The following is a 98,476-nucleotide window of genomic DNA, read 5'->3' as shown; positions in this document are numbered from 1 at the left end:
TCAAGCACCATGCTGGCAGCATGCAGCTTGAACTCGCGTGTATAGACCTTTCTTTCGTTCATGGAACCTCCAAGTTGGCGAAATCATATCGCCCTTAAGAGGTGTCCGGAATTATTAGGCCAGTTCAGCCCGCTCGCTATCGTCGTGAACGATAACGCTGGGGTCCTGATACCCCGCGGTGTCCTTTCGTCCATCGCGAGCTCGCTCCTACATCTCAAGCCGAAACCAAAGGCTCCCCTACTCCAAGAAACCGGCACAACTCCCCGCGCTTGGCCAACGCATCCCGCCGCCCCAGTTCAATCAACTCGCTGCAATACCCCGCCTCGAACAGCAGGTAACTCAAAACCCCCGCCCCGCTGGTCTTGGTCGCCCCCGGCCCGCGCAGAAACAGGCGCAATGCCGCCGGCAATTCCTGGCGATGACGCGCGGCAATCTCATCGATCGGCTGGCTCGGAGAAATCACCAACACGTCCACTGGCGCCACGCCCAAAGCGCGGGTGGGTGTACCCTCAGGCATCAGGTGACTGAACTGGTTCAGGCGCTGCAACAGCTCGATGTCGCTTTCCAGGCTGTCAATGAACGTACTGTTGAGCATGTGCCCGCCGATCTGCGCCAGGGACGGCTGCTGACCGGTGTAGCTACGCAACAAGGGTTGTCGCGGGTCAATCCCGCGGGGGTTGCCACTGACGCCCACCACCAGCACCCGACTGGCACCCAGATGCAACGCCGGACTGATCGGCGCCGACTGACGCACCGCGCCATCACCGAAATACTCTTCGCCGATTTTCACCGGGGCGAACAGCAGCGGGATGGCCGAACTGGCGAGCAGGTGTTCAACGGATAACCGGGTGGGAACACCGATACGCCGATGGCGCAACCAGGCATCGATCTTGCCGCCGCCCTCATAGAAGGTGACGGCCTGGCCGGACTCATAGCCGAACGCGGTAACCGCCACCGCATGCAATTGCTTCTGTGCGATCGCTTCGGCGATGCCACCCATATGCAGCTTGTCGTTGAGCAAATCCCGCAACGGAGAACTGTTGAGCAGCGCCACCGGAACCTGGGCACCGATGCCGAGCAAACTGTGGCTGACAAAACGGCTGGCCTGGCGGATCACCCCGGGCCAGTCGCTGCGCAACACCAGATGACTGCGAAAGCCCTGCCAGAATGCCGTCAGGCGTTCGATGGCGTTACGAAAGTCCATCGCCCCGCTGGCGAGGCTGACGGCGTTGATCGCGCCCGCCGAGGTGCCGACGATCACCGGAAACGGATTCCGGGCCCCCGGCGGCAGCAATTCGGCAATCGCCGCCAGCACCCCGACCTGATAGGCCGCCCGAGCCCCGCCACCGGAAAGAATCAACCCTGTAACCGGTTCGCCTGGACTCATGCACAACTCTCCATGGTGCTTGATGGGATTTCGTTGTTTCAACCTGTTCCCTTGCTCGCGATGGTTGTGAAAACGCCGCGGGGGTGTCAGGTGCCCCGCGTTATCGTTGGCCACCATCGCGAGCGAGCTCGCTCCTACACGCGTTTGGCGTACAGCTTGGGCTCGCCCGGTGGGCGGCTCTTGAAGCGGCGATGGGCCCACAGGTATTGCTCGGGATGCTCGCGCAGAACGCTTTCGATCCATTGGTTGATGCGCAGGCAGTCGGCCTCCTCGGTTTCGCCGGGGAAGCCTTCGAGCGGCGCATGGATCACCAGGCGATATCCGCTGCCGTCCGCCAGACGTTCCTGGGTGAACGGCACCACCAGCGCCTTGCCCAGTCGCGCAAACTTGCTCGTGGCGGTGACGGTCGCGGCCTGAATGCCGAACAGCGGCACGAAAATGCTTTGCTTGGCGCCGTAGTCCTGATCCGGTGCGTACCAGATCGCCCGGCCCGAGCGCAGCAGTTTGAGCATGCCGCGCACGTCTTCGCGTTCCACCGCCAGCGAATCGAGGTTGTGCCGCTCGCGGCCCTGGCGCTGGATGTAGTCGAACAGCGGATTCTTGTGCTCGCGGTACATGCCGTCGATGGTGTGCTGTTGACCGAGCAACGCCGCGCCGATTTCCAGCGTCGTGAAGTGCAGGGCCATCAGGATCACGCCCTTGCCCTCACGCTGAGCCTGCTGCAAATGCTCCAGCCCTTCGATATGAGCAAGATTTGCCAGGCGCTTGCGCGACCACCACCAGCTCATCGCCATCTCAAAGAATGCGATGCCGGTGGAGGCGAAGTTTTCCTTGAGCAGGCGTTTGCGTTCGGCGGCGGTTTTTTCAGGAAAACACAGTTCCAGATTGCGCTTGGCAATGCGCCGTCTGTCGCCGGCCACGCGATACATCAATGCGCCCAGTGCGCGACCGATCCACAGCAGTGCCGGGTACGGCAGCTGGACGATCAGCCACAACAGCCCCAGGCCACACCACAGCGGCCAGAAACGTGGAGATAGAAATGCTTTTCGAAAACGCGGGCGGTCCATTAATGCTTCCGGAATGACAATGGCCGCGCATTCTACATCGTTCGACCCGGCTTGCGGCCCGCGGGCGTTCTCGTTATAAGTCTCGGCACTTTTAGTGACAAGTCGTTGTATGCCGACCATGAGCCAAACCGAACCGCTAGACCAAGATCCCGTGTTCCAGTTGAAGGGCAGCATGCTGGCCATTACGGTGCTGGAACTGGCCCGTAACGACCTCGAAAGCCTTGATCGGCAACTGGCCGCCAAGGTCGCCCAGGCGCCCAACTTCTTCAGCAACGCGCCACTGGTACTGGCCCTGGACAAACTCCCGGCCAACGGAGGCGCGGTCGATCTGCCAGGGCTGATGCGCGTTTGCCGCCAGCATGGCCTGCGTACCCTGGCGATCCGCGCCAGTCGCATCGAAGACATTGCCGCCGCCATCGCGGTCGACCTGCCGGTGCTGCCACCGTCCGGTGCCCGGGAGCGTCCACTGGACCTGACCGAAGGCGAACCGAAGAAAAAACCGGAAAAACCGCCCGAGCCGACCATCAAGCCGACGAAAATCATCACCTCGCCGGTACGCGGTGGCCAGCAGATTTATGCCCAGGGCAGCGATCTGGTGGTGATCTCCTCGGTAAGCCCGGGGGCGGAACTTCTCGCCGATGGCAACATCCATGTATACGGCCCGATGCGTGGTCGCGTGTTGGCCGGCGTCAAGGGCGACACCAAGGCGCGGATTTTCTGTCAGCAAATGAGTGCTGAACTGATTTCCATCGCCGGGCATTACAAGGTTTCCGAAGATCTGCGCCGCGACCCGCTATGGGGTTCGGGTGTGCAGGTCAGCCTGTCCGGCGACGTGTTGAACATCATTCGGCTTTAACGGATACTGCCGCATTTTCCAAGCATCTCTAAAACGTAGCGAAAACGGCTCAAACGAAGTAGGAAAAAGGCCGAAAGCAGTGTTTACCGGGGGTAAACGCCGCTCAAAACCGGATTCCAGCCAAGGCTGTCCGACTGCAGTAGTTTTTCAGGAGATGTTTTTCAGGGACTGAAAAGTCCTTTTTCCTTAGGGGTGAAACACCTTGGCCAAGATTCTCGTGGTTACATCCGGCAAGGGTGGTGTGGGTAAGACCACCACCAGCGCCGCTATCGGTACCGGCCTCGCTCTGCGCGGCCACAAAACAGTGATCGTCGACTTCGACGTGGGCTTGCGCAACCTCGACCTGATCATGGGTTGCGAGCGCCGCGTGGTGTATGACTTCGTCAACGTGGTCAACGGCGAAGCCAACCTGCAACAGGCTCTGATCAAAGACAAGCGCCTGGAAAACCTCTACGTGCTGGCCGCCAGCCAGACCCGCGACAAAGACGCGCTGACCGTCGAAGGCGTGGAAAAAGTCCTGATGCAACTCAAGGAAGACTTTGAGTTCGTGGTCTGCGACTCCCCGGCAGGCATCGAGAAAGGCGCCCACCTGGCCATGTACTTCGCCGATGAAGCGATCGTCGTGACCAACCCGGAAGTCTCCTCGGTACGTGACTCCGACCGCATGCTCGGCCTGCTGGCCAGCAAGTCCCGTCGTGCCGAACGCGGCGAAGACCCGATCAAGGAACACCTGCTGATTACCCGTTATCACCCGGAACGTGTGAGCAAAGGTGAAATGCTCGGCGTAGAAGACGTCAAGGACATCCTTTCGGTGACCCTGCTCGGCGTGATCCCTGAATCCCAGGCGGTGCTCAAGGCATCCAACCAGGGTGTTCCGGTGATTCTCGACGACCAGAGCGATGCCGGCCAGGCCTACAGCGATACCGTTGACCGCCTGCTGGGCAAGACCGTGGATCATCGATTCCTTGATGTACAGAAGAAGGGATTCTTCGAGCGCCTGTTTGGAGGCAACTAAGCAATGAACCTTTTTGACTTCTTTCGTGCCAACAAAAAGCAAAGCACCGCGTCGGTAGCGAAAGAGCGTCTACAGATCATCGTGGCGCACGAACGCGGCCAACGCAGTACCCCGGACTACCTGCCAGCCTTGCAGAAGGAACTGGTGGAGGTGATCCGCAAGTACGTCAATATCGGGTCCGATGACGTGCATGTCGCACTGGAAAGCCAGGGCAGCTGCTCGATTCTGGAACTCAATATCACCCTGCCAGATCGCTGAGTCGATCCGGCTGGAGCCACGGCGGCTCAGGCCCCTTGCGCGACTGCAAGGGACCTGAGCCGCCGTTGGCGTTTGTTACGAGGCTGTTTTAATGCCGCTGTCCAACATCCACATCATCCATCAGGATGCCGCCGTACTGGTGGTGAACAAACCGACCCTGTTGCTTTCTGTCCCTGGCCGGGCCGATGACAACAAGGACTGCCTGATTACCCGCCTGCAGGAAAACGGCTACCCGGAAGCGCGAATTGTCCATCGCCTGGACTGGGAGACTTCCGGCATCATCCTGCTGGCCCGCGACCCGGACACCCATCGCGAACTGTCCCGGCAATTTCACGACCGCGAAACCGAAAAGGCCTACACCGCCCTGTGCTGGGGTCAGCCGGAACTGGACAGCGGCAGCATCGACCTGCCCTTGCGCTACGACCCACCGACCAAGCCGCGCCACGTGGTCGACCATGAATTCGGCAAACACGCACTGACCTTCTGGCGAGTGCTGGAGCGTTGCGGCGACTGGTGCCGCGTTGAGCTGACGCCGATCACCGGCCGCTCCCACCAGTTGCGCGTGCACATGCTCTCGATTGGTCATCCGCTGCTGGGTGACGGGCTCTATGCCCATGAGCAGGCGCTGGCGGCCTGGCCGCGCCTGTGTCTGCACGCGAGCATGCTCAGCTTCACCCATCCGCAAAGTGGCGAACGCCTGCGCTTCGAGTGCCCGGCACCGTTTTAGGCGCTTTACGCAAACCCTGTGGGAGCGAGCTTGCTCGCGATGAGGCCGGCTCATCCAGCATTGATGTTGGCTGACACTCCGCTATCGCGAGCAAGCTCGCTCCCACAGGTGATCTTCCCCATCCTTAGCCCACCGCCAATTCCCTGACCAATACGTTAAACTGGCGCCACTGCTGTCTGGAGCTACTTTATGCGCGAAGAGTTGAACCAAGGCCTGATCGATTTCCTCAAGGCCTCCCCTACCCCGTTCCATGCCACCGCCAGCCTTGTTCAGCGCCTGGAAGCGGCGGGCTACCAACGCCTCGACGAGCGCGAGCCGTGGAATACCGAAGCCAACGGTCGCTACTACGTCACCCGCAACGACTCTTCGATTGTCGCGATCAAGATGGGCCGCCATTCACCGCTGCACGGCGGTATTCGCCTGGTCGGCGCCCACACCGACAGCCCGTGCCTGCGCGTCAAGCCGCAACCGGAACTGCAACGCCAGGGCTTCTGGCAACTGGGCGTTGAAGTCTATGGCGGCGCGCTGCTGGCGCCGTGGTTCGACCGCGACCTGTCCCTGGCGGGCCGCGTAACCTTCCGTCGTGATGGCAAGGTCGAGAGCCAGTTGATCGACTTCAAGGCACCGGTCGCGATCATTCCGAACCTGGCGATTCACCTCAACCGTGAAGCCAACATGGGTTGGGCAATCAACGCCCAGACCGAACTGCCGCCGATCCTCGCGCAATTTGCCGGTGACGAGCGCGTGGACTTCCGCGCGGTGCTCACCGACCAGCTCGCCCGCGAACACGGCCTGAATGCCGACGTGGTGCTCGATTACGAGTTGAGTTTCTACGACACCCAAAGCGCTGCGGTCATTGGCCTGCATGGCGACTTCATCGCCGGCGCGCGCCTGGACAACCTGCTGTCGTGCTACGCCGGCCTGCAAGCGCTGTTGACGGCCGACACCGACGAAACCTGCGTGCTGGTCTGCAACGACCACGAAGAAGTCGGTTCCTGCTCGGCCTGCGGTGCCGACGGCCCGATGCTTGAGCAGACCTTGCGTCGCTTGCTGCCTGAAGGTGATGAATTCGTACGCACCATTCAGAAATCCCTGCTGGTTTCGGCTGACAACGCCCACGGCGTGCATCCGAACTACGCCGACAAGCACGATGCCAACCACGGCCCGAAACTCAACGCCGGCCCGGTGATCAAGGTCAACAGCAATCAGCGCTACGCCACCAACAGCGAAACCGCCGGGTTCTTCCGTCACCTGTGCATGGCTGAAGAAGTGCCGGTGCAAAGCTTCGTAGTGCGCAGCGACATGGGCTGTGGTTCGACCATCGGCCCGATCACCGCCAGCCACCTGGGCGTGCGCACCGTGGATATCGGCTTGCCGACGTTCGCCATGCACTCGATCCGCGAACTGTGCGGCAGCCATGACCTGGCGCACCTGGTCAAGGTGCTGAACGCGTTCTACGCCTGCCGCGAATTGCCGTAAACCCCGCAATACCCTGTAGGAGCGAGCTTGCTCGCGATGGACGTGAACGATTACGCGTGTTTTCTGGATAAACACGGCGCCCTGAAGTTCATCGCGAGCAAGCTCGCTCCTACAGACAACACGGTGCAAAAAAGCCGCCTAGACTTCCAGTATCCCTTCGACAAGGCCGTCTCCATGATTTCGATGTCTACCTTTCACGCCATGCTGATTCCGATTCTTGCCGGGATGCTCCTGCTGGCCGTCGGCTTCAACTTTCGCGATAAGAATGCCGGTGTGTTTGCCATGTGGATCGGCATGCTGACCATTCTCGCGACCGTTGTTCTCAAGATCCTCGCCAAACTCAACGAATAATTCCTCGCCCTTGGCTCGCATTGATTTTGACGGGCTCGTACACTCGGTCGATCCGCTCCCTGCGAGGTTGACCGCCTAGTGTTCGCTCGTCTTTTTTCCCTCCCGTGTATTGTCCTTGTCTGCCTGATGACGCTGCTGTCAGTGGCACCTGCCCAGGCGGCCGGCCTGCCGGGCCTGCTCAACAACCAGGCCAAGGCGCAGCCCGAAGCACAGGAACCGCTGGGGCAATCTCTGGACGAAGTGATCAAGTCACTGGAGAACGACCAGCAACGCACCAAGCTGCTGGCCGACCTGAAAAGGCTCCGCGACACCACCAAACAGGCCCAGCCGATTACCGAAGAAGGCGTACTGGGCTTGATTGGCGGAACCCTGGCCAATTTCGAGAAGAAATTTTCCGGCGTCGACAGTCCGCTCACGCTCTGGTCCAGTGAATTCGATCAGGCCAGGGAAGAACTGGTGGCGTTGGCGCTGCCGGCCAATGAATGGCTGCCCATGCTGTTCGCCTTTGCCATGATCCTGATGGTCTGGAGCCTGCTGGCCGCCGCCCTGATCTGGATCAGCCACCGCGTGCGGATGCGTTTCGGCCTGACCGAAGAACTGCCGCAGCATCCCAGGGCCCTGGACATGTTGCGTTTTGCGCTGCGCAAACTCGGGCCATGGCTGATCGCCCTGGTGATCACGGTCTACATGAGCTACGCCCTGCCCTCGTCCCTGGGCAAAAGTCTGGCGATGGTGCTGGCCTATGCACTGGTGGTCGGCACCTGCTTCTCGGCCATCTGCGTGATTGCCTTTTCCCTGCTCGACGGCCCACACCGCCACCGCGCCTTGTACATCCTGCGGCACCAGGCGTTTCGGCCGCTATGGCTGATCGGCAGCTTCGCCGCGTTTGGCGAAGCGCTGAGCGATCCGCAACTGGTCAACAGCCTCGGCAGCCATCTGGCCCATACCGCCGCGACTGCCGCCAACGTCCTGGCCGCGCTCTCCACGGGCCGCTTCATCCTGCGTTTCCGCCGGCCGATCGCCCACCTGATCCGCAACCAGCCGCTGTCCCGGCGCCTGACCCGCCGCGCCCTCAACGACACCCTGTCGATTCTCGGCACCTTCTGGTACGTGCCGGCGTTGGTGCTGGTGGCCATTTCCCTGTTCGCGACGTTCATTTCCGCCGGCGACACCAGCACCGCCCTGCGCCAGTCGCTGATCTGCACCGTTTTGCTGGTGTTGTGCATGGTCATCAACGGCCTGGTACGCCGCCACGCCCTCAAACCGCAGCGCGGCATCCGGCGCTACGCGGTGTATTCGGAACGGCTGAAAAACTTCTTCTACACCATCGTTCACCTGTTGGTGTGGCTAGCCTTTATCGAACTCGGCCTGCGGGTCTGGGGCATGTCGTTGATCCGCTTTACCGAAGGCGACGGCCATGAAGTCAGCGTCAAACTGTTCAGCCTCGCCGGCACGCTGCTGTTCGCCTGGCTGATCTGGATTCTCAGCGATACCGCCGTGCACCACGCACTCACCCGCTCGCGCAAAGGCCTGGCCAACGCCCGCGCACAGACGATGATGCCGCTGATCCGCAATGTGCTGTTCATAGCGATTTTCATCATCGCGCTGATCGTTGCCCTGGCGAACATGGGCATGAACGTCACGCCCCTGCTGGCCGGTGCCGGTGTGATCGGTCTGGCCATCGGTTTTGGTGCGCAGTCGCTGGTAGCCGACCTGATTACCGGGTTGTTCATCATCATCGAAGACTCCCTGGCCATTGACGACTACGTGGATGTCGGCGGTCACCTCGGCACGGTCGAAGGCCTGACCATCCGTACCGTGCGCCTGCGGGACATCGACGGCATCGTCCACACCATTCCGTTCAGCGAAATCAAAAGCATCAAGAACTACTCCCGGGAATTCGGCTACGCGATCTTCCGGGTAGCGGTGCCGGCCAACATGGACATCGACAACGCAATCAAACTGATGCGCGAAGTCGGCCAGAAAATGCGCACCGACCCGCTGCAGCGGCGCAATATCTGGTCGCCGCTGGAGTTCCAGGGGGTGGAAAGTTTCGAGTCGGGCAACGCGATCCTTCGCGCCCGGTTCAAGACGGCGCCGATCAAGCAGTGGGAGGTTTCGCGGGCGTTCAACCTGTCGCTCAAGCGGCACATGGATGAAGCCGGACTGGATCTGGCGACACCGCGGATGAGTATTCAGGTGATTACCGCGGGTGGTGCGCCAGAACAGTCCGTGTAGGAGCGAGCTTGCTCCGGGCGGCGTTCCGACGATGAACTCAAGAACGCCACGTTTAGCCAGTAAACACGCGTAATCGTTAACGACCATCGCGAGCAAGCTCGCTCCTACAGGAAGGTCGGACGTTAGACCACATCCACCCCGACATGAATCGCATCATGCCGCCAGAACTCCAGGTCGCAGTCGATCAAGCGTTCATGCTGGTCATAGTTGACCCGGGCAATCTGCAAGCCCGGGCTACCCACCGACACTTTCAACGCCGCCGCCGCATCCACCGACAACGCCGTAGGTACAATCTCGAAGCGCACCCGCCCGTAGTGCAAATCGTAATGCCGCGCATACAACTCGGTAATCGACTGATTCAGATCGAACTCAAGAATCCCCGGGAAATACTGTGGGTTCAGATAGTGTTCCACATACAACACCAGTCGCCCGTCAATCCGCCGTGAACGGCAGATCTGAATCACGCTCGACAGCGCCGGCAATTGCAGCCAGGCACACACCGCCGCCGACGCCGGCTGCAATCGCGCCGAAATCACCTCGGTCGACGGCACCCGCCCCTGGGCGCTGACCATCGCGTGAAAGTGGCTACGCTGCATGAGGTTGTAGGCCAGGCGTGGCGGCGAGACGAACCAGCCGCGACGCTCCTCGCGATAAATCTGCCCCTGGGACTCCAACTGCAACAACGCTTCACGCAAAGTGATCCGTGTGGTGCCAAACAATTCACTGAGCTTGCGTTCGGCCGGCAATTTGCTGCCGGGGGTCAACAGTCCATGGTCGATCTGCTCCTGAAGCACCTGGCCGATGGCTGTTACCGCTTTTGTTGCCTCTTCACGCATCAACGTTTCCTTTCTGGACTAGACCAGCACCATTTCAGGGCAGAACCGCAGTGTAAACCGGCTCATTCAATAGTCTGCAAGCGTAGGCAGCGCAGATGAACCAGATGTGACAAAGCCGCCCAACGGTCGCCATTCCCTGCCTTCAACAACTTGCAATTCATCGGCCAAGTCCCTTGCGACCCGGGGTCTTGACCATGGTCTACGCTTAGCAGGCCAGTCGCGATACCGCTGAACAAAAAGTCATTCCGGGCGACGAACGACATCAAAGTGTCATCCAGCCCCCTTAAATTGGCTCAGGTATTGCTGACCTAGACCAACAAACCGCAATCGCAGCGTTGAACACGACCCAAGGAGCTTCGGAATGAAAAAGCTTTTCCTGGCATCACTGTTAGGCTCGACCATCGCAATGTGCACCGCCGCCATCGCGGCCGATGATCTGAAAACCCTGGAAGCCGCTGCGAAAGCGGAAGGCGCCGTCAACAGCGTTGGCATGCCCAATGACTGGGCCAACTGGGCCGGCACCTGGAAAGACCTGAGCGACAAGTACGGCCTCAAGCACATCGACACCGACATGAGCTCGGCCCAGGAGATCGCCAAGTTCGCCGCGGAGAAAGACAACGCCAGCGCCGACATCGGCGACGTCGGTGCAGCGTTCGGCCCGATCGCGGTCAAGCAAGGCGTGGTCCAGCCTTACAAGCCTTCGACCTGGGATCAGATTCCGGCCTGGGCCAAGGACAAAGATGGCAACTGGGCACTGGCCTACACCGGCACCATCGCTTTCATCGTCAACAAGAAGTTGCTGCATGGCTCCGAGGCGCCAACCAAGTGGGCTGACCTCAAGGGCGGTAAATACAAGGTCTCTATCGGCGACGTGAGCACCGCGGCCCAGGCAGCCAACGGCGTATTGGCCGCGGCACTGGCCAACGGTGGCGACGAGAAAAACCTCAAGCCTGCCCTGGATCTGTTCGCCGACATCGCCAAGCAAGGTCGCCTGTCGATGTCCAACCCGACGATTGCCACCATGGAAAAAGGCGAAATCGAAGTCGGCGTGGTCTGGGACTTCAACGGCCTGAGCTACAAGGCCAAGATGGCCAACCCGGATGACTACGTGGTGCTGATCCCGTCCGACGGCTCGGTGATCTCCGGCTACACCACCATCATCAACAAGTACGCGAAAAACCCGAATGCCGCCAAGCTGACCCGCGAATACATCTTCAGTGACGCCGGCCAGATCAACCTGGCCAAGGGCAACGCCCGTCCGATCCGCGCCGAACACCTGACCCTGCCAGCCGAAGTGCAGGCCAAGCTGCTGCCTAACGAGCAGTACAAGAAAGTGACGCCGATCAAAGACGCGGACGCCTGGGAAAAGACCTCCAAGGCCCTTCCTCAGAAGTGGCAGGAAGAAGTCATCATCAATATGCAGTAAGCGGGTAGCCCACCAACGGGAGGCCTGATGGAGATCCCTGTGGGAGCGAGCTTGCTCGCGATAGCGACCTGACATTCAGCATTGATGTTGAATGGAAGTCCCTCATCGCGAGCAAGCTCGCTCCCACAAGGGATTGGTTGCGTACTTGAATCATCTGTTTCACGGAGTCATCGCCCCTATGAAGCACAACGTCATCCTTGTCGTGCTCGACGGCCTCAACTACGAGGTCGCCCGCCACGCCATGGGGCACCTGCAGGCCTACGTCGGCGCAGGACGCGCGGCACTCTACAAACTGCAGTGCGAGTTGCCGGCCCTGTCCCGCCCCCTGTACGAATGCATCCTGACCGGCGTCGCGCCGATCGACAGCGGCATCGTCCACAACAATGTCTCGCGCCTGTCCAACCAGCGCAGCATCTATCACTACGCCACTGACGCAGGCCTTGTCACCGCGGCGGCGGCCTATCACTGGGTCAGCGAGCTGTACAACCGCTCGCCCTTCGTGGCGGCCCAGGACCGTCACACCGATGACCCGCAACTACCGATCCAGCATGGGCATTTTTACTGGAACGATCACTACCCGGATTCGCACCTGTTCGCCGACGCCGAAAACCTGCGCCTGCGCCATGCACCGAATTTTCTGCTGATCCACCCGATGAACATCGACGACGCCGGGCACAAGCACGGCCTCGACACCCCGCAGTACCGCAACAGTGCCCGCTCGGCCGACATCATCCTGGCCGACTACCTGCAAGGCTGGCTCGATGCCGGTTACCAAGTGCTGGTCACCGCCGACCACGGCATGAACAACGACCGCTCCCACAACGGGCTGCTTGCCGAAGAACGCGAAGTACCGCTGTTCGTCCTCGGCGACGCTTTCAGTTTCGATTCGGGCGCTGCGCCCGAACAGACTGACATTTGCGGCACCGTCTGCGAACTGCTGGGCGTGCCTCACGACAAGCCGGTGTGCCGGGAGCTTCTGAAGTGAATTCCATGACTCGCGGCAAATGGCTCGCGGCCTTGTGCCTGGTGCCATTTGCGCTGTTCTTCATCGTGTTCGAAATCGCACCGCTGACCTGGGTGATGATCAACAGCCTGCAATCGGAAGAGTTCGGCTGGGGCCTGGCCAACTTCACCAAGATCTTCAATTCGAAGTTCTACTTGCAGGCGATCCAGTACAGTCTCGAGATCAGTTTCTGGTCCAGCTTGTTCGGCATCATCATCGCGGTACTCGGCGCCTATTCCCTGCGCCGGGTGGACTCGAAACTGCGCAACTTCGTCAACGCCTTCGCCAACATGACCAGTAACTTCGCCGGTGTGCCCCTGGCCTTCGCGTTCATCATTCTGCTCGGCTTCAACGGCAGCTTCACCATCCTGCTCAAGCAGGCCGGGATCATTCAGGACTTCAACCTGTACTCGAAAACCGGGCTGATCCTTCTCTACACCTATTTCCAGATTCCTCTTGGCGTGCTGCTGCTCTATCCGGCCTTCGATGCCCTGCGTGAAGACTGGCGCGAGTCCGCTGCGCTGCTCGGCGCCGACGGTTGGCAGTACTGGCGCCACATCGGCTTGCCTGTTTTGACGCCGGCACTGCTGGGCACCTTCGTGATCCTGCTGGCAAACGCCCTCGGTGCCTACGCCACGGTGTACGCCCTGACCACCGGCAACTTCAACGTGCTGCCGATCCGCATCGCGGCGATGGTATCCGGTGACATTTCCCTGGACCCGAACCTGGCCAGCGCCCTGGCCGTGGTGCTTGTGGCCTTGATGACCCTGGTGACCATCGTGCATCAGTTGCTGTTGAAGAGGAGCTACCATGTCTCGCGCTGAACTGGGGCCCGCCGGTGTCTACCACCGCGTCGTGGTGTATCTGCTGTTTGCCATCCTGCTGTTGCCGCTGCTCGGCACGCTGATCTATTCGATCTCCAGCAGTTGGTCGGCGACCATTCTGCCCAGTGGCTTCACCCTCAAGTGGTACATCCAGCTGTGGAGCGATCCGCGCTTCCTGAATGCGTTCGGGCAGTCGCTGCTGGTCTGCATCGGTTCGCTGATTCTTTCGGTAGTGCTGATTCTGCCGTTGCTGTTCGTGGTGCATTACCACTTCCCGAAACTCGACGCACTGATGAACATCCTGATCCTGCTGCCCTTCGCCGTGCCGCCGGTGGTGTCGTCGGTGGGGCTGTTGCAGCTTTATGGTTCCGGACCATTCGCCATGGTCGGCACGCCGTGGATCCTGATCGGTTGCTACTTCACCGTGGCGCTGCCGTTCATGTACCGGGCGATCACCAACAACCTGCAAGCGATCAACCTGCGCGACCTGATGGATGCCGCCCAGTTGCTCGGCGCCAGCACCTTTCAAGCCGCCTTCCTGGTGGTGCTGCCGAACTTGCGCAAGGGCCTGATGGTGGCGTTGCTGCTGTCGTTCTCGTTCCTGTTCGGTGAGTTCGTGTTTGCCAACATCCTTGTCGGTACCCGCTACGAAACCCTGCAGGTCTACCTCAACAACATGCGCAACAGCAGCGGTCATTTCACCAGTGCGCTGGTGATTTCCTACTTCTTCTTTGTGCTGGTTCTGACCTGGATCGCCAATATCTTGAACAGGGACAAAAGCGAATGAGCTATGTCAGCGTCCAACATCTTCAGAAAAGCTTCGCCGGCACCACGGTGTTCAGCGACATCAATTGCGAAATCCAGAAAGGTGAATTCGTCACCCTGCTCGGTCCGTCCGGTTGCGGCAAATCCACCCTGCTGCGCTGCATCGCCGGCCTGACTTCGGTGGATGGCGGCAAAATCCTGCTCGATGGTGCCGATATCGTGCCGGTGAGCCCGCAGAAACGCGGGATCGGCATGGTGTTCCAAAGCTATGCGCTGTTCCCCAACATGACCGTGGAGCAAAACGTCGCCTTCGGCCTGCGCATGCAAAAGGTCAATGCCGATGACAGCCGCAAACGCGTCGCAGAAGTGCTCAAACTGGTGGAGCTCAATGACTTTGCCGCGCGTTACCCGCACCAACTGTCGGGCGGTCAGTGCCAGCGCGTGGCCCTCGCCCGCTCCCTGGTGACCCGGCCACGCCTGTTGTTGCTGGATGAACCGTTGTCGGCCCTGGACGCGCGGATTCGCAAACACCTGCGCGAACAGATCCGTCAGATCCAGCGCGAACTGGGCTTGACCACGATTTTCGTCACACACGATCAGGAAGAAGCCCTGACCATGTCTGACCGGATTTTCCTGATGAATCAGGGAAAGATCGTACAAAGTGGCGACGCCGAAACCCTCTACACTGCGCCAGTCGATGTGTTCGCCGCCGGGTTCATCGGCAACTACAACCTGCTGGACGCCGACAGTGCCTCGAAGCTGTTGCAGCGACCGATCAACAAGCGCATTGCCATTCGCCCGGAAGCCATCGAACTGAGCCTCAACGGTGAACTGGACGCGCAAGTACGCAGCCACAGCCTGCTGGGCAACGTGATTCGCTACCGGGTCGAAGCCCGGGGCGTGGAATTGGTGGTGGATGTGCTGAACCGCTCGGCGGCCGACCTGCATCCCGATGGTCAGCGCCTGGCGCTTTCCATCGATCCGACGGCCCTGTGTGAGGTAGCCTGATGCCTTTGCTGACGCTGAAGAGAGAACTGCACTGATGGCCCTGGCAATTTTTGATCTGGACGAAACCCTGATCCACGGCGACTGCGCCTCACTGTGGAGCGAGCAAATGGTCCGCCTCGGCTGGGTCGATGGCGAGTCGTTCCTGCGTCGCGACAAGGAATTGATGGATGCCTACGGCAGGGGCCATCTGGCCATGGAGGACTACATGGCCTTCAGCCTGGAACCATTGATTGGTCGTACGCCTGAAGAAGTCGCGCACCTGGTTGGTCCGTGGGTAGAGGACTTCATCGAGCCGATCATTTTCAGCGATGCCACCAAAGCCATCGCCGCGCACCGCAAGGCCGGCGACCGGATCCTGGTGATCTCGGCCTCGGGCACCCACCTGGTCGGTCCCATCGCCGAGCGCTTGGGCATCGACGAGATTCTGGGCATCGAACTGGAAGTGGCCCATGGCGTCTACACAGGCCACACCGTTGGCACCCTGACCTACCGCGAAGGCAAGATCACCCGCTTGCTGGAGTGGCTGGATGCAGAGGAGGAAAACCTCGAGGGTGCGAGTTTCTATTCCGACTCCCGCAATGACCTGCCGCTGTTGCTGAAGGTGGACTTCCCCCACGTGGTCAACCCGGATCCGGTGTTGCGCGAGCAGGCTGAAAAGGCTGGCTGGCCGATCCATATCTGGAAGTAACCCGGATCCCCTGTGGGAGCGAGCCTGCTCGCGATAGCAGTGTGTCAGTCAACGTTAATGCCGACAGACAGACCGCCATCGCGAGCAAGCTCGCTCCCACAGTTTTTTGTGTTGTCAGGTGAGGCTTTCGTCAATCACCAGCACCACCTTCCCCGCCACGGTATTACTCGCCAACTCGGCAAACGCCGCCTCGGCATCCTTGATCGGGAATGTCCTGGCCAGTTGCGGGCTCAAGCGCCCTTCAGCAAACAACGGCCACACATGCTGGCCCAAATCACTGAACAGATCGGCCTTGAACTGATCGTCGCGACTGCGCAAAGTCGAACCCAGCAACTGCACACGCTTGGCCAGCACCTGAGCCAGATCCAGCTTGGCCTCGCGGCCGCCCATCAGACCGATCAACACCCAGCGGCCATCCTGCGCCAGCAGCTTGAGGTTCAGGGCCGCGTAATTGCCGCCCACCGGATCGAGAATCACATCGAACGGCCCCAGATCCCGCAGGCTCTCCAGATCGCCATTACGCACCACGCCGCCCTGGGCGCCCAGCGCTTCGCAGTACGCCAATCGCTCTGCGGAGCCGACACTGACCCAGCACGGGTTACCGAAGGCTTTGCACAGCTGAATGGCAGCTGAACCGATTCCACTTGCCCCGGCATGCAGAAGAACTTTCTGACCCGGTTTGAGCGCGGCCAGTTGAAACAAATTCAACCAGACTGTTGCATAAACTTCGGGCAATGCAGCCGCTTCGAACAGTGACATTCCATCGGGAACCGGCAGCACATGCCGCCCGTCGACAACCACCTCTTCGGCCATCCCGCCCCCGGCCAGCAAGGCGCAAACCCGATCGCCGACTTGCCAGGAGGACCCGGCGCCCACCTCGCTGATGACCCCCGAGCACTCTAGACCGAGCACTTGACTGGCCCCTGGCGGGGGCGGGTAAAGGCCGGCCTTCTGCAACAAATCGGCACGATTGAGGCCCGCTGCCGCCACTCGTATACGAACTTGTCCTACATCGCATGCAGGACTCGGCTCATCAACCCATACCACTTGACCGTCAACGCCTTGCAATGCTTTCACAGTGCCTCCATAGTGAGTCTGGACTGAGCCCGAAGCTATAGCGTCGGGTTTTTTGCATTATGCGACCGGCTCCCAAAGAACCGGCGACTTCAAAGACGGCCTAATATGCGTTATCAATTGTCCCCGCGTCGAATCAGCATGAAGCATCTGTTCCCCAGCACTGCCCTCGCTTTATTCATCGGTATCGGCTTGCTGCCGATGTCGAGCAATACATTCGCAGCCAATAGCTGGGACAAGCTTCAACCCGATCGTGACGAAGTGATCGCCAGTCTGAACGTCGTGGAGTTGCTCAAGCGCCACCACTACAGCAAGCCGCCGCTCGATGACGCACGCTCGGTAATCATCTACGACAGCTACCTCAAGCTGCTGGATCCGTCGCGCAGCTACTTCATGGCCAGCGATATTGCCGAATTCGACAAGTGGAAGACGCAGTTCGACGATTTCCTCAAGAGCGGCGACCTGAACGCCGGGTTCACCATCTACAAGCGCTACCTGGACCGCGTCAAGGCGCGTCTGGACTTCGCTATTGCCGAGCTGAACAAAGGCGTCGACAAGATCGACTTCACCACCAAGGAAACCTTGCTGATCGACCGCAAGGACGCCCCTTGGCTCAAATCCACCGCAGAACTCGACGACCTGTGGCGCAAACGAGTCAAGGACGAAGTCCTGCGTCAGAAGATCGCCGGCAAGGATTCCAAGCAGATCCAGGAAACCCTGACCAAGCGCTACAAGAACCAGTTGGCGCGCCTGGACCAGACCCGCGCGGAAGACATCTTCCAGGCGTACATCAACACCTTCGCCATGTCCTACGACCCGCACACCAACTATCTGTCGCCGGATAACGCGGAGAACTTCGACATCAACATGAGCCTGTCCCTCGAGGGCATCGGTGCCGTGTTGCAAAGCGATAACGACCAGGTGAAAGTCGTGCGCCTGGTGCCGGCAGGTCCCGCGGACAAGACCAAGCAGGTTGCACCGGCCGACAAGATCATCGGCGTTGCCCAGGGCAACAAGGAAATGGTCGACGTCGTGGGCTGGCGCCTGGACGAAGTGGTCAAGCTGATCCGTGGTCCGAAGGGCACCGTGGTGCGCCTGGAAGTTATCCCGGCCAGCAATGCGCCGAACGACCAGACCACCAAGATCGTGCCGATCACCCGTGAAGCGGTGAAACTCGAAGATCAGGCCGTGAAGAAGTCGGTCTTGAATCTGAAGCAGGACGGCAAGGACTACAAGCTCGGCGTCATCGAGATCCCGGCGTTCTATCTGGACTTCAAGGCCTTCCGTGCCGGCGATCCGGATTACAAGAGCACCACCCGCGACGTCAAGAAACTGCTGACCGAATTGCAGAAAGAGAAAGTCGACGGCGTGGTCATCGACCTGCGCAACAACGGCGGCGGTTCCTTGCAAGAGGCCACCGAGCTGACCAGCCTGTTCATCGACAAAGGCCCGACCGTGCTCGTGCGTAACGCCGATGGCCGGGTCGATGTCCTGGAGGATGAAAATCCGGGCGCGTTCTACAAAGGCCCGATGGCGTTGCTCGTCAACCGCCTGTCCGCCTCGGCTTCGGAGATTTTTGCCGGCGCCATGCAGGACTACCACCGCGCGCTGATAATCGGCGGCCAGACCTTCGGCAAAGGCACCGTGCAAACCATTCAGCCGCTCAACCATGGCGAACTGAAACTGACCCTGGCCAAGTTCTACCGGGTTTCCGGGCAGAGCACCCAGCATCAGGGCGTCTTGCCGGACATCGATTACCCGTCGATCATCGACACCAAGGAAATCGGTGAAAGCGCCCTGCCGGAAGCCATGCCGTGGGACACCATCAAGGCGGCGATCAAGCCTGCGCTCGACCCGTTCAAGCCGTACATTTCGCAGCTCCAGTCCGAGCATGACGTGCGTACGGCCAAAGATGCGGAGTTCGTGTTCATCCGTGACAAGCTGGCCCTGGCGCAGAAACTGATGGCCGAGAAAACCGTCAGCCTCAATGAAGTCGAGCGCCGTGCCCAGCACGCCGACATCGAAGCCAAACAGCTGGCCATGGAAAACATCCGTCGCAAGGCCAAGGGCGAAGAACCGCTCAAAGAGTTGAAGAAAGAAGACGAGGACGCCCTTGCGGCCGAGGACGACAAGACCAAACCGGAAGACGACGCCTACCTCAGCGAAACAGGGCGGATTCTGCTGGACTACCTGAAACTCAACACGGCAGTGGCCAAGCACTGAGTTTGTACAAACAACTGATGGCAATTTAATGCTGACGCCCCGGTAGCGTCATCAAACAGTCATCATTCTGTCGTGAAATAAAGGACCGGGCGTGCCCTTTTTACCAAGGACACGCCCAGTCCTTTTTTATTGCCAGAGATCGCCATGACCACAACCGAACAGCTGAGTGCCTTGAGCTCGATCCTGAGTCAAAGCGGTTTACACAGTCTGTTCCAACCGATCATCAGCCTCTCTGAACGACGCATCCTCGGTTACGAAGCCCTCAGTCGTGGCCCCTCCAACAGCCCTCTGCACTCCCCTGTCGCCCTGTTCGCCGTCGCCCGCCAGGCCGGACGCCTGAGCGAGCTGGAAATTGCCTGCCGCAAAAGCGCTTGCCGACGCTTCAATGAGCAACAACTGCCAGGCCTGTTGTTCCTTAACGTGTCCCCGGAGTCCCTGCTCGAAGCGGCCCATCAACCGGGGCGCACCCTGCAATTGCTGCAGGATTTCGGCATTGCGCCAAGTCAGGTGGTCATCGAGCTCACGGAACAGACGCCGACGGATGATTTCCAGCTGCTGCAAACCGCCCTGCATCACTATCGGGCGATGGGGTTTTCGATTGCGCTGGATGACCTGGGGGCGGGCTATTCGAGTTTGCGCTTGTGGTCCGAGCTACGGCCGGATTACGTGAAAATCGACCGGCATTTCATTGATGGCATTCATCAGGATGCGCTCAAGCGCGAGTTCGTCGGCTCGATCCTGCAAATCGCCAAGGCCTCGCGGGCGCAAGTCATCGCCGAAGGTATCGAGCTCCCCGAAGAACTCACGGTGCTGACCGAAATGGGCGTGGACCTGGTGCAGGGCTATCTGCTCTGCCGCCCCCAGGAACACCCGCCACGGGATGCCCGGACATTGATGCCCCGACAGGACAGCACCGCCGTTGCACTGAGCGAAGACGGCAGCGACCTCAGCGCCCTGCTCAACGAGCTGCCCGCGGTGAACCGCGACACGCCGACCGCCACGGTGCTCGAAGCCTTTCGCCGCCAGGCCAACCTGAACTCGCTGGCAGTCCTGGATGAACAGGGTCAACCCTGCGGCATTGTCCATCGTCATTCGCTCTCCGACGTCCTGCTCAAGCCCTTTGCCACCGACCTGTTCGCCCGCAAGCCCATCAGCCGCCTGATGAACGACGACTTCCTCGCCGTCGAACTGAGCCAGTCACTGCAACAAGTCAGCCGCCTGATCACCAGCCGTGCCCGCCAGCGCATCGAAGAAGATTTCATCATTACCCTCAACGGCGGTTACCTGGGGTTGGGCCGGGTGATCGACGTGCTCAAGCTGATCACGGAACTGAAGATCCAGCAGGCCCGCTACGCCAACCCGTTGACCTTGCTTCCGGGCAACGTGCCGATTCAGCAATGCCTGACGCGACTGCTGCAACAGCGAAGGGAATCGGTGATCTGCTACGTGGACATTGATAGCTTCAAACCTTTCAACGACATCTACGGCTATGGTCGCGGCGACGAAGTCCTGCTGTGCCTGGCGCAATGCCTGAACGATCGCGTCGACCCGTCCCGCGACTTCGTCGGCCACATCGGCGGCGATGATTTCCTGCTGGTGCTAGGCCCGGAAGACTGGCGCAAACGTTTGAACCAGTTGCTCGACGACTTCCAGAGCCAGTGCCGGCGCTTCTACCGCAGCGAGCACCTGGAAGCCGGCTGCTTCATCGCACCCAATCGCCAAGGGCAGCGCCAGGAGTTTGCGTTGTTGTCGCTGTCGATCGGCGTAGTGCATTTGCATCCACAGGCCTGTGGACAACTCGATGCGAGCCAGTTGGCCGAGATGGCATCACAGGCCAAGCACCATGCGAAAAATGTGCAGGGCTATAGCGTGCATGTGATTGATAGCCGGGTGGTTTCGACTGTTGAAGAGCTGCTCGTTTCCGGGCATCGATAAGGGCGCTTTCCGGCTTCACTCCCATCAACGAGGCGCCGAGGAAGACTTCAGCTCTTCGAGCTTGATCGGCGCCAATGGATGCCCGGCCTTCGCCGCCATCTCCCAGAATCGCGCCGCTTCGACCGGATCCGGAGCCTTGCTCGCCGTCCCGGCCAGCGTGATCACGCCCACCTGATACGCCGCCTTGCCATCGCCCGCCAACGCCGCCAGGCGCAACAAACGCACGCCCTCCTCACGAGCACCGAGGCCGACGCCGCGAAACGCCAGGATGTGCCCATAGAAGCTCTGGGCGCCGACATCGCCCAGGTTGGCCATGCGTGCGAACTGGCCTTCGAGCCAGCGCCAGCCACGTGGCTGACGGACAAACCATGACCAGTGAAACAATCGGCGCGCGAGCCAGTAACCAGCCCGCGCCTTGAGTTGTAAAAACACTCAGGCCTCGGCCGATTCCGGGTATTCGTACTCGAATACCCGCACCACTTCCGAAGCATGCCAGGATGCGGCGGCAACGCCGTCCGACGGCCCGGAAAAACGCCCGAGACGCTCGACACATTCAAAGAATCCGGTGCGCGGCAAGCGGCTGGCGCCCTGACTGATCACCAGTGAACTGCGCAATGGCTGCTCCGCCCTGGCGTCCAAAGCCGCCAGATGCTCAAGGGCCGCCGTCAGGGTCTGCATGGCCGGGGTCGGCAGCTGCAAACGTTCCAGCAATGCCCGATACGTCAACAGATGGCGCTGACGACGCGCCTGATCCAGTTCGCCGAGCAATCCGTCCCAATGTTGACGACTGATGCGTACGCTCACGATTCATCCCTCCACCCTGGCACCGTCAATTCCCAGGCCAGGCTACGGCGAATCGCGGCGTCGGGCAGACGCTCGCCACTTTCGATCATGGCCAGGTAAGACGGGCTGATGCCTACCGTGCGGGCCAACGCCTCGATGGCGATGCCCTTCCCCTCGCGCAAACTGCGTAGTTGATCCAGACCCGGAAGTATCGCGTCTGGTGTCGCCGCCTGAGGCTTCGTGGCTTGAGGCGACTCTTGCTCTTTGATGCCCGCTGCTTTCAATAACGCCTGATACTGAGCCCATGGCAGAACCGCATATTCGGGCTCGCCTTCGCGTGTAATTATCTGAATATCCATCACTACCCCGTAGGACAACAACACTTAGCGAGTCGGCACTTTTCCCTAGAAGTGTAATCCTAACAGCGGCCAAGGTCGCGGGGGGCATCAATCTATGAACTCGTCAAAATCGAATCAGTGTTTTTTCGGGCCTTGAAGTTGAAGTTGCTCGGGGGTATCAGGCAGACGCTCAACCACCGCGAGCTTCTCCGGCACCTGCCGTTTGCGCCAGGCGCGGAAGGCATTGAGCTCGTCGTCGAGCACTTTCATCAGCCATGCCAGTACCGCGATGTCATCGAGCATGCCAAATACTGGAATGAAATCCAGGATCGCATCCACCGGACTGAGGAAATACATCAGGCCCGCGACAACCGAAACCAGCGCCTTGGGGCTGATGGCGCGATACTCACCACGCCAGTAGGCCAGGCAGAGTGCCTGCAACAGCTTCAAGTCGTCCTTGATCTTGCCCAATCGATTACCCTGGCTTGCGCCTTTACTGGCGACCGCGAACAACAGGGTTGGCAATCGACCGCGTGCCAGCAGACGTCCGGCCAGTGGCAGGAAACGAGCGAAACTCCAGGGCGTTTTCATCATTCCTCCCGTTGAAATGTTATCCACACAAATTGTGGATAACCTTGTGAACAGAGCTGCTTTTCATCGCTGTAAGCCCCGTTTTACAAGGCCCGCGTTCAGATCGGGCGTTTTTTACTCATCAAAAAAAACCCATAATTTCATTGACTTGGCGGCCTTGTGCGTCTACCGCCAACACTACTATGCCTAAGACTCCAGCCTAGAGCGTCTGTTCGTTTTGTTTACCCGTACCGAACGCCAGATGCAACAACGCCCCGCATGAGCGAGGCGTTGTTATCGAAGCAGGCGCTGGTTACTTGGCAGCGGCGTCTTCTTTTGCCGGATCCTTGATGGCCAGCAGTTCCAGGTCGAATACCAGCACCGAGTTGGCTGGAATCGCCGGGCTTGGGCTTTGAGCACCGTAAGCCAGGTCAGCAGGGATGTACAGCTTGTACTTCTCGCCAACGTGCATCAGTTGCAGGCCTTCGACCCAACCCGGGATCACACCGCTGACCGGCAGATCAATCGGGCTGCCGCGCTCGACGGAGCTGTCGAATACGGTGCCATTGGTCAGCTTGCCGGTGTAGTGAACGGTCACTACGTCAGTCGGCTTTGGCTGAGGACCATCGGCTTTCTGCACGACTTCGTACTGCAAGCCCGAAGCGGTGGTGGTCACGCCAGCTTTCTTGGCGTTGTCTTCGAGGAATTTCTTGCCGGCAGCCGCCGACTCTTCGCTCATCTTGGCCATGCGCTCTTCGGCACGCTTTTGCAGTGCGGCGAACGCCTCGACCAGTTCTTCGTCTTTGAGCTTCTGCTCTTTCTTGCCGACGGCGTCTTCGATGCCCTGGGCTACAGCCTTGGAATCCAGGTCATCCATGCCTTCCTGAGCCAGGCTCTTGCCCATGTTCAGGCCAATGCCGTAGGAAGCTTTTTGCGCCGGAGTTTTCAGCTCTACGCTGGTCTGCGAATCACAACCCGCGAGTACCAGGCCAACCAGGGCTACCGCCGCCGCCAACCGATGCTGTTTCATGCTATTTCCTTGTTCATGCGCCTAAAGGGCAATCGAGTAAAGCCGCGAGCTTATCAGGCCGCCACGACCAATGGCTACCGGCATGAGAGCCGGAAACAATTGATAAGTTCAGGTGTTTAAACGCATTTCACAATTCCTGTCGATGAAGCTTCTTTCATCTTGTTCCGACGCAGGCTGATTCCTGAACCTACAATATCTGGCGTAATGGCCTCTTGCCCCACCCTGAGTGCTCGGGCATAACGGCAGGATAATTCGACAAGGAAGTTTATTTTGCGCCTCTTCTTTCGTTTGCTGATTCTCATCGCACTACTGCTCGGGCTGGTCATCGCCGTGGTTCTTTATTACGTCGCCAACCCGAAATTGCCGGCCTGGTCGCCCGCACAACAGGTGCATTACCTGGAGCAATGGAGCGCCGCCGATCGAGATACTTATTACTTCACGCCCCAGGGCACTCAGGTCAAAGGCTTGCGCTATGACTGGTTCACTGCCCTCGAACTGCCCTTCTCGCAACAACGCTTCGCCACCCCCGAATACCTCGCCCGCTTCGGTTTCCTGGTGGACCCCGGCCAGGCACCAACACCGAACAACCCCGGCAACCTCCCGGCAGGCTTTACCCGGCACCAGAACGCGGGGAGCCCGGATGTGTTTCTGGATATCACCTGCGCGGCCTGCCACACCGGTGAACTGCGTTTCAAGGGTCAAGCCCTGCGTATCGACGGCGGCTCGGCGCAACATGTGCTGCCGTCCAGTGTTCCTACGCTCAAAGGCGGCAGTTTCGGACAGGCGCTGGTGGCCAGCCTCGCCTCCACTTACTACAACCCGTGGAAATTCGAGCGCTTCGCACGCAACGTGCTTGGCCAGGACTACGAGACGCGCCACCAACAGTTGCGCAAAGATTTCAAATCTTCACTGGATACATTCCTCAAAGTGGCCTGGAACGACACCCATCGCGGGCTCTATCCGACCGAGGAAGGCCCGGGGCGCACAGACGCCTTCGGGCGCATCGCCAACGCCAGCTTCGGTGATGCGATTTCCCCCGACAACTACCGCGTGGCCAATGCCCCGGTCGATTATCCACAGCTGTGGGACATGTGGACGTTCGAATGGGTGCAGTGGAATGGTTCGGCGAAACAACCCATGGCCCGCAACATCGGCGAGGCGTTGGGCGTCGGCGCCACGCTGAATTTCTTCGACAAGAACGGCCAGCCGCTGATGGGCGATGCCCGCTACCCGTCGAGTGTTCGCGTACGCGATCTGCACCTGATCGAAGAAACCCTGCAACGACTCTCGCCTCCGGCCTGGCCGGAAGATCTGTTGGGCGCGGTCGACAAGCCTCTGGCAGCCCAGGGGCGCGCCTTGTTCGCCGAAAACTGCGCGGGTTGCCATGTACCGCGCACCACCCAGGGCGAGGGACGATACGTCCAGCACCTGAAAATGCTCCCGGTGGATTACATCGGCACAGACCCCGGCGCGGCCAACAACATCGCCGACCACCGCTTCGACCTGACAGCGCTGCAATGGAAGCAGGTCGAACTGGAAAAACTCGATGTCGAGCCAAAACCCGACGAGCCTCTGGACCTGAGCAAGATGTCCGTGGCCAAGGGACTGGCCTATGTCACCGCCTATGTCCAGGACCGTGCGTATCAAGACGCCAATGTCACCCCTGCCGAGCGCCCTGAAATGGACGGTTTCGGTCTGCCAATCGGAGTGCGCGAATTGCGTTCGTACAAGGCCAGGCCATTGGCGGGTGTATGGGCGACACCGCCGTTTCTGCACAACGGTTCGGTACCGAGTATTTATCAGCTGCTGTCGCCTCAGGATGAGCGTGCGACCACGTTCTATAAAGGCACTTTCGAATACGACCCGGGACACCTGGGTTACCGCACCGAAGCCTTTGCCAATGGCTTCCTGTTCGACACGCGTATCACCGGCAACCACAACAGTGGCCATGAATTCCGTGCCGGCAAACTCGGCAATGGCGTGATCGGCCGCGGGTTGCAACCGCAAGAACGCTGGGCATTGCTGGAGTATCTGAAAGTGCTGGGCGGCCCGCTGGAGGCGCAATTGCCATGACCACTGCCTCAGTCAGGAGAACGTTCCCATGCTGATAACGCTCTGGCTGCGCCTGGGCGCCTTCCTCGCCAGGCTGTTGCTGTGGTCACTGGTCCTCGGCGTGCTGGGCTGGGCCCTGGCCAGCGCCTGGTTTGCCTGGCAACATCGCGGGCCGGTCTCGGCGCAGGAGTTGATTGCGGACGACGAAGCGGCGATGACCCAAGACATCATCCAGACCGCCGTGCGCATCGTCGATCAGCACCGTGAAAGCACCCGCTACCTGCGCGACGCCCATGCCAAGGCCCATGGCTGTGTGAAGGCCGAGGTTCAGGTGCTGCCGGAACTGCCAGGCGAACTGCGCCAGGGTGTGTTCAGCGAGCCGGGAAAAACCTGGCAAGCGACAATACGCCTGTCCAACGGCAATGCCTACCCGCAGTTCGACAGCATCCGCGACGCCCGGGGCATGGCGATCAAACTGTTCGATGTGCCGGGCAAGCAACTGTTGAGCGACCGGCAGGGCCGAGGCGAACAGGACTTTGTGATGTTCAACCACCCGAACTTCTTTGTCAGTAATGTCGCCGAATACCGTCAGAACGTCGCCGCCCAGGCCAACGGTAAAAAGATGATGGCCTTCTTCCCCGGCCGGGACCCACGCACCTGGCAGGTTCGCCACCTGTTCATTGCCCTGGCGACACTGGCCCCTGCCCCGTCGAGCCCGACCCAGACGACGTACTTTTCGGTTTCACCCTACAAATTCGGTGAAGCCAATGCGAAGTTCCGGGTCATGCCCGATCCCGATAGCTGCCCGGCCTACAACCTGCCGGAACAGAATCGCAAGCTGCCGAACTTTCTGCGCAATGCGCTGAACCAACAGCTGTCGACCGACCGGGTGCCTGCGTGTTTCGCTTTGCAAATCCAGCGACAGGACGCCAACAGGTACATGCCGATTGAAGACACCAGCATTGAGTGGCGCGAGAGCGATGCGCCCTTCGAGACGGTGGCGCGGATCAAGGTTCCGGCGCAGGACTTCGATACACCGGCGCTAAACCTGCAATGCGACAACCAGTCGTTCAATCCCTGGTTCGGCATCGAGGCGCACCGACCGATTGGCGGGATCAATCGCCTGCGCAAGGCCGTGTATGAAGCCGTCAGCGACTACCGGCACAGCCGTAACGCCGGACTGTAGGAGCGAGCTTGCTCGCGAAAAACCCATGGGCGCCGCTGGCTATCTGAATCTACGCGTTATCGTTAACGACCATCGCGAGCGAGCTCGCTCCTACGGGAGCGAGAAAAGCCAAATCCCAGACAGCAAAAAGCCCGCACAAGGCGGGCTTTCTGTGGTGACCTGGCGTTCAGTGTTCCAGATTACCGAATATGGCGCAGCGGACGGGACTCGAACCCGCGACCCCCGGCGTGACAGGCCGGTATTCTAACCGACTGAACTACCGCTGCGCGTAGCGTTGAAAGTGGTGGGTGATGACGGGATCGAACCGCCGACATTCTGCTTGTAAGGCAGACGCTCTCCCAGCTGAGCTAATCACCCTTTACCTTCGTTGCGGGGCACATTATGCCACAGGTTTTTATAAAGTGTTGATTTATTTGAAGTTTTTTCAAAAAAATCTAAAAACCGGTGAAACGATGCAACCTGCAGGAACAACATACAAACTTGGAACAGAAAAAAACCCGCGTTAGCGGGTTTTTCCGTGGTGACCTGGCGTTCAGTGTTCCAGGTTACCGAATATGGCGCAGCGGACGGGACTCGAACCCGCGACCCCCGGCGTGACAGGCCGGTATTCTAACCGACTGAACTACCGCTGCGCGTAACACTGAAAACGAATGGTGGGTGATGACGGGATCGAACCGCCGACATTCTGCTTGTAAGGCAGACGCTCTCCCAGCTGAGCTAATCACCCTTCGCTTCGGTGTGGCGCGCATTCTACGGAGCGACCCAACCTCTGGCAAGCACTTTTTAAAATAATTTTCTCAGCCCTTCCAAAGGCTTAGAGAAAGGTTGGCCTATGGCACGGCGAAGACAATAATGCCCCCCTTTGTATAAAGGAGAGACTCACCCCATGTGGTTCAAAAACCTGCTTATCTATCGCCTGACCCAAGATCTGCCTGTTGATGCCGAGGCGTTGGAAACTGCACTGGCCACCAAACTGGCGCGCCCATGTGCAAGCCAGGAGTTGACCACCTACGGTTTCGTCGCGCCATTCGGCAAAGGCGAAGATGCGCCACTGGTACACGTCAGCGGTGACTTCCTGCTGGTGTCCGCACGCAAGGAAGAACGTATTTTGCCGGGCAGCGTCGTGCGTGACGCCGTCAAGGAAAAGGTCGAAGAGATCGAAGCCGAGCAAATGCGCAAGGTCTATAAGAAGGAGCGCGATCAGATCAAGGATGAAATCATCCAGGCCTTCCTGCCCCGCGCCTTTATCCGCCGCTCGTCGACCTTCGCCGCCATCGCGCCGAAACAGGGCCTGATCCTGGTCAACTCGGCCAGCCCGAAACGCGCCGAAGACTTGCTGTCGACCCTGCGCGAAGTGATCGGCACCCTGCCGGTGCGCCCGCTGACCGTGAAGATGTCCCCGACCGCGACCATGACCGAGTGGGTCACCACCCAGAAAGCCGCGGACGACTTCTTTGTGCTGGACGAGTGCGAACTGCGCGACACCCACGAAGACGGCGGCATCGTGCGTTGCAAGCGCCAGGACCTGACCAGCGAAGAAATCCAGCTGCACCTGAGCACCGGCAAAGTGGTCACTCAACTGTCCCTGGCCTGGCAGGACAAACTGTCCTTCGTCCTCGACGACAAAATGGTGGTCAAGCGCCTGAAGTTCGAGGACCTGCTGCAAGACCAGGCGGAACAGGACGGCGGCGACGAAGCCCTGGGCCAACTGGACGCCAGCTTCACCCTGATGATGCTGACCTTCGGCGATTTCCTGCCGGCGTTGATTGAAGCGCTGGGTGGCGAAGAGACTCCGCAGGGGATCTAACGCCTTTTGATCTCTAATGTAGGAGCGAGCTTGCTCGCGATGGAGTGTCAGTAGCCCCTCTTTGTCTGACACACCATCGCGAGCGAGCTCGCTCCTACAGGGGGGGGTGTAGAGTCACTTAAAATAAGGATCAGGCCATGCGCGCACTGGCTGCATTAAGTCGTTTTGTCGGCAACACCTTCGCTTACTGGGTACTGATTTTCGCTGTCGTGGCGTTTCTGCAGCCGGCATGGTTCATCGGCCTCAAAGGCGCCATCGTGCCCTTGCTGGGGCTGGTGATGTTCGGCATGGGCCTGACCCTCAAACTCGAAGACTTCGCCGAAGTCGCTCGCCATCCTTGGCGCGTGGCCCTGGGCGTGGTTGCCCATTTCGTGATCATGCCGGGCGTGGCGTGGTTGCTCTGCCAGGTGTTCCACTTGCCGCCGGAAATCGCCGTCGGCGTGATTCTGGTCGGCTGCTGCCCAAGCGGCACCTCGTCGAACGTGATGACCTGGCTGGCCCGTGGCGACCTGGCGCTGTCGGTGGCCATCGCCGCCGTCACCACCCTCCTCGCCCCGCTGCTGACCCCAGCCCTGATCTGGCTGCTGGCCTCGGCCTGGTTGCCGGTGTCGTTCATGGAGTTGTTCTGGTCGATCCTGCAAGTGGTGCTGTTGCCGATCGTGCTGGGCGTGGTTGCTCAACGGGTGCTCGGCGACAAGGTTCGCCATGCCGTGGACGTGTTGCCGCTGGTGTCGGTGGTCAGCATCGTGATCATCGTCACCGCAGTCGTCGCCGCCAGCCAGGCGAAGATCGCAGAGTCCGGTCTGTTGATCATGGCCGTGGTCATGCTGCACAACAGCTTCGGCTACCTGCTGGGCTATTTCACCGGGCGCCTGTTCAAGCTGCCTCTGGCCCAGCGCAAGTCCCTGGCCCTGGAAGTCGGCATGCAGAACTCCGGATTGGGTGCCGCGTTGGCGAGTGCACACTTCTCGCCACTGGCGGCGGTGCCGAGCGCCTTGTTCAGCGTGTGGCACAACATTTCCGGGGCATTGCTTTCGACGTATTTCCGCCGCATGAGCGAGAAACAGGATCGGGAAATGGCGGCGCAACAGGCCAGTAACTGAGTTGAAAACTTGATCCCCGGGTTAATGCTGGGCACTATATTGCGCAACGCGAGGACGACCTCGCGGCTCGATCGAGTCATTAATCAGGGGACGACCCCGTCAGACGATGGAGGTCTTCATGTCCTGGATCATTCTGTTTTTCGCCGGCCTGTTCGAAGTGGGCTGGGCCGTCGGCCTCAAGTACACCGACGGCTTCACCCGCCCGCTCCCCACTGTGTTGACCGTTGCGGCCATGGCTATCAGCCTTGGTTTGCTCGGCCTTGCGATGAAGGAATTGCCGCTGGGTACGGCCTATGCGATCTGGACCGGTGTCGGCGCCGTGGGCACGGTGATCGCCGGGATCATTCTGTTTGGCGAGTCCATGGCGCTGGTGCGGTTGGCGAGTGTGGCGTTGATCATTTCCGGGTTGGTTGGCCTGAAGGTCAGCGCTTAACTTTCAGACCGCCATCGCGAGCAAGCTCGCTCCCACAGGAATCGAAGGTGTTGCGACAATCTGCGACACACCGTGGATCCCTTGTGGGAGCGAGCCTGCTCGCGAAGCGGCCCGCGCATACAACCGCTATCTGACGGCCCCACGCAAATCCCCCACCAACGCCTGCAACTTGACCGGCTCCGCTACCTCAACCGCCACCGCCGGCCCTGCCACCAACGTCACCCGCGACCACAACCGGCGAAACAGCCCTTTACCGGGATCGCGGCTGAAGAAACTCCCCCACAACCCCTGCAAAGCCAACGGAATCACCGGCACCGGGGTCTCTTCGAGAATCCGCGTCAAGCCGCCCTTGAACTCGTTGATCTCGCCATCGGCGGTCAATTTACCCTCGGGAAAAATGCACACCAGCTCACCGTCCTTCAGATATCGGGCAATGCGCGTGAAGGCTTGTTCATATATCTGGATGTCTTCCTGGCGCCCGGCAATCGGAATCGTCCCCGCGGTACGGAAGATGAAGTTCAGCACCGGCAGGTTGTAGATCTTGTAGTACATGACAAAGCGAATCGGCCGACGTACCGCGCCGCCAATCAGCAAGGCGTCGACGAATGACACGTGATTGCACACCAGCAACGCCGCGCCTTCATCGGGAATCAAATCCAGATTGCGATGTTCGACGCGGTACATGGAATGGCTGAGCAGCCAGATCATGAAACGCATGGTGAACTCGGGGACGATCTTGAAGATGTAGGCGTTGACGCCGATGTTCAGCAACGACACCACCAGGAACAGTTGCGGGATCGACAGTTCGGCCACACTCAGCAAGACGATCGAGACAATCGCCGACACCACCATGAACAACGCGTTGAGGATGTTGTTGGCGGCAATCACCCGCGCCCGCTCGCTCTCGGCGGTACGCGACTGGATCAGCGCGTAAAGCGGCACGATATAGAAACCGCCGAAGACACCCAGGCCGAGGATGTCGAGCAACACCAGCCAGGCGTGGCCAAAACCGAGGATCTCGATCCAGCCATGGCCCACGGCGCTTTCCGGTATTGAGCCGGAATGCCACCACAGCAGCAGACCGAAAACGGTCAGGCCGAACGATCCGAACGGCACCAGACCAATCTCGACTTTGCGCCCGGAGAGTTTCTCGCACAGCATCGAACCCAATGCGATGCCGACCGAGAACACCGTCAGAATCAGCGTCACAACGGTTTCGTCGCCGTGCATCCATTCCTTGGCATAAGCCGGGATCTGCGTCAGGTAAATCGCCCCGACAAACCAGAACCACGAGTTGCCGACAATCGAGCGTGACACCGCCGGCGTTTGCCCCAGGCCCAGCTTCAACGTGGCCCAGGACTGGCTGAAAATGTTCCAGTTCAGGCGCATTTGCGGCGTGGCCGCCGCCGCCCGGGGAATGCTGCGGCTGGCCAGGTAGCCGAGCACGGCAATGCCGATGATCGCCGTGGACACCACCGGCGCGTAGTGCGCCGAAGACATCATGACCCCGGCGCCAATGGTGCCGGCCAGGATCGCCAGGAAGGTGCCCATTTCCACCAGGCCGTTGCCGCCTACCAGTTCATCTTCCCGCAGGGCCTGCGGCAGGATCGAGTACTTCACCGGCCCGAACAGCGCCGAATGGGTGCCCATGGCGAACAGCGCCAGCAGCATCAACGACAGGTGATCGAACATGAAGCCGACGGCGCCGACCGCCATGATGGCGATTTCCCCAAGCTTGATCAGGCGGATCAACGCGTCCTTGGCGAACTTTTCCCCGAATTGCCCGGCCAGGGCCGAGAACAGGAAAAACGGCAGGATAAACAGCAGCGCACACAGATTGACCCAGACAGAGCGGTCACCTTCGATGGTCAGTTTGTACAAAATGGCCAGGATCAACGACTGCTTGAACACGTTGTCGTTGAACGCCCCGAGGGACTGGGTGATGAAGAACGGCAGGAAGCGCCGGGTGCGCAGCAAGGTGAACTGTGAGGGGTGACTCATCTTCCATGTGTCCCTGATGTTAGGTAGCGAGTGGCCTGGATTCTTATTGGATTATCAAAAGTCGATCCAGGCCACACCTTACCTAATCTTTGCCGGTTATTTCTTCAATCCGGCAATGCACGGCGAGACAAACAGCTCGCCACGCCAGGCGCCCAGCACCGTGCGCTTGCCGACGATCAGCCACATCACCGCCAGCAACGCCACCAGCACGCAGCCAAACACACTGAAGAACATCAAGTTCAAGGTACTGGCCAGTTTCAACGTCGCCAGAGAATAGACGCCCAGCGGGAAAGTGAAGCCCCACCAGCCAAGATTGAAGGGAATGCCGGCACGCAGGTAGCGCACAGTGATCAGCAACGCCATCAGCATCCACCACAGGCCGAAGCCCCACAGGGTGATGCCGGCCACCAGACCCAGTCCAGCGGCAATTTCACCGATTCCCGGCATGCCGTTGGCCGCGAAAATCAGCGGTGCATCGCCGCCCAGTACCAGCATGCCCAGCGCACCGGTGCCGATCGGGCCAAGGGCCAGCCAACTCGAGGCGGCCATGTTTTCGTGGGGCAGTTTATGCAGGGCCATGCGCAGCAACAGAATGGTCAGGATGCTGAAGGCCACCGGCAGGGAAAACGCCCAGAGCACATAGCTGGTCACCAGCATCACCAGTTGCGAATGAGCATCTGCCAAATGCGGCGCCAACAGGCCCCCGCTGGCGGCCGCCACTTCTGCCGCGACCACCGGCAACAGCCAGACCGCTGTCATCTGGTCAATGCTGTGCTCCTGACGGGTGAACATCATGTAGGGAATCAGCACGCCGCAGGCCAGCGACATGACCACATCCAGCCACCACAGCACCTCGGCGAGGTGAATCACGCCTTCCCCCCAGCGCGGCAGGCCGAACACCAGGAAGCCATTGATGATGGTCGCCAGCCCCATGGGGATGGTGCCGAAAAACATCGAAACCGTGGAATGGCCGAAAATCCGCCGCGCCTCGTCGAAAAACAGCACCCAACGCGCCGTGTATAGCGCCGTAAACAGCAGGAACAGAGCGATATTGAACAGCCAGAGGGCTTCGGCAAAGGCGTGCAAGGCAGGTGTGGCAACCGGCAACTGCGCCAGTGCCAACGCCAACACGCCGGTGCCCATGGTGGCCGCGAACCAGTTGGGGGTGAACTGGCGGATCACCTCGCGGGGATGCTGCAAATGACTGAAAGGTTTGATTCCGGGCTTGATGCTATTGGCGCATGTCATGGCGAACTCCTGTCCTCTCGTGAGGTAGAGCCCATGTTAGATCCGAATAGAATATCTATATAACGGGTAATATCTCTATATCTTATCGATATCACTTATATAGCGTCAGACACTCCCTTCCGATTCGATCACCAATATCCGAGCCGTTCCTACCGGTTGGCCTCGCAGACCTTGGCCGAACGTGATCGCAGTAGACTCGCCATTGCGCTGAGAGCCAGCACAATCAGCATCGCACCATAACCATCGGTCGTTGCCACCAGACCAAACGTCCGCTCCAGGTTCCCGGCCAGTAGCGCCGGGAGGCAGAACGCCAGATAACTCAGCGCATAATATGCCGACATCAACCCGGCGCGCTCATGGGGCAAGGCCTGCGGCACCAGACTGCGCACCGCCCCGAGGAAACCGGCACCGAAACCGCAACCGGCGACCAGCGTGCCGAGGAAAAACAGCGGCAGACTGGCGCTGTGCACGCCCAGTAGAATCAGGGCGACTCCCGCTGGCAGCGAACAGGCGCCCAGTTGCAGCGCCTTGGTCACAGCCTGATTGCGCATTGTATAAATCATCAGGGCGCCGGTCACCGTCAAGGCGGCGACGGTCGCCCCGCCAATCAGATTCGAGGTCGAGCCAGTCGCCGTGCGCACCAGCGAAGGTGCCAGCGACGCGTAAAAACCGCCGAGCGCCCAGACCGCCGTGTTGAGCGGCAACACCCGCCACAAAGTGGAACGTGCCTGAGCCGGCACATGCAGGGTCGGTCGCAATGAGGCCCACACACCAGGCTGGCGCGAGACGCTTTCCCGCAATCGCCAGACATACACGGCCTGCATCGCGAACAGGGCCAGCAGCAGCCAGAAGGTCAAATGCAGCGGCGCGGGGGCAAACTCGGCCAACACACCACAACCCAGCGCCCCCAGAGCCATCCCGAGTAAAGGCGCGACGCTGTTGACCAGCGGCCCCTGCTCGCGGTCGGTGTCGAGCAGCGTTGCACTCAGAACTGCGGTTGCCATGCCGGTGGCGAACCCCTGCAGCACCCGGGCACTGATCAGCCAGGCGACGCTGTCGGCATGAATAAACAGCAACATCGCCAGGATGTTCAGCATCACCGCCGTAAAGATCACCGGTTTGCGCCCCAGGTAATCCGACAGCGAGCCGACCGTCAGCAACGCCGCCAACAGGCTGAGGGCGTACACGCCGAAAATCAGGGTCAAGGTCGCTGCCGAAAACTGCATCTGCTCCTGATACAGGTGATAAAGCGGCGTCGGCGCAGTGGAGGCCGCCAGGAAACTGAGCAAGGTAACGGCCAGAAACCACAGGCTGGCACGATTTGAATGAGAACCGGGCATCGACACACTCCGCAAAAGCTAATTTTTTGCTTTTGCGGAGTGTGCTACTGGATCCCTCTTAAAGCAAATTCTTTGTGTTAAGGTCCGATGCATGGCTTTCAGGACCGGGTGCCAGCCGCAAGACCCGGTGCAATACAGGAAACACAGGATGACAGTTCCCACATTACGCCCCGGCGGCCGCAGCGCCCGGGTGCAAGAGTCGATTCATTCGGCCGTGCGTCAACTCCTTGAGGAGCAGGACCGCGCCAGCGTGACGGTGCCGCAAATTGCAGCGCGCGCGGGCGTCACACCGTCCACCATCTATCGACGCTGGGGCGATGTGTCGGCGCTGCTGGCAGACGTCGCCCTCGCCCGCATGCAGCCCGACAACGAACCGGCCAACACCGGCAGCCTTCACGGCGACGTGCGGGCCTGGGCGGAGCAGTACCTGGACGAAATGAGTTCCGAGCCCGGCCGCAACATGCTGTGCGACGTGCAGGCGGCACTGAAGCCGAGTTATTGCGCGACAATCATCGGCGGGCAATTGCAGACGATTCTGGATCGCTATCCGGATGAGCCCAGGCCCAGTGTCGATCGGTTGATCAATCTGATCGCCGCGCCGACGGTGTTTCGCATCCTGTTTGCCGAGGCGCCATTGGAGCTTGAAGAACTGCATCGCTTGATCGAGATCGCGTTCAGCCAGTAAGTCCCCTATCGCGAGCAAGCTCGCTCCCACAGGGGGGGGGGGGGCGAACACAGGGCAAATGTGGGAGCGAGCTTGCTCGCGAAGGGGCCAGTCCAGACACTGCAAATCCCCCTGCGACACCCCGCCACGCCACGACCTTGGTCGACACTGACTAACGCTGGCGGTCGTGCGAGACTGTCTGTCCGGGCGGGAGGTCCGGATGTCTTTTGTCTGGAGTCCCCATGTCGCTGTCCACCGGGCTGATTGCCGTCGTCGCCCTGGCCTATATGGCCATCCTGTTCGCCATCGCCTTCTATGGCGACCGTCGCAGCGCGCCCTTGCCGCCGCGTGTGCGGGCGTGGGTGTACAGCCTGTCGCTGGCGGTCTACTGCACCAGCTGGACCTTTTTCGGCGCCGTGGGCCAGGCCGCCGAACAGCTCTGGTCGTTCCTGCCGATCTACCTCGGGCCGATCCTGTTGCTGGTCGGCGCGCCGTGGGTCCTGCAAAAAATGGTGATGATCAGCAAACAGGAGAACATCACATCGATCGCCGACTTCATCGCCGCACGCTATGGCAAATCCCAGTCGCTGGCGGTGGTGGTGGCGCTGATTTGCCTGGTCGGTGTGTTGCCCTACATTGCGCTACAGCTCAAAGGCATCGTGCTCGGCGTGAACCTGCTTATCGGCGCCGGTGCCGACGCCATGGGCACCCGTGCCCAGGACACCGCTCTGATTGTGTCGCTGGTGCTGGCGCTGTTCACCATCGTCTTCGGTACCCGCAACCTCGACGCCACGGAGCACCACCGCGGCATGGTGCTGGCCATCGCCTTCGAATCATTGGTGAAGCTGTTCGCGTTTCTCGCCGTCGGCGCCTTCGTGACCTATGGCCTGTACGACGGTTTCGACGACCTGTTCGACCAGGCCATGCTTGCGCCGCGCCTTGAACAGTACTGGAAGGAAACCATCAACTGGCCGTCGATGGTGGTGCAGACCGGTGTGGCGATGATGGCGATCATTTGCCTGCCACGGCAGTTCCACGTGACCGTTGTCGAGAACATCGATCCCCAGGATCTGCGCCTGGCCAAGTGGGTATTCCCGGCCTACCTTGCCCTCGCCGCCTTGTTTGTCGTGCCGATCGCCCTGGCCGGTCAGATGATGCTGCCCAGTTCGGTGTTGCCCGACTCGTTCGTCATCAGCCTGCCCCTGGCCCAGGCGCATCCGGCGTTGGCCCTGCTGGCGTTTATCGGTGGCGCATCGGCCGCCACCGGCATGGTGATCGTAGCCAGCGTGGCGCTGTCGACCATGGTGTCCAACGACATGCTGCTGCCTTGGCTGCTGCGTCGCAACAACGCCGAGCGCCCGTTCGAAGTGTTCCGCCAGTGGATGCTGTCGGTGCGACGCGTCAGCATCGTGGTCATTCTGCTGCTGGCCTATGTCAGTTATCGCCTGCTGGGCTCGACCGCCAGCCTGGCGACAATCGGCCAGATCGCCTTCGCTGCCGTGACCCAGCTGGCCCCCGCCATGCTCGGTGCCCTGTACTGGAAACAGGCCAACCGCCGCGGCGTTTTCGCTGGCCTCGCCGCAGGCACCTTCCTGTGGTTCTACACCTTGATCCTGCCGATTGCCGCCCTCAGCCTCGGCCTGTCCTTGAACACGTTCCCGGGGCTGGCCTGGTTGCACAGCAATCCACTGAACCTGCCGATCACCCCGCTGACCCAGGGCGTGGTGCTGTCGCTGGCAGGCAACTTCACATTGTTCGCCTGGGTCTCGGTGCTGTCCCGCACCCGGGTTTCCGAGCACTGGCAGGCAGGTCGCTTCATCGGCCAGGAAATCAGCGCCCGCCCCAGCGCACGCTCGATGCTGGCAGTGCAGATCAATGACCTGCTGCAACTGGCGGCGCGCTTCGTCGGCGAAGAACGCGCCCGTCAAAGCTTCATCCGTTTTGCCTATCGCCAGGGCAAGGGCTTCAACCCGAACCAGAACGCCGACAGTGAATGGATCTCCCACACCGAACGCCTGCTGGCCGGTGTGCTTGGTGCCTCTTCGACCCGTGCGGTGGTAAAAGCCGCCATTGAAGGCCGCGAGATGCAACTGGAGGACGTCGTGCGCATCGCCGACGAAGCCTCGGAGGTGCTGCAATTCAACCGCGCCTTGCTGCAAGGCGCCATCGAGAACATCACCCAGGGCATCAGCGTGGTCGACCAGTCGTTGAAACTGGTGGCCTGGAACCGTCGCTATCTTGAACTGTTCAATTACCCGGACGGCTTGATCAGTATCGGCCGCCCCATTGCCGACATCATTCGCTACAACGCCGAGCGCGGATTGTGCGGCCCCGGCGAAGCCGAAGTGCACGTTGCCCGCCGCCTGCACTGGATGCGTCAGGGCCGCGCGCATACTTCCGAGCGGATGTTCCCCAATGGTCGGGTGATCGAACTGATCGGCAACCCGATGCCCGGCGGCGGCTTCGTCATGAGTTTCACCGACATCACCGCGTTCCGCGAAGCCGAACAGGCGCTGACCGAAGCCAACGAAGGCCTGGAGCAACGGGTCACCGAACGGACCCACGAATTGTCGCAGCTCAACGTTGCCCTGACCGAAGCCAAAGGCACCGCCGAGGCGGCCAACCAGTCCAAGACCCGTTTCCTCGCGGCCGTCAGCCATGACTTGATGCAACCGTTGAATGCGGCGCGGCTGTTCTCCGCCGCCCTCTCCCATCAGGAAGATGGTTTGTCCGGCGAAGCGCAGAAACTGGTCGGACACCTGGACAGTTCGCTGCGCTCGGCCGAGGACTTGATCAGCGACTTGCTGGACATTTCCCGCCTGGAAAACGGCAAGATCAATCCGAATCGCCAGCCATTCGCCCTCAACGAACTGTTCGATACCCTCGGTACAGAGTTCAAGGTGCTGGCGCGAGAGCAAAAACTGGAGTTCCGGGTTCGCGCAAGCACGTTACGGGTCGACAGCGACATCAAATTGCTGCGACGGATTTTGCAGAACTTCCTGACCAACGCTTTCCGCTACGGCAAAGGGCCGGTACTACTGGGGGTTCGCCGGCACAAGGAGCAACTGTGCCTGGAAGTCTGGGACCGCGGGCCAGGTATTCCGGAAGATAAATTGCAGGTGATTTTCGAAGAGTTCAAGCGCCTCGACAGCCACCAGACCCGAGCCGAAAAAGGCCTCGGCCTGGGGCTGGCGATTGCCGACGGGCTATGTCGCGTGCTCGGTCATACCTTGCGCGTACGCTCCTGGCCGGGACGCGGTAGCGTGTTCAGCGTCAGTGTGCCGCTGGCCCGGGCGCAAACCGCCGCGCCGGTCAAGGTCGCCGAGCTCAATGGCAAATTGCTCAATGGCGCGCAGGTGCTGTGTATCGACAATGAAGACAGCATCCTGATCGGCATGAACAGCCTGCTCAGCCGCTGGGGTTGCCAGGTCTGGACCGCGCGCAATCGCGAGGAATGCGCCGCGTTGCTGGGCGAAGGCATGCGCCCGCAATTGGCGCTGGTGGACTACCACCTCGATCATGGCGAGACCGGAACCGATTTGATGGCCTGGTTGCGCACGCAAATGGGCGAGCCGGTCCCTGGCGTGGTGATCAGCGCCGATGGCCGGCCGGAGACGGTCGACCTGGTGCATGCCGCGGGGCTGGATTACTTGGCCAAACCGGTGAAACCGGCGGCGTTGCGGGCGTTGTTGAGCCGGTATCTGCCATTGTAACGCGCAAGAATTGACCGGTGCGGTGGCGCGACTGCCGCCATCGCGAGCAAGCTCGCTCCCACAGGGGTACGCGGTCAACTGTGGGAGCGAGCCTGCTAGCGATGCTTTTCAGCTACTCCGGTAACTCGACCAATCCATCCACATCGGTCATCGCCCGCTCCAGCAAGTCCGCCGGCAGACTCTTGCTTGCCCGCGCGCCCAGCAGCTTGAGTTGTTCACTGCGACTGACCAGGTTGCCACGTCCCTCTGTCAGCTTGTTGCGTGCCGAACTGTAGGCCTTGTCCAGTTGCTGCAAGCGATTGCCGACCTCGTCCAGATCCTGGATGAACAGCACGAACTTGTCGTACAGCCACCCGGCCCGCTCGGCGATTTCCCGGGCATTCTGGCTCTGGCGCTCCTGCTTCCAAAGGCTGTCGATGACGCGCAGGGTCGCCAGCAACGTGGTGGGGCTGACGATCACGATATTGCGGTCGAATGCCTCCTGAAACAGCGTCGGCTCAGCCTGCAACGCGGCAGAAAACGCCGCCTCGATCGGCACGAAGAGCAACACGAAATCCAGGCTGTGCAAGCCATCGAGGCGCTTGTAATCCTTGCCGGCCAGGCCTTTGACGTGATTGCGCAACGACAGGACGTGCTGCTTGATGGCGATCTGGCCGATGGCCTCGTCTTCAGCCGCGACGTATTGCTGATAGGCCGTCAGGCTGACCTTGGAGTCGACCACCACCTGCTTGTCGCCCGGCAGATAAATGATCACGTCCGGCTGGAAGCGCTCGCCGTCCGGCCCCTTGAGATTGACCTGAGTCTGGTACTCGCGGCCCTTCTCCAGCCCCGCATGCTCGAGCACGCGCTCAAGAATCAGCTCGCCCCAATTGCCCTGGGTCTTCTGCCCTTTCAAGGCGCGGGTCAGGTTGGTGGCTTCATCGCTCAAGCGCAAATTCAGCTGTTGCAAGCGCTCCAGCTCCTTGGCCAGGGAGAAACGCTCACGGGCCTCGTTCTGATAGCTTTCCTCGACACGTTTTTCGAAGGACTGGATGCGTTCCTTGAGTGGATCGAGCAACTGCCCCAGGCGCTGCTGGCTGGTTTCGGCAAAACGCTGCTCGCGCTCATCGAAAATTTTCCCCGCCAGCTCGGCAAACTGCGCGCGCAACTCGTCTCGCGAACCTTGCAGGTCGTTGAGGCGTTGCTGATGGCTGTCCTGTTGCTCGCGCAATTCGGCATTGAGCGACGCGGCCTGGGCATCCAGACGGCGCAATTCGGCTTCTTTGCCGGCGCGTTCGATATTCCACGCATGGGCGGCGTCCCGGGCGTCGTCGCGCTCGATCTGCAGCAGTTCGACTTCACGACGCAGCGCAGCCAGATCGGCCTGTTTGGCGGCGTTGGCCTGGGTCAGATCAGCCGCTTCATCGCGGCTGGATTCGAGTTGTGCATTCAATCCGTCCTGCGCCAGTTGCGCCATGGCCAAGCGTTCTTGCAGCAGCGCGACATCGGCTTGCGTGGTGCTGGCCCGACGCTGAAGTTGCCAGGCCAATACCAGCAACGGCAACGCAGCCGCTGCCAGCCCCAGCAATACGCTGGTCAAGTCCATTGCCATAGCCACTCCTGCCATTCGGATAAAGCCTGAAGGTTAACCAAGGCGTCCGGTCTTGGACAGCTCAGTCTTCGATCAGCCCCAGTTCCTGTTGAGCGCGGTGATCGCCTGCCCGAGCGGCCTGACGCAGCAGGTCCTGACCGATCCGGCGGTCCCGGGCATTCCCGCATTCGCGGCACATCAACTGACCAAGGCGACTTTGCGCAGCCACCACGCCTTCACGGGCCGGTTGCTTGAGCAAACGTCCGGCGATGTGTTTGACGTTACGGTTTTCGCCCAGATGCGGGCTGTCCAACAGCCACTCCGCCACGCGCATGGAAAAGCGCTTGGTAGGGGCAACAGAGGGCGGTGTGGAGGAAGAGGAAACAGGGGCTGAGCGAAACTTCATAAAGCACTGTGGGGCAGATCAGAAGGCGCGCAACTTTACTCTCTTTTTCTTACAGGTAAAGCTGAAAATATCCCGGCACGCCCGTCCTAGAGCAAGCGCTCGGGACAATCCACAGAAGCTGTGGATAACTCAGTGGACAACCGCCCTTGAACTCGCTCAAAGCCCTGTGGAATGGGGCTCGCAGTCAAACTGACGATTTTTTCACCAGTAAAAAAAAGCGATGTTTTTCATTGACTTAAATTTTGGTTACAGGCAGCCATTACGCTTGAACGTGAGATGACAGCGGGGTGACAGACCGCGCAACTAATGTGCACAAGTGCCTTTGCGATGGTTATATCCATGCACTTTTTCGGCGCATTTTTTTGTCATGCCTGGGGATAAGCCCTGGCAAACCCGGTGTCCAGACGGCTGCGCTGCTACCAACGTCGATGACCGATGGTCGGATTTTGTCCCGAAACAGGGCGCATGAATCCCACGCCTTGCAGCTTTATGCGCGCCTCCACAAGACAAAACAACCCGAGCAGGCACCGGCCAGGAAACTTTTTTCGCTACCACACTTCCATTGGCCAGTTCAATCCGCTAGTATCCGCGGCGTTAGTACCAAGCTGAAAGTCAATTCTGGTCGAACAAATCCCCCCGGTCAGCCTTCCCGACGGAAGCCTCCACCGAACAAGCGGGATCGACCACCTCGATGGTTTCCAGGTAAATCTTGCGCCAACACAACCTTTGAATCGAAAGCAAAGGATGTTGCTCCGCCTGCCTACTCTGCTCGAACCAACCTGCAAATTGATCAGGATCTTCACCCCGGGCCCAGAACCTTTGCCCTCGATGTGTTGCCTGCCCTCCTAAGTACCTACCTGCCAGCCCAAGCGCGCCAACTTATCAGCGCTTCAAACTGGCTGCTTTGTTCCAGTCGGGTTCTTCGTTCGATCAATGGTGATCGACGTTACTGGAACGTTTTAACGTTGCACGGTTCTTATCCGTGTCATTTGTAGGAACACCCAATAATGTCTACTCAAATCCAGACTCAGGATGCCATTCGCACCCTAACCAACGCTTTTGCACCAATGAACTGCCTGATCATGGCCGCTCGCAAAGGCTGCTTCAGCTTCACCCTGGTCAACGAACACGGCATCGCTCGTCACAGCGAACGCCTGTACCCCGATCAATACTCCAGCGCCGAGCCGCTGCAGGCCGTGATCGAGCGTACCCGTCAGGCACTGGTTGCCTGAAACGCCAGAAAGGCTGAAAAACCCAAAAGCCCTGCCCGAAAAGCGGGGCTTTTTATTGCCCGATATTTCCCTTTCCTCGAATCAGGACTAAGCACGATCCGATATAACGGTTATAACTGATCGCTGGAAATATTTTAAAAACAGGCCTTTACAGCGCGAATATGACACTACACTTCAACTCAAGCGGCTTGACCCGCTTGCGGCGAGCCTGAGTCGATTCACAGCTGCCAAGCCCCCCTTCAGGTGTCGCCGTCCATTTCAGGTTTCGAGGGTTTTATGGGTATCGCTGCCAGCGAACTGTGCCGTTATGTGATTCGTCCGACATTGATCTATCTCGGACAACATAGCGCTACGGCCGAATCCCTGCTGCTGGGCATTGCCGCCAGCCAGTCCGCCCTTGGTTCCGCCCTGCATGACCGCCGTGGGCACGGCCTGTACCGCATCGCCGAGCCCCGTCACCAGGCCCTTTGGGACCATTACCTGGCCCTTGATCCGGAGCGTGCGAGCCTGGTCCGCGGCCTGGCCAGCCAGCATGCGTTCCTGAGTGGCCCGCACCTCGAGTTGACCGTCAACCTGCGTTACGCCACAGCCATCGCCTGGCTGCTGGTGGAAGAACAGAACACCCCCCTCCCCGCCCCTGATGATTTGCTGGGTATGGCCAGAATCTGGCGCCAGACATTTCAGCCCCAGGGACGTCTGCGTGATTTCACCTGCGCCTGGCAAACCTGTGTTTCACCGTTGAATCAGGTAGCCTGCTGACACCCTTGGATCCAAAGATCGCGCAACACGCCGCGATTTTGGTCTGATTGTCCTACAAAACCGCTCTAAATCAAGGCATACAGCCTATGGCGCCGGAACGAAAATGTTGGTAATTTTCGCCCCGGTGATCACCAGGAGTTCTAATAATGAAAAAAGTAATGCTCAAAACCACCATCAGTCTCGCCGTTGCCATGGCATCCACCCAGATTTTTGCAAGTGGCTTTGCCGTCAACGAACAAAGCATCAGCGGGATGGGTACAGGTTTTGCCGGGCGATCTTCCTCTGCCGATGACGCAAGCACCCTTTTTGGCAACCCTGCCGGCATGTCGCGCCTCAAGCGCGAACAAGTCACCGGCGGTGTTGCGATGATCGACGCACACACTGACATCAGCCACGCCAGCTCCAGCCCGAACGGCGGCAGCAACGACGGCGACATGGTTCCGCTCATCGCCGTACCCATGGGTTACTACGTCAAGCCAATCGACGACAAGTGGGCCGTCGGTGTGGGCGTGTACGCGCCATTCGGTCTGGTAACCGATTATGAAAACGGCTTTGCCGGTCGCTACTTCGGCAGCAAGAGCGAAGTCAAGATCGTCACCCTGCAACCGACTGTCAGCTACGCCTTCAACGACAAGGTTTCCATCGGTTTTGGCCCGACCATCAACCGCATTGACGGCAGCCTGGAATCGAACCTGTCGATCACCCAGGCCGCGCCAGATGGCAAGGTCAAGATCACCGGTGACGACACCGCGCTGGGCTACAACATCGGCGTGCTGGTTCAAGCCACCGACAGCACTCGTGTCGGCCTGACCTACCACTCGAAAGTGAAGTACAAGCTCGAGGGCAACACCAAGGTCAACTACAACGTGCTGGGCCTGATCGGCCAGAACCCGAACCAGAAGTACGATGCCTCGCTGGACCTGACCACCCCTGAATCGGTGGACTTCTCGGTCACTCACCAGCTCGACGACAAGTGGACTCTGTACGCAGGCAGCACCTGGACCCGCTGGAGCCGCCTGAAAGACATCACCGTTGAAAACACAGGTGTTCCGGCTGTTCTGAACGGCCAGTTCGGCACCATCACCGAAGAACAGAACTGGCACGACACCTGGGCTCACGCCATCGGCGCGTCCTACCAGTTGAACAAGCAATGGGTACTGCGTACCGGTCTGTCCGTTGACCAGGCACCGACCAACAACGTCGACCGCTCCCCACGCATCCCGACTGGCGATCGCAAGATTTTCAGCGTGGGCGCCGGCTGGAGCCCGACCGACGACCTGACCATCGACCTGGCGTATTCGTACCTGCACGAAGACTCGGTCAAGGTCAACAACAGCAACGACCGTGGCCAGAGCTACAACGCCAAGTATGAAAACTACGCGAACGGTTTCGGTCTCGGCGCGACCTACCGCTTCTGATGATTCCCGGCGAGCCTGAACCGCTCGCCATCGGAATCAAAAAAGCCCCGCTCTCCTCACGGAGGCGGGGCTTTTTTTTGTGGGAGCGAGCCTGCTCGCGATGGACGCGAACGATGACGCGTACTTTCAGGATTTACGAGACGCCTTGAGGTTATCGCGAGCAAGCTCGCTCCTACAGGTCAGGGGGTCGAAACAAGTGGTGGCGAAGCCAGCGCCTTTTCCACCGCCGCAATGAACTCGGGATCGTCCGGCTTGGTCAGGCTGGAGAAATTGGCGACCACCTTGCCTTGGCGATCCACCACATACTTGTAGAAATTCCACTTCGGCGCGCTGCTTTGACTGGCGAGGACCTTGAACAAGTGCGTCGCATCGTCGCCGCGAACCCTTTGCGGCTCGGTCATGGTGAAGGTCACACCATAGTTGACGTAGCAGACCTTGGCAGTCTCGGCACCATCCTTTGACTCCTGCTTGAAGTCATTGGACGGAACGCCCAGCACTTCCAGCCCCTGTTCTTTGTAACGCTGATTCAGCGCCTCAAGGCCTTTGAACTGCGGAGCAAAGCCACAGAAGCTTGCGGTATTGACCACCACCAACGGTTTACCGGCGAAGCGCTGGCACAAATCGATGGATTCCTTGGCGCGCAGCTTTTGCAGTGATCCTTGCAACAGCTCCGGGCACTCGGCCGCGTAGGCCAGCCCGGTAAACGCCACCAGCAACGCGGGAACTGCAATCCAGCGCATCAGCATGTCGGTGCACCCTTGATAATTCGTCAAAAGCGACGTTACTCGCCCTCGCCGCTCGCTAGCAAGCACCCATGCCCAACTGCATCAGTGCCAGCCCGCCCTGATGCCAGCCCCACCACGACAACGCCAGCAATAAGGCGCAGACGGCGGCTACAGCGATCCGTGGCCAAAGGTTGTTCATATCGCACTCATTTGTGATTGCAGACGCTCTACCGGCCGCTCACGCACCGGCCAGTTGAGGGCAGCGGCCAACAGGCTCAAGAGAATCGCCACTTGCCAGATCAAGTCATAACTCCCGGTTCGGTCATACACCACGCCACCCAACCAGCCGCCCAGGAACGAACCGAGTTGGTGAAACAGGAAAACAATCCCGCCGAGCATGGACAGGTTTCGCACACCAAACAAGGTCGCCACCGTACCGTTGGTCAATGGCACCGTCGACAGCCACAAAAAACCCATGGCCATGCCGAAAAGATAAGCCGTGGTGGTGGTCACCGGTGCCCACAGGAACAACGCAATGACCACCGCCCGCAGCAAGTACAACCCGGTGAGCAAACGCGGCTTGGACATGCGCCCGCCGAGCCATCCCGCGGTATAGGTGCCGAAGATGTTGAACAGGCCGATCAGTGCCAGCACCGTGGTGCCGACCGTCGCCGGAAGGTGTTGATCCACCAGATAGGCCGGCAGGTGCACACCGATGAACACCACCTGGAATCCGCACACGAAAAAGCCGAACGCCAGCAGCCAGAAGCCGGAATGGGAGCAGGCTTCGCGCAGCGCTTCGCCAAGGGTCTGTTCGTGGCCCAGAACGGGCAGCGGCTTGTCCTTGAGCATGCCCACCAGCGGCACGATCAACGCCACCAGCAAGCCCAGCGCCAGCAGCGCCGCGGACCAGCCAAGCCATCCGATCAAACCGAGCGTGCCGGGCAACATCGCGAACTGGCCGAACGAACCGGCCGCACTGGCGATCCCCATGCCCATGCTGCGTTTTTCCGGTGGCACCGCGCGGCCAACCACCCCCAGGATCACCGAGAACGACGTACCCGACAGTCCGATGCCGATCAGCAGGCCGGCGCTCAGGGACAGGGTCATCGCCGAGTCGGAGAGCCCCATGCAAATCAGCCCGGCCGCGTACAGGACGCCACCGATCAGCACCACTTTCGCTGCGCCGAAGCGGTCGGCCAGGGCACCGGTGAATGGCTGGGCGAGGCCCCAGATCAGGTTTTGCAGGGCGATGGCGAAGGCAAAGACTTCACGGCCCCAACCGAACTCGGCGCTCATCGGCGCCAGAAACAGCCCGAAGCCATGTCGAACCCCCAGCGACAACGCAAGGATCAGCGCACTCCCCAACAGAACCCAGCCGCAAGTACGCCACATCGATGTCATTGTTATTCTCCAATAGCGGGTATATACCCGCTTAAGATCGAAAAAACCGGCATCATGCCAGTTCGTCCAGCAGCTTCAATAAGGTTTCGCGCTTCTCGGCACCCAGGCGATCGATCAAACGCTGCTGCGCGGCTTCCCAGGCCGGCAAGGCAGCCTTGAGGCGCTCTGCCCCGGCCTCGGTCAGCAGGACGATGCGGTTGCGCATGTCCTCGCCCTCGACCAGCGTCACCAGGCCATCACCCTCCAGCACACGCAAATTGCGCCCCAGGGTGCTGCGGTCCAGGCCCATGGCCTCGGCCAGGGTCGAGATGCTCGGCTGATCCAGACGCTGCAGATTGCACAGCAAAGAATACTGCGCAACGTTGATCCCGAAGCCGTCGAGAGCGCCGTCGTAGTGCCTGCTGACGCCACGGGCGGCGCGACGCAGGTTGATGCATAAACATTGGGAATCGAGCATGGTGCGTGTATATACCCGCGAGTCGGTTAAATCAAGTGGCATGGGGTTTGTTCAGTGATTGGGCGGTGTCCTGTAGATCGCCATCGCGAGCAAGCTCGCTCCCACAGTTGATCGCATTCCAATGTGGGAGCGGGCTTGCCCGCGAAGAGGCCGGAACATTCAACACAACCCGATCAGGCCAACGCCAAGCCTACCAGCACTGCAACTTCCAGCAACTCCAGCATCGCGCCCGCCGTGTCCCCTGTCGTGCCACCCAGGCGCCGCAGCATCACCTGGCGCAACCAGACAAACCCCAGCACTGCCAACACCAGCGCCAGCACACCACTGACGCCGGCGATCAACACACAGGCCAGCGCGCTGACCGCCAACACCTGCTTGCCCGCCGAACGCGGAAGATGATCGGCCAATGCCTGGCCCAGGCCACCGGCACGCACATAGGGCGTAGTCAGGAACAAGCCGAGCAATGCGCTGCGACCGATCAACGGCACAATGATCAAGGCCAGCGAATGCGGCTGCTCGATCAACGCCAGCAGTGCGGTGAATTTAAGCAACAACACCAGCACCAGCGTCACCACGGCGATCGGCCCGCTGCGCGGGTCTTTCATGATGGTCAGCGTGCGCTCACGGTCGCCAAAACCACCGAGCCAGGCATCGGCGCTGTCCGCCAGGCCATCGAGATGCAAGCCGCCGCTGAGCAGCACCCAAAGGCTCAGCAACAGCGCCGCGTGCAGCAAGGTCGGTGTACCCAGCAACAGCCAGTTGACTGCCCACAGAATCGCGCCAAAGAGCAATCCCACCAGCGGATAAAACAGCAACGACCGCCCCAGATCCCGGGGCTCAGGCATTCCGGGCAGGCGAATCGGCAGGCTGCTGAGAAATTGCAGGGCAATCCAGAATGGCAGCATGGTCAGAGCACTTCCTTCAACACGCCCGCAGGCTCCACCGTCAGCGAAAACAGTGCACCATGCCCGACCTCAACGTTGAGCAGTTGCTCCCGTGGCAACCCGCGCGCCTGTGCCAGCAACAGACGCATCACACCGCCATGGCTGATCAGTAGAATGCGCTCACCGGCACAGGTCGCGTGCAAACGCTCCAGCGCTGCCAGCACCCGTGCCGAAAAGTCTGCAACCGGCTCACCCTGAGGCGGCGTGAACGAATAGGGATCGGCCCAGAACAAACCCAGGGCCTGCGCGTCGGTTTCCATCAACGCCGCCGCGCTCTGTCCTTCCCAGGCGCCGAAATGCAACTCTTGCAGGTCTTTGTCCAGTTGCACCGGCACACCCAGTCGCGCAGCGAGTTCCTCGGCAAACAGCGCACAACGCTGCAACGGCGAACTGACCAGCCGGTCCCACGGACCTTGCCCGATCACGGCGGCGCGCATCTGCGCCCAGCCCGTGTCGGTCAACGCATCATCGATACTGCCGCGCAGGCCGCCGCCGAGTTCGGTTTCACCGTGACGCAACAGATCCACGCGCAAGGTCATGCCGGACGATCTGCCACGGCGGCTTCGGCAAAGGTCGCCATTTGCCCGTGCAGGTCGCAAGCCAGGCGCAGCAGCGGCACAGCCAACGCCGCACCACTGCCTTCACCAAGCCGCAGGCCGAGATCGAGCAAGGGTTGCGCATCCAGGGTTTCCAGCACATGACGATGCCCCGGCTCGGCGCCGCGATGACCGAACAACAGCCACTGACGACACTCTGGATTCAAGCGCACCGCAACCAGTGCCGCGACACTGCAAATGAAGCCGTCCACCAGCACCGCGACACCTTCCTGGGCACACGCGAGATAGGCACCGACCAACGCGGCGATCTCAAAGCCGCCGAGGTTGAACAGGGTCTGCAAGGCATCGCCACGCTGCGCGCCATGCAATGCCAGGGCGCGCTCGATGACCTGGGCCTTGTGGCTGACACCTTCGGCATTGAGCCCGGTGCCAGGCCCGGTCAAATGCACCACCGGGCAATCGAGTAGCGCACACGCCAATGCACTGGCAGCGGTGGTGTTACCGATGCCCATTTCGCCACCGATAAACAACTGCGCACCGGTGGCAATTGCCCGCTGCACGCTGTCACGACCGGCCTGCAAGGCGAGTTGCCCCTGGGCCTGGGTCATGGCCGGTCCCTGTACAAAATTCGCGGTGCCCGGGCCGACATTCAGATGGCGCACGCCCGGCAGGTTTAGCGACGGCGTCACCGTGCCAAGATCCACCACCTCAAGGGAAGCGCCCAGTTGCCGCGCCAGCACGCTGATCGCCGCGCCACCGCTGACGAAGTTGAGCAGCATCTGCCCGGTGACTTCCTGGGGAAACGCCGACACGCCCTCGACGACGACGCCATGGTCGCCGGCAAAAATCGCGATCCACACCTGCTCCAGACTCGGCTTGACCCGCCCCTGCAATCCCGCCAACTGCACCGCCAGCGCTTCCAGCTGGCCGAGGGAGCCGGCCGGCTTGGTCAGTTGCTGTTGCCGCGCCTGGGCCTGTTCGACCGCTTGGGTATCGACCGGCTTGCACGGGTTCAACCACCAGGATTGAGTCATAACGCAGTTCCTTTCAGAGTCAGAGGCAGGCCGGCGACGGTCAGGACGACACGCTGACAACGCTCAGCCAGAGCTTGATGCAGCCAACCGGCTTCATCGACATAGCGACGAGTCAATTCACCCAGCGGCACGACACCCATGCCGGTCTCGTTGCTGACAAAAATGATTTCACCCGGCAGCGACGCCAGGCAGTCCAGCAAGGCATCACGCTCGGCGTGCAAGCGCTCGGCATCGTCGAGCATCAGCAGATTGGTCAGCCACAGGGTCAGGCAATCCACCAGCAGGCAGCGGTCGACACCGGCGGACTCACGCAGCACCCGGGCCAGCTCCACCGGTTCTTCGATCAAAGCCCATTCGGCAGGACGACGGGCGCGGTGATGGGCCACCCGCTCGCTCATTTCGCCGTCCAGTGGCTGGCTGGTGGCGATGTAGGTCACGGTCAGGGCGCTGTCGATGGCGAGTTTTTCAGCCAGGCGACTCTTGCCGGAACGGGCGCCGCCGAGGATCAGTTGGAGCATTGCTTATTCCTTAAAATCTTCGGGGAGGCGACGGCCCTCATCGCGAGCAAGCTCGCTCCCACAATTGATCCAGGCTGAACATACATTTTGCGTAACCTGTGGGAGCGAGCTTGCTCGCGATGGGGCCGCAACAGCCACCTCAGAACCCACAGAGCTGACGCAGCAGAGAAGTATCCAGATGCTTCTCCACCAGATCCGCCAGCCGCTCGATATCACGCTCGCGCAAGGCGTGGTAATCCACGGCCTGCACATCCTGCAACCCGGCCCAGCGCAGCAGAGCACTGCACGCCGCCGGCGATTCGAAAAGCCCGTGCAGGTAGGTGCCGAAAATCTGCCCGTCAGCACTTTGCGCACCATCACAGCGGCCGTCATCCAGATGCACGGCGGCATGTTCCAGGGCCGGCCCGGTGGTCACGCCGGCATGAATTTCATAACCCGCCACCGGCGCATCTTCCAGCGCCAGGCGACCACGCACATTGCGCAACTGCTTCTCTTGTTCGAGCTGGGTCTGGAACGCCAGCAGCCCCAAACCGGCACTGGAACCCGGCGCACCTTCGAGGCCCAGCGGGTCATGCACCTGCTCACCGAGCATCTGCAGGCCGCCACAGATCCCCAGCAGTTTCCCGCCGTAACGCAGATGCCGGGCGATGGCGGTGTCCCAGCCGTTGGCTCGCAGGTACGCGAGGTCGCTGCGCACACTTTTCGAGCCGGGAAGGATGATCAGGTCGGCAGGCGGAATCGCCTGGCCGGGGCCGATGAATTGCAGGTCCACTTGCGGATGCAGGCGCAGCGGATCGAAATCGGTGTGATTGCTGATGCGCGGCAGCACCGGCACCACCACCTTGAGCACCTGTTCGGCTTTATCGGTCTGGCGTTGATCGATGCCGTCCTCGGCCTCCAGGTGCAGATCCATCACGTAGGGCAGCACGCCGATCACCGGTTTGCCGGTGCGCTCTTCAAGCCAGTCGAGACCGGGTTGCAGCAACGCGATATCGCCACGAAAACGATTGATGATGAAGCCTTTGACCCGCGCCTGCTCACTCGGCGACAACAGTTCGAGAGTGCCTACCAGATGGGCAAAAACCCCGCCGCGATTGATATCGGCGATCAGCAGCACCGGGCAATCCACCGCTTCGGCGAAACCCATGTTGGCGATGTCCCCGGCCCGAAGATTGATTTCCGCCGGCGAGCCCGCACCCTCGACCATCACCAGCGGATACGCCGCGCTCAAGCGCTTGTGGGAGGCCAGCACCGCTTGCATGGCGATGGTTTTGTAGTCGTGATAGGCGACCGCATTCATGGTCGTGACAGCGCGGCCATGGATGATCACCTGGGCACCGGTGTCACTGTTGGGCTTGAGCAACACCGGGTTCATGTCGGTGTGCGGTTCGAGGTGCGCGGCCTGGGCCTGTACCGCCTGGGCGCGGCCGATCTCGCCACCGTCGGCGGTCACCGCACTGTTGAGGGCCATGTTCTGTGGCTTGAACGGCACCACCCTGACGCCCTGACGCGTGACCCAGCGGCACAACGCGGTTACCAGCGTGCTCTTACCGGCATCCGATGTGGTGCCCTGCACCATCAGCGTGGTCATTGGTTTTCCTTGGCGAAATCGTCGAACGCCAGCGCCAGTCGTACCCAGGCGATTTCGTCACCGGGCAAGCCGAATCGCAGGCTGCTGTTGTGCGTGAACAACCGCAGGAGAATGCCGCGCCGGGCCATGAATTCATGCAACTCTTCGGCGCGCTCGGTGATCAGCCACTGGAACAGCGCACAACCGCCCTGGGGCTCGAAGCCGTGCTGTTCGAGCAACGACGCAAGGCGCTCGCTGGCCTCTTCGGTGCGCACACGTTGCCGCGTTTGTCCCTCGGTATCGCGCAGACAGGCCTGGCCCACTACACGGGTTGCCCCGCTCACGGCCCACGGACCCACTTGTTCTGCCAGCAACTTGAGCAGCTTGCGCTCGGCCAGCACAAACCCCAGGCGCACACCGGCCAGGCCGAAAAACTTGCCGAAAGAACGCAAGACGATCAATCCGACTTGATGGGCAAACGGCGCCAGGCTCAGTTGCGGCGTGTTATCCATGAACGCTTCGTCCACCACCAGCCAGCCACCGCGCTGCGCCAGTCGCGTGTGCCAGTCGAGCAACCGACTGGGGGTGAGGCTCAGGCCCGTGGGGTTATTCGGATTGACTACCACCAGCACGTCGAAACTGTCGATAAAGAAGTCGACTTCCTGCTCCAGCACTTCACGCACGATGTAGCCGTTGCGACGCCACGCTTCGGCGTGCTCGGCATAACACGGCGACAGTACGCCGACCTTGCCCGCCCGACGCAATCGCGGCAGCAGTTGAATCGCCATTTGCGAGCCGGCCACCGGCAATGCCTGCAAGGTGCCGTAGTAATCACAGGCGGCCTGCTCCAGACCGTCGTCCGTCTCCGGCAAACGGGCCCAGGCCCGCAGCGGAATATCCGGCACCGGAAACGGCCAGGGCGCAAGGCCGGTGGACAGGTCCAGCCAGTCGGCTTCATCTATGCCGTATTCGAGCGCCGCCTTGCGCAGTCGCCCACCGTGCTCAAGCATAAAATTCGGCCCCCAGGCAGAGAATCAGCAGCCATAACCATACCCCGCGCTGGACCAATTGCCAGCCCCGGTCAATCGAGTCGGCATCCGCCGGCACACCTTCGCCCAACTGCGGACGCTGATGCAGTTCGCCGTGATAAATCGCCGCCCCACCCAATTCGACACCAAGGGCACCCGCCCCTGCCGCCATCACCGGGCCGGCGTTCGGGCTATCCCAGGTCGGGGCCTGGGTGCGCCAGCATTTCAATGCCAGCCGGGTTTTGCCCAGCAGCGCGTATGTCAGTGCCACCAGGCGCGCAGGAATGTAATTGAGCACATCATCGACCTTCGCCGCCGCCCAGCCGAACCGTTCGAAACGCTCATTGCGATAACCCCACATCGCATCCAGCGTATTGCTCAGGCGGTAGAGCACCACGCCCGGCGCGCCCGCCACGGCAAACCAGAACAACGCTGCGAACACCGCATCGCTTCCGTTTTCCAGCACCGACTCGGTAGCGGCACGGGCGACTTCGGTTTCATCCAGTTCGCTGGTCTGGCGGCTGACCAGATAGCTCACCCGCGTGCGCGCCGCTTCCAGGTCATTACTGCGCAGGGCCTTGGCCACAGGCGTGACGTGCTCACCGAGGCTGCGCATGCCGAGGGCGCAATAGAGCGCGAGAATCTCGACGATCCAGCCGACATAAGGCGCCCAGGAGAATGCCGTGGCCAGCAGCGTCAGTGGCAACACGGCAATCACCCACGCGGTGACGCCATGGCTGCGCCAGCCGCGACCGCCGCCGTTGAAACGTTGCTCGATGCGCTCGGCAAAACGGCCGAACGCCACCAGCGGATGCCAGCGTTTGGGTTCGCCCAGCAGCGCATCCAGCGCAACCGCGGCGACACTCAACAACGCCACACTCATTGACTCACTCCCCAATAATTTTCATACAGCAATTCATGTAGCGGACGCGCCTGCGCCCAGCCTTCGAGCACCAGCATCGGCGCCGGATAGAACTCTTTGACCGGCCCCAGGCACAGCACGGCCAACGGCTTGGCACCCGGCGGCAATCTCAACAGGTCCGCCAGTGCCTGTGGTTCGAACAGCGACACCCACCCCATGCCCAGCCCTTCGGCACGGGACGCCAGCCACAGGTTCTGGATCGCGCAGGACAACGAAGCCATGTCCATTTCCGGCAGCGTGCGGCGGCCGAAGATATGCTGCTCGCGGTCATCCATCAGTGCGGCGACCAGCACCTCGGCGCAATCGTTGATGCCTTCCACCTTGAGCTTCATGAACTCATCGCTGCGCTCGCCAAGGGCTTCGGCGGTGCGGATGCGTTCTTCTTCTACCAGGGCCTGGATTTGCCCGCGCAAGGCGCGATCGCTGATGCGGATGAAGCGCCAGGGCTGCATCAGGCCGACACTGGGGGCCTGATGCGCGGCTTCGAGCAGGCGACGGAGCAATTCGGGCTCGACGGTGCCGCCGCTGAAGTGGCGCATGTCGCGGCGCTCGGCGATGGCGCGGTACACCGCCGCGCGCTCGGCTTCGGAGAATGCGTTGTCGCTCATGGCCTCTTCGCGAGCAGGCTCGCTCCCACAGGGTTTTGGTCAGGCGCAAACAGCGCGGCAATCGCCGAGGGGTTCGACGGAAAATAAAAGTGTACGTAAGAGGCAGTCATCCGCCCCTCACGGTAGACCGCCTCCGCTCCGCGCCCGCCGTTAGGGCTCAAGCCACGGGCAATCGGCGCCAGTTCAGTGGTGGTCAGCGAATGGTGATAGGTGTGCCCGCGCAGCGAGCCTTCCGGCAGTTCCACCGCTTGCAAAGCCAGCGCTGCGAGGCGCTTTTGCATGACTGCATCACCGGCCAGCAAGCCAACCAGTTCGGCGCGAGTGCCTTCGACATCGGTCAGGGAGTCGAGCAGATACAGCATGCCGCCACACTCGGCGAGCAACGGTTTGCCTGCCTGGTGGTGGGCGCGGATCGCATCGAGCATCGCGGTGTTTTGCGCCAGTGCAACGTGGTGCAGCTCCGGGTAACCGCCTGGCAGATACAGGCTGTCCGCCTGCGGCAACGCACGGTCGCGGATCGGCGAGAAGAATGACAACTCGGCGCCCATCGCCCGCAGCAGATCCAGGCTCGCGCCGTAGGTGAACGCAAAGGCTTCATCGCGGGCGACGGCAATGCGTACACCGGCCAGCAGCGGTTCGGCCGCGATGACATCAGGGGCGGCGAATTCGACTGCCGGTGGCAGCGCGACCTCGCAACTGCTGGCCAGGGCATCGGCTGCCGCGTCGAGGCGCAGGTCGAGATCGTTCAGCTCACTGGCCTGCACCAGCCCCAGGTGCCGGCTCGGCAGTTCGATCCCGGTTTCCCGGGACAGCGCGCCGTACCAGCGCAAACCTTCAGTCAGGCTGCCTTCAAGCAGTTGCGCGTGGCGCAGCGTGCCGACACGATTGGCCAGCACGCCGGCAAACGGCAAGTCCGGCTGATAACGCGCCAGCCCCAGGGCCAATGCGCCAAAGGTCTGGGCCATGGCGGTGCCATCGATCACCCCCAGCACCGGCACACCGAAATGCCGCGCCAGATCGGCGCTCGACGGCGTACCGTCGAACAACCCCATGACGCCTTCGATCAGGATCAAGTCGGCTTCAGCGGCGGCTTCCCACAGCAACCGGCGACTCTCCTGCTCGCCGACCATCCACATGTCCAGCTGATACACCGGCGCACCGCTGGCGCGCTCGAGGATCATCGGATCGAGAAAGTCGGGCCCGCACTTGAACACTCGGACCTTGCGCCCCTGATTACGATGCAATCGGGCCAGTGCCGCGGTGACGGTGGTCTTGCCCTGGCCAGAGGCCGGCGCGGCAATCAGTACCGCCGGACAGTGCCGAGGCTGACTCACAATTCGACGCCTTTCTGCGCTTTGATCCCGGCTTGAAAGGCGTGCTTGATCACGCCCATTTCGGTGACGGTGTCAGCCATCTCGATCATCTCCGGCTTGGCGGCACGACCGGTGACCACCACGTGTTGCATCGGCGGTCGGGCCTGCAAGTCGCTGAGCACCTGATCGAGATCGAGGTAGCCGTGCTTGAGGGCGATGTTCAGCTCATCGAGCACCACCAGACCGATGGATGGATCGCGCAGCAGTTGCTGCGACACCGCCCAGGCGGCTTCGGCGGCGGCGATGTCGCGCTGGCGGTCCTGGGTTTCCCAGGTAAAGCCTTCGCCCATCACATGAAAACGCACCTGCTCGGGAAAGCGCCGGAAGAACAACTCCTCCCCCGTACTGTTGCGGCCCTTGATGAACTGCACCACGCCGCATTGCATGCCGTGCCCCATGGCGCGGGCAAGCATGCCGAAGGCCGAACTGCTCTTGCCCTTGCCGTTGCCGGTCAGCACCAGTAGCAGGCCACACTCGTTCGGGGAATTGGCGATGCGCTCGTCGATCACGGCTTTTTTGCGCTGCATGCGCGCCAGGTGGCGTTCGTCACGATCGGGGGTATCAGTCATGGGGGAGCTCTCCGTTGAGGCAGGAATAACGGCGGGCAGGCACAAGAATAGAAGGCAACAAGCCTGGCATCGCCCACCGTGATGCCGCTGGATGAATCAGGCCGGTCTCCGGGCTCATGAGTGGCCGCGGGGCCAGACCGTGCGCCTTCCCGCATCAAATCGACACAGTGGCATCACACACAGTTTTCACTCATTTACCGTTGCGGGGGCAGCGCCGGAATTGCGGGCCTTCGACCAACAGAAGGACTCACTCACCGGCTTCCCTGTTTCACTCTGTCGACCCAAGCCACAGAGCACCTGAAACAAGCCGCGAAGGTTAGAGGGTTGGGGGTGGAGCGTCAATTAAAGCCGGGAGGCCATCGACCGAATAACTGCCATCAATCAATAAACTGACGTCAATCTTGTGCCACGCTCCCAGCAGTGATATCAAAGAGCCACAAACTCACAACACAACAACAAGGGTGAGCCCATGCAAGGCATGATCATCAGCAATCCAAAGCTGGAATTCCTGCGCCCGGTGCTCGAACGCTGGTTCGAATGCATCGACCGTTACAACGCCGTCCGCGGTGATGGCGACACACCGTACTGGCACGACGAGAAGGCCAATCTCGGACTGCTGTCTGCCGCCGCCTGGATGGCCGAGATGGTCACGCTGCAACAGACGCCCACCCGCAAGCAGACCGAAGAAGGCGAACGCAACAGCCGCGCCGACCTGCTCCTGGCTTCACCCGAAACCCGCGCCTACATCCAGACCAGCCAGCGCTGGCCACGGGTCAACAGCCTCAACCTGACCCAGGCCCTGCTCGACATCGCCAGCGATGCCAAGCGCCTGAGCCACGCCAGCGACCTGAAACTCGGCTGCCTGTTCGTCGCCCCGCAAAAAGCCCAGCAGGGCGCCACACCGGAAGAGCTCCAGGACATGGTCGACGACCTGCAAAAGGAACACACCTGCGCTGTTGCCTGGTATTTCCCTTATGCCTACCGCAAGTTGCGCAACGAAGCCGGAAACTATCACCCCGGCATAGCAGTGCTGTTCAAGGAAGCACGTGGCTAAGGGTTGAACCATCGGACGACAACGCGCCTCTATGATTAGAACAAGGCACTCATAGGGAAGACCCGTATGCGCACGCCCCCGCTCGTTCTCGTTATCGCGTTCTGCGGAGGGCTCGCCGCTTGTGGCGGAACCGCCCGCCTGCAAGTCTCCGATGGCACCGGTCCTTCGCCTCAACTGCCAGAACCCGACAAAACCCTGATCCCGATCGTGAACATCGCCCCGGCCATCGGCTGGCCGCAGGGTGCGAAGCCCATCGCCGCCAATGGCACCCAAGTGGCCGCTTTTGCCGAAAACCTGGATCACCCGCGCTGGCTTTATGTACTACCCAATGGCGATGTGCTGGTGGCGGAAACCAATGCCCCTCCCAAACCCGAAGACGGCAAAGGCATTCGCGGCTGGATCATGAAGAAATTCATGGGGCGTGCCGGAGCCAGGGTGCCCAGCGCCAACCGCATCACCTTGCTGCGCGACAAGGACCACGATGGGGTCGCGGAAACCCGCACGGTGTTTCTGCAAAACCTCAACTCGCCCTTTGGCATGACCCTGGTCGGCAATGACCTGTATGTGGCCGACACTGATCGCCTGCTGCGCTTTCACTATGAAAGTGGCGATACGCAGATCAAGTCACCGCCGGCAAAAGTGGTCGACCTGCCGGGCGGCCTGCTGAATCACCACTGGACCAAAAACGTCATCGCCAGCAAGGACGGCAGCAAGCTGTACGTCACCGTGGGTTCCAACAGCAACGTTGCGGAACACGGCATGGACAAGGAAGAAGGTCGCGCGGCGATCTGGGAAGTGGATCGCGCCACCGGCCAGCAGCGGATCTTCGCGTCCGGCCTGCGCAACCCCAACGGTATGGCCTGGGAACCGCACAGTGGCGTGCTGTGGACCGCGGTCAACGAACGGGATGAAATCGGCAGCGACCTGGTACCGGACTACATCACCTCGGTGAAAGACGGCGCATTCTATGGCTGGCCGTACAGTTATTACGGCCAGCATGTCGATATTCGCGTCGAGCCGCAAAACCCGGACCTGGTGGCCAAGGCTATCGCCCCGGACTACGCCGTCGGCCCGCACACGGCATCACTGGGCCTGACCTTCGCTGAAAACAGCAAACTGCCGCCGCCCTTCACCCAAGGGGCATTCATCGGCCAGCACGGCTCCTGGAACCGCAAGCCGCACAGCGGCTACAAAGTGATTTTCGTGCCCTTCCGCGCCGGCAAGCCGGTCGGGAGTCCAGTTGATGTGCTCAGCGGGTTTCTCAATGGCAAGGAAGAAGCCATGGGCCGCCCGGTGGGCGTGGTGATCGACCGACAGGGTGACCTGTTGGTGGCCGATGATGTGGGTAACAAGGTGTGGCGGGTGTCGGCTGCCAGATAACACCATCCCGGATGAACTCAGAACCCTGTGGGAGCGAGCTTGCTCGCGATGAGGGCACATTCAACATCGATGCTGACTGACCTACCGCTATCGTCGGAACGCCGCCCGGAGCAAGCTCGCTCCCACAGGATTACCAGCTCAGCGTTTGCGGCAAAGGGTCAATCCATCACCCAACGGCAACAACGACAGATCCACCCGCGCATCGTCCGTCAACGCCCGGTTGAGCGCCTGGATCGCCCGGGTGTCCGCGCTCTCGGAACTGGTCTCGAGCACGCGCCCGCTCCATAGCGTGTTATCGAACACCGCCAGCCCGCCGACCCGCAGCAATCGCAGGGCGTGCTCCAGATAAGCCGGGTAGTTGGCCTTGTCGGCGTCGATGAAAATCAGATCGAACTGGCTTGGCTGGTCCAGCTTGCCGAGGGTTTCCAGCGCAGGTGCCAGACGCAGATCGATGCGTCCGGCCAGCCCGGCTTCCTGCCAGTAACGCAGGGCCGTGGCGTTGTAGTCGCCGGGGATATCACAGCAAATCAGCGAACCCTCAGCGGGCAATGCCGCCGCCATGCACAGTGCGCTGTAACCGGTAAAGGTGCCGACTTCGAGCAAACGCCTGGCCCCCGTCAGTTTCACCAGCAAAGCAAGAAACTGCCCCTGCTCAGGAGCCACCTGCCAGCGTGCCATCGGCAGCGCCTGGGTCTCATCGCGCAAGCGCTTGAGCAGAGGCGTTTCGCGCAGGGAAACATCAAGCAGGTATTGGTACAGGGCGTCGTCGAGATTGAGCGTGCGAGCAGTCATGACCACCAGCTCCGGAGGTTACGGATTGCGCGCCAAATGTTCAGGCTGCAGAACACGCTTGGCGCTCAGGTAAGCTTTTTGCCAATACGCCTTGGACAGACTGTCGAGCTTCACAGTGCCGCCAGTGGCCGGCGCATGGACGAAACGCCCCTCTCCCACATAGATGCCAGCATGACTGACCTGGGAACCGCCATTGGTGGCAAAGAAAAGCAGGTCGCCGGTCTGCAAGCCGTCCTTGCCCACGTTCGCCGCTTGCATGGAGATCATCTCGCGCGTGGTGCGCGGCAAGGCAATACCGGCGACATCGCGGTACACATAAGCGATCAGGCCGCTGCAATCAAATCCGGAATCCGGCGTATTGCCACCCCAGCGATAAGGCGTGCCCACCAGACCGAGCGCGCGAAACAGCACGTCTTCCGCTTCGGGCGAAAAAGCTTGTGAGGAACCAAATACGATGGGAGCGCGAACCACCGGCGCAGGAGGCGGTGTGCGGCTGGCGCAGGCACTGAGCAGCGCTGCGAAGAACATGATTGCGAGGCGGGCCGACGTCGTCATAAGCAGAACATCCTGATCTGGCTGCGGCTTTTTCTGCGGGGAGCGCAGAAAAGAAAACCGCCTGCGTGGGACGCAGGCGGTTTGCCATCATTTGTAGATCAAGATTCTAGCGGCTACACGACAAACTTCAAGTAAGACTTTAAGTTCGCCTTACAAATTGTCCGCTTATTTGCGTGCAGTGACGATTGGCGACGCGTTAGGTGCCATTGCCAGGGCGCGCTTGGCTTCGATGAAGGTCTTGCTCCAGTAGCTGTCGCCCAGGCTATCGATGCGCACACCGCCGCTGCGGCGGCTGCTGGAGTGGATGAACTGATTGTCACCCAGGTAGATCCCGGCGTGACTGACGCGACCACGACGACCGTTGGTTGCGAAGAACAGCAGGTCGCCCGGCTCAAGCTTGCTGCGCGAGACCAGCGGGGCGTCCACGTTGATCATTTCGCGGGTGGAGCGCGGCAGGTTCATGCCCGCTTCTTCGCGGAACAGGTAACCGATGAAACCACTGCAATCGAAGCCGGCTTCAGAAGTACCGCCGAAACGGTAGCGGGTACCGATCAGGGACATGCCACGTTCGAGGATGCTGTCGGCCAGGACCGGAAGCTGGTAGGACTTGCCGCCAGCGAAGTCTGCGAGTTCTTTTTCGGTAGCCAGTTCTTCCTGGAAGAGAGCGGAAGACTGGGCGGTAGCCGAGTTTTGAACCTGCTGTTGCGGAGCTTGCTGGGCCACTGGAGTGTGGGCAGCGCAACCGAACAACAGGGTAACGAGTGCGAGAGGCACGAGGGGTGCGAAGCGATTTAGCATGGGCACGACCGTGGCTGAAAGTTGTAAAGAAGCCGAGACTATGCCCGCTATCAACCTCATTTGCAAATTCAATCGATCTTTTTGTGACTTATCCGTTTCTCGTTTACATCTAAGCGCTTAAGCCCATTTTAAACACACGCGCGGCCTGCAACCTTGCAGGAAAGCGGGATTTCTGGCGCCTGAAATATGCCGAAACGGCTAAACGCCCCGGTTTCAGCGGGCTTACCAGCCGAGGGTTTCTTTCAAAAACGGGATTGTCAGCTTGCGCTGAGCCTGGAGGGAGGCCTGGTCGAGGCGCTCGAGCAACTCGAACAGCGCACTCATGCTGCGGGTACCGCGAGTCAGAATGAAATGCCCGACTTCATCGGTCAGATGCAGACCGCGACGGGATGCGCGCAATTGCAGGGCACGCAGTTTGTCCTCATCGGACAGCGGACGCATCTGGAAGATCAAGGCCAAGGTCAGGCGGGATTTGAGATCCGCCAGCTTCACCGGCAACTCCCGAGGGGATGTCGACGCGGCAATCAGCAAGCGCCGACCGCTGTCGCGCAAGCGATTGAACAGATGAAACAGCGCCTCCTCCCAATCCGCTCGTCCGGCAACCACCTGCAAATCATCCAGGCAGACCAGCTCGTACTGTTCGAGGTTGTCGAGGATTTCAATGCCGCGATCGAGCAGCTCGGCCAACGGCAGATACACCGCCGGCTCGCCCAATTGCTCGAAGCGCAGGCAGGCGGCCTGCAACAGGTGCGTACGCCCTACCCCGTCCTTGCCCCAAAGGTAGATCAGGCTTTCGGTCCAGCCGGCGTCGGCTTCGCACAGCCGCTCGACATAGCCGAGTGCAGCGGCATTGGCGCCTGGGTAGTAGTTGATAAAGGTGGCGTCGTCACGCAGACGCACACCTAGGGGCAGCTGAATCGGTTTCATGCTGACTGAACAGTTCCAAAGGAACCGTTAGTGGCCTCTGTGTAAAGTTTGCGAAGTTTATACCCGTGAAGCGGACCGCACAATGCGACAGACCACAAGCAAAATCAAAGGTTTGCGTTAATGCATTGGTTTTGTGACAGATTCTTTGGCGGTACATGTGACAGTCGGGCGACGCCGGCAGGCTGATCAGGTACGAACCCGGGCAGCCCGCCATCGGCTATCGACGGCCCTTACACCTGCGGCTCGTCGGCCCTCCCGTAGATATCAGAATCCTTATACAAATCATGCACATGACGCACCAGCACCATGATCACCGCGGCGACCGGCAATGCCAGCAGCACACCGGTAAAACCAAACAGCTCACCACCGGCCAGGATCGAGAAAATCACCGCCACCGGGTGCAGACCAATCCGGTCACCGACCAGCAACGGCGTCAGCACCATACCCTCCAGCGCCTGGCCGACCATGAACACCGCGACAATGCCGAGCATTGGATAAAGATCACCACCGAACTGGAACAGCCCCGCAAGCAGCGCCGCGCCAATGCCGATGATAAACCCCATGTACGGCACGATCGCCGCCAGACCGGCAATCAGGCCAATCAGCAGACCCAGCTCCAACCCGACCAGCATCAGGCCTGCTGCGTAGATCACACCCAAGGCCACCATCACCAGCAACTGTCCGCGCACGAACGCTCCGAGCACTTCATGGCATTCACCCGCCAGCGACACCGCGCGCGCTTCACGATCACGGGGCAGCAGGCTGCGGACCTTGGCCATCATCAGGTCCCAATCCCGCAACAGGTAGAAGCTCACCACCGGAATCAACACCAGGTTCGCCAGCCAACCGATCAACGCCAGCCCCGAGGCCGTGGCATGGCTCAGCACCACGCCGACAACATCAGTGGTCTGACTCATATGCTCGCTGATGGCGGCCTTGAGCTTGTCAAACTTCCAGAAACCGTCCGACAGGCCGAACTTCGATTGCGCCCAGGGCAACGCCGTGTGCTGCAGCCAGTCGAGCATTTGCGGGGCCAGCTCATACAAACGAAACAACTGCCTGGCGAGCAACGGCACCAACACCAACAGCAGCGCGGTGAAGATCAATGTAAACAGGGTAAACACCGCCACGACACCCCAGGTTCTGGACAAGCCTGCCTTCTCCAGCCGATCCACCAGCGGGTCGAACAGGTAGGCCAACAGCAGCGCCACCAGGAACGGCGTCAGGATCGGATGCAACAACCAGACAAACACACACAGCAGGACCACCCCGCCGAGCCAGAACCAACGCCGCGTATCGGCCATGAACCACTCCATTGCTTCTATATAAAGAAAGAAAAACTACCAGCGAAAACGTAGCTGCGGGATCGGGGCCGGCGCGGCGGCTGGCACCGGGCTGCCGGTGGTTGGCTGAACGGGCGCTACCGGGGCCGGGACCGGGGCCTGACCCGCCGGCGCCTCCTGCAGTCTGGCCAGCGACAGTTGCGCACGCAACTGATCGACGCTGCCATTGACCCGATAAAGAATCCGGTCACCGTCGACACTGCGCACACGCCCGCCAAACGGTTCCAGCAATCGTCCGAGCGACGCGTAGCGCTCAAGATTCATGCCTTGCACTTCCAGCAATTGCTCACTCGAAGCACCCGGCCTGGCGACAAACCGCGGCGCCAGGCGCTCGTTGACAGCCAGCATCACCGCATCGGCCACGGCGGCCTGATCGGCGCCCTGCACACTGCCGGCCTCTTTTTTATCCCCCAGCCACAATTGCCACTTGGCTTGCCATTGCCCGCCCTCTTCCCTGGCGTGTACGGCAAGCAGGGCGTCGGCATTGTAGCGTTCCGATGCCGCATGCAAAGGTGCGGGATCTGCGCCCTCCAGGTTCGGCGCGGTTGCGACGATCTGTTCGTTCAGGTCCGCCAATGGCAAGCGCAATGGCAAGCCCCGATGCTGAGCAGCCCGACGCAGCGGCGCCGCGCTGGCCTGGCCGTCGCCCACCAGGCTCGAACCCTCGGTGGAATCATTCAACCACCAGCCGAGGATCGACGGCCGATTGGCCCCCCACATGGCCAGGCCGGCGCGGCGCAAGGCCTGCTCGGTGGTACCCGGATCGAAATCGACCTTCAGGACTTCCGGGGGCCCGGCCTCAAAGCCGTATTGGCTGATGATCTGTTGCGGGTCTTTGCGAATCGCTGCCAACCCCGGACTTTGAGCGGCTTTGGGATCGCCGGTCAGGCGCAGTACCAATGTGTCCAACGCACGCTGAGTCGCCTGGTCGCGCTCCTCGGGCGACTGGCCATTCACCGGTTCGCGTACCAGGTAAAGGCCTTTGACGGTTTCGGCTTGACTGACCAGGCTGACCACTGACAAACAACTCACAAGCAAGATTTTACAAAAACGCATGGAGGATTCCTGACGACAAGAGCGGCTGGAACAGACCGCATGAAGACGATCGAGCAAGACTGTGACCGTTGCCCGACGCAAAACATTCACACGTTCCGGGTAAGTTTTCGCACTGTCATAACGATAGACGGTTAATGCGATACCTTATACATCCATGCAGGATGCCACCGACACCGCGCATTAACGGTTTTTTTGAACGGATATGGCCCTGCTGTCGGCCTGAGGATGGCCGCTGCGGCTCAAGCCTGATAAAATCGCGCGCCTTCGCAGACCGGCAACAGCCGGGCACCCTGAAATTCGTGCATGGCCCTCGCCTTCGCCTGTTTCGGCGGTCCCGATGGACTCGGTCGTTACCCAGAAATCCCCCCCTAAAGGCCTGGATCATGAGCAAGCAACCCTCCCTGAGCTACAAGGACGCCGGTGTAGACATCGACGCCGGTGAAGCATTGGTCGAACGCATCAAGAGCGTCGCCAAGCGCACTGCGCGCCCGGAAGTCATGGGCGGCCTGGGCGGTTTCGGCGCCCTCTGCGAAATCCCGGCCGGCTACAAGCAGCCTGTGCTGGTTTCCGGTACTGACGGCGTCGGCACCAAGCTGCGCCTGGCACTGAATCTGAACAAGCACGACAGCATCGGCATCGACCTGGTTGCCATGTGCGTCAACGACCTGGTGGTGTGCGGCGCCGAGCCGCTGTTCTTCCTGGACTACTACGCTACCGGCAAACTGAACGTCGACACCGCTGCCCAGGTTGTGACCGGCATCGGCGCAGGCTGCGAACTGTCGGGCTGCTCGCTGGTTGGCGGCGAAACCGCTGAAATGCCGGGCATGTACGAAGGTGAAGACTACGACCTGGCCGGTTTCTGCGTCGGCGTCGTGGAAAAATCCGAAATCATCGACGGTTCCAAGGTTGCTGCCGGCGATGCCCTGCTCGCCCTGCCGTCTTCCGGCCCGCACTCCAACGGCTACTCGCTGATCCGCAAGATCATCGAAGTATCCGGCGCCGACATCGAGAACATCCAGCTTGACGGCAAGCCGCTGACCGACCTGCTGATGGCCCCGACCCGTATCTACGTGAAGCCGCTGCTCAAGCTGATCAAGGAAACCGGCGCTGTCAAAGCCATGGCCCACATCACTGGCGGCGGTCTGCTGGACAACATCCCGCGCGTTCTGCCAAAAGGCGCTCAAGCCGTGGTTGACGTGGCAAGCTGGAACCGCCCGGCAGTGTTCGACTGGCTGCAAGAGAAAGGCAACGTTGACGAGAACGAAATGCACCGCGTGCTGAACTGCGGCGTGGGCATGGTCATCTGCGTGGCTCAGGAGCACGTTGAAACCGCCCTGAACGTTCTGCGCGAAGCGGGCGAGCAGCCTTGGGTCATCGGCCAGATCTCCACCGCTGCCGAAGGCGCAGCTCAGGTTGAACTGAAGAACCTCAAGGCTCACTGATGCCTAAGACCTGTGATGTCGTGGTGCTGTTGTCCGGCACCGGCAGTAACTTGCAGGCCCTGATCGACAGCACGCGGACCGGCGACAGCCCGGTCCGCATCGCTGCGGTGATTTCCAACCGCGCCGACGCCTACGGCCTGCAACGCGCCAGGGACGCGGGTATCGACACCCGCGCCCTGGATCACAAGGCTTTCGAAGGTCGCGAGGCCTTCGACGCCGCGCTGATCGAACTGATCGACGCCTTCAATCCCAAACTCGTGGTACTCGCCGGATTCATGCGCATTCTCAGCGCTGGTTTCGTACGCCACTATCAGGGTCGCCTGCTCAATATCCATCCCTCGCTGCTACCCAAATACAAAGGGTTACACACCCATGAGCGCGCGCTGGAGGCTGGCGACACCGAGCACGGCTGCTCCGTGCACTTCGTCACCGAGGAACTCGATGGCGGACCACTGGTCGTACAAGCTGTAATACCGGTAGAGTTACAGGATTCGCCGCAGAGTCTGGCGCAGCGGGTCCATGTTCAGGAACACCTGATCTACCCGATGGCCGTACGCTGGTTTGCCGAAGGTCGTCTAGCCCTCGGCGAGCAAGGTGCTTTACTGGATGGACAGTTACTCGCGGCCAGCGGCCACTTGATTCGAAACTAGGAGATTTTATGCGTCGCGCCCTGCTCTTCGCTTGCGCTCTGCTCGCCTTGCCCTTCGCCCAGGCGGCAGACCTTCAACCTTTCTCCGCCAGCTACACCGCCGACTGGAAACAGCTGCCCATGAGTGGCACTGCCGAGCGCAGCCTGACCAAGGAAGCCAACGGCGTCTGGAAGCTCAGCTTCAAGGCTTCGATGATGATCGCCAGCCTGTCCGAAGAAAGCACCCTGACCGTGGACAAGGACACCTTGCTGCCCCAGTCCTACCACTTCGAGCGTGGCGGTCTGGGCAAAGCCAAGAAAGCCGACCTTGATTTCGACTGGGCCGCGAAAAAGGTCACCGGCACCGATCGTGGTGACGCGGTCGATATTCCGCTGAACCGCGGCATGGTCGACAAATCCACCTATCAACTGGCGCTGCAACATGACGTGGCTGCCGGCAAAAAGAGCATGAGCTATCAGGTTGTCGATGATGGCGAAGTCGATACCTATGACTTCCGTGTGCTGGGCTCGGAAAAAGTCGACACCAAGGCTGGCCAGATCGATGCGATCAAGGTCGAGCGCGTACGCGATCCGACGCAAAGCAAGCGCATCACCGTGCTGTGGTTCGCCAAGGATTGGGACTACCTGCTGGTCCGCCTGCAACAGGTCGAAACCGACGGCAAGGAATACAACATCATGCTCCTGGACGGCACGGTCAACGGCAAGCCAGTCAAAGGCAGCTGATCCGGATCGAGACCAGTAGGAGCGAGCTTGCTCGCGATGGACTTTAACGATGACTCGCCCTGGCGGATACACACAGTACCAGTGAGATCATCGCGAGCAAGCTCACTCCTACAGATTGGAACACCCGACAAACGCGATGGCTCTATACCCTCAAGGTCATTTTTTGATCGAATGAGTTTTCCTGTCGCCTGCGAGGTTTGCCATGACTGTTACCGTCAACACCGTTTCTGCCGAAGGTTTGCGCCACAGCGTCCAGATCGATGACCACGAACTCTTCGCCGACGCGCCCGCCACGGCTGGCGGAGAGGGTTCGGCGCCGGAGCCACACGATTATTTCGATGCCGCGCTGGGTGCCTGCAAAGCCCTGACCCTGAAGCTGTATGCCAGGAAGAAAGACATCCCGCTGACCGGTGTCGGCGTTGAGGTCAAGCGCGACAACAGCCTGGAACAGAAAGGCCAGTACGCGCTGCACGTCAAACTGACCCTCAAGGGCGTACTCACCGACGCCCAGCGCGATGAACTGCACCGTGTGGCCGATCGCTGCCCGATCCACAAGCTGATGACCACGTCTGAAGTCAGCATCGAAACGCATTTGTCCGAAGGCGCGTTCAGCCAATAGCGGCAAGGGCTGCCCAAGCGGGTTATGCTCGAACGCATTACCCGCTCAGCCTGGAACGCACCATGAACACTCCGCTCGTGATCCGCCCCCGCACCGAAGATGTCGAGGGCCAGCCGATTCTCCGCCCGCTGCCTTCGGCCAAGTGCCGCAGCGTCGGGCCATTCGTGTTTTTCGACCACATGCTGGAAACCCGTTATCCACCGGGCAAAGGCATGAACATTCGCCAGCATCCACACATTGGCCTATCCACCCTCACCTACTTGTTCCAGGGGCAGATCCAGCACAAGGACAGCCTTGGTTCCGATCAAGTGGTCGGGACTGGCGACGTCAGCTGGATGACGGCCGGCAGCGCCATCGCCCACGTCGAACGCACGCCCGAGGCCCTGAAGGAAAGCGGCTTCACGATGCACGGCCTGCAGATCTGGCTGGCTTCACCCAAGGATAAAGAACAAGGTCCGGGACATTACAGCCACCATCCTGCGTCCACATTGCCGGTCAGCGAAAACCTGGGGGTGAAGATTCGCATGATTGCCGGGTCAGGCTTTTGCCTGGAATCGCCAGTGCCAGTGCTTTCTCCTACGCTGTACGCGGAACTGCACCTGCAAACGGCGACGACATTGCTGATTCCCACCGAGCATGAAGAACGCGCGCTGTATGTGTTGAGCGGCGAAGTGCAACTCGATGGCGAGCCAATAGAGCCGTACTCGCTGGTGGTACTGCCTGCGGGGGAAGAGATGATACTGTTTGCCGAAAGCGACAGTCACGCCGTGTTGTTCGGCGGTGCTCCGCTGGACGGGCCACGGCGGATCAACTGGAATTTTGTCGCGAGCGATCCGGCGGCGATTGATGAAGCGCGCCGGCGTTGGGCGGCCGGGGATTGGCCGACGGTGCCCGGGGAAGTTGAGCGAATCGAACTGCCCTGAAACTTTCAGCACCCGTTATGCCGCCATCGCGAGCAAGCTCGCTCCCACAGTTGACCGTGCCGGCCGCAAGAACTGTGTACGACACATTTCCCCTGTGGGAGTGAGAGGTTCGAATTGCCCTGAAAACTTCAGCGCCAGTTATGCCGCCATCGCGAGCAAGCTCGCTCCCACAGTTGACCGTGTCGGCCGCAAGAATTGTGTACGACACCATTCCCCTGTGGGAGCGAGCTTGCTCGCGATGAGGCCGGCGAAGACACCGGCCGACCCCAGGCTGAAAACAGCTATCAGCCCTTGAACACTTCATCCAGCAAGTTATGCATCGACGTGAACGCCCGGGCGGCCACCTTGGCGTCATACATCATCATGCCCGGCACATTGGCGTGCGGGTCGGTGAACGAGTGGAACGCACCGCCGTAGCTCAGCAACTGCCAATCCACACCCGCCGCGTTCATTTCGTCTTCGAACGCCGGCAACTGCTCCTTCGGCACCAATGGATCGGATGCGCCATGCAGCACCAGGACCTTACCCTTGATGTTTTTCGCATCAGCCGGATTCGGTGTGTCCAGCGTGCCGTGGAACGACACCGCGGCCTTCACCGGCACGCCGGTACGGGCAAACTCCAGGGCGCAGCAACCGCCAAAGCAGAAACCGAAAGTGGCCAGTTTCGAAGTATCGACAGCCACTTCACCCTGGCTTTGTAGCTGCTCGAACGCCACCTGCATGCGCTTGCACAACAATGGGCGATCATTCTTCAACGGCATCATGGCCGCGCCGGCCTCGTCATTGTTCGTCGGTCGAACCGATTGACCGTAAAGGTCTGCGATCAGTACCACATAACCCTTGGATGCCACCGACTTGGCGATCTCCTCGGCACCGGCGCTGACGCCCATCCAGTTCGGCGCCATCAACAAGCCCGGGCGCGGGCCTTTATGGTCGGCATCGAAGGCCAGACGGCTTTCGTAAGCCTGGCCGTCAATCTGATAGGCAACGGAACGTACAGTGATTTGGCTCATTTCTGACTCCTGATGTTTTAGCACCGAAATGAAAAAACCCGCCGAAGCGGGTTTTTCTACAACACCGTCAGGCCGATAGCTCGACCAACAGCTTGTTCAGACGGCGCACATAGGCCGCCGGGTCTTTCAAGCTGTCGCCGGCCGCCAGGGCCGCCTGATCGAAGAGGATGTGCGACAGGTCGCCGAAGCGCTCGTCGCTCTGCTCGTTGTCGAGCTTCTCGATCAGCGGGTGAGCCGGGTTGAATTCGAAGATCGGCTTCGAATCCGGAACCTTCTGACCGCTGGCTTCCAGGATCTGGCGCATCTGCAAGCCCAGGTCCTGCTCACCGATGGCCAGGATTGCCGGGGAGTCGGTCAGGCGATGGGAAACCCGCACTTCAGCAACGGACTCGCCCAATGCGGTTTTCAGACGCTCGACCAGACCTTCTTTGGCCTTGGCGACTTCTTCCGCGGCCTTCTTGTCCTCTTCCGAGTCCAGGTTGCCCAGGTCCAGGTCACCGCGCGCTACGTCGACAAAGCTCTTGCCGTCGAAGTCGCTGAGGTAGCTCATCAGCCACTCGTCGATACGGTCGGTCAGCAGCAGCACTTCGATGCCTTTCTTGCGGAAGACTTCCAGGTGCGGGCTGTTCTTGACCTGGGCGTAGGTTTCGCCGGTCAGGTAGTAGATCTTGTCCTGACCTTCCTTGGCGCGCGCCAGGTACTCGGCCAGGCCGACAACCTGCTCGCCATCGTCGCCGTGGGTCGATGCGAAACGCAGCAGACCGGCGATTTTTTCCTTGTTGGCGAAATCTTCTGCCGGGCCTTCTTTCATGACCTGACCGAAGTTTTTCCAGAAGCCCTTGTATTGCTCAGGCTCGTTCTTCGCCAGTTTTTCCAGCATGTCCAGGACGCGCTTGGTCAGCGCCGACTTCATCGAGTCGATGATCGGGTCTTTCTGCAGGATTTCCCGCGACACGTTCAGCGACAGGTCGTTGGAGTCGACCACGCCCTTGATGAAGCGCAGGTACAGCGGCAGGAAGGACTCGGCCTGATCCATGACGAACACGCGCTGCACGTACAGCTTCAGGCCTTTCGGCGCCTCACGCTGGTACAGGTCGAACGGCGCACGGGTCGGCACGTACAGCAATGAGCTGTATTCGAGCTTGCCTTCGACCTTGTTGTGGCTCCAGCTCAGCGGATTTTCGAAATCGTGAGCGATGTGCTTGTAGAACTCCTGGTATTCCTCGTCCTTGATATCGGTACGCGGACGGGTCCACAGGGCGCTGGCGCGGTTGACGGTTTCCCACTCAACGGCCGGCTGCTCTTCACCTTCGGCAGCGGCCACTTCTTTCGGCAGCTCGATCGGCAAGGCGATGTGATCGGAGTACTTCTTGATGATGTTGCGCAGACGCCAGCCATCGGCGAACTCGTCCTCACCGGACTTCAGGTGCAGGACGATGCGAGTGCCGCGCTCGGCCTTGTCGACGGTTGCGACTTCGAAATCGCCTTCGCCTTTGGACGACCAATGCACGCCTTCGCTGGCCGGGCTGCCGGCGCGACGGCTGAACACATCGACTTTGTCGGCGACGATGAAGGCGGAGTAGAAACCAACGCCAAACTGGCCGATCAGGTGCGAGTCTTTCTTCTGGTCGCCGGTCAGGTGCTTCATGAAATCGGCGGTGCCGGACTTGGCGATGGTACCCAGGTGGGTGATCGCGTCTTCGCGGCTCATGCCAATACCGTTGTCTTCGAGGGTGACGGTTTTAGCGTCCTTGTCGAAGCTCACGCGGATTTTCAGTTCGGCGCCACCTTCCAGCAGCTCTGGCTTGGCCAGGGCTTCGAAACGTAACTTGTCGACAGCGTCAGAGGCGTTCGAGATCAATTCGCGAAGGAAAATTTCCTTGTTGGAATACAGCGAATGGATCATGAGATGCAGCAGCTGCTTCACCTCGGTCTGGAAGCCCAGGGTTTCCTTTTGAGTTTCCACACTCATGGTCATCAAACTCCAATCAGATGGCATAAGCCGCGACCTTGAGGATCGACGGCGGGTTGTCCTCAGAGTTTGGGGCTGAGTTCAGGATTTCAAGGGCTCTTCGAGTTTGAAATGTGCACGAGCCGTGGCAATGGGCTCGGCTTCGGTGCTTTGCCAGGCGGTAATCGCCACATTGGCGACCCGGCGACCCTGGCGCCAAACCTGGCATCGGGCCCAGGTATCGCGAAACTGTCCGGCTCGCAGGTAATCCAGGGAGAAGTCGATGATCTTCGGCACCCCGGGCGTTCCGGTAAACACCAACAGGTGCAGCGCCGCGGCCAATTCCATGAAACCGGCGATCACACCGCCATGAATCGCCGGCAACAAGGGGTTACCGATGTTGTCCTGGTTCGCTGGCAGCTTGAACAACAACTCATCTCCCACCCGGGAACATTCGACGCCGATCAGCCGGGCATAGGGAATCAAATCCAGCAACGAGGCGTAATCGCCCTGCTCATGGGCCTTTTGCAATTGCTCTTTCAGCGACTCGCTCATTGCGCACCTCCGGCAACCGCGCCACCAAAGCCCTTGGTGCCTTTGATGTTCTTGCCCATGCGCATGAAAGTGCCCATCACATGGGCAATGGGTTGCCCGGGGTCATCCTGATAGGCGAAGCCACGGGCAAAAATCACGTCGGTGGTGACCCGATAGCACTGGGCAAAGCCGTAGACATCCTTATGTGGTTCGGCGGCGTGCATGTAGTCGATGCGCAGGTCCAGGGTCGGGCAGACTTCGAATTCCGGGAGCACGCAGAGGGTCGCCATGCCACAGGCGGTGTCCATCAGCGAAGTCAGCGCTCCGCCATGAATCACGCCGGTTTCGGGATTGCCGACGATCTGCGGGCTGTACGGCAGCACAATCGTCAGCCCTTCGTTGCTGGCGCTGTGAACGCTTAGTCCAAGTACTTGGCAATGTCGCAGCGCCGACAGAAAGCGCTTTGCACGCTCAAAAACGGGGTTTTCAGTCATTTGATAAAAACTCTTGTTTATGTCTGTACAGTGCGGTGGCGGTCCGGGTAAAAGTTCCACACTAGAACAAACTTATATATCTGAAAAAATTAAGGAACTTAACCCTGATGCGTGGGCTCTTAATGCCAGTAGATGCTTTTCATCAGGAGAAACACCCCATGCGTAAGACTTTAGCTATTGCCTTGATGTTGACCGCTTCCCTCGGTCTCGCTGCCTGCGATAAAAAATCCGAGGACAAAGCTCAAGATGCGACCAAACATGCCGAGCAAGCTCAGCAGGACATGAACAAAGCTCAGGATAAAGTGAACGACGCTGCGAAAGAAAACGCCGAAGCTGCCAAAGCTCAGGCCGAATCGAACGCAGAAGCGGCAAAAGAGGCCGCTCCAGCCGCTCCGGCCGCTCCAGAAGCACCTAAGAACTAATACGGTTTTTAGAGTGGCAAAAGAAAACCCGCCAAGTGCGGGTTTTCTTTTGCCTTGAAAAAAATGGTTAGAGCAAAATCGTTCGAAAAGTCGGACTAATCATCAACAACAGCGAACAGATCAATCCCACCAGCCAAACCAAACTGCGCTGCCAGGCCAGATCCTTCCAGTAACACACCAGGTAAATAACCCGCGTGATCACGAATATGATCGCCAGGCAGTCGATCAGCCAGCCCGCCGTCTGCGTGGTATGCGCCATCAACACACCCACCGCGAACAATATGAACGCTTCGAAACTGTTCTGATGCGCCGCCAGCGCCCGGGCTCCCAGACCTGTGAGTTGCATCTGCTGTTGGCGCGGCAGGTGGTTATCGTAACCACCCTGCTCTTTCATGGCCCTGGTCACGGGCATTCGCGCCAGATAAATCAACACCGCACTGATAAACACGCACCAGAATGGAATACTCATCAAGCTGCCTCTTTAATTGCCTCCGGCAACGGCGCCTCTGTAGGGGTATAGACCATCACGTCAAGAACGTCGGAATGAAACTCGCGGCGGTACAAAACAAACACGACGCCGGCACTCATCAACATGAACAGCCACGGGCTGACAAACCAGGCCAGCATGGTCATGCCGAAGTAGTAGGAACGCAGCCCGAAGTTGAACTGGTTGGCAGCCATGGAGATGACGCGGGCGGCGCGTGAAGCGAATGCTTTGCGCTCTTGCTCCGATACATGTCGCTCACCGACCATCGGTGCCGAACCCACCAGTACCGCCGCAAAGTTGTACTGGCGCATGCACCAGCTGAACGTGAAGAACGCATAGACAAACACCAGCGCCAGGCACAGCAACTTGATTTCCGACATGCCCTGGGACGCCTGTTGCACCATCGGAATATCCGCCAGCAAGGATACCGCCCGTTCCGAAGCTCCCAATACCGTGAGAATACCGGCCAGGATAATCAATGTACTGGAGGCGAAGAACGACGCATTGCGCTCCAGATTGCCGATCACGCTGGCATCGGCGATGCGGTTGTCGCGCAGCAGCATGCGGCGCATCCAGTCTTCACGATACAGGTGCAGCACACTGGCCAGGCACGCGGTGTCACGGCCTTTCCATGTGGCATAGCGGGTGTACCCGCCCCAGCAGATAACGAACCAGACGGCGGCAAGAATGTGGATCAGGTTGGCTTGGATGAACGACATGCAGGTCCTTGTGAAGTATTTGCGGTGTACATAAACCCTGTAGGAGCGAGCTTGCTCGCGAAGAACCTGAGAGCAACGCGTTTATCCAGAAATCACGCGCTATAGTTCACGACCTTCGCGAGCAAGCTCGCTCCTACAAGGGCCATGGCAGTATTTCGACGTTAGCGCAGAAGAAAAGACACCGCATCACCCCATAAAAAAATGCCCCGTATCGATTGATACGGGGCATTTCTGTTTTGTTCACAGGCCCGTTTGTGACGGGCCGGTAAAGCTTAAGCCAGCGCTTCTTCGCGCTTGCCCAACATACGGTCGCAGACCACGGCGACCACCAGCGTCATCACCGACGGCACCAACCACGCCAGGCCCTGCTCGCTAAGCGGCAGGTGGGCCATTTGTGTCGGCATCCAGTCCGCCAGGCCGGCCCCCTTCAGGGCATCGATCAGGCCGAAGATGAACGACACCAGCATCACCGGGCCGAGGATACGACCCTGCTCATGCCAGAAGTCCTTGCAGAAGCTCAACGCCACCAGAACGATGCACGGCGGGTAGATCGCGGTCAGTACCGGGATCGAGAACGCGATCAGCTTGGTCAGGCCCAGGTTGGACACCAGCAGCGAGAACGCCGCCAGGATGATCACCAGTGTCTTGTAAGACAACGGCACCACACGGCTGAAGTACTCGGCGCAGGCACAGGTCAGGCCGACCGCGGTCACCAGGCACGCCAGGGAGATCAGCACGGCAAGGAAACCACTGCCCAGCGAACCGAAGGTGTGCTGCACGTAAGCGTGCAATACCGCCGCGCCATTGGTAGCGCCCGCGGCCACTTCATGGCTGCCCGAACCTAGACGGAAAAGGCTGACATACACCAGCGCCAGACCCACGCCGGCGATGAGCCCGGCGATGATCGCATAACGGGTGATCAGTGCTGGCGACTCGACACCGCGGGAACGGATGGCGTTGACGATGACGATGCCGAACACCAGGGCGCCCAGGGTATCCATGGTCAGGTAACCATTGATGAAGCCTTGGGAAAACGGTGCTGCAACGTATTCAGGGGTTGCATGGCCAATGTCACCGGCCGGCAAGGCGAATGCTGCAATGCCCAGCACGGCCAGGGCGATGATCTTCAACGGCGCGAGGAAGCGCCCTACGGTATCCAGCAAACGGCCCGGATACAGTGAGATGAAGAACACCAGCAGGAAGTAAACCGAGCTGTAGAGGAACAGTGCCAGCGGGCTCTCGCCGGTCAGGGGCGCCAGGCCCACCTCGAAGGATACCGTCGCGGTACGTGGCGTCGCGAACAGCGGGCCAACAGCGAGGTAGCAAGCCGCTGCCAGCAGGCCACCGGCCACTTTACCGATCGGGCTGCTCAAGGCATCCATTGCTCCGCCGACCTTGGCCAGCGCCACGACGGTGATCACCGGCAGACCAACTGCCGTGACCAGGAAACCCAGCGCCGCCATCCAGACATTGGGCCCGGACTGTAAACCGACGATAGGTGGGAAGATGATGTTGCCAGCCCCGACGAACAGGGCAAACGTCATAAAACCAAGTGCCAGGATGTCCTGGCCTTTCAACACTTTCATTAAGGAAATACCACACTACTGAATCGGAATTTAGAGAGGGATTTCCCTATGGGTGAGGGAAATGCTGTCAGTCCGTATAAGACCGACCCTTTTAGCGCGTTGCGCGCCTTGTGGGCCGCAGACGCAAAAATGGCGCATAGACTAACGAATTTGACCGATAAACGCACTGTTAGAGGGCGAACTATCCGATATACGACATCTTTGTGTCGCGTTTCTGCATGTTGATAGATGTCGCCTGTAAGTCCGCCATCGCGAGCAAGCTCGCTCCCACAGTTGACCGCGTTCCAATGTGGGAGCGGGCTTGCTCGCGAAGAGGCCGGTACCGCCAACACAAATCCCGGAAACGACAAAGGCCACCCGAAGGTGGCCTTTGTTTGGTGAAGCGTCAGCTAAGCGCGAGGCTTACTTGACAGCCCAACCAGTCAGCTCGGCCAGGGCCTTGCCGATGTCTGCCAGCGAACGCACGGTTTTAACGCCTGCGTCTTGCAGAGCAGCGAATTTCTCGTCTGCAGTGCCTTTGCCGCCAGAGATGATTGCGCCAGCATGGCCCATGCGCTTGCCCGGAGGAGCAGTCACACCAGCGATGTAGGATACAACCGGCTTGGTCACGTGTGCCTTGATGTAGGCAGCCGCTTCTTCTTCAGCCGAACCGCCGATCTCACCGATCATCACGATCGCTTCGGTCTTCGGGTCTTCCTGGAACAGCTTCAGGATGTCGATGAAGTTCGAACCCGGGATCGGGTCACCACCGATGCCGACGCAAGTCGACTGACCGAAACCGGCGTCAGTAGTCTGCTTCACAGCTTCGTAGGTCAGGGTGCCGGAACGGGAAACGATACCGACCTTGCCTGGCAAGTGAATGTGACCTGGCATGATGCCGATCTTGCATTCGCCTGGGGTGATCACGCCTGGGCAGTTAGGGCCGATCAGGACTACGCCCAGCTCGTCGCACTTAACTTTAGCGTCCAGCATGTCCAGGGTAGGAATGCCTTCGGTGATGCACACGATCAGCTTGATGCCGCCGAAAGCAGCTTCCAGGATCGAATCTTTGCAGAAAGGAGCCGGAACGTAGATCACGCTGGCGGTGGCGCCAGTGGCAGCTACGGCGTCTTTAACGGTGTTGAACACTGGCAGGCCCAGGTGCTCGGTGCCGCCTTTGCCTGGAGTTACACCACCAACCATCTTGGTGCCGTACTCGATGGCTTGCTGGGTGTGGAAACTACCTTGCGAACCGGTAATACCCTGGCAGATAACTTTGGTGTCTTTATTGATCAGGACGCTCATTATTTGCCCTCCGCAGCTTTGACAACTTGTTGAGCAGCGTCGGTCAGGCTGGTAGCAGCGATGATGTTCAAACCGCTTTCTGCAAGTACTTTAGCGCCCAGCTCAGCGTTGTTGCCTTCAAGGCGAACAACAACCGGGATTTTCACGCCGACTTCTTTCACTGCACCGATGATGCCTTCGGCAATCATGTCGCAGCGAACGATGCCGCCGAAGATGTTGACCAGTACTGCAGCGACGTTGGTGTCGGACAGGATGATCTTGAACGCTTCGGTAACGCGTTCCTTGGTAGCACCACCGCCCACGTCGAGGAAGTTGGCTGGTTTGCCGCCATGCAGGTTGACGATGTCCATGGTACCCATGGCCAGGCCAGCACCGTTGACCATGCAACCGATGTTGCCTTCCAGCGCTACGTAGTTCAGTTCGAACTTGGCAGCGTGCGCTTCGCGCGGATCGTCTTGCGACGGATCGTGGAAAGTCTTCAGCTTAGGCTGACGGTACATGGCGTTGGCGTCGATGTTGATCTTGGCGTCCAGGCAGTGCAGATCGCCGTCAGCCTTGATCACCAGCGGGTTCACTTCCAGCAGGGCCAGGTCGTGATCCTTGAACAGCTTGGCCAGACCTACGAAGATCTTGGCGAACTGGGCAACTTGCTTGCCTTCCAGACCCAACTGGAATGCCAGCTCGCGACCCTGGAATGGCTGAGCGCCAACCAGTGGATCGATAGTGGCTTTCAGAATTTTTTCTGGAGTGTCGTGAGCGATTTTCTCGATGTCCACGCCACCTTCGGTGGAAGCCATGAACACGATACGACGGCTCGAACGGTCAACGACAGCGCCCAGGTACAGCTCTTTAGCGATATCAGTGCACGATTCAACCAGGATCTTGGTGACTGGCTGACCATTGGCGTCAGTCTGGTAAGTCACCAGACGCTTGCCCAGCCACTGCTGTGCGAAGGCTTTGGCGTCTTCTTTGCTGCGAACCAGCTTTACGCCGCCCGCTTTACCGCGACCACCGGCGTGGACCTGGGCTTTGACAACCCACTCGCTGCCGCCGATTTTGTCGCAAGCTTCTGCTGCTGCTTCCGGGGTGTCTACCGCGTAACCGGTGGAAACTGGCAGGCCGTACTCAGCGAACAGCTGCTTACCCTGATACTCGTGAAGATTCATGCTTATTACCGTCTTCGTTAGGTACTGCGCATTCGGTGCTGCACTCATTCAAGTGCCGCACCACCTGTGACTGCTGCTTGCATAGCCTTTCCGGATACCCGGTGCAGCTATGCAAGACTGCGTCCAGCGGATATTCCGCGGTGAGTCTTGCATGCAAGGCTCACGACGGGCCATTCCGCCGTGGTTTCTTATTGTCTTAACGCTTCTTGCGGTTGGCGATGTGGATGGCGCCGCCATTCACTGCCAAAGCAGCTTCGTGCAAGGCTTCAGACAGGGTCGGATGGGAGAAAACCATCATGCCCAGGTCTTCAGCGCTGGTGCCGAATTCCATACCGATCGCGCCCTGCTGAACCAGTTCCGCAGCGCTCGGGCCAATCACGTGGACGCCCAATACGCGGTCTGTCTTGGCATCTGCGATGACCTTGACGAAACCACCGGTGTCGTTGGCAGCCATGGCACGGCCAGAGGCTGCGAACGGGAAGGTGCCGACGTTAACTTCAACGCCTTCAGCTTTCAAGGCCTGCTCGGTTTTACCGACCCACGCGATTTCCGGGTGAGTATAAATAACCGAAGGGATCAGATCATAGTTCATCTGGGCCTTGTGGCCCTTGATGCGCTCGACAACCATGATGCCCTCTTCCGAGGCCTTGTGCGCCAGCATCATGCCGCGAACCACGTCGCCGATGGCGTAAACGCCCGGTACGGTGGTGGCGCAGTGATCGTCAACGTGCACGAAACCGCGCTCGTCCAGGGTCACGCCGCAGTCGGCAGCCAACAGATCAGTGGTCACCGGACGGCGACCAACGGCTACGATCAGCTTGTCGAAAGTGATGTTCTGTTCGCCCTTGGCATCGGTGTAGTTCACCACGACTTCGTCGCCGTTCACTTTGGAACCGGTGACGCGAGCGCCCAGCTTGATGTCCAGACCCTGTTTGGTCAGGGTTTTCAGCGCTTCCTTGGAAACAGCGGTGTCCGCTGCCATCAGGAAGGTGTCCAGGGCTTCCAGGACAGTCACTTCTGCACCCAGACGCGACCAGACCGAACCCAGTTCCAGACCGATCACGCCAGCGCCGATCACGCCCAGACGCTTGGGTACGGATTGGAATTCCAGAGCGCCAGTCGAATCGACGATCACATTCTGGTCAACCGGAGCTGGTGGAATGTCGATCGGACGCGAACCTGGAGCCAGGATGACGTTTTCGGCTTCGATGATTTCTACCGAGCCATCAGGCTTGGTGACTTCAACTTTCTTGCCGGCCAGAAGCTTGCCGTGACCCTGGATCGAGGTCACACCGTTGGCTTTGAACAGGGTCGCAACGCCGGAGGTCAGGCCTTTGACGATGTTGGCTTTACGGCCGACCATCGCTGGCACGTCCATGGTCACGCCAGCGTGATTGATACCGTGGATCGCGAAACCGTCCTGGGCTTCGTGGAATTTCCACGAGCTGTCCAGCAGGGCCTTGGATGGAATGCAGCCGACGTTCAGGCAGGTACCGCCCAGAGCCAGTTTGCCTTCCTTGTCGGTGTACTTCTCGATGCAGGCAGTCGAAAGACCAAGCTGAGCGGCCTTGATGGCAGCCACATAGCCGCCAGGGCCAGCGCCGATCACTACTACGTCAAATTTCTGCGACATTCAAAAAATCCTCTTTAGCGAAAAGCTTCAAGCCGCGAGCGGCAAGCCAGGCTGCGGGTTTTCCGACAGCCCGGGCTTGCAGCTCATGGCTGCTTCTATCAGATATCCAGCAACAGACGAGCCGGATCTTCCAGCAGGTTCTTGATGGTCACCAGGAAGGTCACAGCTTCTTTGCCATCGATCAGACGGTGATCGTAGGACAGTGCCAGGTACATCATCGGACGGATAACGACCTGGCCGTTGATGGCCATCGGACGCTGGATGATGTTGTGCATGCCCAGGATGGCTGCTTGTGGCGGGTTGACGATCGGGGTCGACATCATCGAACCGAAAGTACCACCGTTGGTGATGGTGAAAGTACCACCGGTCATTTCGTCCATCGACAGTTTGCCGTCGCGGGCTTTCTTGCCGAAGGTGGCGATGCCGCCTTCGATTTCAGCCAGGCTCATCAGTTCGGCGTTACGCAGAACCGGTACAACCAGGCCGCGATCGCTGGAAACTGCAACGCCGACGTCAGCGTAGCCGTGGTAAACGATGTCGCCGCCGTCGATCGACGCGTTGACAGCCGGGAAGCGTTTCAGCGCTTCGGTGGCTGCTTTCACGAAGAACGACATGAAGCCCAGGCGCACGCCGTTGTGGGACTTCTCGAACAGGTCCTTGTACTTCGAACGCAGCGCCATGACTTCGGTCATGTCGACTTCGTTGAAGGTGGTCAGCATCGCCATGTTCGATTGAGCTTCAACCAGACGCTTGGCCACGGTGGCACGTACGCGGGTCATCGGTACGCGCTTCTCGATGCGATCGCCTGCAGCGAATACCGGAGCAGCAGCGGCAGGTGCAGCAGCCTTGGCAGGCGCGGCAGCCGGAGCGGCTTTCTTGGCTTCGACAGCGGCAACCACGTCTTCCTTGGTTACACGACCATCTTTGCCGGTGCCTTTGACGGAAGCCAGGTTGATGCCGTTTTCTTCGGCCAGCTTGCGAGCAGCTGGAGCCGCGATAGCGTCTTCGTCAACGCCGGCAGCTGGAGCAGCGGCAGCAGCGGCCGGAGCAGCAGCGGCAGCCGGAGCGGCAGCAGCAGCGCCGCCTTCAACGATGGAGCCCAGAACTTCGTCGGACAGAACGGTTTCGCCTTCGTTCTTGACGATAGCGCCCAGCACGCCGTCAGCGGTAGCCAGCACTTCCAGCACGACTTTGTCGGTTTCGATGTCGACGATCAGTTCGTCGCGCTTGACCGCGTCGCCCGGTTGTTTGTGCCAGGTGGCAACGGTGCCATCGGCAACCGATTCCGGAAAAGTGGGGGCTTTGATCTCGATAGCCATTGTCTGTGGTTCCTTAAATTCGGTTTCAGGTGCGCGAAGGCGTTAAACAGTAAAGGCGTCTTGCAGCAGTTGTTCCTGCTGTTCGGCGTGCATCGATGCGTAACCGCATGCAGGTGCAGCAGAAGCCTCACGGCCCGCGTACTCGAGTACGAGAGACTTGTTGAGGTTGCTGATGCTGCGACGCATGTGGTGTTGGCTGCAGTACCACGCACCCTGGTTCATCGGCTCTTCCTGACACCAGACGGCATGCTTGACGTTGGTATAAGGAGCCAGGACTTCTTTCAAGTCGTCCTCAGGGAATGGGTACAGCTGCTCGATACGCACGACAGCGATGTCGTCACGACCTTCGGCACGGCGTTTTTCCAGCAGGTCGTAGTAGACCTTGCCGCTACACAGAACAACGCGCTCGACCTTTTTCGGGTCTTGGGCATCGATTTCCGGGATAACGGTCTGGAACGAACCTTCGGCCAGATCTTCCAGCGTCGAGATGGCCAGCTTGTGGCGCAACAGCGACTTCGGAGTCAGGACTACCAGTGGCTTGCGCAGCGGGCGGATCACCTGACGGCGCAGCAAGTGGTAGATCTGAGCCGGCGTCGTCGGCATGCACACCTGAATGTTGTGCTCGGCGCACAACTGCAGGTAACGCTCCAGACGAGCCGAGGAGTGCTCCGGACCCTGACCTTCATAACCGTGCGGCAGCAGCATGGTCAGACCGCACAGGCGGCCCCACTTGTGCTCGCCACTGGTGATGAACTGGTCGATAACTACCTGGGCGCCGTTGGCGAAGTCGCCGAACTGGGCTTCCCAGATAACCAGGGCATTCGGCGTGGTGGTCGAGTAACCGTACTCGAACGCCAATACCGCTTCTTCGGACAGGAACGAGTCGTACAGGTCGAAGCGTGGCTGACCGTCGTACAGGTTCTGCAGCGGGATGTAGGTGCCCGCGTCCTTCTGGTTGTGCAGGACAGCATGGCGGTGCGAGAACGTGCCGCGGCCGATGTCCTGGCCAGTCATGCGAATCGGGTGACCTTCGAACGCCAGGGTCGCGTACGCCATGGTTTCGGCGTAACCCCAGTTGATCGGCAGGCCGCCGGCTTGCATCTTCTGGCGGTCTTCGTAGATCTTGGCAACCTGGCGCTGAACCACGAAGCCTTCCGGGATTTCCAGCAGCTTGGCGGACAGTTCCTGCAAGGTCTTGAGGTCGAAGCGAGTGTCGTGACGCGCGGTCCAGGCGTGGCCCAGATACGGACGCCAGTCCACGAACAACTCTTTGTTCGGCTCTTTGACCAGGCTTTTGACCACGTGCAGACCGTTGTCCAGCGCGTTGCGGTACTCGTCGACTTTCGCCTTGACACGCTCAGCATCCAGCACACCGGCCTGAGTCAGACGATCGGCATACAGCTCACGGGTGGTGCGCTGCTTGGTGATCTGCTGATACATCAGAGGCTGGGTGCCGCTTGGCTCGTCGGCCTCGTTGTGGCCGCGACGACGGTAGCAGACCAGGTCGATCACCACGTCACGCTTGAACTGCATGCGGTAGTCGATGGCCAGCTGGGTCACGAACAATACGGCTTCCGGATCATCACCATTCACATGGAGGATCGGCGCCTGGATCATTTTCGCAACGTCGGTCGCGTACTCGGTGGAACGCGAGTCCAGCGGGTTGCTGATGGTGAAACCGACCTGGTTGTTGATCACGATGTGCACGGTACCGCCGGTCTTGAAACCGCGGGTCTGCGACATCTGGAAGGTTTCCATGACCACGCCTTGACCTGCGAATGCAGCGTCACCGTGGATGGAGATCGGCAGAACCTTCTCACCGGTCGGGTCGTTGCGACGATCCTGACGGGCGCGAACCGAACCCTCGACCACCGGGGAAACGATTTCCAGGTGGGACGGGTTGAACGCCATGGCCAGGTGAACTTCACCGCCGGTGGTCATCACGTTGGACGAGAAGCCCTGGTGGTATTTCACGTCACCGGAACCCAGCTCGACCTTCTTCTTGCCTTCGAACTCGTCGAACAGCTCGCGCGGGTTCTTGCCGAAGGTGTTGACCAGCACGTTCAGACGGCCACGGTGGGCCATGCCGATGACGATTTCCTTGGTGCCGTAGGAACCGGAACGCTGGATCAGCTCGTCGAGCATCGGAATCAGGCTTTCGCCGCCTTCCAGACCGAAACGCTTGGTACCCGGGTATTTGGTGCCCAGGTATTTTTCCAGGCCTTCGCCGGCGGTCACGCGCTCGAGCAGGTGGCTCTTGATGTCGGCGGAGTACGTCGGACGACCGCGCACGCTTTCCAGACGCTGCTGGAACCACTGGCGCTGCTCGGAATCGGTGATGTGCGTGAATTCAGCGCCGATGGTGCGGCAATATGTCTGCTGCAACGCTTCGTGAATTTCGCGTAGGCTCGCTTCCTCTTTGCCGATGAACAGGTCGCCGGCACGGAAGGTCGTATCAAGATCGGCATTGGTCAAGCCGTAATGATTGATCGACAGGTCTGCAGGTGCAGGACGCTGCCACAGCCCCAGCGGGTCAAGCTGGGCTGCCTGGTGGCCACGCATACGGTAGGCCTGGATCAATCGCAGCACTTCAACTTGCTTCTTCTCGTGCTCACTGCTCACGCTGCCGGCGGAAACCGGTTGGGCGCGGCGCTGGTTCTTTGCCAGCAAGACGAAATGATCGCGAATTGTGGAGTGCGAAACATCGGTGGCAGAGTTGCCGTCAGCAGGCAACTTCTGGAAGTAGGTGCGCCACTCTTCTGGCACAGCGTTAGGGTCGTGCAGGTAGAGCTCGTAAAGCTCTTCCACATAGGCAGCGTTACTACCGGATAGGTAGGCGCTGTTCCACATGCGCTGCATCACGCTTTCTTGCATGCTTGGTCACCCTCGGTTAGGGGAACACCATCGATGTCGACACCGAGCAAACTTGCAGAAGTCCGAATGCAGCGACCAAAACAAGCCACTAGGATCACACTGATAGTCCGGGTACCAGCCCGGATGCCCCTGCTTGTCTCATTTCTTCAAAATAAGAGCCGCAGCCTTTTAAGCTGCTGCTCAGGTTAAAACTACGGCGCCGGTTGAAGCCTGCGCCGTAGCATCTACGGGTACAGCGGGTACAGCAGCTGAATCACACGCCGCTTGAGAGCAACATGTTACGGATGTGACCGATGGCCTTAGTCGGGTTCAGGCCTTTCGGACATACGTTGACGCAGTTCATGATCCCGCGGCAGCGGAATACGCTGAACGGGTCATCCAGCGAAGCCAGGCGCTCGGACGTCTTGGTGTCACGGCTGTCTGCCAGGAAGCGGTACGCTTGCAGCAGGGCAGCTGGACCCAGGAACTTGTCCGGGTTCCACCAGAAGGACGGGCAGGAAGTCGAGCAGCAAGCGCACAGGATGCACTCGTACAGACCGTCCAGCTTTTCACGTTCTTCAGGGGACTGCAGGCGCTCGATGGCCGGAGCCGGCGTGTCGTTCTGCAGGTATGGCTTAACCTTTTCGTATTGCTTGTAGAAGATGCTCATATCGACGACCAGGTCACGGATAACCGGCAAACCTGGCAGAGGACGAACGATCAACTTGTTACCTTTTACGACAGCAGACAGCGGCGTGACGCACGCCAGGCCGTTTTTGCCGTTGATGTTCATGCCGTCGGAACCGCAAACACCTTCACGGCAAGAGCGACGATAGGAGAAACCCTCGTCCTGCTCTTTGATCAGGGCCAGCACGTCCAGCACCATCAGGTCTTTACCACCGGTATCAACCTGGAATTCCTGCATGAACGGCGCGGCGTCCTGATCAGGGTTGTAACGATAAACGCTGACTTGCAACATGGCGGCCACCCTTAATAAGTCCGAATCTTAGGTTCAAAAGTCGGAACAGTCTTCGGCGAGAAGTTCACGGCACGCTTGGTCACGCGCTTGTCACCCGGGAAGTAAAGGGTGTGGCACAGCCAGTTTTCGTCGTCACGATCTTCGAAGTCTTCACGGGCGTGAGCACCACGGGACTCTTTACGTACTTCTGCAGCGATGGCGGTGGCTTCGGCCACTTCCAGCAGGTTCTGCAGTTCCAGAGCTTCGATACGTGCAGTGTTGAACGCCTGCGACTTATCGTTGATCTTCACGTTGGCGATGCGCTTGCGCAGGTCAGCCAGCTGGGCAATACCCTTCTGCATGTATTCGCCGGTACGGAATACACCGAAGTAGTTCTGCATGCAGTTTTGCAGCTCGCGACGCAGGGTTGCCACGTCTTCGCCTTCGGTACGCTCGTTCAGGGCGGACAGGCGCGCCAGGGCAGCCTGGATGTCGGCGTCGGTGGCTTCGTCGTATTCGATACCGTCGGTCAGCGCCTTTTCCAGGTGCAGGCCGGCAGCACGGCCGAATACCACCAGGTCGAGCAGCGAGTTGCCGCCCAGACGGTTGGCACCGTGAACCGATACGCAAGCCACTTCACCTACAGCGAACAGACCAGGGATGATCTCGTCCACGCCTTCGGCGTTCTGGGTGATTGCCTGGCCATGAATGTTGGTGGCAACGCCGCCCATCATATAGTGGCAGGTCGGAACAACCGGAACCGGAGCAACAACCGGGTCAACATGCGCAAAAGTCTTCGACAGTTCGCAGATGCCTGGCAGACGGCTGTGCAGCACTTCTTCGCCCAGGTGGTCGAGCTTGAGCATCACGTGGTCGCCGTTCGGACCGCAACCGTTGCCGGCGATGATCTCTTTAACCATCGATCGGGCAACAACGTCACGACCGGCAAGGTCTTTGGCGTTCGGAGCATAACGCTCCATGAAACGCTCGCCGTGCTTGTTGATCAGGTATCCACCTTCACCACGGCAACCTTCTGTAACCAGTACACCAGCGCCGGCGATACCGGTCGGGTGGAACTGCCACATTTCGATGTCTTGTACCGGTACGCCAGCACGCAGCGCCATGCCAACGCCGTCACCGGTGTTGATCAGGGCGTTGGTGGTCGAAGCGTAGATACGACCTGCACCGCCGGTAGCCAGTACGGTGGCCTTGGCGCGGATGTAGGTGGTTTCGCCGGTTTCGATGCAGATGGCGATCACGCCGACGAACTCGCCTTCGCCGTTCTTCACCAGATCGACAGCGTAGTACTCGTTCAGGAACACGGTACCGGCTTTCAGGTTGCCCTGATAAAGGGTGTGCAGCAGAGCGTGACCGGTACGGTCGGACGCAGCGCAAGTACGCGCAGCCTGGCCGCCTTTACCGTAGTCCTTGGACTGACCGCCGAATGGACGCTGGTAGATACGACCTTGCTCGGTACGCGAGAATGGCATACCCATGTGGTCCAGCTCGTAAACGGCAGCCGGGCCTTCCTGACACATGTATTCGATAGCGTCCTGGTCACCGATGTAGTCGGAACCCTTGACGGTATCGTACATGTGCCAGCGCCAGTCATCGTTCGGGTCAGCGGACGCGATCGCGCAGGTGATGCCGCCCTGGGCGGATACAGTGTGCGAACGGGTCGGGAAAACCTTGGTGATCACGGCAGTCTTGTGACCGCCCTGTGCCAGTTGCAGCGCTGCGCGCATGCCGGCACCGCCACCACCAATAATGATGGCGTCGAAAGAAATCGTTGGAATGTTAGCCATGACTCAGATACCCCAGAGAATCTGCACGCCCCAGACGAAGTAAGCGAACATCGCAACGCCGCAGACTGCCTGGAAAAGGAAACGTATAGCGGTCGCGGACTTGCCGAACGCCATTGGCGTCAGGTAGTCGGTCGCGATGGTCCACATGCCGACCCAGGCGTGAGCGCCGAGGGCAACAAGGGCCAGGAGGCTGAAAATACGCATTCCGTTATGGGCGAACAGTTCATGCCACTGGGCGTACTCGAGGCCAGGGTTGGCCACGATGTATCCGATCAGGAAGATGAAGTAAGCCGCGAGAACGACCGCAGACACACGTTGCGCCATCCAGTCATAGAGGCCCGAACGCGACAGGTTCGTGACGTTAGTTACCATATCCAAACTCCTGCCAGAACGATTACCACCACGGAAACGGCGATAACGATTTTCGAGCCCAGCTTGCCGCCTTCCAGCGTCTCACCGATGCCCATGTCCATCATCAAATGGCGCACACCGGCTACCAGGTGATAAAGCAGAGCGGACAGGATGCCCCATGTCACTAGCTTGGCTAGCGGACTGGTCAGACACGCTTTCACCTGACCGAAGCCTTCCTCGGAGCTCAGCGACTTGTCCAATGCGTAAAGCATGATGGCAAGGCACACGAAGAGGATGACACCGGAGATTCGGTGAAGGATGGACGTGTAAGCAGTGACTGGGAGTTTGATGGTCCTTAGGTCTAGGTTTACAGGTCGTTGGCTTTTCACGGCTTTTTTTTCACACTGAAGAGCCCCTAACAATCAGGGCAAAGTTGTTGGGGAGTGCACTGGTCAGGTAACCACCACCCAGGGATGCGACCCCCAATGAAAGCAAGCCCAAAAGCCCTTGGCGGTCGGTGGCCGAGTATAGACAGTTAGGCTACTAATGACAACGCAAACACCTAACCCAAACAGCTGATTGCGCAACTGACATAAAAGGCGTAAATGGCAGCCAATTTCGAGAAAAAAGTCCGGTTAAAGCCTTCTGGAGCAAGACTTTAGGCAAATTGACATTCGAATTTATCTCACTATAGTGGTGCGGGCCCTGCGTGGGGGGTCTGTCTGATGATTTCAAGCATAAATAGGAGGCCACATGGCTGACAAAAAAGCGCAGTTGATCATCGAGGGCGCAGCCCCCGTCGAGCTGCCCATTTTAACCGGCACCGTTGGTCCCGATGTTATCGATGTTCGGGGCCTGACGGCCACGGGCCGTTTCACCTTTGACCCTGGCTTCATGTCGACCGCCTCGTGCGAGTCGAAGATCACCTATATCGACGGCGACAACGGCATTCTGCTGCACCGCGGCTACCCGATCGAACAGCTGGCTGAAAAGTCGGACTATCTGGAAACCTGCTATCTGCTGCTCAACGGCGAACTGCCGACCGCAGAACAGAAGGCCCAGTTCGTCAGCACCGTGAAGAACCACACCATGGTTCACGAGCAGCTGAAGACCTTCTTCAACGGCTTCCGCCGCGACGCCCACCCGATGGCCGTCATGTGCGGCGTAGTCGGCGCCCTCTCGGCGTTCTACCACGACTCCCTGGACATCAATAACCCGCAGCATCGCGAAATCTCCGCGATCCGCCTGGTTGCCAAGATGCCGACCCTGGCCGCGATGGTTTACAAGTACTCCATGGGCCAACCCATGATGTACCCGCGCAACGACCTGTCGTACGCGGAAAACTTCCTGCACATGATGTTCAACACCCCGTGCGAGATCAAACCGATCAGCCCGGTACTCGCCAAGGCCATGGACCGGATCTTCATCCTCCATGCCGACCACGAGCAGAACGCCTCGACGTCCACCGTGCGCCTGGCGGGTTCTTCGGGCGCCAACCCGTTCGCCTGTATCGCCGCCGGTATCGCTGCACTGTGGGGCCCTGCCCACGGCGGTGCGAACGAAGCCGTACTGACCATGCTCGATGAAATCGGCGATGTTTCGAACATCGACAAGTTCATCGCCAAGGCCAAGGACAAGAACGATCCGTTCAAACTGATGGGCTTCGGTCACCGCGTTTACAAAAACCGCGACCCGCGCGCCACGGTCATGAAGCAGACCTGCGACGAAGTATTGAAGGAACTGGGCATCCAGAACGATCCGCAACTCGAACTGGCCATGCGCCTGGAAGAGATCGCCCTGACCGACCCGTACTTCATCGAACGCTCGCTGTACCCGAACGTCGACTTCTACTCGGGGATCATCCTCAAGGCGATCGGCATTCCAACCAGCATGTTCACCGTGATCTTCGCCCTGGCGCGGACCGTCGGCTGGATCTCCCACTGGAAAGAGATGCTCTCCAGCCCGTACAAGATCGGCCGTCCGCGCCAGTTGTACACCGGCTACGAGTCGCGTGACATCACCAAGCTGGAAGACCGCAAGTAAGATCTGTCTTGCTGTAGCGTGTTGAGTTGTACCGGGAACGGCCTCTGCTTTTTATATAAAGAGCAGGAGGCCGTTTTTGTTTGTGCGCTTTGGTCGGGTACGTATCCATTATTTAGGTAACGGCGGCTTATGGTTCCGCTCTTACAGCGGGTCACTTTGAAAAGCGCAAAGTAACCAAACGCTCTTGCCCCTGACATTCGGTGCCTCGCCCAGGCTCGGCATGCCCTCGCTCCGGTCCTGCTCCGTGGGCCCGCCGCCATCGGCCATCCATGGCCGGGGGCGGCTAACCCGGCATCCATGCCGGGTTGCCCACTGCGCAGAACCTGCACTCGGCCTCACGAGGGGGCGTACACCGCAACAGCACCCGAGGCGGCCTACCGGCCGGCCTGGTTGCTGGTTGAGCTCGCTGCAGAATTTCGATCGGCCGACAGGTCGCCATCGCGAGCAAGCTCGCTCCCACAGAAGAGCAGAGCAAAAGCAGGGCCGCGTACCCCCACGCTCTTCACCACTCATCAGGCCGAGCGTTAGCTCGCCTGCAGCTTTTGATCTTGATCCACCCGCCCCCTCGGAAGGCTGAGCGGAGGTGTTTATCCGGGGGATTGGCGCGCAGCGCCGTTCGACGCAGTCGAACTCATCGCATGTAGGTGCCAGCGAAGCCAACCGGAGGGCGATGCCCCCGGATGAATGCCGGAGCGAAGGAACCCCGAGCCCTGGCGAGGGGCCGTACGTTCGGGGCGAGACTTTTTGGTTCCTTTTGTGTCGTTTGACAAAAGGGACTCGCCGTAAGGGCGAAACCATAAGTCGCCGTTACCGAAGGAATGGATATGTACCCCCTCAAAAAACACTCCAACTGACACAAAGTCTTCGCGAGCAGACTCGCTCCTACAGTAAAACGGGCAAATCCAAAAAACCGGGTCGATTACCGCCCAATAAAAAAATGCCCCGATCTCTCGATCGGGGCATTTCTGCTTAACCAACTTACACAAACAATCTCGAAGCCTTAGTGCGAAACCGCCCCACTCGCCCCCAACCCCGTCTGTGAACGAACAAACTGCGGGAAGAACAACGCCCGCTCATTATCCGCAGCAGTCGACTTGTCAGTGATCGAGAAGAACCAGATCCCCACAAACGCAATGATCATCGAGAACAGCGCCGGGTATTCATACGGGAAGATAGCCTTCTCGTGATGCAGGATCTGCACCCAGATGGTTGGCCCGAGGACCATCAGACCTACGGCACTGACCAGACCCAGCCAACCACCAATCATCGCACCACGCGTGGTCAGCTTCTTCCAGTACATGGAAAGCAGCAGCACCGGGAAGTTACAGCTCGCTGCGATGGAGAACGCCAGGCCCACCATGAACGCGATGTTCTGGCTTTCGAACAGAATGCCCAGACCGATCGCCAACACCGCCAGCGCGATGGTGGTGATTTTCGAGACGCGAATCTCGTCCTTCTCGTTGGCCTTGCCCTTCTTGATCACGCTGGCATACAGGTCGTGGGACACCGCCGAAGCACCGGCCAGGGTCAGACCGGCAACCACTGCCAGAATGGTCGCAAACGCTACTGCCGAGATGAAGCCCAGGAAGACACTGCCGCCAACCGCGTTGGCCAGGTGCACCGCCGCCATGTTGTTACCGCCCAGCAAGGCGCCAGCAGCGTCTTTGAAAGCCGGGTTGGTGCTGACCAGCAGGATCGCGCCGAAGCCGATGATGAAGGTCAGAATGTAGAAGTAGCCAATGAAACCGGTTGCGTACAACACGCTCTTGCGAGCTTCCTTTGCGTCACTCACGGTGAAGAAGCGCATCAGGATGTGTGGCAGGCCAGCGGTACCGAACATCAGCGCCAGACCGAGGGAGAACGCCGAGATCGGATCTTTCACCAGGCCGCCAGGGCTCATGATCGCATCAGCTTTCGGGTGGACCTTGATCGCCTCGGAGAACAGCATGTTGAAGTCGAAGTTGACGTGCTTCATCACCATCAGCGCCATGAAGGAAGCGCCGGACAGCAGCAGGACAGCCTTGATGATTTGCACCCAGGTGGTCGCCAGCATGCCGCCGAACAACACGTAAAGGCACATCAGAATACCGACCAGAATCACCGCAACGTGGTAATCGAGACCGAACAGCAGTTGGATCAGCTTGCCGGCACCGACCATTTGCGCGATCAGGTAGAACGCCACCACCACCAGCGAACCGCAAGCGGACAGCGAGCGGATCTGGGTTTGCCCCAGGCGATAGGACGCCACGTCGGCAAAGGTGTATTTGCCCAGGTTACGCAGACGCTCGGCGATCAGGAACAGAATGATCGGCCAGCCCACCAGGAAGCCGATCGAGTAGATCAGGCCGTCGTAGCCAGAGGTGAACACCAGCGCGGAAATACCCAGGAAGGACGCAGCCGACATGTAGTCACCGGCAATCGCCAGACCGTTCTGGAAACCGGTGATCTTGCCGCCAGCGGCGTAGTAGTCGGCTGCCGAATTATTACGCTTGGAAGCCCAGTAGGTGATGCACAGGGTGGCACCGACGAAGGCGACAAACATCACGATCGCGGACACATTAAGCGGTTGCTTCTGCACGGCACCGGTCAGGGCGTCAGCCGCCCAGGCGCCAGGTGCGAAAGCTGCGATGCTCAAAAGAGCCATTAGACGGCGGATCATTGCTGAGCCTCCTTGAGAATCGCATTGTTCAGGTCGTCGAACTCGCCATTGGCGCGTCGTACGTAGATACCGGTCAGGATGAAAGCCGAAATGATCAGCCCGATACCGATCGGTATGCCCCAGGTAATCGAGGACTCAGGGCTGATTTTCGCCCCCAGCACCTGCGGCCCGTAGGCAATCAGAAGGATGAATCCGGAGTAAAGCCCTAGCATGATCGCCGAAAGAATCCAGGCGAATCGTTCCCTCTTGCTAACCAGCTCCTTGAAGCGCGGGCTGTTTTGAATCGAGAGGTAAATGCTGTCGTTCATTGTTTTTATCCTCGCAGCACAGATTTAGTTGGAACGGTATCCACTCTATGCGGCTGCGGGGCAGGTTCCAGACGACCTTAGTCTTAGAACCCCATGACGTATTCGCCAATTTCCAGCATGCACCAAACAACTGTGGGAGCGAGCCTGCTCGCGAAGGCGTCATGCCAGTCGACATTTCAGTCAACTGGCAGAACGCTTCGCGAGCAGGCTCGCTCCCACAGGGTCAAGCGTGTTCTTTGCTATTACTTGGTCCAGTCAGCCACACGCTCAGGGTGTTTGGCGATCCAATCCTTCGCCGCGGCTTCAGGTTTGGCACCATCCTGAATCGCCAACATCACCTGGCCGATTTCATCCTTGGATTCCCACTGGAAGTTCTTCAGGAACTTGGCCACTTCCGGCGCCTTGGCTTCCAGGCCCTTGCTGCCGATGCTGTTCACGGTTTCAGCCGCGCCGTACACGCCTTTCGGGTCTTCGAGGAAGCGCAGTTTCCACTTGGCGAACATCCAGTGCGGTACCCAGCCGGTAACCGCGATGGATTCGTTCTTTTTCTCGGCACGGGTCAGCTCGGCGATCATGCCGGCGCCGGAACTGGCCTTGAGTTGATAACCGGTCAGGTCGTAGTCCTTGATCGCCTGATCGGTCTTGAGCATCACGCCTGAACCGGCGTCGATGCCGACGATGCGGTTCTTGAAGGTGTCGTCGGTCTTGAGGTCGTCAATGGACTTGGCCTTGACGTACTCAGGCACGATCAGGCCGATTTTTGCGTCCTTGAAGTTCGGGCCGTAGTCGACGACCTGATCCTTGTTCTTCGTCCAGTACTCACCGTGGGTCACCGGCAGCCAGGCCGACAGCATGGCGTCGAGTTTGCCGGTGGCCACGCCCTGCCACATGATCCCGGTAGCGACGGCTTGCAGCTTCACGTCATAACCGAGTTTCTGCCTGATCACTTCAGCCGCCACGTTGGTCGTGGCGACACTGTCCGACCAACCGTCGACATAACCGAGCGTCACGTCCTTGCCGGCGGCGCTCGCCACGGCCGAACTGATCGCCAGCACCAAAGCCGCACCTGCGCCCAAGAGTCGTCGCATCTTCATCGTTACTTCCCCGAAAGTGCTGCGCTCGACGGATGCCGAGTCGCTTAAACGTATTGTTATGGTGCACAGCGCCCCCATCACGCCCACCGCAAACTCGTTCGAACATCAGCGGAGTACTGACACTTGCGATAATCAACCTGACGCTCATGGCGACCTGCTCTGCCAGCGACCTCAAGGCATCGAGAAACGACATCAGAAAGCCATTAATCCTCAGCGCAACTGCCCCCCCTGCCAATCCGCTCGAACTTTGCATGTCAAAATCATGCAGGCCACCAAGCACGCGGTAAATGCAGGTAACATGCGCCGCTTTGCTCCCACACGGCCTGACCATGTCCGCGACATCCCGCTTTCCTTTTGCTGCTTATCTATTCGCTTGCCTGCTGGGGCTGTTTGCCCTCGGTGGCTTCTGGTACGGCCTCGGCAAACCGGTGATGTTACCGGACGTCGCCAGCGCGACGCACAAGCTGCAATGCGCCTCCTACACACCGTTCGACAAGGATCAATCGCCGTTCGACCAGCCATTCAAATTGCGTCCGGAGCGCATGGACGCCGACCTCGCACTGCTGGCGACCCGTTTCGAATGCATCCGCACCTATTCCATGACCGGCCTCGAAGCCCTGCCGGACCTGGCGCGCAAGCATGGCTTGAAGCTGATGATCGGTGCCTGGGTCAACAGCAACCCGGTGGACACCGAGAAAGAAGTCGACCTGCTGATCGCCTCGGCCAATGCCAACCCGGACGTGGTGGGCGCAGTGATCGTCGGCAACGAAACCCTGCTGCGCAAGGAAATCACTGGCGCGCAATTGGCGAAGCTGATCAACAAGGTCAAGACCCAGGTCAAACAGCCTGTCACCTACGCCGACGTCTGGGAGTTCTGGCTCAAGCATCCGGAAATTGCCCCCGCCGTGGACTTCCTGACCATTCACTTGCTGCCCTACTGGGAAGATGATCCGTCGAACATCGACGCTGCCCTGCAACATGTGGCCGATGTACGCCAGGTGTTCGGCAACAAATTCGCGCCCAAGGATGTGCTGATCGGCGAAACCGGCTGGCCAAGCGAAGGTCGCCAGCGCGAAACGGCCCTGCCGAGCCGGGTCAACGAAGCCAAGTTCATTCGCGGCTTTGTCGCCATGGCCGAGCAACAGGGTTGGCACTACAACCTGATCGAAGCCTTCGACCAGCCCTGGAAACGCGCCAGTGAAGGTGCGGTCGGTGGATACTGGGGCTTGTTCGACGCCGATCGCCAGGACAAGGGCGTGCTGGCCGGGCCCGTGACAAACGTACCGTACTGGTCGCAGTGGCTGGCGGTGGGCGGCTTGATCTTCATCGGCACCTTGCTGCTCGGTGGTCGGGTCCGCACGACGCGCTCGGCACTGGTGCTGCCCCTGCTCGGTGCCTTGGCTGCGTGTTCGATTGGCGCCTGGGGCGACCTGGCACGGGTGACCACGCGCTTTACCAGTGAATGGCTATGGGTCGGATTGCTGACCGCCCTGAATCTGCTGGTGCTGGCCCATGCCGCGCTGACATTGAGCCCTCGCAACGGTTGGCGCGGGCGGGCTTTCAACCTGCTTGAGCGCCGTGCTGGCTGGCTGGTTGCAACGACAGGTTTCGCGGCAGCCGTGATGATGCTGGAACTGGTGCTCGATCCGCGTTATCGCAGCTTCCCGAGTGTCGCGTTCATCGTGCCGGCACTGGTCTATCTGTGCCGCCCGGTGAACGTGCCGCGCCGCGAGATTGCGTTGCTGACCTTCATCATCGGTGCCGGCATTGCGCCGCAGCTGTACCGTGAAGGTTTGCAGAACCAGCAGGCCTGGGGTTGGGCGCTGGTGAGTGTGTTGATGGTGGCTGCGTTGTGGCGCTGCTTGCGGGTTCGCAAGGTTTAACTCTTTAGCGACCTGACTGACCTCATCGCGAGCAAGCTCGCTCCCACAGTAGATCCTCAGTGCACACAATGTTTGCGTGCGATAAAGATCAAATGTGGGAGCGGGCTTGCTCGCGAAGACGGACTTTTAAGCGCTACGGGAAGCCCTGACCAACCGCAACCCCGCAATCACCACCGCAAACACTGCCAGCGTGGTGTTGTACAACGCCAGTGCCGGAAAACCGAACACCAGCGCCAGCACCGCCAGCCACCAGCCTGCCCGCCCCGGCACGACAAAGCCGATGATCGCCGCACCCAGCGCAGCCCAGCCCAACACCCCGAAATGGATCATCAGCCCCAGGTTCGAACGTACCAGGCATTCCCAACGATTCGCTTCATCCACACAAATGCCAACCCACTGCGCATCCTCCATGAAGCCATAGCGCGCGCCATAACTGGCGGCCAGCCATAAAGGCAGCAAAACAAGCAGCAGAATCACGGGCAAGCGGCGAGACATGAAACACTCCAATTGGCGAAAAGCGGCGGCCAGCTTAATCGCCCTTAAGCGTTTCGCAAGCGATAACAACTGTTAACTGGTCTTTCAATCGCTGCAAAGTGTATCGTCCAGCTACTATTACTTCGAAATTAAGCCTGTTTGGTGCCGAGGGTTGGCACTTTGGCGCAAATCCGGTGGTCATAGCCTGCGAAATTCATTCGGTACCTTCCTCTAAGGGATTTAGTCATGCTCCGTTCCTTGCGCTTCGCTGCCCTGTTCGGCGGCCTTATATTGAGTGCGTCCGCACTGGCGGCCGACATTGACGCCGCCAGCTATGGCTACCCCCTGACCAACCCGTTCGAGGCGACCATCGCGACCACACCGCCGGACCTGCGTCCGGAGTTACCTCTGGACGAAGACATCGATCAGACGGTGCGCAGTGTCACCTTGCGTCCGGAACGGGCGTTCGAATTGCCGAACAACTTCTGGGCGGTCAAGACGCTCGACTACCGCATTGCCACACAGGATCACGCCGCACCGCTGATGTTCCTGATCGCCGGCACCGGCGCGCGCTATGACAGCACCCTGAACGAATACCTGAAAAAGCTCTATTACAAAGCCGGCTACCACGTGGTGCAGTTGTCATCGCCCACCAGCTATGACTTCATGAGTGCCGCCTCACGCTTCGCCACGCCGGGTGTTTCCAAGGAAGACGCCGAAGATCTGTACCGGGTGATGCAGGCCGTACGGGCACAGAATCCGAAAGTGCCGGTCACCGATTACTACCTGACCGGGTACAGCCTGGGTGCACTGGATGCAGCTTTCGTCTCTCACCTGGACGAAACCCGCCGCAGCTTCAACTTCAAGAAAGTCCTGCTGCTCAACCCGCCGGTCAACCTCTACACCTCGATCACCAACCTCGACAAGCTGGTCCAGACCGAGGTCAAGGGCATCAACACCAGCACCACATTCTATGAACTGGTACTGGACAAGCTGACCCGCTACTTCCAGCAAAAGGGCTACATCGACCTCAATGACGCCCTGCTCTACGACTTCCAGCAGTCCAAGCAGCACCTGACCAACGAGCAGATGGCCATGTTGATCGGCACCTCGTTCCGCTTTTCGGCGGCCGACATCGCCTTCACTTCGGACCTGGTCAACCGTCGCGGCCTGATCACCCCACCCAAGTTCCCGATCACCGAGGGCACCAGCCTCACGCCATTCCTCAAGCGTGCGCTGCAATGCGACTTCGACTGCTACATCACCGAACAAGTGATCCCGATGTGGCGCGCCCGCACCGACGGCGGCAGCCTGCTGCAACTGATCGACCAGGTGAGCCTGTATGCACTGAAGGACTACCTGCACGAAAGCCCGAAAATCGCGGTCATGCACAACGCCGATGACGTAATCCTCGGTCCTGGCGACCTGGGCTTCCTGCGCAAGACCTTCGGTGATCGCCTGACCGTTTACCCGTATGGCGGCCACTGCGGCAACATTAACTACCGCGTCAACAGCGACGCCATGCTGGAGTTTTTCCGTGGCTAAATATCTCCTGCTTTTCGCAGCGTTACTCTGTGCAGGCGTCGCCAATGCCGACAACAGCAAAGCCAATGCCCCCGTGGTCGTCGACAGCGATGGCTTCAAGGAGCCGCTGAGCAAACTCAAATTCAACCCGGGCCTGGATCAGCGCGAGTTCGAGCGTTCGACGCTCAACGCGCTGGCCGTCTACGATCCGCTGGAAGAGTGGAACCGGCGCGTCTATCACTTCAACTACCGCTTCGACCAATGGGTGTTCCTGCCGGTGGTCAATGGTTACCGCTACGTTACCCCGAGCTTCCTGCGCACCGGTGTCAGCAACTTCTTCAACAACCTCGGCGACGTGCCGAACCTGATGAACAGCCTGCTGCAACTCAAGGGCCAGCGCTCACTGGAAACCACCGGGCGACTGCTGCTCAACACCACCATCGGCATCGCCGGCCTGTGGGACCCGGCCACCGCCATGGGCCTGCCGCGTCAGAGCGAAGACTTCGGCCAGACTTTAGGCTTCTACGGCGTGCCGGGCGGCGCTTACTTCGTCCTGCCGATCCTCGGTCCGTCGAACCTGCGTGACACCGGCGGCCTGCTGGTGGATTACTCGGCCGAGAATGCGATCAACTTCCTCAACGTGGCCGAAGTCAGCTCCAACCATCCGGAAGTCGTGATCCTGCGCGGCATCGACAAGCGCCACCAGACCGGCTTCCGCTATGGTCAGATGAACTCGCCATTCGAGTACGAGAAAGTGCGTTACGTGTACACCGAAGCGCGCAAGTTGCAGGTTGCCGAGTAAACAAGCCCCCCAAAAAACACTGTGGGAGCGAGCTTGCTCGCGATGAGGCCGTTACATTCAACATTGATGTTGACTGTTACACCGCCATCGTGAGCGAGCTCGCTCCCACAGTTGTTATGTACTGCAGATAAATCCTCTATTCGCGCTTCAGCCTTTCAGGACTTTCCAGATCTTGCCGGCAGCCATCACCCCAACCAACACCACCGCCCCCGCCACAATCCCCGCTACTCCATTGAGCAACGTCGGTACGATAAACCCGGCACCACCCGCCCCCGCGCTGACACTTTCGATCCAGTGATGCACCACCGGCACGCCGTGGGTCAGGATGCCG

At 60.0% G+C, this 98,476-nt stretch carries 92 protein-coding genes, 4 tRNA genes and 1 riboswitch (1 of these 97 cut by a window edge); of the genes, 37 read left to right on the top strand and 59 right to left on the bottom strand.

Going from position 1 to position 98,476, the window contains the following annotated elements; translation table 11 throughout:
• Positions 1 to 214: 214 nt before the first annotated feature.
• Positions 215 to 1,387 (bottom strand): patatin-like phospholipase family protein, encoded by a 1,173-nt coding sequence (locus tag KW840_RS20430; RefSeq protein WP_218497237.1) that lies wholly within the window; start codon positions 1,385 to 1,387, stop codon positions 215 to 217.
• A gap of 134 nt (positions 1,388 to 1,521) precedes the next feature.
• Positions 1,522 to 2,454 carry a lipid A biosynthesis lauroyl acyltransferase gene (locus tag KW840_RS20425; RefSeq protein WP_090453969.1) on the bottom strand — a complete coding sequence of 311 codons (933 nt, stop codon included), beginning with the start codon at positions 2,452 to 2,454 and terminating at the stop codon, positions 1,522 to 1,524.
• 118 nt (positions 2,455 to 2,572) lie between these two features.
• Between KW840_RS20425 and minC the strand changes: the two genes are divergently transcribed.
• The 7 genes from minC (at position 2,573) to KW840_RS20390 (ending at position 9,378) form a co-directional block, all read left to right on the top strand.
• Positions 2,573 to 3,310 carry a septum site-determining protein MinC gene (gene minC, locus KW840_RS20420; protein ID WP_090457784.1) on the top strand — a complete coding sequence of 246 codons (738 nt, stop codon included), beginning with the start codon at positions 2,573 to 2,575 and terminating at the stop codon, positions 3,308 to 3,310.
• A gap of 202 nt (positions 3,311 to 3,512) precedes the next feature.
• Positions 3,513 to 4,325: a septum site-determining protein MinD gene (minD, locus tag KW840_RS20415; RefSeq protein WP_090453967.1), complete on the top strand. Its 813-nt coding sequence runs from the start codon at positions 3,513 to 3,515 to the stop codon at positions 4,323 to 4,325.
• Between the two features lie 3 nt (positions 4,326 to 4,328).
• Complete coding sequence (gene minE, locus KW840_RS20410; protein WP_007974947.1) at positions 4,329 to 4,583, top strand: cell division topological specificity factor MinE; 255 nt, start codon at positions 4,329 to 4,331, stop codon at positions 4,581 to 4,583.
• A 91-nt stretch (positions 4,584 to 4,674) separates the two neighbouring features.
• Positions 4,675 to 5,310, top strand: a complete 636-nt coding sequence (locus tag KW840_RS20405; RefSeq protein ID WP_046037585.1) for an RluA family pseudouridine synthase — start codon at positions 4,675 to 4,677, stop codon at positions 5,308 to 5,310.
• Positions 5,311 to 5,499: 189 nt separating this feature from the next.
• On the top strand, positions 5,500 to 6,789 hold the full coding sequence (locus KW840_RS20400) for a M18 family aminopeptidase (RefSeq protein ID WP_057715768.1): 1,290 nt from the start codon (positions 5,500 to 5,502) through the stop codon (positions 6,787 to 6,789).
• 27 nt (positions 6,790 to 6,816) lie between these two features.
• Positions 6,817 to 7,140, top strand: a complete 324-nt coding sequence (locus tag KW840_RS20395; protein WP_090453963.1) for a hypothetical protein — start codon at positions 6,817 to 6,819, stop codon at positions 7,138 to 7,140.
• A gap of 126 nt (positions 7,141 to 7,266) precedes the next feature.
• A complete protein-coding gene (locus KW840_RS20390; RefSeq protein WP_256353488.1) occupies positions 7,267 to 9,378 on the top strand; it encodes a mechanosensitive ion channel family protein in 2,112 nt (703 codons plus the stop codon).
• Between the two features lie 122 nt (positions 9,379 to 9,500).
• Here KW840_RS20390 and KW840_RS20385 read toward each other — a convergent pair whose 3' ends face one another.
• Complete coding sequence (locus tag KW840_RS20385) at positions 9,501 to 10,214, bottom strand: UTRA domain-containing protein (RefSeq protein WP_057715771.1); 714 nt, start codon at positions 10,212 to 10,214, stop codon at positions 9,501 to 9,503.
• 361 nt (positions 10,215 to 10,575) lie between these two features.
• Between KW840_RS20385 and KW840_RS20380 the strand changes: the two genes are divergently transcribed.
• From KW840_RS20380 to KW840_RS20355, 6 genes are all read left to right on the top strand, one after another.
• Positions 10,576 to 11,640 (top strand): ABC transporter substrate-binding protein, encoded by a 1,065-nt coding sequence (locus KW840_RS20380; RefSeq protein ID WP_218497232.1) that lies wholly within the window; start codon positions 10,576 to 10,578, stop codon positions 11,638 to 11,640.
• 178 nt (positions 11,641 to 11,818) lie between these two features.
• Positions 11,819 to 12,625, top strand: a complete 807-nt coding sequence (locus tag KW840_RS20375; protein WP_218497229.1) for an alkaline phosphatase family protein — start codon at positions 11,819 to 11,821, stop codon at positions 12,623 to 12,625.
• 5 nt (positions 12,626 to 12,630) lie between these two features.
• Positions 12,631 to 13,467, top strand: coding sequence for an ABC transporter permease subunit (locus KW840_RS20370; protein ID WP_198530268.1), 837 nt, complete (start codon positions 12,631 to 12,633; stop codon positions 13,465 to 13,467).
• A complete protein-coding gene (locus tag KW840_RS20365) occupies positions 13,454 to 14,254 on the top strand; it encodes an ABC transporter permease (RefSeq protein WP_218497220.1) in 801 nt (266 codons plus the stop codon). Before KW840_RS20370 ends, KW840_RS20365 begins: the two co-directional genes overlap by 14 nt.
• Positions 14,251 to 15,240 carry an ABC transporter ATP-binding protein gene (locus KW840_RS20360; protein ID WP_218497218.1) on the top strand — a complete coding sequence of 330 codons (990 nt, stop codon included), beginning with the start codon at positions 14,251 to 14,253 and terminating at the stop codon, positions 15,238 to 15,240. Before KW840_RS20365 ends, KW840_RS20360 begins: the two co-directional genes overlap by 4 nt.
• A 34-nt stretch (positions 15,241 to 15,274) precedes the next feature.
• Positions 15,275 to 15,928, top strand: coding sequence for an HAD family phosphatase (locus KW840_RS20355; protein ID WP_150814121.1), 654 nt, complete (start codon positions 15,275 to 15,277; stop codon positions 15,926 to 15,928).
• A gap of 114 nt (positions 15,929 to 16,042) precedes the next feature.
• Here KW840_RS20355 and KW840_RS20350 read toward each other — a convergent pair whose 3' ends face one another.
• The gene (locus KW840_RS20350; RefSeq protein WP_218497216.1) at positions 16,043 to 17,005 is read right to left on the bottom strand and encodes a zinc-binding dehydrogenase; all 963 of its coding nucleotides are present in this window, start codon (positions 17,003 to 17,005) and stop codon (positions 16,043 to 16,045) included.
• Between the two features lie 138 nt (positions 17,006 to 17,143).
• Here KW840_RS20350 and KW840_RS20345 point away from each other — a divergent pair, with 138 nt between their 5' ends.
• Both KW840_RS20345 and KW840_RS20340 read left to right on the top strand, forming a co-directional pair.
• On the top strand, positions 17,144 to 19,225 hold the full coding sequence (locus KW840_RS20345) for a carboxy terminal-processing peptidase (RefSeq protein WP_198530248.1): 2,082 nt from the start codon (positions 17,144 to 17,146) through the stop codon (positions 19,223 to 19,225).
• 144 nt (positions 19,226 to 19,369) lie between these two features.
• Positions 19,370 to 21,160: a bifunctional diguanylate cyclase/phosphodiesterase gene (locus KW840_RS20340; protein WP_218497213.1), complete on the top strand. Its 1,791-nt coding sequence runs from the start codon at positions 19,370 to 19,372 to the stop codon at positions 21,158 to 21,160.
• 24 nt (positions 21,161 to 21,184) lie between these two features.
• Here KW840_RS20340 and KW840_RS20335 read toward each other — a convergent pair whose 3' ends face one another.
• The 5 genes from KW840_RS20335 to KW840_RS20315 form a co-directional block, all read right to left on the bottom strand.
• Positions 21,185 to 21,592, bottom strand: a complete 408-nt coding sequence (locus KW840_RS20335) for a sel1 repeat family protein (RefSeq protein ID WP_057715781.1) — start codon at positions 21,590 to 21,592, stop codon at positions 21,185 to 21,187.
• Positions 21,593 to 21,964 (bottom strand): hypothetical protein, encoded by a 372-nt coding sequence (locus KW840_RS20330; protein ID WP_007898892.1) that lies wholly within the window; start codon positions 21,962 to 21,964, stop codon positions 21,593 to 21,595.
• Positions 21,961 to 22,302, bottom strand: a complete 342-nt coding sequence (locus KW840_RS20325; protein ID WP_218497211.1) for a helix-turn-helix transcriptional regulator — start codon at positions 22,300 to 22,302, stop codon at positions 21,961 to 21,963. Before KW840_RS20325 ends, KW840_RS20330 begins: the two co-directional genes overlap by 4 nt.
• A 114-nt stretch (positions 22,303 to 22,416) precedes the next feature.
• A complete protein-coding gene (locus KW840_RS20320) occupies positions 22,417 to 22,872 on the bottom strand; it encodes a YkvA family protein (protein ID WP_057715782.1) in 456 nt (151 codons plus the stop codon).
• A gap of 292 nt (positions 22,873 to 23,164) precedes the next feature.
• Positions 23,165 to 23,881, bottom strand: coding sequence for an FKBP-type peptidyl-prolyl cis-trans isomerase (locus KW840_RS20315; RefSeq protein ID WP_090453947.1), 717 nt, complete (start codon positions 23,879 to 23,881; stop codon positions 23,165 to 23,167).
• A 270-nt stretch (positions 23,882 to 24,151) separates the two neighbouring features.
• Here KW840_RS20315 and KW840_RS20310 point away from each other — a divergent pair, with 270 nt between their 5' ends.
• Both KW840_RS20310 and KW840_RS20305 read left to right on the top strand, forming a co-directional pair.
• The gene (locus tag KW840_RS20310; protein WP_218497208.1) at positions 24,152 to 25,954 is read left to right on the top strand and encodes a di-heme-cytochrome C peroxidase; all 1,803 of its coding nucleotides are present in this window, start codon (positions 24,152 to 24,154) and stop codon (positions 25,952 to 25,954) included.
• 28 nt (positions 25,955 to 25,982) lie between these two features.
• Positions 25,983 to 27,119, top strand: a complete 1,137-nt coding sequence (locus KW840_RS20305; protein WP_218497206.1) for a catalase family protein — start codon at positions 25,983 to 25,985, stop codon at positions 27,117 to 27,119.
• A gap of 189 nt (positions 27,120 to 27,308) precedes the next feature.
• Here the strand turns inward: KW840_RS20305 and KW840_RS20300 are convergent.
• The 4 genes from KW840_RS20300 to KW840_RS20285 form a co-directional block, all read right to left on the bottom strand.
• A tRNA-Asp gene (locus tag KW840_RS20300) sits at positions 27,309 to 27,385 on the bottom strand.
• Between the two features lie 15 nt (positions 27,386 to 27,400).
• A tRNA-Val gene (locus KW840_RS20295) sits at positions 27,401 to 27,476 on the bottom strand.
• Between the two features lie 198 nt (positions 27,477 to 27,674).
• Positions 27,675 to 27,751: transfer RNA gene (locus tag KW840_RS20290), tRNA-Asp, on the bottom strand.
• Positions 27,752 to 27,770: 19 nt separating this feature from the next.
• Positions 27,771 to 27,846, bottom strand: a tRNA-Val gene (locus tag KW840_RS20285).
• Between the two features lie 159 nt (positions 27,847 to 28,005).
• On the opposite strand from KW840_RS20285, the gene rdgC reads away from it, so the two are divergent.
• The 3 genes from rdgC to sugE all read left to right on the top strand — a co-directional run bounded on the left by rdgC (position 28,006) and on the right by sugE (position 30,462).
• Positions 28,006 to 28,926 (top strand): recombination-associated protein RdgC, encoded by a 921-nt coding sequence (gene rdgC, locus KW840_RS20280; protein WP_150814128.1) that lies wholly within the window; start codon positions 28,006 to 28,008, stop codon positions 28,924 to 28,926.
• 137 nt (positions 28,927 to 29,063) lie between these two features.
• Entirely contained in the window at positions 29,064 to 30,029 is a 966-nt protein-coding gene (locus tag KW840_RS20275; RefSeq protein WP_150814129.1) for a bile acid:sodium symporter family protein, read from the top strand.
• Between the two features lie 118 nt (positions 30,030 to 30,147).
• The gene (gene sugE, locus KW840_RS20270) at positions 30,148 to 30,462 is read left to right on the top strand and encodes a quaternary ammonium compound efflux SMR transporter SugE (protein WP_007977599.1); all 315 of its coding nucleotides are present in this window, start codon (positions 30,148 to 30,150) and stop codon (positions 30,460 to 30,462) included.
• A 126-nt stretch (positions 30,463 to 30,588) separates the two neighbouring features.
• On the opposite strand, the gene KW840_RS20265 is transcribed toward sugE, so the two are convergent.
• From KW840_RS20265 to KW840_RS20255, 3 genes are all read right to left on the bottom strand, one after another.
• Positions 30,589 to 32,463, bottom strand: coding sequence for an MFS transporter (locus KW840_RS20265; RefSeq protein WP_218497204.1), 1,875 nt, complete (start codon positions 32,461 to 32,463; stop codon positions 30,589 to 30,591).
• A 96-nt stretch (positions 32,464 to 32,559) separates the two neighbouring features.
• Positions 32,560 to 33,711: a TDT family transporter gene (locus KW840_RS20260; protein ID WP_218497202.1), complete on the bottom strand. Its 1,152-nt coding sequence runs from the start codon at positions 33,709 to 33,711 to the stop codon at positions 32,560 to 32,562.
• Positions 33,712 to 33,860: 149 nt separating this feature from the next.
• Positions 33,861 to 35,051: an MFS transporter gene (locus tag KW840_RS20255; protein WP_218497200.1), complete on the bottom strand. Its 1,191-nt coding sequence runs from the start codon at positions 35,049 to 35,051 to the stop codon at positions 33,861 to 33,863.
• A gap of 148 nt (positions 35,052 to 35,199) precedes the next feature.
• On the opposite strand from KW840_RS20255, the gene KW840_RS20250 reads away from it, so the two are divergent.
• Both KW840_RS20250 and KW840_RS20245 read left to right on the top strand, forming a co-directional pair.
• Positions 35,200 to 35,736, top strand: coding sequence for a TetR/AcrR family transcriptional regulator (locus KW840_RS20250; RefSeq protein ID WP_218497198.1), 537 nt, complete (start codon positions 35,200 to 35,202; stop codon positions 35,734 to 35,736).
• Between the two features lie 221 nt (positions 35,737 to 35,957).
• Positions 35,958 to 39,428 carry a PAS domain-containing hybrid sensor histidine kinase/response regulator gene (locus tag KW840_RS20245; protein ID WP_218497195.1) on the top strand — a complete coding sequence of 1,157 codons (3,471 nt, stop codon included), beginning with the start codon at positions 35,958 to 35,960 and terminating at the stop codon, positions 39,426 to 39,428.
• Between the two features lie 112 nt (positions 39,429 to 39,540).
• On the opposite strand, the gene rmuC is transcribed toward KW840_RS20245, so the two are convergent.
• Together rmuC and KW840_RS20235 are read right to left on the bottom strand one after the other, a co-directional pair.
• Positions 39,541 to 40,905: a DNA recombination protein RmuC gene (rmuC, locus tag KW840_RS20240; protein WP_162252406.1), complete on the bottom strand. Its 1,365-nt coding sequence runs from the start codon at positions 40,903 to 40,905 to the stop codon at positions 39,541 to 39,543.
• Positions 40,906 to 41,080: 175 nt separating this feature from the next.
• Complete coding sequence (locus KW840_RS20235) at positions 41,081 to 41,404, bottom strand: hypothetical protein (protein ID WP_079246787.1); 324 nt, start codon at positions 41,402 to 41,404, stop codon at positions 41,081 to 41,083.
• Positions 41,405 to 42,411: 1,007 nt separating this feature from the next.
• Between KW840_RS20235 and KW840_RS20230 the strand changes: the two genes are divergently transcribed.
• From KW840_RS20230 to KW840_RS20220, 3 genes are all read left to right on the top strand, one after another.
• A complete protein-coding gene (locus KW840_RS20230) occupies positions 42,412 to 42,636 on the top strand; it encodes a hypothetical protein (RefSeq protein WP_008051046.1) in 225 nt (74 codons plus the stop codon).
• A 276-nt stretch (positions 42,637 to 42,912) separates the two neighbouring features.
• The gene (locus tag KW840_RS20225; RefSeq protein WP_057715794.1) at positions 42,913 to 43,395 is read left to right on the top strand and encodes a hypothetical protein; all 483 of its coding nucleotides are present in this window, start codon (positions 42,913 to 42,915) and stop codon (positions 43,393 to 43,395) included.
• Positions 43,396 to 43,541: 146 nt separating this feature from the next.
• On the top strand, positions 43,542 to 44,813 hold the full coding sequence (locus tag KW840_RS20220; RefSeq protein WP_218497192.1) for an OmpP1/FadL family transporter: 1,272 nt from the start codon (positions 43,542 to 43,544) through the stop codon (positions 44,811 to 44,813).
• 179 nt (positions 44,814 to 44,992) lie between these two features.
• On the opposite strand, the gene KW840_RS20215 is transcribed toward KW840_RS20220, so the two are convergent.
• The 14 genes from KW840_RS20215 to cobO all read right to left on the bottom strand — a co-directional run bounded on the left by KW840_RS20215 (position 44,993) and on the right by cobO (position 56,522).
• A complete protein-coding gene (locus tag KW840_RS20215) occupies positions 44,993 to 45,559 on the bottom strand; it encodes a glutathione peroxidase (RefSeq protein ID WP_218497182.1) in 567 nt (188 codons plus the stop codon).
• Positions 45,560 to 45,614: 55 nt separating this feature from the next.
• Positions 45,615 to 45,737 (bottom strand): hypothetical protein, encoded by a 123-nt coding sequence (locus tag KW840_RS28620; RefSeq protein WP_008051054.1) that lies wholly within the window; start codon positions 45,735 to 45,737, stop codon positions 45,615 to 45,617.
• Entirely contained in the window at positions 45,734 to 46,942 is a 1,209-nt protein-coding gene (locus KW840_RS20210) for an MFS transporter (RefSeq protein WP_057715797.1), read from the bottom strand. The genes KW840_RS28620 and KW840_RS20210 overlap by 4 nt, the downstream gene beginning before the upstream one ends.
• A 52-nt stretch (positions 46,943 to 46,994) precedes the next feature.
• Positions 46,995 to 47,399, bottom strand: coding sequence for a MarR family winged helix-turn-helix transcriptional regulator (locus KW840_RS20205; protein WP_046037619.1), 405 nt, complete (start codon positions 47,397 to 47,399; stop codon positions 46,995 to 46,997).
• A 173-nt stretch (positions 47,400 to 47,572) separates the two neighbouring features.
• Positions 47,573 to 48,304, bottom strand: a complete 732-nt coding sequence (locus KW840_RS20200; RefSeq protein ID WP_218497179.1) for an adenosylcobinamide-GDP ribazoletransferase — start codon at positions 48,302 to 48,304, stop codon at positions 47,573 to 47,575.
• A 2-nt stretch (positions 48,305 to 48,306) separates the two neighbouring features.
• Positions 48,307 to 48,882: an alpha-ribazole phosphatase family protein gene (gene cobC, locus KW840_RS20195; protein WP_218497178.1), complete on the bottom strand. Its 576-nt coding sequence runs from the start codon at positions 48,880 to 48,882 to the stop codon at positions 48,307 to 48,309.
• A complete protein-coding gene (cobT, locus tag KW840_RS20190) occupies positions 48,879 to 49,934 on the bottom strand; it encodes a nicotinate-nucleotide--dimethylbenzimidazole phosphoribosyltransferase (protein ID WP_218497176.1) in 1,056 nt (351 codons plus the stop codon). Before cobT ends, cobC begins: the two co-directional genes overlap by 4 nt.
• On the bottom strand, positions 49,931 to 50,452 hold the full coding sequence (cobU, locus tag KW840_RS20185) for a bifunctional adenosylcobinamide kinase/adenosylcobinamide-phosphate guanylyltransferase (RefSeq protein WP_218497173.1): 522 nt from the start codon (positions 50,450 to 50,452) through the stop codon (positions 49,931 to 49,933). Before cobU ends, cobT begins: the two co-directional genes overlap by 4 nt.
• Positions 50,453 to 50,591: 139 nt before the next feature.
• Positions 50,592 to 52,043 carry a cobyric acid synthase gene (locus KW840_RS20180; RefSeq protein WP_218497171.1) on the bottom strand — a complete coding sequence of 484 codons (1,452 nt, stop codon included), beginning with the start codon at positions 52,041 to 52,043 and terminating at the stop codon, positions 50,592 to 50,594.
• Positions 52,040 to 53,032, bottom strand: coding sequence for a threonine-phosphate decarboxylase CobD (gene cobD / locus KW840_RS20175; protein WP_057715804.1), 993 nt, complete (start codon positions 53,030 to 53,032; stop codon positions 52,040 to 52,042). Before cobD ends, KW840_RS20180 begins: the two co-directional genes overlap by 4 nt.
• Positions 53,025 to 53,933, bottom strand: a complete 909-nt coding sequence (gene cbiB, locus KW840_RS20170) for an adenosylcobinamide-phosphate synthase CbiB (protein ID WP_090453916.1) — start codon at positions 53,931 to 53,933, stop codon at positions 53,025 to 53,027. The genes cobD and cbiB overlap by 8 nt, the downstream gene beginning before the upstream one ends.
• On the bottom strand, positions 53,930 to 54,580 hold the full coding sequence (gene bluB / locus KW840_RS20165; protein ID WP_090453914.1) for a 5,6-dimethylbenzimidazole synthase: 651 nt from the start codon (positions 54,578 to 54,580) through the stop codon (positions 53,930 to 53,932). The genes cbiB and bluB overlap by 4 nt, the downstream gene beginning before the upstream one ends.
• Positions 54,577 to 55,914 carry a cobyrinate a,c-diamide synthase gene (locus tag KW840_RS20160; protein WP_057715807.1) on the bottom strand — a complete coding sequence of 446 codons (1,338 nt, stop codon included), beginning with the start codon at positions 55,912 to 55,914 and terminating at the stop codon, positions 54,577 to 54,579. Before KW840_RS20160 ends, bluB begins: the two co-directional genes overlap by 4 nt.
• Positions 55,911 to 56,522, bottom strand: coding sequence for a cob(I)yrinic acid a,c-diamide adenosyltransferase (cobO, locus tag KW840_RS20155; protein WP_057715808.1), 612 nt, complete (start codon positions 56,520 to 56,522; stop codon positions 55,911 to 55,913). The genes KW840_RS20160 and cobO overlap by 4 nt, the downstream gene beginning before the upstream one ends.
• A gap of 81 nt (positions 56,523 to 56,603) precedes the next feature.
• Positions 56,604 to 56,838: riboswitch (cobalamin riboswitch) on the bottom strand.
• 153 nt (positions 56,839 to 56,991) lie between these two features.
• Here cobO and KW840_RS20150 point away from each other — a divergent pair.
• Both KW840_RS20150 and KW840_RS20145 read left to right on the top strand, forming a co-directional pair.
• Complete coding sequence (locus KW840_RS20150; RefSeq protein ID WP_090453912.1) at positions 56,992 to 57,576, top strand: hypothetical protein; 585 nt, start codon at positions 56,992 to 56,994, stop codon at positions 57,574 to 57,576.
• A gap of 66 nt (positions 57,577 to 57,642) precedes the next feature.
• Positions 57,643 to 58,956: a sorbosone dehydrogenase family protein gene (locus KW840_RS20145; protein ID WP_218497169.1), complete on the top strand. Its 1,314-nt coding sequence runs from the start codon at positions 57,643 to 57,645 to the stop codon at positions 58,954 to 58,956.
• Between the two features lie 138 nt (positions 58,957 to 59,094).
• Here the strand turns inward: KW840_RS20145 and KW840_RS20140 are convergent, their stop codons facing one another.
• The 6 genes from KW840_RS20140 to KW840_RS20115 form a co-directional block, all read right to left on the bottom strand.
• Positions 59,095 to 59,748, bottom strand: coding sequence for an O-methyltransferase (locus KW840_RS20140; protein WP_218497167.1), 654 nt, complete (start codon positions 59,746 to 59,748; stop codon positions 59,095 to 59,097).
• A gap of 18 nt (positions 59,749 to 59,766) precedes the next feature.
• Entirely contained in the window at positions 59,767 to 60,303 is a 537-nt protein-coding gene (locus tag KW840_RS20135) for a C40 family peptidase (RefSeq protein ID WP_057715812.1), read from the bottom strand.
• Between the two features lie 165 nt (positions 60,304 to 60,468).
• Positions 60,469 to 61,101 (bottom strand): C40 family peptidase, encoded by a 633-nt coding sequence (locus KW840_RS20130; RefSeq protein ID WP_057715813.1) that lies wholly within the window; start codon positions 61,099 to 61,101, stop codon positions 60,469 to 60,471.
• Between the two features lie 222 nt (positions 61,102 to 61,323).
• Entirely contained in the window at positions 61,324 to 62,028 is a 705-nt protein-coding gene (hda, locus tag KW840_RS20125) for a DnaA regulatory inactivator Hda (RefSeq protein WP_007984552.1), read from the bottom strand.
• 230 nt (positions 62,029 to 62,258) lie between these two features.
• Complete coding sequence (locus KW840_RS20120) at positions 62,259 to 63,332, bottom strand: AI-2E family transporter (protein WP_090453906.1); 1,074 nt, start codon at positions 63,330 to 63,332, stop codon at positions 62,259 to 62,261.
• A gap of 36 nt (positions 63,333 to 63,368) precedes the next feature.
• Positions 63,369 to 64,427, bottom strand: coding sequence for a DUF2066 domain-containing protein (locus tag KW840_RS20115; RefSeq protein ID WP_218497165.1), 1,059 nt, complete (start codon positions 64,425 to 64,427; stop codon positions 63,369 to 63,371).
• 383 nt (positions 64,428 to 64,810) lie between these two features.
• Here KW840_RS20115 and purM point away from each other — a divergent pair, with 383 nt between their 5' ends.
• From purM to KW840_RS20090, 5 genes are all read left to right on the top strand, one after another.
• The gene (gene purM / locus KW840_RS20110; protein WP_057716649.1) at positions 64,811 to 65,869 is read left to right on the top strand and encodes a phosphoribosylformylglycinamidine cyclo-ligase; all 1,059 of its coding nucleotides are present in this window, start codon (positions 64,811 to 64,813) and stop codon (positions 65,867 to 65,869) included.
• Positions 65,869 to 66,519: a phosphoribosylglycinamide formyltransferase gene (gene purN, locus KW840_RS20105; RefSeq protein WP_102671757.1), complete on the top strand. Its 651-nt coding sequence runs from the start codon at positions 65,869 to 65,871 to the stop codon at positions 66,517 to 66,519. The genes purM and purN overlap by 1 nt, the downstream gene beginning before the upstream one ends.
• An 8-nt stretch (positions 66,520 to 66,527) precedes the next feature.
• The gene (locus tag KW840_RS20100; protein ID WP_057715817.1) at positions 66,528 to 67,241 is read left to right on the top strand and encodes a DUF3108 domain-containing protein; all 714 of its coding nucleotides are present in this window, start codon (positions 66,528 to 66,530) and stop codon (positions 67,239 to 67,241) included.
• Positions 67,242 to 67,443: 202 nt separating this feature from the next.
• Positions 67,444 to 67,860 carry an OsmC family protein gene (locus KW840_RS20095; protein ID WP_057715818.1) on the top strand — a complete coding sequence of 139 codons (417 nt, stop codon included), beginning with the start codon at positions 67,444 to 67,446 and terminating at the stop codon, positions 67,858 to 67,860.
• Between the two features lie 62 nt (positions 67,861 to 67,922).
• A complete protein-coding gene (locus tag KW840_RS20090; RefSeq protein WP_218497163.1) occupies positions 67,923 to 68,783 on the top strand; it encodes a pirin family protein in 861 nt (286 codons plus the stop codon).
• Between the two features lie 284 nt (positions 68,784 to 69,067).
• Here the strand turns inward: KW840_RS20090 and KW840_RS20085 are convergent, their stop codons facing one another.
• The 4 genes from KW840_RS20085 to KW840_RS20070 form a co-directional block, all read right to left on the bottom strand.
• Complete coding sequence (locus KW840_RS20085; protein ID WP_218497161.1) at positions 69,068 to 69,796, bottom strand: dienelactone hydrolase family protein; 729 nt, start codon at positions 69,794 to 69,796, stop codon at positions 69,068 to 69,070.
• Positions 69,797 to 69,863: 67 nt separating this feature from the next.
• On the bottom strand, positions 69,864 to 71,768 hold the full coding sequence (htpG, locus tag KW840_RS20080) for a molecular chaperone HtpG (RefSeq protein WP_218497158.1): 1,905 nt from the start codon (positions 71,766 to 71,768) through the stop codon (positions 69,864 to 69,866).
• An 81-nt stretch (positions 71,769 to 71,849) separates the two neighbouring features.
• The gene (locus KW840_RS20075; protein WP_090453899.1) at positions 71,850 to 72,302 is read right to left on the bottom strand and encodes a PaaI family thioesterase; all 453 of its coding nucleotides are present in this window, start codon (positions 72,300 to 72,302) and stop codon (positions 71,850 to 71,852) included.
• Complete coding sequence (locus tag KW840_RS20070; RefSeq protein WP_057715822.1) at positions 72,299 to 72,775, bottom strand: PaaI family thioesterase; 477 nt, start codon at positions 72,773 to 72,775, stop codon at positions 72,299 to 72,301. Before KW840_RS20070 ends, KW840_RS20075 begins: the two co-directional genes overlap by 4 nt.
• 158 nt (positions 72,776 to 72,933) lie before the next feature.
• Here KW840_RS20070 and KW840_RS20065 point away from each other — a divergent pair, with 158 nt between their 5' ends.
• The gene (locus KW840_RS20065) at positions 72,934 to 73,197 is read left to right on the top strand and encodes a hypothetical protein (RefSeq protein WP_090457778.1); all 264 of its coding nucleotides are present in this window, start codon (positions 72,934 to 72,936) and stop codon (positions 73,195 to 73,197) included.
• 67 nt (positions 73,198 to 73,264) lie between these two features.
• Here KW840_RS20065 and KW840_RS20060 read toward each other — a convergent pair whose 3' ends face one another.
• The 12 genes from KW840_RS20060 to sdhC form a co-directional block, all read right to left on the bottom strand.
• Positions 73,265 to 73,666 (bottom strand): MAPEG family protein, encoded by a 402-nt coding sequence (locus tag KW840_RS20060; protein WP_150814888.1) that lies wholly within the window; start codon positions 73,664 to 73,666, stop codon positions 73,265 to 73,267.
• Positions 73,666 to 74,403, bottom strand: coding sequence for a DUF599 domain-containing protein (locus KW840_RS20055; RefSeq protein ID WP_090453895.1), 738 nt, complete (start codon positions 74,401 to 74,403; stop codon positions 73,666 to 73,668). Before KW840_RS20055 ends, KW840_RS20060 begins: the two co-directional genes overlap by 1 nt.
• 272 nt (positions 74,404 to 74,675) lie before the next feature.
• Positions 74,676 to 75,989 (bottom strand): branched-chain amino acid transport system II carrier protein, encoded by a 1,314-nt coding sequence (gene brnQ, locus KW840_RS20050; protein ID WP_057715825.1) that lies wholly within the window; start codon positions 75,987 to 75,989, stop codon positions 74,676 to 74,678.
• Positions 75,990 to 76,391: 402 nt separating this feature from the next.
• Positions 76,392 to 77,273, bottom strand: a complete 882-nt coding sequence (sucD, locus tag KW840_RS20045) for a succinate--CoA ligase subunit alpha (protein ID WP_007919877.1) — start codon at positions 77,271 to 77,273, stop codon at positions 76,392 to 76,394.
• Positions 77,273 to 78,439, bottom strand: a complete 1,167-nt coding sequence (sucC, locus tag KW840_RS20040) for an ADP-forming succinate--CoA ligase subunit beta (RefSeq protein ID WP_007919879.1) — start codon at positions 78,437 to 78,439, stop codon at positions 77,273 to 77,275. Before sucC ends, sucD begins: the two co-directional genes overlap by 1 nt.
• A gap of 196 nt (positions 78,440 to 78,635) precedes the next feature.
• The gene (gene lpdA, locus KW840_RS20035; RefSeq protein ID WP_007998079.1) at positions 78,636 to 80,072 is read right to left on the bottom strand and encodes a dihydrolipoyl dehydrogenase; all 1,437 of its coding nucleotides are present in this window, start codon (positions 80,070 to 80,072) and stop codon (positions 78,636 to 78,638) included.
• A gap of 98 nt (positions 80,073 to 80,170) precedes the next feature.
• Positions 80,171 to 81,391 (bottom strand): 2-oxoglutarate dehydrogenase complex dihydrolipoyllysine-residue succinyltransferase, encoded by a 1,221-nt coding sequence (gene odhB / locus KW840_RS20030; protein WP_057715826.1) that lies wholly within the window; start codon positions 81,389 to 81,391, stop codon positions 80,171 to 80,173.
• Between the two features lie 42 nt (positions 81,392 to 81,433).
• On the bottom strand, positions 81,434 to 84,265 hold the full coding sequence (locus KW840_RS20025; protein ID WP_090453893.1) for a 2-oxoglutarate dehydrogenase E1 component: 2,832 nt from the start codon (positions 84,263 to 84,265) through the stop codon (positions 81,434 to 81,436).
• A 253-nt stretch (positions 84,266 to 84,518) separates the two neighbouring features.
• The gene (locus KW840_RS20020; protein ID WP_008063297.1) at positions 84,519 to 85,223 is read right to left on the bottom strand and encodes a succinate dehydrogenase iron-sulfur subunit; all 705 of its coding nucleotides are present in this window, start codon (positions 85,221 to 85,223) and stop codon (positions 84,519 to 84,521) included.
• An 11-nt stretch (positions 85,224 to 85,234) separates the two neighbouring features.
• The gene (gene sdhA, locus KW840_RS20015) at positions 85,235 to 87,007 is read right to left on the bottom strand and encodes a succinate dehydrogenase flavoprotein subunit (protein WP_057715828.1); all 1,773 of its coding nucleotides are present in this window, start codon (positions 87,005 to 87,007) and stop codon (positions 85,235 to 85,237) included.
• Between the two features lie 3 nt (positions 87,008 to 87,010).
• Positions 87,011 to 87,379, bottom strand: coding sequence for a succinate dehydrogenase, hydrophobic membrane anchor protein (gene sdhD / locus KW840_RS20010; protein WP_008049683.1), 369 nt, complete (start codon positions 87,377 to 87,379; stop codon positions 87,011 to 87,013).
• A complete protein-coding gene (sdhC, locus tag KW840_RS20005; RefSeq protein ID WP_057715829.1) occupies positions 87,373 to 87,747 on the bottom strand; it encodes a succinate dehydrogenase, cytochrome b556 subunit in 375 nt (124 codons plus the stop codon). Before sdhC ends, sdhD begins: the two co-directional genes overlap by 7 nt.
• 364 nt (positions 87,748 to 88,111) lie before the next feature.
• Between sdhC and gltA the strand changes: the two genes are divergently transcribed.
• Positions 88,112 to 89,401, top strand: coding sequence for a citrate synthase (gene gltA / locus KW840_RS20000; protein ID WP_007977501.1), 1,290 nt, complete (start codon positions 88,112 to 88,114; stop codon positions 89,399 to 89,401).
• A 1,000-nt stretch (positions 89,402 to 90,401) separates the two neighbouring features.
• Here the strand turns inward: gltA and KW840_RS19995 are convergent.
• From KW840_RS19995 to KW840_RS19985, 3 genes are all read right to left on the bottom strand, one after another.
• Positions 90,402 to 92,060: a cation acetate symporter gene (locus tag KW840_RS19995; RefSeq protein WP_218497154.1), complete on the bottom strand. Its 1,659-nt coding sequence runs from the start codon at positions 92,058 to 92,060 to the stop codon at positions 90,402 to 90,404.
• A complete protein-coding gene (locus tag KW840_RS19990) occupies positions 92,057 to 92,368 on the bottom strand; it encodes a DUF485 domain-containing protein (RefSeq protein ID WP_057715832.1) in 312 nt (103 codons plus the stop codon). The genes KW840_RS19995 and KW840_RS19990 overlap by 4 nt, the downstream gene beginning before the upstream one ends.
• A gap of 242 nt (positions 92,369 to 92,610) precedes the next feature.
• Positions 92,611 to 93,462 (bottom strand): glycine betaine ABC transporter substrate-binding protein, encoded by an 852-nt coding sequence (locus KW840_RS19985; RefSeq protein ID WP_057715833.1) that lies wholly within the window; start codon positions 93,460 to 93,462, stop codon positions 92,611 to 92,613.
• A 287-nt stretch (positions 93,463 to 93,749) separates the two neighbouring features.
• Here KW840_RS19985 and KW840_RS19980 point away from each other — a divergent pair, with 287 nt between their 5' ends.
• On the top strand, positions 93,750 to 95,345 hold the full coding sequence (locus KW840_RS19980) for a beta (1-6) glucans synthase (RefSeq protein ID WP_218497152.1): 1,596 nt from the start codon (positions 93,750 to 93,752) through the stop codon (positions 95,343 to 95,345).
• A gap of 126 nt (positions 95,346 to 95,471) precedes the next feature.
• Here the strand turns inward: KW840_RS19980 and KW840_RS19975 are convergent, their stop codons facing one another.
• Positions 95,472 to 95,840, bottom strand: a complete 369-nt coding sequence (locus KW840_RS19975; protein WP_057715835.1) for a hypothetical protein — start codon at positions 95,838 to 95,840, stop codon at positions 95,472 to 95,474.
• Between the two features lie 225 nt (positions 95,841 to 96,065).
• On the opposite strand from KW840_RS19975, the gene KW840_RS19970 reads away from it, so the two are divergent.
• Positions 96,066 to 97,364, top strand: a complete 1,299-nt coding sequence (locus tag KW840_RS19970; protein ID WP_057715836.1) for a serine/threonine protein kinase — start codon at positions 96,066 to 96,068, stop codon at positions 97,362 to 97,364.
• The gene (locus KW840_RS19965; RefSeq protein WP_057715837.1) at positions 97,357 to 98,145 is read left to right on the top strand and encodes a VacJ family lipoprotein; all 789 of its coding nucleotides are present in this window, start codon (positions 97,357 to 97,359) and stop codon (positions 98,143 to 98,145) included. The genes KW840_RS19970 and KW840_RS19965 overlap by 8 nt, the downstream gene beginning before the upstream one ends.
• Before the next feature lie 147 nt (positions 98,146 to 98,292).
• Here the strand turns inward: KW840_RS19965 and KW840_RS19960 are convergent, their stop codons facing one another.
• On the bottom strand, positions 98,293 to 98,476 hold the 3' end of the coding sequence (locus tag KW840_RS19960; protein ID WP_057715838.1) for a DUF808 domain-containing protein. The gene runs 731 nt beyond the window's last position; the window shows 184 of its 915 coding nt (coding positions 732-915); its start codon lies off the right edge, out of view — the gene reads right to left on this strand; it ends in the stop codon at positions 98,293 to 98,295.

Source organism: Pseudomonas sp. PDM30 (assembly GCF_019218985.1).
Lineage (GTDB): Bacteria > Pseudomonadota > Gammaproteobacteria > Pseudomonadales > Pseudomonadaceae > Aquipseudomonas > Aquipseudomonas jessenii.
This window is presented reverse-complemented; position numbering and strand designations above follow the sequence as displayed.

Bases quoted from the DNA above. Each gene is read 5' to 3' on its own strand.
- KW840_RS20430 (WP_218497237.1), bottom strand. From the start codon at position 1,387: ATGAGTCCAGGCGAACCGGTTACAGGGTTGATTCTTTCCGGTGGCGGG.
- KW840_RS20425 (WP_090453969.1), bottom strand. From the start codon at position 2,454: ATGGACCGCCCGCGTTTTCGAAAAGCATTTCTATCTCCACGTTTCTGG.
- minC (WP_090457784.1), top strand. From the start codon at position 2,573: ATGAGCCAAACCGAACCGCTAGACCAAGATCCCGTGTTCCAGTTGAAG.
- minE (WP_007974947.1), top strand. From the start codon at position 4,329: ATGAACCTTTTTGACTTCTTTCGTGCCAACAAAAAGCAAAGCACCGCG.
- KW840_RS20405 (WP_046037585.1), top strand. From the start codon at position 4,675: ATGCCGCTGTCCAACATCCACATCATCCATCAGGATGCCGCCGTACTG.
- KW840_RS20400 (WP_057715768.1), top strand. From the start codon at position 5,500: ATGCGCGAAGAGTTGAACCAAGGCCTGATCGATTTCCTCAAGGCCTCC.
- KW840_RS20390 (WP_256353488.1), top strand. From the start codon at position 7,267: ATGACGCTGCTGTCAGTGGCACCTGCCCAGGCGGCCGGCCTGCCGGGC.
- KW840_RS20385 (WP_057715771.1), bottom strand. From the start codon at position 10,214: ATGCGTGAAGAGGCAACAAAAGCGGTAACAGCCATCGGCCAGGTGCTT.
- KW840_RS20380 (WP_218497232.1), top strand. From the start codon at position 10,576: ATGAAAAAGCTTTTCCTGGCATCACTGTTAGGCTCGACCATCGCAATG.
- KW840_RS20375 (WP_218497229.1), top strand. From the start codon at position 11,819: ATGAAGCACAACGTCATCCTTGTCGTGCTCGACGGCCTCAACTACGAG.
- KW840_RS20370 (WP_198530268.1), top strand. From the start codon at position 12,631: ATGACTCGCGGCAAATGGCTCGCGGCCTTGTGCCTGGTGCCATTTGCG.
- KW840_RS20365 (WP_218497220.1), top strand. From the start codon at position 13,454: ATGTCTCGCGCTGAACTGGGGCCCGCCGGTGTCTACCACCGCGTCGTG.
- KW840_RS20360 (WP_218497218.1), top strand. From the start codon at position 14,251: ATGAGCTATGTCAGCGTCCAACATCTTCAGAAAAGCTTCGCCGGCACC.
- KW840_RS20355 (WP_150814121.1), top strand. From the start codon at position 15,275: ATGGCCCTGGCAATTTTTGATCTGGACGAAACCCTGATCCACGGCGAC.
- KW840_RS20345 (WP_198530248.1), top strand. From the start codon at position 17,144: ATGAAGCATCTGTTCCCCAGCACTGCCCTCGCTTTATTCATCGGTATC.
- KW840_RS20340 (WP_218497213.1), top strand. From the start codon at position 19,370: ATGACCACAACCGAACAGCTGAGTGCCTTGAGCTCGATCCTGAGTCAA.
- KW840_RS20325 (WP_218497211.1), bottom strand. From the start codon at position 22,302: ATGGATATTCAGATAATTACACGCGAAGGCGAGCCCGAATATGCGGTT.
- KW840_RS20320 (WP_057715782.1), bottom strand. From the start codon at position 22,872: ATGAAAACGCCCTGGAGTTTCGCTCGTTTCCTGCCACTGGCCGGACGT.
- KW840_RS20315 (WP_090453947.1), bottom strand. From the start codon at position 23,881: ATGAAACAGCATCGGTTGGCGGCGGCGGTAGCCCTGGTTGGCCTGGTA.
- KW840_RS20305 (WP_218497206.1), top strand. From the start codon at position 25,983: ATGCTGATAACGCTCTGGCTGCGCCTGGGCGCCTTCCTCGCCAGGCTG.
- rdgC (WP_150814128.1), top strand. From the start codon at position 28,006: ATGTGGTTCAAAAACCTGCTTATCTATCGCCTGACCCAAGATCTGCCT.
- KW840_RS20275 (WP_150814129.1), top strand. From the start codon at position 29,064: ATGCGCGCACTGGCTGCATTAAGTCGTTTTGTCGGCAACACCTTCGCT.
- sugE (WP_007977599.1), top strand. From the start codon at position 30,148: ATGTCCTGGATCATTCTGTTTTTCGCCGGCCTGTTCGAAGTGGGCTGG.
- KW840_RS20265 (WP_218497204.1), bottom strand. From the start codon at position 32,463: ATGAGTCACCCCTCACAGTTCACCTTGCTGCGCACCCGGCGCTTCCTG.
- KW840_RS20260 (WP_218497202.1), bottom strand. From the start codon at position 33,711: ATGACATGCGCCAATAGCATCAAGCCCGGAATCAAACCTTTCAGTCAT.
- KW840_RS20255 (WP_218497200.1), bottom strand. From the start codon at position 35,051: ATGCCCGGTTCTCATTCAAATCGTGCCAGCCTGTGGTTTCTGGCCGTT.
- KW840_RS20250 (WP_218497198.1), top strand. From the start codon at position 35,200: ATGACAGTTCCCACATTACGCCCCGGCGGCCGCAGCGCCCGGGTGCAA.
- KW840_RS20245 (WP_218497195.1), top strand. From the start codon at position 35,958: ATGTCGCTGTCCACCGGGCTGATTGCCGTCGTCGCCCTGGCCTATATG.
- KW840_RS20235 (WP_079246787.1), bottom strand. From the start codon at position 41,404: ATGAAGTTTCGCTCAGCCCCTGTTTCCTCTTCCTCCACACCGCCCTCT.
- KW840_RS20230 (WP_008051046.1), top strand. From the start codon at position 42,412: ATGTCTACTCAAATCCAGACTCAGGATGCCATTCGCACCCTAACCAAC.
- KW840_RS20225 (WP_057715794.1), top strand. From the start codon at position 42,913: ATGGGTATCGCTGCCAGCGAACTGTGCCGTTATGTGATTCGTCCGACA.
- KW840_RS20220 (WP_218497192.1), top strand. From the start codon at position 43,542: ATGAAAAAAGTAATGCTCAAAACCACCATCAGTCTCGCCGTTGCCATG.
- KW840_RS20215 (WP_218497182.1), bottom strand. From the start codon at position 45,559: ATGCTGATGCGCTGGATTGCAGTTCCCGCGTTGCTGGTGGCGTTTACC.
- KW840_RS28620 (WP_008051054.1), bottom strand. From the start codon at position 45,737: ATGAACAACCTTTGGCCACGGATCGCTGTAGCCGCCGTCTGCGCCTTA.
- KW840_RS20210 (WP_057715797.1), bottom strand. From the start codon at position 46,942: ATGACATCGATGTGGCGTACTTGCGGCTGGGTTCTGTTGGGGAGTGCG.
- KW840_RS20205 (WP_046037619.1), bottom strand. From the start codon at position 47,399: ATGCTCGATTCCCAATGTTTATGCATCAACCTGCGTCGCGCCGCCCGT.
- KW840_RS20200 (WP_218497179.1), bottom strand. From the start codon at position 48,304: ATGCTGCCATTCTGGATTGCCCTGCAATTTCTCAGCAGCCTGCCGATT.
- cobC (WP_218497178.1), bottom strand. From the start codon at position 48,882: ATGACCTTGCGCGTGGATCTGTTGCGTCACGGTGAAACCGAACTCGGC.
- cobT (WP_218497176.1), bottom strand. From the start codon at position 49,934: ATGACTCAATCCTGGTGGTTGAACCCGTGCAAGCCGGTCGATACCCAA.
- cobU (WP_218497173.1), bottom strand. From the start codon at position 50,452: ATGCTCCAACTGATCCTCGGCGGCGCCCGTTCCGGCAAGAGTCGCCTG.
- KW840_RS20180 (WP_218497171.1), bottom strand. From the start codon at position 52,043: ATGACCACGCTGATGGTGCAGGGCACCACATCGGATGCCGGTAAGAGC.
- cobD (WP_057715804.1), bottom strand. From the start codon at position 53,032: ATGCTTGAGCACGGTGGGCGACTGCGCAAGGCGGCGCTCGAATACGGC.
- cbiB (WP_090453916.1), bottom strand. From the start codon at position 53,933: ATGAGTGTGGCGTTGTTGAGTGTCGCCGCGGTTGCGCTGGATGCGCTG.
- bluB (WP_090453914.1), bottom strand. From the start codon at position 54,580: ATGAGCGACAACGCATTCTCCGAAGCCGAGCGCGCGGCGGTGTACCGC.
- cobO (WP_057715808.1), bottom strand. From the start codon at position 56,522: ATGACTGATACCCCCGATCGTGACGAACGCCACCTGGCGCGCATGCAG.
- KW840_RS20150 (WP_090453912.1), top strand. From the start codon at position 56,992: ATGCAAGGCATGATCATCAGCAATCCAAAGCTGGAATTCCTGCGCCCG.
- KW840_RS20145 (WP_218497169.1), top strand. From the start codon at position 57,643: ATGCGCACGCCCCCGCTCGTTCTCGTTATCGCGTTCTGCGGAGGGCTC.
- KW840_RS20140 (WP_218497167.1), bottom strand. From the start codon at position 59,748: ATGACTGCTCGCACGCTCAATCTCGACGACGCCCTGTACCAATACCTG.
- KW840_RS20135 (WP_057715812.1), bottom strand. From the start codon at position 60,303: ATGACGACGTCGGCCCGCCTCGCAATCATGTTCTTCGCAGCGCTGCTC.
- KW840_RS20130 (WP_057715813.1), bottom strand. From the start codon at position 61,101: ATGCTAAATCGCTTCGCACCCCTCGTGCCTCTCGCACTCGTTACCCTG.
- hda (WP_007984552.1), bottom strand. From the start codon at position 62,028: ATGAAACCGATTCAGCTGCCCCTAGGTGTGCGTCTGCGTGACGACGCC.
- KW840_RS20120 (WP_090453906.1), bottom strand. From the start codon at position 63,332: ATGGCCGATACGCGGCGTTGGTTCTGGCTCGGCGGGGTGGTCCTGCTG.
- KW840_RS20115 (WP_218497165.1), bottom strand. From the start codon at position 64,427: ATGCGTTTTTGTAAAATCTTGCTTGTGAGTTGTTTGTCAGTGGTCAGC.
- purM (WP_057716649.1), top strand. From the start codon at position 64,811: ATGAGCAAGCAACCCTCCCTGAGCTACAAGGACGCCGGTGTAGACATC.
- purN (WP_102671757.1), top strand. From the start codon at position 65,869: ATGCCTAAGACCTGTGATGTCGTGGTGCTGTTGTCCGGCACCGGCAGT.
- KW840_RS20100 (WP_057715817.1), top strand. From the start codon at position 66,528: ATGCGTCGCGCCCTGCTCTTCGCTTGCGCTCTGCTCGCCTTGCCCTTC.
- KW840_RS20095 (WP_057715818.1), top strand. From the start codon at position 67,444: ATGACTGTTACCGTCAACACCGTTTCTGCCGAAGGTTTGCGCCACAGC.
- KW840_RS20090 (WP_218497163.1), top strand. From the start codon at position 67,923: ATGAACACTCCGCTCGTGATCCGCCCCCGCACCGAAGATGTCGAGGGC.
- KW840_RS20085 (WP_218497161.1), bottom strand. From the start codon at position 69,796: ATGAGCCAAATCACTGTACGTTCCGTTGCCTATCAGATTGACGGCCAG.
- htpG (WP_218497158.1), bottom strand. From the start codon at position 71,768: ATGAGTGTGGAAACTCAAAAGGAAACCCTGGGCTTCCAGACCGAGGTG.
- KW840_RS20075 (WP_090453899.1), bottom strand. From the start codon at position 72,302: ATGAGCGAGTCGCTGAAAGAGCAATTGCAAAAGGCCCATGAGCAGGGC.
- KW840_RS20070 (WP_057715822.1), bottom strand. From the start codon at position 72,775: ATGACTGAAAACCCCGTTTTTGAGCGTGCAAAGCGCTTTCTGTCGGCG.
- KW840_RS20065 (WP_090457778.1), top strand. From the start codon at position 72,934: ATGCGTAAGACTTTAGCTATTGCCTTGATGTTGACCGCTTCCCTCGGT.
- KW840_RS20060 (WP_150814888.1), bottom strand. From the start codon at position 73,666: ATGAGTATTCCATTCTGGTGCGTGTTTATCAGTGCGGTGTTGATTTAT.
- KW840_RS20055 (WP_090453895.1), bottom strand. From the start codon at position 74,403: ATGTCGTTCATCCAAGCCAACCTGATCCACATTCTTGCCGCCGTCTGG.
- brnQ (WP_057715825.1), bottom strand. From the start codon at position 75,989: ATGAAAGTGTTGAAAGGCCAGGACATCCTGGCACTTGGTTTTATGACG.
- sucD (WP_007919877.1), bottom strand. From the start codon at position 77,273: ATGAGCGTCCTGATCAATAAAGACACCAAAGTTATCTGCCAGGGTATT.
- sucC (WP_007919879.1), bottom strand. From the start codon at position 78,439: ATGAATCTTCACGAGTATCAGGGTAAGCAGCTGTTCGCTGAGTACGGC.
- lpdA (WP_007998079.1), bottom strand. From the start codon at position 80,072: ATGTCGCAGAAATTTGACGTAGTAGTGATCGGCGCTGGCCCTGGCGGC.
- odhB (WP_057715826.1), bottom strand. From the start codon at position 81,391: ATGGCTATCGAGATCAAAGCCCCCACTTTTCCGGAATCGGTTGCCGAT.
- KW840_RS20025 (WP_090453893.1), bottom strand. From the start codon at position 84,265: ATGCAAGAAAGCGTGATGCAGCGCATGTGGAACAGCGCCTACCTATCC.
- KW840_RS20020 (WP_008063297.1), bottom strand. From the start codon at position 85,223: ATGTTGCAAGTCAGCGTTTATCGTTACAACCCTGATCAGGACGCCGCG.
- sdhA (WP_057715828.1), bottom strand. From the start codon at position 87,007: ATGGCTAACATTCCAACGATTTCTTTCGACGCCATCATTATTGGTGGT.
- sdhD (WP_008049683.1), bottom strand. From the start codon at position 87,379: ATGGTAACTAACGTCACGAACCTGTCGCGTTCGGGCCTCTATGACTGG.
- gltA (WP_007977501.1), top strand. From the start codon at position 88,112: ATGGCTGACAAAAAAGCGCAGTTGATCATCGAGGGCGCAGCCCCCGTC.
- KW840_RS19995 (WP_218497154.1), bottom strand. From the start codon at position 92,060: ATGATCCGCCGTCTAATGGCTCTTTTGAGCATCGCAGCTTTCGCACCT.
- KW840_RS19990 (WP_057715832.1), bottom strand. From the start codon at position 92,368: ATGAACGACAGCATTTACCTCTCGATTCAAAACAGCCCGCGCTTCAAG.
- KW840_RS19985 (WP_057715833.1), bottom strand. From the start codon at position 93,462: ATGAAGATGCGACGACTCTTGGGCGCAGGTGCGGCTTTGGTGCTGGCG.
- KW840_RS19980 (WP_218497152.1), top strand. From the start codon at position 93,750: ATGCAGGTAACATGCGCCGCTTTGCTCCCACACGGCCTGACCATGTCC.
- KW840_RS19975 (WP_057715835.1), bottom strand. From the start codon at position 95,840: ATGTCTCGCCGCTTGCCCGTGATTCTGCTGCTTGTTTTGCTGCCTTTA.
- KW840_RS19970 (WP_057715836.1), top strand. From the start codon at position 96,066: ATGCTCCGTTCCTTGCGCTTCGCTGCCCTGTTCGGCGGCCTTATATTG.